Source organism: Clostridium liquoris (genome assembly GCF_002995785.1).
Classification (GTDB): domain Bacteria; phylum Bacillota; class Clostridia; order Clostridiales; family Clostridiaceae; genus Clostridium_AO; species Clostridium_AO liquoris.
In genome coordinates, this window is record NZ_PVXO01000044.1 from 1 (window position 1) to 115,343 (window position 115,343).

118 protein-coding genes and 1 pseudogene are annotated in these 115,343 nt (G+C 32.3%); 16 read left to right on the forward strand and 103 right to left on the reverse strand.

Translation table 11 applies throughout. From position 1 onward, the window contains the following. The first annotated feature begins 340 nt into the window (after window positions 1–340). A complete protein-coding gene (locus CLLI_RS07615) occupies window positions 341–1,384 on the forward strand; it encodes a hypothetical protein (protein WP_106063620.1) in 1,044 nt (347 codons plus the stop codon). 674 nt (window positions 1,385–2,058) lie between these two features. On the opposite strand, the gene CLLI_RS07620 is transcribed toward CLLI_RS07615, so the two are convergent. The 29 genes from CLLI_RS07620 to CLLI_RS07755 form a co-directional block, all read right to left on the reverse strand. After that, a complete protein-coding gene (locus CLLI_RS07620) occupies window positions 2,059–3,924 on the reverse strand; it encodes a hypothetical protein (RefSeq protein ID WP_106063621.1) in 1,866 nt (621 codons plus the stop codon). A 266-nt stretch (window positions 3,925–4,190) separates the two neighbouring features. Beyond that, window positions 4,191–5,075 (reverse strand): DUF4351 domain-containing protein, encoded by an 885-nt coding sequence (locus CLLI_RS07625; RefSeq protein ID WP_106063622.1) that lies wholly within the window; start codon window positions 5,073–5,075, stop codon window positions 4,191–4,193. A 63-nt stretch (window positions 5,076–5,138) separates the two neighbouring features. Continuing rightward, entirely contained in the window at window positions 5,139–5,885 is a 747-nt protein-coding gene (locus tag CLLI_RS07630) for a hypothetical protein (protein ID WP_106063623.1), read from the reverse strand. An 11-nt stretch (window positions 5,886–5,896) separates the two neighbouring features. Continuing rightward, window positions 5,897–6,754, reverse strand: a complete 858-nt coding sequence (locus CLLI_RS07635; RefSeq protein ID WP_106063624.1) for a tyrosine-type recombinase/integrase — start codon at window positions 6,752–6,754, stop codon at window positions 5,897–5,899. A 158-nt stretch (window positions 6,755–6,912) separates the two neighbouring features. Continuing rightward, a complete protein-coding gene (locus tag CLLI_RS07640) occupies window positions 6,913–7,590 on the reverse strand; it encodes an N-acetylmuramoyl-L-alanine amidase (protein WP_106063625.1) in 678 nt (225 codons plus the stop codon). Then, entirely contained in the window at window positions 7,591–7,992 is a 402-nt protein-coding gene (locus CLLI_RS07645; RefSeq protein ID WP_106063626.1) for a phage holin family protein, read from the reverse strand. A gap of 72 nt (window positions 7,993–8,064) precedes the next feature. Continuing rightward, window positions 8,065–8,277, reverse strand: a complete 213-nt coding sequence (locus CLLI_RS07650; RefSeq protein WP_106063627.1) for a hypothetical protein — start codon at window positions 8,275–8,277, stop codon at window positions 8,065–8,067. Then, window positions 8,277–9,338 carry a hypothetical protein gene (locus tag CLLI_RS07655; protein WP_106063628.1) on the reverse strand — a complete coding sequence of 354 codons (1,062 nt, stop codon included), beginning with the start codon at window positions 9,336–9,338 and terminating at the stop codon, window positions 8,277–8,279. Before CLLI_RS07655 ends, CLLI_RS07650 begins: the two co-directional genes overlap by 1 nt. A gap of 11 nt (window positions 9,339–9,349) precedes the next feature. Further along, entirely contained in the window at window positions 9,350–10,354 is a 1,005-nt protein-coding gene (locus CLLI_RS07660) for a hypothetical protein (protein ID WP_106063629.1), read from the reverse strand. Then, window positions 10,354–11,457: a siphovirus ReqiPepy6 Gp37-like family protein gene (locus CLLI_RS07665; protein ID WP_106063630.1), complete on the reverse strand. Its 1,104-nt coding sequence runs from the start codon at window positions 11,455–11,457 to the stop codon at window positions 10,354–10,356. Before CLLI_RS07665 ends, CLLI_RS07660 begins: the two co-directional genes overlap by 1 nt. A gap of 2 nt (window positions 11,458–11,459) precedes the next feature. Further along, complete coding sequence (locus CLLI_RS07670; protein ID WP_106063631.1) at window positions 11,460–12,350, reverse strand: phage tail family protein; 891 nt, start codon at window positions 12,348–12,350, stop codon at window positions 11,460–11,462. A 10-nt stretch (window positions 12,351–12,360) separates the two neighbouring features. After that, entirely contained in the window at window positions 12,361–15,594 is a 3,234-nt protein-coding gene (locus CLLI_RS07675) for a phage tail tape measure protein (protein WP_106063632.1), read from the reverse strand. Window positions 15,595–15,642: 48 nt separating this feature from the next. Continuing rightward, on the reverse strand, window positions 15,643–15,798 hold the full coding sequence (locus CLLI_RS14490) for a hypothetical protein (RefSeq protein ID WP_170063669.1): 156 nt from the start codon (window positions 15,796–15,798) through the stop codon (window positions 15,643–15,645). 11 nt (window positions 15,799–15,809) lie between these two features. Then, window positions 15,810–16,109, reverse strand: a complete 300-nt coding sequence (gene gpG, locus CLLI_RS07680) for a phage tail assembly chaperone G (protein ID WP_095177285.1) — start codon at window positions 16,107–16,109, stop codon at window positions 15,810–15,812. Between the two features lie 3 nt (window positions 16,110–16,112). Beyond that, window positions 16,113–16,679, reverse strand: coding sequence for a major tail protein (locus CLLI_RS07685; protein ID WP_106063633.1), 567 nt, complete (start codon window positions 16,677–16,679; stop codon window positions 16,113–16,115). Continuing rightward, window positions 16,680–17,006, reverse strand: coding sequence for a hypothetical protein (locus CLLI_RS07690; RefSeq protein ID WP_106063634.1), 327 nt, complete (start codon window positions 17,004–17,006; stop codon window positions 16,680–16,682). Continuing rightward, window positions 17,003–17,365, reverse strand: a complete 363-nt coding sequence (locus CLLI_RS07695; RefSeq protein ID WP_242975563.1) for an HK97-gp10 family putative phage morphogenesis protein — start codon at window positions 17,363–17,365, stop codon at window positions 17,003–17,005. The genes CLLI_RS07690 and CLLI_RS07695 overlap by 4 nt, the downstream gene beginning before the upstream one ends. Before the next feature lies 1 nt (window position 17,366). Beyond that, entirely contained in the window at window positions 17,367–17,693 is a 327-nt protein-coding gene (locus tag CLLI_RS07700; RefSeq protein ID WP_106063636.1) for a phage head closure protein, read from the reverse strand. After that, window positions 17,690–17,980: a head-tail connector protein gene (locus tag CLLI_RS07705; protein WP_106063637.1), complete on the reverse strand. Its 291-nt coding sequence runs from the start codon at window positions 17,978–17,980 to the stop codon at window positions 17,690–17,692. Before CLLI_RS07705 ends, CLLI_RS07700 begins: the two co-directional genes overlap by 4 nt. 37 nt (window positions 17,981–18,017) lie before the next feature. Further along, entirely contained in the window at window positions 18,018–19,199 is a 1,182-nt protein-coding gene (locus tag CLLI_RS07710) for a phage major capsid protein (RefSeq protein ID WP_106063638.1), read from the reverse strand. A gap of 34 nt (window positions 19,200–19,233) precedes the next feature. Continuing rightward, the gene (locus tag CLLI_RS07715; RefSeq protein ID WP_242975555.1) at window positions 19,234–19,932 is read right to left on the reverse strand and encodes a head maturation protease, ClpP-related; all 699 of its coding nucleotides are present in this window, start codon (window positions 19,930–19,932) and stop codon (window positions 19,234–19,236) included. Continuing rightward, window positions 19,916–21,196 (reverse strand): phage portal protein, encoded by a 1,281-nt coding sequence (locus CLLI_RS07720; RefSeq protein WP_242975556.1) that lies wholly within the window; start codon window positions 21,194–21,196, stop codon window positions 19,916–19,918. The genes CLLI_RS07715 and CLLI_RS07720 overlap by 17 nt, the downstream gene beginning before the upstream one ends. Window positions 21,197–21,210: 14 nt before the next feature. Continuing rightward, complete coding sequence (locus CLLI_RS07725; protein WP_106063640.1) at window positions 21,211–22,773, reverse strand: terminase large subunit; 1,563 nt, start codon at window positions 22,771–22,773, stop codon at window positions 21,211–21,213. Then, on the reverse strand, window positions 22,773–23,243 hold the full coding sequence (locus CLLI_RS07730; protein WP_106063641.1) for a phage terminase small subunit P27 family: 471 nt from the start codon (window positions 23,241–23,243) through the stop codon (window positions 22,773–22,775). Before CLLI_RS07730 ends, CLLI_RS07725 begins: the two co-directional genes overlap by 1 nt. A gap of 152 nt (window positions 23,244–23,395) precedes the next feature. After that, window positions 23,396–23,854 (reverse strand): gamma-glutamylcyclotransferase family protein, encoded by a 459-nt coding sequence (locus tag CLLI_RS07735; protein ID WP_207655087.1) that lies wholly within the window; start codon window positions 23,852–23,854, stop codon window positions 23,396–23,398. A 146-nt stretch (window positions 23,855–24,000) separates the two neighbouring features. Further along, window positions 24,001–24,918 (reverse strand): amidoligase family protein, encoded by a 918-nt coding sequence (locus tag CLLI_RS07740; RefSeq protein ID WP_106063643.1) that lies wholly within the window; start codon window positions 24,916–24,918, stop codon window positions 24,001–24,003. A 94-nt stretch (window positions 24,919–25,012) separates the two neighbouring features. After that, on the reverse strand, window positions 25,013–25,201 hold the full coding sequence (locus tag CLLI_RS07745) for a hypothetical protein (protein ID WP_106063644.1): 189 nt from the start codon (window positions 25,199–25,201) through the stop codon (window positions 25,013–25,015). Continuing rightward, window positions 25,194–25,892 carry a virulence-related protein gene (locus tag CLLI_RS07750; RefSeq protein ID WP_106063645.1) on the reverse strand — a complete coding sequence of 233 codons (699 nt, stop codon included), beginning with the start codon at window positions 25,890–25,892 and terminating at the stop codon, window positions 25,194–25,196. Before CLLI_RS07750 ends, CLLI_RS07745 begins: the two co-directional genes overlap by 8 nt. A 63-nt stretch (window positions 25,893–25,955) precedes the next feature. Continuing rightward, complete coding sequence (locus tag CLLI_RS07755) at window positions 25,956–27,197, reverse strand: site-specific DNA-methyltransferase (protein ID WP_106063646.1); 1,242 nt, start codon at window positions 27,195–27,197, stop codon at window positions 25,956–25,958. A gap of 126 nt (window positions 27,198–27,323) precedes the next feature. Between CLLI_RS07755 and CLLI_RS07760 the strand changes: the two genes are divergently transcribed. Together CLLI_RS07760 and CLLI_RS07765 are read left to right on the forward strand one after the other, a co-directional pair. After that, window positions 27,324–27,692 (forward strand): AbrB/MazE/SpoVT family DNA-binding domain-containing protein, encoded by a 369-nt coding sequence (locus CLLI_RS07760; RefSeq protein WP_095177268.1) that lies wholly within the window; start codon window positions 27,324–27,326, stop codon window positions 27,690–27,692. 2 nt (window positions 27,693–27,694) lie between these two features. Next, window positions 27,695–27,985: a type II toxin-antitoxin system RelE/ParE family toxin gene (locus tag CLLI_RS07765; protein ID WP_096636178.1), complete on the forward strand. Its 291-nt coding sequence runs from the start codon at window positions 27,695–27,697 to the stop codon at window positions 27,983–27,985. A 120-nt stretch (window positions 27,986–28,105) separates the two neighbouring features. Here CLLI_RS07765 and CLLI_RS07770 read toward each other — a convergent pair whose 3' ends face one another. The 21 genes from CLLI_RS07770 to CLLI_RS07860 all read right to left on the reverse strand — a co-directional run bounded on the left by CLLI_RS07770 (window position 28,106) and on the right by CLLI_RS07860 (window position 47,369). Further along, window positions 28,106–28,480, reverse strand: a complete 375-nt coding sequence (locus tag CLLI_RS07770; RefSeq protein WP_106063647.1) for an HNH endonuclease — start codon at window positions 28,478–28,480, stop codon at window positions 28,106–28,108. A 179-nt stretch (window positions 28,481–28,659) separates the two neighbouring features. After that, complete coding sequence (locus tag CLLI_RS07775; protein WP_106063648.1) at window positions 28,660–29,322, reverse strand: PIN domain-containing protein; 663 nt, start codon at window positions 29,320–29,322, stop codon at window positions 28,660–28,662. After that, on the reverse strand, window positions 29,322–30,128 hold the full coding sequence (locus CLLI_RS07780; protein WP_170063670.1) for an ImmA/IrrE family metallo-endopeptidase: 807 nt from the start codon (window positions 30,126–30,128) through the stop codon (window positions 29,322–29,324). The genes CLLI_RS07775 and CLLI_RS07780 overlap by 1 nt, the downstream gene beginning before the upstream one ends. Next, on the reverse strand, window positions 30,118–30,474 hold the full coding sequence (locus tag CLLI_RS07785; RefSeq protein WP_106063650.1) for a helix-turn-helix domain-containing protein: 357 nt from the start codon (window positions 30,472–30,474) through the stop codon (window positions 30,118–30,120). The genes CLLI_RS07780 and CLLI_RS07785 overlap by 11 nt, the downstream gene beginning before the upstream one ends. Window positions 30,475–30,776: 302 nt before the next feature. After that, window positions 30,777–31,208 (reverse strand): DUF1492 domain-containing protein, encoded by a 432-nt coding sequence (locus CLLI_RS07790; RefSeq protein ID WP_106063651.1) that lies wholly within the window; start codon window positions 31,206–31,208, stop codon window positions 30,777–30,779. Beyond that, window positions 31,198–32,577, reverse strand: coding sequence for an SNF2-related protein (locus tag CLLI_RS07795; protein ID WP_106063652.1), 1,380 nt, complete (start codon window positions 32,575–32,577; stop codon window positions 31,198–31,200). The genes CLLI_RS07790 and CLLI_RS07795 overlap by 11 nt, the downstream gene beginning before the upstream one ends. Next, a complete protein-coding gene (locus CLLI_RS07800) occupies window positions 32,574–32,852 on the reverse strand; it encodes a VRR-NUC domain-containing protein (protein ID WP_106063739.1) in 279 nt (92 codons plus the stop codon). The genes CLLI_RS07795 and CLLI_RS07800 overlap by 4 nt, the downstream gene beginning before the upstream one ends. Before the next feature lie 300 nt (window positions 32,853–33,152). Further along, complete coding sequence (locus CLLI_RS07805) at window positions 33,153–35,564, reverse strand: virulence-associated E family protein (protein ID WP_106063653.1); 2,412 nt, start codon at window positions 35,562–35,564, stop codon at window positions 33,153–33,155. Next, window positions 35,548–35,733 (reverse strand): hypothetical protein, encoded by a 186-nt coding sequence (locus CLLI_RS14350; RefSeq protein WP_146127082.1) that lies wholly within the window; start codon window positions 35,731–35,733, stop codon window positions 35,548–35,550. The genes CLLI_RS07805 and CLLI_RS14350 overlap by 17 nt, the downstream gene beginning before the upstream one ends. Continuing rightward, window positions 35,705–36,034 carry a DUF7768 domain-containing protein gene (locus tag CLLI_RS07810; RefSeq protein ID WP_242975557.1) on the reverse strand — a complete coding sequence of 110 codons (330 nt, stop codon included), beginning with the start codon at window positions 36,032–36,034 and terminating at the stop codon, window positions 35,705–35,707. The genes CLLI_RS14350 and CLLI_RS07810 overlap by 29 nt, the downstream gene beginning before the upstream one ends. Window positions 36,035–36,078: 44 nt before the next feature. Then, window positions 36,079–38,025 (reverse strand): DNA polymerase, encoded by a 1,947-nt coding sequence (locus CLLI_RS07815; protein ID WP_106063654.1) that lies wholly within the window; start codon window positions 38,023–38,025, stop codon window positions 36,079–36,081. 6 nt (window positions 38,026–38,031) lie between these two features. Then, window positions 38,032–38,568: a DUF2815 family protein gene (locus tag CLLI_RS07820; RefSeq protein ID WP_106063655.1), complete on the reverse strand. Its 537-nt coding sequence runs from the start codon at window positions 38,566–38,568 to the stop codon at window positions 38,032–38,034. A gap of 1 nt (window position 38,569) precedes the next feature. Then, complete coding sequence (locus CLLI_RS07825) at window positions 38,570–39,730, reverse strand: DUF2800 domain-containing protein (protein ID WP_106063656.1); 1,161 nt, start codon at window positions 39,728–39,730, stop codon at window positions 38,570–38,572. After that, window positions 39,730–40,011: an rRNA biogenesis protein rrp5 gene (locus CLLI_RS07830; protein WP_106063657.1), complete on the reverse strand. Its 282-nt coding sequence runs from the start codon at window positions 40,009–40,011 to the stop codon at window positions 39,730–39,732. Before CLLI_RS07830 ends, CLLI_RS07825 begins: the two co-directional genes overlap by 1 nt. Then, window positions 39,953–40,126: a hypothetical protein gene (locus CLLI_RS14495; RefSeq protein WP_169712333.1), complete on the reverse strand. Its 174-nt coding sequence runs from the start codon at window positions 40,124–40,126 to the stop codon at window positions 39,953–39,955. The genes CLLI_RS07830 and CLLI_RS14495 overlap by 59 nt, the downstream gene beginning before the upstream one ends. A gap of 136 nt (window positions 40,127–40,262) precedes the next feature. Further along, window positions 40,263–40,697, reverse strand: a complete 435-nt coding sequence (locus CLLI_RS07835; RefSeq protein ID WP_095177256.1) for a sigma-70 family RNA polymerase sigma factor — start codon at window positions 40,695–40,697, stop codon at window positions 40,263–40,265. A 249-nt stretch (window positions 40,698–40,946) separates the two neighbouring features. After that, on the reverse strand, window positions 40,947–41,174 hold the full coding sequence (locus tag CLLI_RS07840) for a hypothetical protein (protein WP_095177255.1): 228 nt from the start codon (window positions 41,172–41,174) through the stop codon (window positions 40,947–40,949). Window positions 41,175–41,327: 153 nt separating this feature from the next. Further along, complete coding sequence (locus tag CLLI_RS07845) at window positions 41,328–41,708, reverse strand: helix-turn-helix domain-containing protein (RefSeq protein ID WP_095177254.1); 381 nt, start codon at window positions 41,706–41,708, stop codon at window positions 41,328–41,330. Window positions 41,709–41,723: 15 nt separating this feature from the next. Next, entirely contained in the window at window positions 41,724–42,518 is a 795-nt protein-coding gene (locus tag CLLI_RS07850; RefSeq protein WP_106063658.1) for an ImmA/IrrE family metallo-endopeptidase, read from the reverse strand. A gap of 388 nt (window positions 42,519–42,906) precedes the next feature. Beyond that, window positions 42,907–45,879 carry a cell wall-binding repeat-containing protein gene (locus CLLI_RS07855; protein ID WP_106063659.1) on the reverse strand — a complete coding sequence of 991 codons (2,973 nt, stop codon included), beginning with the start codon at window positions 45,877–45,879 and terminating at the stop codon, window positions 42,907–42,909. A gap of 470 nt (window positions 45,880–46,349) precedes the next feature. Next, window positions 46,350–47,369: an acyltransferase gene (locus CLLI_RS07860; RefSeq protein WP_170063672.1), complete on the reverse strand. Its 1,020-nt coding sequence runs from the start codon at window positions 47,367–47,369 to the stop codon at window positions 46,350–46,352. Between the two features lie 219 nt (window positions 47,370–47,588). Here CLLI_RS07860 and CLLI_RS07865 point away from each other — a divergent pair, with 219 nt between their 5' ends. Further along, window positions 47,589–48,086, forward strand: a complete 498-nt coding sequence (locus CLLI_RS07865) for an SEC-C metal-binding domain-containing protein (protein WP_106063661.1) — start codon at window positions 47,589–47,591, stop codon at window positions 48,084–48,086. 96 nt (window positions 48,087–48,182) lie between these two features. Here the strand turns inward: CLLI_RS07865 and CLLI_RS07870 are convergent, their stop codons facing one another. The 3 genes from CLLI_RS07870 to manA form a co-directional block, all read right to left on the reverse strand. Then, entirely contained in the window at window positions 48,183–49,247 is a 1,065-nt protein-coding gene (locus tag CLLI_RS07870) for a hypothetical protein (RefSeq protein WP_106063662.1), read from the reverse strand. Between the two features lie 286 nt (window positions 49,248–49,533). Next, entirely contained in the window at window positions 49,534–50,103 is a 570-nt protein-coding gene (gene mnmM, locus CLLI_RS07875; RefSeq protein WP_106063663.1) for a tRNA 5-(aminomethyl)-2-thiouridylate-methyltransferase MnmM, read from the reverse strand. Between the two features lie 35 nt (window positions 50,104–50,138). After that, window positions 50,139–51,173 (reverse strand): mannose-6-phosphate isomerase, class I, encoded by a 1,035-nt coding sequence (gene manA / locus CLLI_RS07880; RefSeq protein ID WP_106063664.1) that lies wholly within the window; start codon window positions 51,171–51,173, stop codon window positions 50,139–50,141. A gap of 157 nt (window positions 51,174–51,330) precedes the next feature. Between manA and CLLI_RS07885 the strand changes: the two genes are divergently transcribed. The 4 genes from CLLI_RS07885 to CLLI_RS07900 all read left to right on the forward strand — a co-directional run bounded on the left by CLLI_RS07885 (window position 51,331) and on the right by CLLI_RS07900 (window position 55,032). Further along, the gene (locus tag CLLI_RS07885; RefSeq protein WP_106063665.1) at window positions 51,331–51,897 is read left to right on the forward strand and encodes a TetR/AcrR family transcriptional regulator; all 567 of its coding nucleotides are present in this window, start codon (window positions 51,331–51,333) and stop codon (window positions 51,895–51,897) included. Between the two features lie 164 nt (window positions 51,898–52,061). Beyond that, window positions 52,062–52,967: an acyl-CoA dehydratase activase-related protein gene (locus CLLI_RS07890; protein ID WP_106063666.1), complete on the forward strand. Its 906-nt coding sequence runs from the start codon at window positions 52,062–52,064 to the stop codon at window positions 52,965–52,967. A 21-nt stretch (window positions 52,968–52,988) separates the two neighbouring features. After that, on the forward strand, window positions 52,989–54,086 hold the full coding sequence (locus tag CLLI_RS07895) for an acyl-CoA dehydratase activase-related protein (RefSeq protein WP_106063667.1): 1,098 nt from the start codon (window positions 52,989–52,991) through the stop codon (window positions 54,084–54,086). Beyond that, entirely contained in the window at window positions 54,067–55,032 is a 966-nt protein-coding gene (locus CLLI_RS07900) for an acyl-CoA dehydratase activase (RefSeq protein WP_106063668.1), read from the forward strand. The genes CLLI_RS07895 and CLLI_RS07900 overlap by 20 nt, the downstream gene beginning before the upstream one ends. 152 nt (window positions 55,033–55,184) lie before the next feature. Here CLLI_RS07900 and CLLI_RS07905 read toward each other — a convergent pair whose 3' ends face one another. From CLLI_RS07905 to CLLI_RS08000, 21 genes are all read right to left on the reverse strand, one after another. Beyond that, window positions 55,185–56,489 (reverse strand): VanW family protein, encoded by a 1,305-nt coding sequence (locus CLLI_RS07905; RefSeq protein ID WP_106063669.1) that lies wholly within the window; start codon window positions 56,487–56,489, stop codon window positions 55,185–55,187. 144 nt (window positions 56,490–56,633) lie between these two features. Then, window positions 56,634–57,671, reverse strand: a complete 1,038-nt coding sequence (locus CLLI_RS07910; RefSeq protein ID WP_106063670.1) for a patatin-like phospholipase family protein — start codon at window positions 57,669–57,671, stop codon at window positions 56,634–56,636. A gap of 50 nt (window positions 57,672–57,721) precedes the next feature. Then, on the reverse strand, window positions 57,722–58,468 hold the full coding sequence (locus CLLI_RS07915; RefSeq protein ID WP_106063671.1) for a hypothetical protein: 747 nt from the start codon (window positions 58,466–58,468) through the stop codon (window positions 57,722–57,724). A 163-nt stretch (window positions 58,469–58,631) separates the two neighbouring features. Next, window positions 58,632–60,002, reverse strand: coding sequence for a hypothetical protein (locus tag CLLI_RS07920; protein ID WP_106063672.1), 1,371 nt, complete (start codon window positions 60,000–60,002; stop codon window positions 58,632–58,634). Between the two features lie 78 nt (window positions 60,003–60,080). After that, window positions 60,081–61,379 (reverse strand): acetyl-CoA hydrolase/transferase family protein, encoded by a 1,299-nt coding sequence (locus CLLI_RS07925; RefSeq protein WP_106063673.1) that lies wholly within the window; start codon window positions 61,377–61,379, stop codon window positions 60,081–60,083. A gap of 11 nt (window positions 61,380–61,390) precedes the next feature. After that, window positions 61,391–61,666, reverse strand: coding sequence for a NifU family protein (locus tag CLLI_RS07930; protein WP_106063674.1), 276 nt, complete (start codon window positions 61,664–61,666; stop codon window positions 61,391–61,393). A gap of 181 nt (window positions 61,667–61,847) precedes the next feature. After that, complete coding sequence (locus CLLI_RS07935) at window positions 61,848–63,302, reverse strand: 4-hydroxyphenylacetate 3-hydroxylase family protein (protein WP_106063675.1); 1,455 nt, start codon at window positions 63,300–63,302, stop codon at window positions 61,848–61,850. Between the two features lie 285 nt (window positions 63,303–63,587). Next, a complete protein-coding gene (locus CLLI_RS07940; RefSeq protein WP_106063676.1) occupies window positions 63,588–63,860 on the reverse strand; it encodes a hypothetical protein in 273 nt (90 codons plus the stop codon). Between the two features lie 22 nt (window positions 63,861–63,882). Then, on the reverse strand, window positions 63,883–65,355 hold the full coding sequence (locus CLLI_RS07945) for a sigma-54 interaction domain-containing protein (protein ID WP_106063741.1): 1,473 nt from the start codon (window positions 65,353–65,355) through the stop codon (window positions 63,883–63,885). 81 nt (window positions 65,356–65,436) lie between these two features. Beyond that, a complete protein-coding gene (locus tag CLLI_RS07950; RefSeq protein ID WP_106063677.1) occupies window positions 65,437–66,741 on the reverse strand; it encodes an acyl-CoA reductase in 1,305 nt (434 codons plus the stop codon). Further along, on the reverse strand, window positions 66,734–67,849 hold the full coding sequence (locus tag CLLI_RS07955) for a LuxE/PaaK family acyltransferase (protein WP_106063678.1): 1,116 nt from the start codon (window positions 67,847–67,849) through the stop codon (window positions 66,734–66,736). The genes CLLI_RS07950 and CLLI_RS07955 overlap by 8 nt, the downstream gene beginning before the upstream one ends. A 29-nt stretch (window positions 67,850–67,878) precedes the next feature. Further along, on the reverse strand, window positions 67,879–69,342 hold the full coding sequence (locus tag CLLI_RS07960) for an AMP-binding protein (protein ID WP_106063679.1): 1,464 nt from the start codon (window positions 69,340–69,342) through the stop codon (window positions 67,879–67,881). Then, window positions 69,339–69,581, reverse strand: a complete 243-nt coding sequence (locus tag CLLI_RS07965; RefSeq protein WP_106063680.1) for an acyl carrier protein — start codon at window positions 69,579–69,581, stop codon at window positions 69,339–69,341. The genes CLLI_RS07960 and CLLI_RS07965 overlap by 4 nt, the downstream gene beginning before the upstream one ends. A 440-nt stretch (window positions 69,582–70,021) precedes the next feature. Then, a complete protein-coding gene (locus CLLI_RS14850; RefSeq protein ID WP_242975558.1) occupies window positions 70,022–70,123 on the reverse strand; it encodes an iron-sulfur cluster biosynthesis family protein in 102 nt (33 codons plus the stop codon). 29 nt (window positions 70,124–70,152) lie between these two features. Continuing rightward, the gene (argH, locus tag CLLI_RS07970) at window positions 70,153–71,664 is read right to left on the reverse strand and encodes an argininosuccinate lyase (protein WP_106063681.1); all 1,512 of its coding nucleotides are present in this window, start codon (window positions 71,662–71,664) and stop codon (window positions 70,153–70,155) included. Window positions 71,665–71,675: 11 nt separating this feature from the next. Then, window positions 71,676–72,848, reverse strand: a complete 1,173-nt coding sequence (locus tag CLLI_RS07975; protein WP_170063675.1) for an ROK family transcriptional regulator — start codon at window positions 72,846–72,848, stop codon at window positions 71,676–71,678. 16 nt (window positions 72,849–72,864) lie between these two features. Next, on the reverse strand, window positions 72,865–73,800 hold the full coding sequence (locus CLLI_RS07980; RefSeq protein ID WP_106063683.1) for an amidohydrolase family protein: 936 nt from the start codon (window positions 73,798–73,800) through the stop codon (window positions 72,865–72,867). A 15-nt stretch (window positions 73,801–73,815) separates the two neighbouring features. Continuing rightward, window positions 73,816–74,631 carry a carbohydrate ABC transporter permease gene (locus CLLI_RS07985; RefSeq protein ID WP_106063684.1) on the reverse strand — a complete coding sequence of 272 codons (816 nt, stop codon included), beginning with the start codon at window positions 74,629–74,631 and terminating at the stop codon, window positions 73,816–73,818. A 14-nt stretch (window positions 74,632–74,645) separates the two neighbouring features. After that, entirely contained in the window at window positions 74,646–75,545 is a 900-nt protein-coding gene (locus CLLI_RS07990) for a carbohydrate ABC transporter permease (protein ID WP_106063685.1), read from the reverse strand. A gap of 54 nt (window positions 75,546–75,599) precedes the next feature. Then, window positions 75,600–76,907, reverse strand: a complete 1,308-nt coding sequence (locus tag CLLI_RS07995) for an extracellular solute-binding protein (RefSeq protein WP_106063686.1) — start codon at window positions 76,905–76,907, stop codon at window positions 75,600–75,602. A gap of 70 nt (window positions 76,908–76,977) precedes the next feature. Next, on the reverse strand, window positions 76,978–77,865 hold the full coding sequence (locus CLLI_RS08000; protein WP_106063687.1) for an ROK family protein: 888 nt from the start codon (window positions 77,863–77,865) through the stop codon (window positions 76,978–76,980). 178 nt (window positions 77,866–78,043) lie between these two features. Here CLLI_RS08000 and CLLI_RS08005 point away from each other — a divergent pair, with 178 nt between their 5' ends. Then, window positions 78,044–78,925: an SDR family oxidoreductase gene (locus tag CLLI_RS08005; RefSeq protein ID WP_106063688.1), complete on the forward strand. Its 882-nt coding sequence runs from the start codon at window positions 78,044–78,046 to the stop codon at window positions 78,923–78,925. Window positions 78,926–79,485: 560 nt separating this feature from the next. Here CLLI_RS08005 and CLLI_RS08015 read toward each other — a convergent pair. After that, window positions 79,486–79,956, reverse strand: a complete 471-nt coding sequence (locus CLLI_RS08015) for a metal-dependent transcriptional regulator (RefSeq protein ID WP_106063690.1) — start codon at window positions 79,954–79,956, stop codon at window positions 79,486–79,488. A 326-nt stretch (window positions 79,957–80,282) separates the two neighbouring features. Between CLLI_RS08015 and CLLI_RS08020 the strand changes: the two genes are divergently transcribed. Together CLLI_RS08020 and feoB are read left to right on the forward strand one after the other, a co-directional pair. Continuing rightward, window positions 80,283–80,525: a FeoA family protein gene (locus tag CLLI_RS08020; RefSeq protein WP_106063691.1), complete on the forward strand. Its 243-nt coding sequence runs from the start codon at window positions 80,283–80,285 to the stop codon at window positions 80,523–80,525. Window positions 80,526–80,545: 20 nt separating this feature from the next. Further along, window positions 80,546–82,696, forward strand: a complete 2,151-nt coding sequence (gene feoB / locus CLLI_RS08025; protein ID WP_106063692.1) for a ferrous iron transport protein B — start codon at window positions 80,546–80,548, stop codon at window positions 82,694–82,696. Between the two features lie 269 nt (window positions 82,697–82,965). Here the strand turns inward: feoB and CLLI_RS08030 are convergent, their stop codons facing one another. Genes CLLI_RS08030 through CLLI_RS08040 form a run of 3 tightly spaced genes read right to left on the reverse strand, consistent with a single transcriptional unit; the run spans window position 82,966 to window position 85,953 of the window. Continuing rightward, entirely contained in the window at window positions 82,966–83,811 is an 846-nt protein-coding gene (locus tag CLLI_RS08030; RefSeq protein ID WP_106063693.1) for a PrsW family glutamic-type intramembrane protease, read from the reverse strand. 54 nt (window positions 83,812–83,865) lie between these two features. Continuing rightward, window positions 83,866–85,281, reverse strand: coding sequence for a PIG-L deacetylase family protein (locus CLLI_RS08035; protein ID WP_106063694.1), 1,416 nt, complete (start codon window positions 85,279–85,281; stop codon window positions 83,866–83,868). A gap of 9 nt (window positions 85,282–85,290) precedes the next feature. Continuing rightward, window positions 85,291–85,953: a GNAT family N-acetyltransferase gene (locus CLLI_RS08040; RefSeq protein ID WP_106063695.1), complete on the reverse strand. Its 663-nt coding sequence runs from the start codon at window positions 85,951–85,953 to the stop codon at window positions 85,291–85,293. Between the two features lie 139 nt (window positions 85,954–86,092). Here CLLI_RS08040 and CLLI_RS08045 point away from each other — a divergent pair, with 139 nt between their 5' ends. The 4 genes from CLLI_RS08045 to CLLI_RS15115 all read left to right on the forward strand — a co-directional run bounded on the left by CLLI_RS08045 (window position 86,093) and on the right by CLLI_RS15115 (window position 88,883). Continuing rightward, on the forward strand, window positions 86,093–86,842 hold the full coding sequence (locus CLLI_RS08045) for an MBL fold metallo-hydrolase (protein WP_106063696.1): 750 nt from the start codon (window positions 86,093–86,095) through the stop codon (window positions 86,840–86,842). Between the two features lie 121 nt (window positions 86,843–86,963). After that, window positions 86,964–87,902: a glycoside hydrolase family 73 protein gene (locus CLLI_RS08050; RefSeq protein WP_106063697.1), complete on the forward strand. Its 939-nt coding sequence runs from the start codon at window positions 86,964–86,966 to the stop codon at window positions 87,900–87,902. A 92-nt stretch (window positions 87,903–87,994) separates the two neighbouring features. Continuing rightward, window positions 87,995–88,474 carry a hypothetical protein gene (locus CLLI_RS08055; protein ID WP_106063698.1) on the forward strand — a complete coding sequence of 160 codons (480 nt, stop codon included), beginning with the start codon at window positions 87,995–87,997 and terminating at the stop codon, window positions 88,472–88,474. Between the two features lies 1 nt (window position 88,475). Then, window positions 88,476–88,883 (forward strand): LiaF transmembrane domain-containing protein, encoded by a 408-nt coding sequence (locus CLLI_RS15115; protein WP_106063699.1) that lies wholly within the window; start codon window positions 88,476–88,478, stop codon window positions 88,881–88,883. Here the strand turns inward: CLLI_RS15115 and CLLI_RS08065 are convergent. Together CLLI_RS08065 and CLLI_RS08070 are read right to left on the reverse strand one after the other, a co-directional pair. Next, window positions 88,866–90,167, reverse strand: a complete 1,302-nt coding sequence (locus CLLI_RS08065; protein WP_106063700.1) for an NCS2 family permease — start codon at window positions 90,165–90,167, stop codon at window positions 88,866–88,868. The two genes, CLLI_RS15115 and CLLI_RS08065, sit on opposite strands and share 18 nt — an antisense overlap. Before the next feature lie 103 nt (window positions 90,168–90,270). Then, entirely contained in the window at window positions 90,271–91,323 is a 1,053-nt protein-coding gene (locus tag CLLI_RS08070; RefSeq protein WP_106063701.1) for a DNA polymerase IV, read from the reverse strand. A gap of 201 nt (window positions 91,324–91,524) precedes the next feature. On the opposite strand from CLLI_RS08070, the gene rbr reads away from it, so the two are divergent. Beyond that, window positions 91,525–92,115: a rubrerythrin gene (gene rbr, locus CLLI_RS08075; protein ID WP_106063702.1), complete on the forward strand. Its 591-nt coding sequence runs from the start codon at window positions 91,525–91,527 to the stop codon at window positions 92,113–92,115. 192 nt (window positions 92,116–92,307) lie between these two features. Here rbr and CLLI_RS08080 read toward each other — a convergent pair whose 3' ends face one another. The 23 genes and pseudogenes from CLLI_RS08080 to CLLI_RS08180 form a co-directional block, all read right to left on the reverse strand. Further along, the gene (locus CLLI_RS08080) at window positions 92,308–92,763 is read right to left on the reverse strand and encodes a hydrogenase maturation protease (protein ID WP_106063703.1); all 456 of its coding nucleotides are present in this window, start codon (window positions 92,761–92,763) and stop codon (window positions 92,308–92,310) included. A 1-nt stretch (window position 92,764) separates the two neighbouring features. Further along, a complete protein-coding gene (locus CLLI_RS08085; protein ID WP_106063704.1) occupies window positions 92,765–94,174 on the reverse strand; it encodes a nickel-dependent hydrogenase large subunit in 1,410 nt (469 codons plus the stop codon). A gap of 17 nt (window positions 94,175–94,191) precedes the next feature. Next, a complete protein-coding gene (locus CLLI_RS08090; protein WP_106063742.1) occupies window positions 94,192–95,040 on the reverse strand; it encodes a hydrogenase small subunit in 849 nt (282 codons plus the stop codon). Window positions 95,041–95,089: 49 nt separating this feature from the next. Then, on the reverse strand, window positions 95,090–95,536 hold the full coding sequence (locus CLLI_RS08095; RefSeq protein ID WP_170063676.1) for a cytochrome b5 domain-containing protein: 447 nt from the start codon (window positions 95,534–95,536) through the stop codon (window positions 95,090–95,092). A 145-nt stretch (window positions 95,537–95,681) separates the two neighbouring features. Next, window positions 95,682–96,092, reverse strand: coding sequence for a putative ABC transporter permease (locus CLLI_RS08100; RefSeq protein WP_242975559.1), 411 nt, complete (start codon window positions 96,090–96,092; stop codon window positions 95,682–95,684). Between the two features lie 67 nt (window positions 96,093–96,159). Next, complete coding sequence (locus CLLI_RS08105) at window positions 96,160–97,389, reverse strand: MFS transporter (protein WP_106063705.1); 1,230 nt, start codon at window positions 97,387–97,389, stop codon at window positions 96,160–96,162. Window positions 97,390–97,456: 67 nt separating this feature from the next. After that, window positions 97,457–97,684 (reverse strand): hypothetical protein, encoded by a 228-nt coding sequence (locus CLLI_RS14855; protein ID WP_242975560.1) that lies wholly within the window; start codon window positions 97,682–97,684, stop codon window positions 97,457–97,459. A gap of 246 nt (window positions 97,685–97,930) precedes the next feature. Beyond that, window positions 97,931–98,008 (reverse strand): annotated as a pseudogene (locus CLLI_RS15055) (mechanosensitive ion channel domain-containing protein); the annotation flags it as partial. After that, window positions 97,996–98,307, reverse strand: a complete 312-nt coding sequence (locus CLLI_RS14865; protein ID WP_242975561.1) for a hypothetical protein — start codon at window positions 98,305–98,307, stop codon at window positions 97,996–97,998. The gene CLLI_RS14865 and the pseudogene CLLI_RS15055, both read right to left, overlap by 13 nt. Before the next feature lie 296 nt (window positions 98,308–98,603). Further along, on the reverse strand, window positions 98,604–99,278 hold the full coding sequence (locus CLLI_RS08115; protein ID WP_106063706.1) for an SIMPL domain-containing protein: 675 nt from the start codon (window positions 99,276–99,278) through the stop codon (window positions 98,604–98,606). Window positions 99,279–99,560: 282 nt separating this feature from the next. Next, entirely contained in the window at window positions 99,561–100,475 is a 915-nt protein-coding gene (locus CLLI_RS08120; RefSeq protein WP_106063707.1) for a transposase, read from the reverse strand. Window positions 100,476–100,677: 202 nt separating this feature from the next. Then, entirely contained in the window at window positions 100,678–102,864 is a 2,187-nt protein-coding gene (locus CLLI_RS08125) for a DNA topoisomerase III (RefSeq protein WP_106063708.1), read from the reverse strand. A 147-nt stretch (window positions 102,865–103,011) separates the two neighbouring features. Then, window positions 103,012–104,325 carry an amidohydrolase gene (locus CLLI_RS08130; RefSeq protein ID WP_106063709.1) on the reverse strand — a complete coding sequence of 438 codons (1,314 nt, stop codon included), beginning with the start codon at window positions 104,323–104,325 and terminating at the stop codon, window positions 103,012–103,014. Between the two features lie 16 nt (window positions 104,326–104,341). Continuing rightward, the gene (locus tag CLLI_RS08135; protein ID WP_106063710.1) at window positions 104,342–106,048 is read right to left on the reverse strand and encodes an adenine deaminase; all 1,707 of its coding nucleotides are present in this window, start codon (window positions 106,046–106,048) and stop codon (window positions 104,342–104,344) included. Window positions 106,049–106,069: 21 nt separating this feature from the next. Beyond that, the gene (locus CLLI_RS08140; protein ID WP_106063711.1) at window positions 106,070–107,128 is read right to left on the reverse strand and encodes an ABC transporter substrate-binding protein; all 1,059 of its coding nucleotides are present in this window, start codon (window positions 107,126–107,128) and stop codon (window positions 106,070–106,072) included. Window positions 107,129–107,148: 20 nt separating this feature from the next. Beyond that, a complete protein-coding gene (locus tag CLLI_RS08145; RefSeq protein ID WP_106063712.1) occupies window positions 107,149–108,186 on the reverse strand; it encodes an ABC transporter ATP-binding protein in 1,038 nt (345 codons plus the stop codon). Between the two features lie 16 nt (window positions 108,187–108,202). Beyond that, the gene (locus CLLI_RS08150) at window positions 108,203–108,985 is read right to left on the reverse strand and encodes an ABC transporter permease (RefSeq protein WP_106063713.1); all 783 of its coding nucleotides are present in this window, start codon (window positions 108,983–108,985) and stop codon (window positions 108,203–108,205) included. Window position 108,986: 1 nt separating this feature from the next. After that, window positions 108,987–109,814 (reverse strand): ABC transporter permease, encoded by an 828-nt coding sequence (locus CLLI_RS08155; protein WP_106063714.1) that lies wholly within the window; start codon window positions 109,812–109,814, stop codon window positions 108,987–108,989. A 437-nt stretch (window positions 109,815–110,251) separates the two neighbouring features. Continuing rightward, entirely contained in the window at window positions 110,252–110,419 is a 168-nt protein-coding gene (locus CLLI_RS08160) for a zinc-ribbon domain-containing protein (RefSeq protein ID WP_106063715.1), read from the reverse strand. Window positions 110,420–110,630: 211 nt separating this feature from the next. After that, on the reverse strand, window positions 110,631–112,076 hold the full coding sequence (locus CLLI_RS08165) for a DEAD/DEAH box helicase (RefSeq protein ID WP_106063716.1): 1,446 nt from the start codon (window positions 112,074–112,076) through the stop codon (window positions 110,631–110,633). Window positions 112,077–112,108: 32 nt separating this feature from the next. Then, on the reverse strand, window positions 112,109–113,251 hold the full coding sequence (locus tag CLLI_RS08170) for a THUMP domain-containing class I SAM-dependent RNA methyltransferase (protein WP_106063717.1): 1,143 nt from the start codon (window positions 113,249–113,251) through the stop codon (window positions 112,109–112,111). Window positions 113,252–113,338: 87 nt separating this feature from the next. After that, a complete protein-coding gene (locus tag CLLI_RS08175; protein ID WP_170063677.1) occupies window positions 113,339–114,871 on the reverse strand; it encodes a GTP pyrophosphokinase in 1,533 nt (510 codons plus the stop codon). A gap of 105 nt (window positions 114,872–114,976) precedes the next feature. Then, entirely contained in the window at window positions 114,977–115,252 is a 276-nt protein-coding gene (locus CLLI_RS08180) for a hypothetical protein (protein WP_106063719.1), read from the reverse strand. Between the last annotated feature and the right edge of the window lie 91 nt (window positions 115,253–115,343).

Genomic DNA, 115,343 nt, shown 5'->3' on the forward strand with positions numbered 1-115,343 from the left:
GTATAGTAATATCAACTTACATTATAATGGATTTTTTATGTATGTGGGAGATACTTTTTGTATCTCCTTTTAATTTTTTAAGCAGTAATTATTACTACTTTTGCCTACTAAAATTATACTCTAAGTTCACTATATATTATGACAACATTACATAAATGATACTTAAATCCATATTTATTATTTCTTCTTTGTTATCCATAATTTAAGATTTTCTGTGCCCAGCAAGTACCCCAGGGGTGAAAATTTTTATTAAGAATTACTGATGACATACCCTCAGAAATTTAATCTTTGAAGGATTTTTGTTGTATAATGGAAGTAAAGGGTTGGAGGGGAACAAATCTTGAAGAACACTATAAAAACATTTTTTCTAAAAATTTGGTCAAAGCTAATGGTTACTATTTTGGGTATATTATTATATTTTATAGCTATTAGGCTAAATGAAGATATTAAAGGTTTACTTATCAACATAGCTGCTAGTTTAATTTCTATTCCAATTATTTTTATAGCATATGAATTATGGGATGAGAAAACTCACAGGGCTTTAAATAAAAGCGTATATAGTTATGTAGAAAATGAAATGAGTCAAGCTATGCTTGAAATAAGAAAAACAATGGAGATGCTTTTAAGGGGTTATACTGTATACTTCGATTATAATGATATTGTAATTGATGATAGCGATTATGAAAACCAAACATTAAAAATGAATGATTTAGCAAAAGTACATTTTGATGAAGATGGAAATCCTTATCAATTAAAATATCAATTAGAACATATAGATGAGTTGGAAGAAGATGTATTTGACTTATACGAATTAGAAAAAGATACAGTGGGTTTATTTATGTCAGAAGTAAGATACTTAGGATACCAGATATTTGATATAGATTTAGAGAATATTATTGAAGATTTAAATGAACTATTAAATAATTCCTTCATAATGGGAAGAATGAATGATAAAGAAAATTTGATAATAATACATTTATTAGAAGCTATTAAGATGCTAAATTCTTTTGTAAGTTATAACAAAGAAAAGTTATTTTTAAGATCAAGCATAAATATACAAGGATTTAAGTATAAAACAGAAATTATTAACAATTCTTCTGTGGGGAAAATGAAATTATACTCTTTATATTATAGTGAAGAAGAATATGTTACGGAAGAAAATTCAGCGGATGATAAGGAATACTATGAGCAGCTTCTTGAGAAAAAAGTTTTTATCGATGTTCCTGAAGATAAACTACTATCGGTATATGTAATTAACCCTGACTATTATATAATGTTTGGTGATTTAATAACAGAAGTATTATCATGTATAAAAAAATGGAGAACAACAAGTGCAGGATCCATAGTTACAGATTATAGTAATGGTTGGATAGGACCACTATAAACAAAGTTTAGGGATACAAAGAATAACTATAAATGCCAGGCACGAGCAAGCTTGGCACTAAGTTACTAACTTATTAATGAGTCGCAAAGGGCAGTTTTGACTACTTGCACATTTACTTTCATGCCTATATATGATTTCTTAAGTTTCCTTTCTATATTTTTCTGCTAATGCTTTTGCATCTACATCAGATACATTATCCTTTACTATTATAGTTTCTATAGCCATACCATTTTGCACATATACTTATCCATTTTGAACTCCATTTTTCTTTTTCAAATCCTCAGTATAGCTTGGATATTTTCCCCAAGTCACAATTATCCTTGCGAATTCAAAAAAGAATATAAGAGTATCCCTAAAGATACTCTTAGTTTAGATTTGATTATCTAGTTTTTCAGCCAGTGTGTGACCTGGATATTTTATGATATTTGATAGGATTTATTTTTTTGAAATGTTTTTGTCCGTTATCCGTTCATTTATTTAAATTTGAGAAGGAAGGTTGTACTTCCCTTCCTTCTTTTTTTGTTTTATTTATCTGTTCTTATTTCCTCAGCTTGTCATTGGAAAGTTTTGCACCCCCGGGGTCTTTGCGAGGCCTAAAGGTTGAGCTTACTAATAGTTTACTATTTCTTCCAAATCATAATTACCCTTGCGAAGAAGTGATTGAGCTTGCTAGATTATTTACTTACAGCTATACCATCAGCAAGAGGGAATAAATTAGCATCTTTAAGTGTTCCAGCTTTAACTTTAACTGTTACTGGTTTTGCATTATTCCAGTTAGATGCTACTCCGTCACCAACAGCTGTACCTGTACCATCAGCAGCAGGTGTTAGAGAAATTTTCACTTGCTTAGCATTTCCAGAAACAAGAGATGCGCTAGCAGCAGGGGAAGTTGCATCAGTAGCTAAACCAGTATCCACTTTGCCAAGATTTAATAATTGGCCATCTACTTTAATTTCAAACTGATCAGCTAATAATTCTGGTGTATTGATTGCAACAGCAGTTGTAGCATCAATTGCTTCATTGAAAGTTAAAATAATGTCATTCCCTAAAACTTGAACATTTTGTAATGTTGCGCTTGTGTTATCTGCAACTGACACTGTGAAGTTCTTAGCATCAGCTACATTCCCAGCTTTATCAGCAACATTAGCTACATTTAATATGGCAGATGTACCAGTGCCAACAGCACCAATGTTTTGAGAACTGTTTGGTAACTCGATAGTTACACTGTTTTTCGCAGCACTGTTAAAGTAGATGACAGTTCCTGCTGGAAGTGCTTTACCATCAAGTTTGTAGTTTGATAACTGAAGTGCAGAAGAAGTTACTTCTTCGCCAAAGTTAACTACGAATTTGTTTCTAGTACTTTCATCAGCATCAAGTATAGTAACAGGCTTTTCTGTATCCACAGCGTCACCTACTGTAAGGGTTGTAGTTGCGATTGCGTTATTGTTGTTCTTAGCATCCTTAACTGCACCAGATTGAAGTGCAACAGTGTACGTACCATTAGCAATTATTTGAGAATCAGCTGTAGCTGGAATAAAGTCTACTACTAATACCTTTTCGTTTCCTGTGCCTACTTTTACGTCTGTAGTAGCATCTTGTACAGCATATCTAACACCATTAGCATCTGTAACAATGATTTTAGATTCATCTACATTTGTAGTACCACTCTGGAATGCTTCATCGAATGTTAATTCAAATGTTTCTTTATCTGAAGCCACTGCTGATGATACAAATTTAGGAGCTGTTTTATCAGTATTGAATGTGAATGCTTGAGAGTATGCATCAATTCCGTTACCAGCAGCATCCTTAACATCATCTTTGTCTAAGATTAATGTTACAGTCTGAAAATCAACAGGTGTGGCACCATAGATTTCACTTTCGTTAAAAGTAACAATATATGTTTTATTGGTAGTATCTGTAGTATCTAAATCAGCAGCGGTGCTTTTGCAAACAGTTGAACCATTAAGGAATTTAAAATCATTTGCACCTAAATCAGAAGCAGCTGCTCCGAGGGCTTCACTAAATACTACTTTTAATTTATTTTGACCAACTTGAGTAATAGAAGTAATTGTTGGTTTTACAGTATCACTAACTTTGGTAACTGTTCCATTGTAAAGCGCTGCTTCGTTACCAACTGTATCCTTAACATTAGCAACATATACGCTTATAGATTGTCCGTTATTTACAGTTATACCACCGCTAGTTAAGGCAGCAACAGTAACAACTACCTTACTTCCTGATACAGTACCAGTAACTGGTTTACCATCTATACGTACAACAGGAATAACATCTGTTTTTAATGGCTCAGAAAAAGTAATTTCTAAATCGCCATTTGTTTTAAACTCTGACTTTGCTACAGTTGGGGCTATTGTATCATTAACAGTAACTACACCTGTAAATTCAGTAACTGTTGCTTTTTTGTCTTCAGTTTTAATGTTTTTAACATTTAAATCAAAAGATGTCTTGTTTAAAGAAGCAGGGAAAGTAAGAACTACTGACTTCTTATCTTCGCTAAGAACTGCAGTAGTTCCCTCTGCCACAGGAGCAGAATTAACATTATAATTACTTGTATCTTCTGCAGTTGTTTTATCTACAGTTTTATTAAACTTAACTTCAACTTGTGTTGCATTAATAGCACAAAATTACCTATCTCTATGTATAACAAAAAGCCCTGAACCCCACTTAAATCAAAGGTTCAGAGCCTTCTTATATTCCTAAATTAGTCTTCATTCATATAATGAGTATCATTATGCATACTGATAGGTTTTATAAGCTTATTATTTACTAAGGTTTTCTAATGATTTTGTTACTGGATATATTTTTTAATATCATCCAAACTCTTATATTCAAAAATTTCGTCAATCATAAGCTCTAAGGTTACTAAATCCAATTTAGATATAGCCTCTTTTACTTCCTCTGGCATAGTTCCAAATTTTTTGGTTAGTAATCTTATAGTTGTTTCTATTTTTTCTTCTCTTCTTCCTTTTAATTCGCCTTCTTTTATCCCTTTTTCATAGGGCTCTCTGTATAGTGATGACTGCATTAATATCTCCTCCTTTACATACTTTTCATACTTGCTTTCTTTGTAAAGTTTTTTTATGCACTCCACTGTTAGAAAATAATAATCTTTATCTTCTAATTTTTCTACTTCCTCTAAACATTCTTCTATATGCTTTTCCTCATCTATTTCATCATGCTTCATAAATACCCTAAGTGGATACAGTACAACTTTTCCTTCTTTTAGTATTTCACTTTTATCTATCTCATATGCTTTAACCACCTTATAATTATATTTCAAAATATCTAAATCTTGAACTGTGCTCTCAAAGCTTCCTTGAATATTCTTTATATTCTCTGGTTTCTTTAATACTACAAGCACTTGATATATTGGCAAGTCATTATGCCATTTTATATAAGTATAATATCTAAGCATTCTTTTCATCATTTCAGTGTTGCTTTTGTAAGCCGTTTCGAATTCTATATGAAGTATAAAACTTTCCGAGTTCATATTAACTCTTGTTAAAAAGTCCATCTCCCTCATGTCTGGAACAGATAATTGTGTATGTTCTAAAGAAACCTCTTCCGCATCCTTTACTGAAGGTAGTATAAACTCTGCTATCCCTCTATAATCTTTCTTTTCTAAAATTTTAATCGTTTCATCATAAGTTTGTGGCCTTGTTTCATAAGACATTTGTATACACCACCTCCACTTTAATACCATTATACCATAAACCCACCTTATTCAATAATCTTTTTATTCATTTTTAAGAAGTGTCTCAACCTCCCTCTTGAATCCATACTTCTGCAAATACTCAATCAGTGCTCCCTCCATGACTTCTCTTTGGGTTACATTCTTTTCTTTGCTAAATTCTGCAGTAAGCTTTGCTACCATATCACTCATATAAATGGCTTTGGTTCTAACAAGTCCTGGCACTACATATCTTGGTATCGTTCCATCTTCTTTAGTTCCTGATAACAACTGATAAATATCATCTCTTTTCTCATATAAAAATCGGATGAAAGGAATGTATTCATCTATATCTGTCGGTGGACTTTGGGTTGTTACTACTTCCTCTATTACTTCATCTGCTATTTTTTCCTCTACCTTTCCTATTGTCTTTACATAATTGTTTTTATAAGCATTCCACTCATAACTCTTGTTAGCCATATATTCAGCCATTTCTTTATGGTCTTTAAATCCCTCTTGTTTGGCTATTAGCATTGGGTCTGCGTTAGCTTCCTCAAAGGCAGTGATGATACTCACTACCTTTGTAGGTGCATAGCTTTTAGGGTCTCGGTTTAGTTTATCCACTCTATTTTCTTTTGGCACATACTGTCCACTTTCGCTATCATATCTGAAATTCTTCCTTCTCATATACATATCCAAACTCTTATAATTTTTATACCCTAATTCTTCTGCAGCTTCATCTCTTGTTTTAAATTTCAATAGCTCTATTATCTTTCTTGCCCTTGAATCATAAATTGGTTTATTGTCACTCATCCTTTTCCCTCCTATAAAAGATTTACTGTATCGCTTAATTTATTCATGTCTTGATGTAGATATCTTGTGGTTACTGCTAGGTTTGCATGGCCCAGTAGTTTTTGAATGCTTACCACTGAAGCTCCTTTTTCTAAAAGGTTTGTCCCAAAAGAATGCCTTAGCACATGAGCTGATACTTCTTTTTCAAGTCCAATCTCATCTGCTGCTTCTTTAATAAGCCTGTTGATATAGCTACTAGATACTTTTCCAGTACTTTCTAATGCAAAGAACCTATTAGAATCTGCCTCCCTAATATTTTCTAGATAATTTTGTAGTATGTTACAGAGTTTATCGTTGATTGGAATGTCCCTATCCTTTCCACCTTTTCCTTCAATAATATGCATTACTTTGTTTCCTAAATCCATGTCTTCTAATTTTAAATTAACTATTTCTGATACTCTCCCACCAGTATAGAACATGGTCTGCACCACCGTTTTAATAACTGGCTGCCTAATTGCTTCTATAAGGGCTTCAAATTCTTCTTCTGTTAAGAAGTCTCTTTCCTTTTGCTTTACTTTTACTGGTTCCACTAGATTAGCAATATTTTTCTTTACAATATCTTTTTTCACGCAGTATTTATAAAAGCTTCTTAAGATATAAACTGACCTACTTCTACTAGCTGTTGCTATGCCTCTCTCCTTTTGGTCCAGAAGATAATCCTCAATATCCTCCAATTCAATATCTTTTATATACATAGGGCAGTTATGTTTTACACTTAAGAAATTATCAAAATAAATCAGCTCTTTTTCATATCCTATGATGGTTTGCTCTGACCTGTCTATTAGCTTCATATATTTTGAAAACTCCCGTATCCCTTGACTTAACAGCATTCTATCTCCTCCTTATGTTTTGGTACTAGCATATTACAATTACGTTTCATTATTATCAAGTTAATTTTCCCTTATAATTAAGGCTTGATTTATATTAGAAATTTAAGATTTTTAAGGTTAAAAAAATAAGCCCTGAACGATTTGTCCAAGGCAAAATACTATTTATTGAATATCATAATGGTGGCATCAAAACCTGCCGACTTTAATTTTTTAACTTGTCTTTCTGCATTTTCTCTTTCTTTAAAAGAACCTGCCATCACTCGATATAGGGATTGACCACTTGGTGGAGAGCCAGTAGATGTTATATATTTAATTCCTAACTGAGATAAAATTGCTTTTGATATGGCTTTTACGATTTTCTCAAACTTATTATCGAATAATTGATTATCGTGGGCATTATCAATAAACCCTATTTCAATAAGTACTGCAGGTGCTTTAGTTTCTCTTAATACATGAAAGTTAGCAGCCTTTACTCCTCTATCTGTAAAGCCAACATCCACTAAAGAACTTTGTATCTTATTAGCTAACTCTTTAGCCTTTGCCCCTTGATTTAAATAGGTATAAGTTTCTACCCCTTTAGCTTTCTCTGGTTTAAAGGCATTCCGATGGAAGGATATAAAGTAATCATATCGGCCACTCTTTTCAAAGCTACTTCTTTCCTTTAAGCTTACAGTTATGTCTTTCGTTCTAGTTTCATCTACAATAACTCCACATCTTCTCAATTCTTTAGCCACTGCTCTACCAAGATTTAATGTATCATCTTTTTCGCATCGACCTTTATATATAGCTCCTGGATCTTCCCCACCATGCCCATAGTCAAAGCAAAGTCTCGCCATTTAATCATCCTCCTTCTTTAATTCTATAAATACTTTCTTTAAGCTTTCTGGCACAGGAAGTCCAATCTTTGCAGCATTTTCTACTATGCTTAATCCTTCATTGGATAAATAGAAGAAGATTACTGCAGTTCTAACTGCACTTCCATTTTGGAGAATATAAAAGTCTATGATATGACCTATCCCTACAAATATAAAGATGAGTACTTTTTTAAAAATACCTTTAAATCCAATGCTACTAGATAATTTCTTCTCTAAAATAGCCACCATCAAACCTGTTATATAATCAAGTACTACAAAGGCCACCAGTGCATAAAGCAAGCCATCAAATCCACCTAAAAACCAGCCAATATATGCACCAATAACTGCAAATATAACTTGGATGGTATGAACCACATCTTTCATATGTCATCCTCCTTTAGGCATAAAAAATACACCCTATACAGGTGTTTGATTTTAATTCCTAATATTTTATTATTATTCTTCTGCTATCCTCTGTTCAATAGCTGCTATCATTTCATCTTCATTAGCATCAAATGCTAGTTCTCCTTTTTTAAAACTAAACATCCTCTCATTACCTTCTACAAATGCCATAATCCTTCTACCATTATAATGTTCTTCTACTGCCCTTGTTGGCTGTCCTACATTTGGATTTTTAAATTGAATACTACTTGATTTAATAATTATCATTATTCTACCTCCTTGATTTCTTCTACTTCTATAATTTCATCTACAGAAAATGCATAAGTTTCACCTGTCCAGGATTCACCTATTTCCCTCTCCACACCTTTAATATCCCAATCTAAAATTGATTGATGATCATCATCTCTCGTACCAATTACTAATACATTATACTTACCTTCTAACTCACAATAAATTTCTAGCCTCTCTTCATTAATGTTTAACTCTCCATAGCCGTTTCCAAAGTGTCCCTGTGGTGTTACGAATATCTGTACATCTTTATTCAAATAGATAAAATAATCTGGCAGGCCTATTGTAATTTTATCCCCCGCCTTACTAGCTTCAGCCTCATATCTATATAAAGTGTCTCCTGCTGTTGGACTTTCTACAGAACTATGTCTAATTCTATGTGTTGCTTTTTTTACTGGTTTTGGATGTGGAATTTCGAAGTTTTTAGTTCCTTCTACAGTAAATTTTCCAGGCACTATCCAATTACTTACAAGCACACCTAATACACCCTCATTCATGTTTTCAGCCGTTGCATAATATCCTAAAGCTGTAGCCTGCTGTGCACTAGCAACTGCTTGTTTTCCAAGAGCTGTTGAGTATTGTCCTGAAGCCTTAGCACTATCCCCTATAGCTACTGCGTCACTACCAGTTGCTTCAGCTTCTTCACCTATTTCTACTTCAGAACTCCTCAGATCCACAGCTGCCTTATGGTAAAAATTCCAATCTCTCCAGTAGTCCTCAAAGAACGATTCAGACCTCTCCTCGTAATTTGTCTTAGCTGCATCTTGATAAGGAGTTAATCTCTGTATTGTCCATGTTCTGTCAGCTTGATTAACAGTGTATATAAAAGCGATTCTACTACCACTTACTCCTTCAGGTGCATTTGCAATATCTTGAACTGCTGGAATATGGTATATGCCCGTTTCCTTAGCCTCATTAAAATCTGTCCATTTGAACTCTTCCGCATGCAAACCTAAACCATTATTAACTTCATTAAAATTGTTATTTATAATATTATGCCAATCAGGAGTTCCCTTAATTAGCATCTCTAAATTTGCCATTTAATCACCTCTTAATTTAAAATTAGTGTCATACTTGTAATACTGTTTTCAAATACCAAATAATATAGTTTATCATTTGCTTTTACTATTTCCTCTAGTACCAGCTCCTTATAAAGAGTAGGTACCTGCACTTTGATAGCATTTGTATCGGAGTAGATTATTCTATGATTTATCCTAAGTCCTTCACCTCCACCAGCACCTGAAACTCCTGCTCCACCTATTCCTGCTGCATATTCATTACGAATAAGTAAAGAATCAGGATATTTATTGAGTCCATGTTCAATGCTGGCAATCTCAACTGAATCTAGTTCAGCTAAATTCTTCTTAATCTCTAAGACTTCATTGGATAAAAATGTTCCAGTATCTTCTGCTAAACTTCCCTTTATGCTATTAAACCATTCTATAAAGTCTTCTTCCCAATCAGATGTATTAGGGTAGAACCAGTTTTCCCACTCCTTCATATAAGTGCTTGTTCTATTTTTATACCAGCCTTGAAACTGATTAAATATTTCTGTTGTGTCCACCTGGTCTATTAATCCATGGACTATTCCACATAGGCTCTTATTTAATCTAAGGTCTATAATATCTTCTTGTGTTATAGATATAGCTCCCTGATTTACTTTTATATCTGCTAGTCCTAATTCATAAATATCTGCATCCCTTTGGATTAAAGGTGGTTCTGGATTTGCACTAAATTCTCCCTTTTTAATAATTGCTTTTATATTTCTCTTCTCCACATCAAACCTAAGAACTACTCTATCCACTCTGCTTAGAACCCCATCAGCTGGATCTATAATTAAAATTAAGTCATCTGTGTTCATATAAAAATAACCATTAATCCATGCCTTTCCTGGACTAAGGGTCATAGTCATATCATCATTTGCTCTTGCCTGCAAGCTTGTATTTGGATTGGAAAAGACTCCATTTCCAATAAAGCTTGAGAAGTATTCAGCAAATACTTCTGCTTTGTATCTTCTATCGCCATTGATGCTGTTAAAGAATGCACTTCTCTCCACTATCTCACCTCCTGCTTTATCCTATCTACTAAAGTGGGAATGGAATTACCAAATGTTACATTGATTGAAGTTTTATTTGCTTCATATACTTCCTCAATTTCTGTTATTCTAGTATCTTTAGTTACTTCCCATCCCTTATTACTAACTGTAACAATATCTCCTAAATCAAAATCAACTTTATATTTTAAATTTCCTTGTACATTTATTTTACTTTCAAATGTCTCTATTTTTTCATGTTCTAAGAGTTTAGAATTCCCTCTATTAATTAAAAGCTTTCTATACTCATCAGCTGGAATAGTAATTTCTTCTCCATCTTCATTTATAGTGCTTTGTAAATCCCTAGCATCTACAAACATCTCGTACCTATTAAGTCCATTAGCTTCTCCTACAGTTACAAGCTGTCTATTAAACCCTTCACCTTCTCCAGCTATTAATGCTGCATTTTTAAAGTTATTAGTACTTTCTATATATTCCTGCTCGAATACATTCTCAAATTCATTAGCAAATATAGCTGGTGGATTAATCTTTTGATTTGCTGTTAAGTCTCTTCCTTTATATACATCAAATATAAGCTCTTTTAATTGCACATCTGCTAATATTCTAAATCCTAATCCACTTGATGAAGAAATAGTCTCTAGTTCATCCAGTAGATTACTATAACTTACCTGTTTGTTTAATATCTGAGGGAAATTTTCTATTTCAGCTAGGTTTACTAAAGGGATCTTTCTATTTTCATCTGTTGGATTAATTGCGTTCTTATCAACTAAACTCATCATTGCAATCTCTGCACTTGTATTTAAATTTTCAGTTCCCCATATGATTCTTTTTCTAAGATAGCTTGTTATAAAGTTGCCTTTAATAATAAGAGTTTCTTTCCCTTTTTCATCCTGTTTTAATTGTCTATATGATATTACTCCCGCTTCTTGGTCATCTTTCTTACATATAATGTATCCCTCTCTAAGCATTTTTAGGGATTTATATGTTAGGCTTAGATGAAGTTCAAACTCACCTGATTTGTGGTATCTTCTAACCCATCTAAGACTATTGAAGTTATCGATTATTCCTATAAAATTTAATTCTTCATTAAATACATAAATATCCACATCTACACCCCCAGATACTCAGGATTGTAATAGATGTCTATTTCAAGATTGTCTAAACCTTCATCAGCATCATACCTTAGCAGATTATCCTTTGGCTCTAGTTGTAAGAATGTAGAATCCAGGTCAATCCAATTGAATGCATTTGCAGTTACTCCATCTTTATAGCTTTCTATTCTTTTATTGGAGAAATGTGTAGTTACTGTTAAAATCTCACCAGAGGCTAAACTCTTATTGATTTTAATATATTCTCTTGTGCTGACATTATATAGCATGGGATTTACTACTGTGGCTAATGCCTTAAATCTAACCTCCATGCCACAGGATATATCTCCTGGATTATATAAATTTACAATTAAACTTGGTTCTCTAAATCCCATTTGGATTCCTGTATCCATTGACATTTCAAGTGGAAACTCAAACTCCCCTCTCCAAATTGCAGCTTCCTCTTTTGTAGATTCCTTGTCCTTCCAAAATGGATGATGGCAGTATAGATTAATTAAATACTTTTGATAATATATCCCTTTATTGCCATTACCGTTTGGGAATATTGGTGTGTTTTCTGGTATACCTTTTATCTCTCTAATCACATCCTCTTTATGATAATAGCTAATACTCACTTCCCCAAGCTTAGGATTTAATACTCTCTCCATCTTTCTTCTACAATCTAGCACCTCATGAGGATTTTTTCTTGTTACAATCATGCCTTCAATTGAGATGGCTCTACCTTCTAGCGTGTTATCTATATAAGTAGAGCCATCTTGTTTAGGTGCCTTTTGATTTTCAATTGTAACTGGTATATTGCTAACTCCATCAATTATTTCTAGATAGTAAGGTGATTGATTGCCAAGGGTAATGCTTTCTCCATTAATATTTGTAATAACAACTTTCTCCATAACACACCTCCTACCATTCAAGAGCAAGTTGTCTTGATGCATTTTTAATTTGTCTTGCTGTTTCCGATGGTGTTAACGGGGTAGAACTGTTGATAACTATGTTTTGAGTTATACCTTTATCCCCAGAAAGCATCTTTTTAGTCACATTATCGTTATAAATCCTACTTCCTCTTGGAAGTTCTACAAGCTCTGGTCCAAGTTCTCCTACCATAGTAAACCCACCTTGGAAGAAGCTAGTTCCGCTAAAGTTAGAATCTGCTCCCCCACCTGAAAATACTCTTTTTACTTTTTCCACAATACTAAATACCTTTTCTTTTACCTTTGTGGCATTCCATTCTTTTATCTTTTCTATTCCTTCTGATATTTTACTTTTTACTTTACTAATACTACTAGATACAGAAGTTTTAACTGCTTCCCAATTTTCAGAAGTAGATATCTTTATATCTTCCCATCTTTTGGTGACATCTTCTTTAATTTCTCTAGCTTTAGTAATAGTATCCTCTTTCATAGAACTCCAGCTATTAGCTAAGTTCGTTTTTATATTTTGCCATTTTTGAGATGAATCTTTTTTAATTTCTTCCCATCTCTTTATTACATTTTCTTTTATTTCTCTAGCCTTAGTGGATACATCACTTTTCATAACCTGCCACTTTGTCTTAATCTCTCCTGTTTCCCAGTCTACTTGGTTGACATGTTCTTTGGCTTGAGTTTTAGCTTCATCTACTACTTTCTCATGCATATCTTCTGCTTTTTTAATGGATTCATCCTTTTGACGAGTAGCTTCCTTAATTAACTTATCTGCTTGGTCTTTAGTAATAGTTTTGGATTCATCTCTTTGTCTGATGATTTCCTTAACTACTTCTTTGTATTGTTCTTCTGCTGCTTTAATGGTTTTATCCTTTTGATCTAAATTATTTTTAACAACCTCTGCAGCTTGCTTTGCAGTAATCTCTCCAGCTTGGGCCTTCATCCTTTCCATAATGGCCTTTGCTTCTACTTCATTTTCAGATAGAACCTTAATTCCTATATCCACCATTTTCTTTTGAATAGAATTTATTTCTTCCTGCTCAGATTTAGTTAAGGCTCTTTTTTCACTGGAAGCCGTATCAAGTATCTCTTTTATCCTTGCTTCACCATCAGAAATTTCCTTCTTTCTATTTTCATAACCTTCCTGCATATTATTTAAAATCTGGTCTTGCTCTTCTTTTGAAAGAGAAGTACTGCTAGTTACAAAGTTTTGTATCTTTCCTAAAGACTCTTCATGGTGCTTATCTAGTCCAGCTTGAATGTCACTTGCCATTTGTGAGAAGTTTGCTGTTATCCCGTCTGCCATTTCTTTAGTTACTTCCTGACCACTCCATGAAAGTTGATTTAAAGCTAAAGTTGCTTCATCGTTTAATTCTAAAAACCCTCCTACAGCTTTCTTTGTAGACTCAGATACTTCATCTCCAAACAACTCTATAGTAGGAATACTTTCTTTTGAAAGATGTTTATATAGTGCAATACCTGCCACTGTAGCAGCTCCAATTCCTAAAGTCCATGGATTTAAAAGTAAGGCTCCAGCTTTAGCAGCTATTCCTGCTGCACTAAATCCAGTAGCCATTCCACTAGTAGCAACTGTGACTCCAGCAGTTCCTGTTTTTAATCCAGCTAAAGCTATTGATACTTTTGAAAAAGAAGTAATAACAGTACCTGCTCCACCTATAACCTTTCCACCAAGGATTAATAGTGGGCCTATAGCTGCTGCAAGTGCTGCTACTTTCACTATAGTTTCCTGAGTAGCAGGATTTAGATTAGCAAACCATTCTACTACAAGTTGCAGCTTTTCAACTAAGGTTTGTAGATGTGGAACTAAAATCTCAAATATCTGTATTCCTAAACCTTCAAGAGCAGATTTTAATTTAATAATTTCCCCTTGAAGATTATCCTCCATAGTTTCAGCCATCTCTTTTGCTACACCGTTGTATTCCTTTGTAGCTTGAGTAAGTTTTTCATAATCTTCAGGACTTGCATTTATGATTGCAAGCATTCCACTCATTGCTTCTTTTCCAAATATAGTAGCTGCATATTGGGCCTGTTGTTCTTCAGAAAGTCCTGCAAACTTTAATCTTAATTCATCCATCACATCTTTAAATGGAAGCATTTCTCCATTGGCATCTGTGATAGAGATGCCTAATTGGCCCATAGCAGCTGCCATTTTATCTGTTGGATTGGCTAGGTTTGCTATAGCTGTCTTTAGAGAAGTTCCAGCCTGAGAACCCTTAATTCCTGCATTGGCCATAAGTCCTAAAGCAAGGGCTGCGTCTTCTGCAGAATATCCCAATGCACCAAAAATAGGAGCCACATATTTAAATGACTCCCCAAGCATTGCCACATTTGTATTTGAATTACTGGATGCACTAGCTAGTAAATCTGCAAAGTTTGAAGCTTCTTTTGCTTCCATTCCAAAGGCAGTAAGGGCATCGGTGACAATGTCAGAAACCAAACCTAAATCTTCACCACTGGAAGCTGCAAGCATCATAACTCCATCTAAACCATCAAGCATCTGATTGGTATCCCAGCCAGCCATGGCCATATACTTTAAAGCTTCGGCAGATTCAGATGCACTAAACTTTGTGGTAGCACCCATTTCCTTAGCTTTTTCCTCTAGCAATTTTAAATCATTACCTGTAGCACCACTTATAGCCCCTACTTCACTCATACCAGCTTCAAAATCAGACCCTACTTTAACTGCAGCAGCACCAAGTCCAACTAGTGGAAGTGTAATCTTTTTAGTTAAGTCTTTACCTATTGATTCCATCTCTTTTCCTACATCTTGCATCTTCTGACCAACAGGCTCCAGTGCTTTACCTAGTTTATAAAAGCCTGAAGACTGAAGTTCTATCTCCTGGTTTACTTTCTTTAAGTCCTGCTCCATATAGGCTAATTGTGTCTTTGCCTTATTTAACTTTATCTCTAAATTCTGTGTAGCTTTGGCATCTTTTCCTTTTGTCTCTACTGACTTTTGATGGGCTTCTTCTAAAGCCTTTACCTTTTGCCTTTGAAGTTCCGTTTGTTTTGTTAAACTATCTGATTTTAGTTTAAGACTATCTAATCCTTTTCCATGCTTTCCCATTTCAGCACTGGCAAGCTTAAACTCAGATTGAACCTTTCTCATCTCTCGATTTAAACTACTTACCCCATTTTGAAATCCAGTAGAGTCAAGCCCTACCACTACATTTAATTTCCCTATTTCCTTTGCCACTTATCTCACCTGCCTTTGGGCATAAAAAATACACCTAGGATTTAGGTGTTATAGTATTTCATCAATATATACTTTTTCATCTCCTAACTTCTTAGTTAATAGCTTCAGATAGTACATAATATCCATGGAGTCAATTTCATTTAATGTCCAGCCTTTATCAAGAAGTGCTAGATAGAGGCTATCTATAAAATCCTGGGGACCCATGGCATTCCCCTCTACTGGTTTTTTCCATCACCTGCTGTTACTTCTGACATCTCACCTACTACTTCATTAATACATTTTGTGATGGTAGGAATTAAGTCTTTAGATTGAAGTCCATCGTAGACATCATCTCTAGTAAATTGATTACCAAATAGTTCTACTATATAGTCAATTAGTTTATCTAATTCCTCTGGAGAAATGTTATCAAAATCTACTCCTTGGGATACTTCAATGGTTCTTCTAACCATCCTTGCAGATATAAAACCAGTGGTGTATGTCTTATCTTTTTTATCCTTCTTTAATATAATCTCCATATATTAAACCTCCTGTGTTGTAGTATCTCCTGGAACCTTTTCAAACCAAGTATCAGCTCCTAGGAAATCTGCACCATCTTCATCTGCTGTTCTCTTCCAGTCTCCATCATGAAGTCTTGGCATAAAGGTAAGTTTAATCTTTGGTGTCTTATGCTCCACATTATCTTTCTTAGTGGAATAGTCTTCTGCCATAGGCTGGGCCACTCCTTTTAAAAGCCACACATAACGATATTTTCCATTGGATTTTAAGCTTTTAAATCCTAATGCGATATGTGGTGGAATATCTGCTTTATTTTCTACAAGCACTCCTTCTACAATCTTATTTCCTAATAACTTGACCCTTGTTGCTAAAGGTAAATCTGCTGTTTCTACCTCCACATCAATTTTTCCTAATGCAGATACAGATTCCCAAAGCTGATCATCGGCATAGACTTCTTGAGTATTTACCGTTGGGTTTATCGTAGCATTTATAGCTCCCGCCATTGGTTCAGGAACAGCATAAGTTAGTTCTTCTATGGTGTCTTTATTTAAAATAGCAAAATGTAAATCTTTTAATCCTACTTGTGCCATTTACATGACCTCCTTAAAAAATCTCATTACTTTGTGATATATCTTTAAATCCTCTTCATATAAATCATAAAAGTTTAATTTAGTAAAATTGGCTGTTAGCATACTTTGGTGTACTTCTTTTGCAATTTCAGTGTAATCTGATTTACTCCATAAATCAATTTGCACGTAGTAACCAGTAGCAATTTCTAAATCATCAGCGTGTTGTTCTGGTCTATCTAGATAAGTGAAAAAGGTAATATATGTTTCTTCATTACCTGTATAAGTTTGAAATCTTACTGGAACCTGAATATCTTTTAATGCTGATAAAACTTCTTTATTTATACTCATAGCCCTAATCCTTCTTTTAATTTTTTCTCAATCGTCTCCATGGCATTTTCTTTAGAAACTTCATATCCTCTAGCCATAAAGGGATTAGCTTTCATCTTCACAGTTCCAAATTCTACAAATCTACTATAAAACACATCTTTATCAGGCCCTACTTCCACCTGCTTTGCTCCATCCTTGTTTTTCACCCTAGATACAGTTATGCTTTCCTTTAACTTTCCACTTCTTATAGGCGTTTCCTTTTGAATGGCTTCTTTTACTACATCTCCAGCTTCCCTTAATGCCTTATTTTCAATTCTAGAACCAGTCTTACCTAGCTTTTCGATTTCATTAAGAAGATTCTCCATTCCTTCTAACTTCATATCAGCCACTCTTATCCACCTCCAATGCCTTTATTTCCATATACACATTTTTGTATTTTATATTATCAATGGAGGTGATATTATATTGTCTTCCTTGAAAGAGTATCCTCATAGAAGTGTCTATATTTTTAAGGTAGCGAATAGTAAACTTAACTGTGTTTTCTCTTTGCACTGTTGCAGCTTCAAAGTATTCTCTTCCATGAAGATTGGTAACAGCTGCCCATACAGTTTTAAAATCTTCCCATTCTTCAACTTCAAAGCCATTCTCATTGGTGGTGGTAGTTAATCTTTGAAAGGTAATTCTTTTATTTAGTTCTCCTGGATTCATTCCACCATCTCCTCTGGATAACAGTAATTAAGCTGGGCTAGCATACTATCAATTACAGGCCTTATCTTTTGGCCTACCTTTCCAGCAGTTAAACCTCGGTTCTCATACCAATCTACTACTAGGACTAGACAAAACAGCCTAGCTAAAGGGTTTGTACTATTAAAGGTCTTACCTGTGGCATTTTTAAGATACTCTTCGGAAGCATTTATTAGGGATTCTATTAAGCTATCATCTTCGTCTCCATCTACTCTTAAATATTCTTTAGTTTCTTTTAGTGTAATTAGCAAGGCTTATCACCTCCAAAAGGAGTGGAAAATCCCACCCCTATGCTCCAGTTGTTGAGATAGTAAGCTTTCCAAATACTGCTGCATCTGTATCCCATTTCACACAATCATCCCTTGTAATAGTTCTAAGTTCTGTTGTATCTCTTCTCCAAGCATCTCCACCAGTAGTTGTAGAAGCTAGTTCATAAACTCCTTGATTAAATAGAACCATTAGCTCTTTAAAGTTTCCAACTATAAATGGAGCTTTTACAGTGGTAGTTCCAGTGGAAGGCAATGTTCTATTGGCTACTACTGCAATTGGTCTACCCTTGAACAGTTTCTTTCCAGGTTGAGTAATATCATCTTGAAGTAGTGGTCTGCCATTACCATCTTCCTGTTCATCTAGCCATTGGAATCCATCTTGATTTGTGATGATTTTACTGGATAGACTTAATGCAGGATCTAAATCTACATTTAATACTTTCTTAATAGCCTTAATGTCTTTTAAATCTTTACTTGATAGAGATTTTAATATCTCTATAATTAAACTATTCTTTGTCACCACGTGCTTTTTGGCTATCCATCTTGTTACATAGGCTATAATATTTTGGTCACTATCCTTTAATAACTCATTGGTAATTGGTAAAAATCCTGCTCTTTTTACAAGCTTATATGTTACTGGTGTAAATTTAGGATTATCAATTTCTTTAATTTCTCCATATTCATCTACCACTTGAAAAGGAACCATATCCTCATCTTTTTCTAAAACTCTAGAACCAGATAACGCCTTTACCTTTTCAACTCTAATAATTTTAGATAAATCATTCATACTTCTCATAAGCTCATTGATTTTTGTTTGGATATCTTCTGGAACGATAATTCCCATATCTCCATCAGAGTCAGTGCTTACTCCACCTTCATGCATAGCAGCCTTATATTCATTAATAATGCTGTAATCATCTGCAGTAATTCTCTGTTTCCTTAATCCTTTTAAGAATACTCGTTTATATTCTGCTTCTAGGTCTTTATCAGTATCGCTGTTATCATTTAATAGTGTGCCATCTTCCATATCAAACTTTTCAGCTGCTTCTAATTCCTGCTGAAGGGCCACTTTCTTTTGTAAGGCTCTTACTTCTTCCATTAAGTTTTCAGCTTCTACTACCTTATCTTCAGCTATTAAGTTTCTTACCTTCGACTTCTTTTCTTCTAGGTTTTGAAGTAGTTCTCTTAATTCTTTACTCAAATTCATCCCATCCTTTCTGAAATAAAAAAAGAGCCTAAAGCTCTAGTTCGATTAATAATTTTTGTTTTAATAATGCTTGTTTTCTAACTTCCAAATCATTCTCTATTTCTATTAACTCTTTAGGTGTATTTTTGTATCTAGCCAATACATCCTTATCAATAGAAGCTGCTAGTGTTTTTTCTTCCTCTACCACATCACAAAATCCATACTCTTCGCATTCAGATGCTGTTAGCCAAGTTTCTGCATCCATAATCTCTATAATCTCATCTCTTGTTAGTGCCGAGTGATTTTCATAAGCTGCAATTAAACTTTCTCGGATTTTATCTAAGTCTTCAGCTAGTTTTCTAAACTCATCTGCATTACCCATGCCTATGGTCCAAGGGTTATGAATCATCATCATAGAGTTTTTTGGCATAAAAATAGTATTGCCTGCCATAGCTATGACACTAGCAATACTTGCAGCTAACCCATCAATATATACATTTTTATGTGCCTTATGCCTTTTTAATATAGAGTAAATAGTCTGACCTGCAAATACATCGCCTCCTGGAGAATTGATGTAGATATTTAGTGTATCTATTTCTCCTAAATTATCTAAATCAGATTTAAACTCTTTAGGAGTTACTTCATCACCCCACCAAGTTTCATTTGAAATCTCTCCATAAAGGGTCAACTCTCCCATTTTTTCATCTAAGGATTTAAAGTTCCAAAACCTTTTATTCTTCTTTCCCAATATCATCACCACCTCTTTTATACTGCTCTCCCGCCATTTCAATAGGCATCATATTTCCATTGATTAAAAGTCTATCTCCTCCTTCTTTTGCCTCCATTTCCTCTAATGCTCTTACTTCGTTAGCTGTTAGAAATCCAGATTGAATAGCAATTCTATATCCTTCATATCTAGTTTTAGGATCAGCTCGGAGTATTGCATTTACATTAAACTTAATATAGTAGCCTTCTTCTAATTCTTTATTGGTAAATAGCTTATATGTTAATTCCTGTTCATAGCCAGTTAGAATATCCATTAGTGTATCTACATAGAATTCCCTTTGCTGGTATTCTACATTGGTATGAGTTGCCCTATCTAAATCGTTAATCTGATGGTTCTTTATTCCAAAGGCTGCAGCTATTTGCTTTACTGTAAGCTGAGTGTTTTCTATAAACTGGGCATCTGCCATGGTTAAACTTAAAGGCTGAAATTGATATCCTATAGGAAGGAGGGATACCCTGTTGGCATTTTTAAGTCCACTGGCCATCTGTTCAAATCTTTCACGAAATACTCTTTGAGCCTCTGGGTTTAAATCTCCTATATAGTGAATAATTCCTTTGGTTTGAAGTCCTGTTTTAAAACTATTATTTAAATATTCACTTGCAGCACCTGCATTTTCTATGGTGTTTTTAAGCTGATTTAATGGAGTCATACCTATAATTCCATCACTAGTCAGTCCTTTAAAATGAAGCATCTCATCAGGGTTAATCCTATACTGAGTACCTTTGTTATCTGTATAGACATACCAAAGTCTACCTTTATGAGGAAGTAGTCCTATATCATCAATATATATTTCTACTTTAGAACTATCTAAGGGATATATTCCTGTAGCATGACCTGCACTTCTACCAGCTGTTTCAAACTCTATCCAAGCATAGGCATTCCCATAGATATTTCTCTGAACTTCTAAGGCTTTAAAAAAATCCCTGGCACTCATCCACGGATTAGGTCTAATCTTTAAAATTGGGGTTAGATAATGTTCTGTCGCACTTTGCCTTCCATTATTATTTTTATATACTTTAGTAGGAAGTTTACCTATGCTATCAGCCAATATTCTAATACAGGAAAACACAGTTGCTTCCTTTAGTGCATTTTTACCTTTGTAATTAAGCTCGCTATTTTCAACTCCCAATATTTCTAAAAGCCTTCTATCGTTTAATGATATTTCCTCTGGTAACGCTTCAGCTTTTTGACTAAATATATTCTTTAACTTATTAAATACATTCAAATACCATCACCCCCCTAACCCCAAAGTTTGTCTAGCATTTCCTCTGTTGAATACTCATTTAAGTCAAACTTACTTCCTTCATTTCTTATTGCTCTATCTAGGGCCATAATTAAAGCTACAGCACCGTCTATTTTTTCAGTGGATTTTTCCTTATCAGGCTTTATATTTCCAGCAGGGTCAGTTCTTACATGAATATTATCCATCATCCAAGATAGAACTGGGTGTCCACCATGGGCTATTTTTTCCTCTAGTGTTAATTTCATTAACTCTTTAGTAGGTGGAGACATATCTTTGTATCCTTGCCCAAAGGGAACTACTGTAAATCCTGCACCTTCTAGGTTTTGTGTCATTTGCACAGCTCCCCATCTATCAAAAGCTATTTCTTTTATGTTATAATCCTTCCATAAATTCCCTATGAATTTTTCTATAAAGCCATAGTGGATGACATTTCCTTCAGTGGTTTTAAGGTAGCCTTGCTGTTTCCAAATATCATAAGGAACATGGTCTCTTCTTACTCTTAAATCTAAATTCTCCTCTGGTATCCAAAAGTTTGGAAGTACATAGTATTTATCATCATCTGGTACTGGAGGAAAAACTAAAACAAAAGCGGTTATATCAATAGAACTTGAAAGGTCAAGTCCACCATAACACTCTCTTCCTTTTAGTTTTTCAGGATTTACTTCAAATGAGCACTTATCCCATAAATGCATTGGCATCCATCTTACAGATTGCTTTACCCATTGATTAAGCCTTAGTTGCCTAAATAAGTTCTCTTCTGCTGGATTTTCTTTAGCACTTATAAAAGCTGCTCTTACCTTTTCTATATCAATGGTATGGTCCAAGGATGGATTAGCTTTATACCAATTAGCTTCATCTGTCCAATCATCACTATCTTCAATTCCATAAATAACAGGGTAGAAGGTAGGATCATGCTTTTTCCCTCTTAATATATCATCTGCTTTTTGGTGAACTTCCCAGCAAATAGAATGCCTATCAGTTCCAGCTGTTGTAATTAAAAAGAAAAGTGGCTGCTTTCTAGCATCTCCACTTCCTTTGGTCATTACATCATAAAGTTGTCTATTAGGCTGGGCATGTAATTCATCAAAGATCACTCCATGAACATTAAGCCCATGCTTTGTAAATGCTTCTGCTGATAGAACTTGATAGAAACTGGCTGTAGGCATATACACCAATCTCTTTTGAGATAGAATTGGTTTTATTCTTTTCTTTAAAGCAGGACATTGATCTACCATATCTACTGCTACATCAAATACAATAGATGCCTGTTGTCTATCAGCTGCACATCCATAAACTTCAGCACCCCATTCTCCATCACCACAAGTTAGATATAGGGCTATAGCTGCAGCAAGTTCACTCTTCCCATTTTTCTTTGGAATTTCCACATAAGCTGTATTATATTTTCTATAACCATCTTCTTTTACAGTTCCAAATATATCTCTTATGATTTTATCTTGCCAAGGTAAAAGGTCAAAAGGTACGCCATGCCATACACCTTTTGTATGTTTAAGGTTATTTATAAATTTAACTGCTCGTTCTGCTTTCTTTTCATCAAACATTATTTAATCCTCAGTAATTTTTCCATTGGATCATCAGTATCTGTATCCTCTGTATTTACCTGAATCCTTGTACGAGCAGCAGGAGTAAGTCCAAATTCAGAACAGAAATCCTTCATAACCTTAAGATATGTCTGGGCAATGGATACCTGTGGCACCTGTTGAATATATCCTGATGGGGTTTTAAAAATAGTGCCATGCTTTGATAGAAATTCTTCAGCTTCTTTCCATCTAGCATAGGCTTGACAATATCCAGCAAAGGCTGCCATGTCTACTTCAGTAAGTATTCCAATGGCCTCCATCGTTTTAGCCATTCGCTCCCATTCTTTCTTAGCTTCAGGCTCCAGCCATGACGGACATCCGGGAGCTTTTCTTTTAGGTTTTGGCTCATTTTCATTTAAAGGCCTTTTTCCAGGATTCCCTTCCAAGACCTTTAGTGCAGTTGGCTTTGGCTTTCTTCCTCGTGTCGCCATGCTATCACCTCCAATTTATAGTGAAGAAAAAAGGCCCTTATTTTAGGCCTTCCTTCTGATTTTTCTATCTTCCAATTCCTTTGTAGTTTAAAACCCCTAGGGTAATTGCCCCATTACCTCTTTAAAAAGCCCTTACAGGGCAAGTGTGGGGCTTATTTTCCCCTCTTTGTGCTGATTTCAATGGCTTCATCAATGAAACTCAAATCAAATCCAGCACTTTTGTATCCTTCCTTTACAGTTCTTAAATAACTTTGACTTGGAGAATTTAAGTGAATCCTATCCTTAATCTTATTGGTCATAATGTAAACCATGGCAGTTACAATTTCACCAGTCTCAAGTTCCACTGGTATATCTTCTTTGTAGTAAAAGCTAGGATAGCCTTCATACCTATCAAGGGCTAGTTCATCTTTAGACTGAACTTCCCATATAAGTGCTGGCACTCTTTTACCTTTACAGGGTTCAATGGTTAAGTAGGCATTTCCAGGTACACCTTTAAAAAGCAGCCTATAGCCATAGAGCATTCCCTTGCCATAAACCTTGGCAGTAGGACATCGGTAGCTCATTTGCTCTAGGTTAAGATTTGAACCATAAGCAACATATAGTCTTTTCATTTTCAATCCATCCTTTCCAAAGGGCCCAATATTTCCCCACTACTTGGCCTGTGTGGCCTTTGTTTTAAGTGAGGGAGTCCTTCTACCAGCTTAAGAGGGGTTTCCCCCTCTGTGGCTCTTGGGCCTGCCGCTATTTTTAGGTTTCTCTATGCGGCTCTTCGAAATCTCCAAGCTGCACTTCCTTCTAGGTGTTTGGTTAAGTGCTCCCTGCAGTTTTTGAATTCTTCTCCGATAAGTCCTATTCGGTTTAGCCAAGTTCTCATTGCAAACTTTGGATTTTCTAATTGTGGCTTTTTGGTGCTGGCACTCTTTTGGGTTAAGGCTTGATTGTTTATGGCTAGGGCCAAAACAATGTAGCTTCTTATTTTTCCTGCATGAAGAGTTCCATTAAATCCCCTAAGTTCTACTGTTCCTACTCCGTTGAAAAAACTGTGAAGGTTTAGAAAATGATATCTGCTTTCATGGTAGTGTCTTTCCCTGCTGGAGCCGTAGCCTTTGTACCAAATGTCCTCAATTTCTTTGAAAGTTTTAGGTTTTTTCTTATTCATTCTTTCCACTAAATCTTTATCCATCTTCTTGCAGTAACGCATTCTTTCCCTTTCAATTTGTAGGCTATCGTAAAGCAAATCGTTTCTAGCGTAGATGATGTTTACAAAGTTTCTTAAGCTTCTTGGTGTATGGTCTGCTCCATCTAGGTGTATGTGTATTCCTGCTGTTGAGTTTGGAAAACCTCCTGCCTTTCTAATTTTTCTTACTATCTCCTGCAAAGTTTCAATGTCTTCTTTGTAGTTTAGGATTGGGCTAACAATTTCTACGCTGTATTCTCTTCCTGCTGCAACCTTTTGCCCATTTACTTTTCTTTGGCATCTCAAGCTTCCGTCATACATAATCTTCCAAGCCCTTCCATCTGGTGCAGTAACTTTGTAGCTATCGTAATAATCGTTTTGCCTTTCAATGCTTCCTCTCAAATGGTCTGCTAAAACTCTTGCTGCCTTTTCTCTTGTAATTCCTGTTAGTTCAATCTCAATTCCAAAGTTAGTCTTTAAAAAATCTCTGTCTGCCATGGTTTTATCTCCTTTCAGTGTGTTTTCGTTGTGTATATATATCACTCTAAAAGGGATAAATAGCAAGTACTATTTTCAAAAGAAACACAGTATTTTACACTATTTCAACATATTCAGAAATAACAGCTAAAGCTTCAATATAAGACCCAGATTCCATTATCCTTTTTACCATTTCGTCTGCTTTATCTTTCATACCAGCTTTTTTAAGGGTTCTAGATGCAATCCCCATAAGATTAAATATGTTTCCATCTTCACCGATTAATTTACACCTTGGTTTAGTCATTTGCTTCCTCCTTCTTTCCTTTTCTAAAAGCACTGTTGCCACTTAGGTTTTGAAGGAGTTCTCTTCTAATTTCTTTATACTCATCTCCAATCATTCCAAGTCTTGTTAGCCAAGTTCTAAAAGTGTATTTTTCATTGTCAGTAGGTTTCACTTTAGCTAAAGCTCTACTTTGGCCCTTAGCATTTTTATTGATTAGTGCAAAAAGCCAAGTAGCTGCTTCAGTTCCTGTATGCTTAAAGGTTATACTTTTTTCCTGAAAGTCAAATTCTATTCCAGGATGTCCTCCCTCTTCAATTTTATTTAATGCTCTTTCAAAACTATCTACGCTGTTAATATCTGCTTCGTTAATTTTAATAACAAAGTCCTCTTCTACTATATTTTCTTCAATTCCCAATGCCTTTTTAATTAAAGGCTGTCTACTGTATATCATGTTTACAATGTTTCTTAAGGTTCTACCACTGTGGCCATCCATGGGTATTTCTAATTCGTAGCCAATAGATTCTTCAGGCCCAGCTAGTAGTTCTTTAAATTCTACTTCTACTCCAAGAGATGTCATAATCTTTCCCTCCCTATCTATGATGTAAGTTTCTTTAGGTGTTTCTATTTGATATTGAAAGCTTGGTACTCCTAGATACTTAGGCTTCACTCCAAAATGCTCACCTAAGATTTTTACCATTTCCTTTCTATCCATTTCAATCCCTCCTGTATTTAGGTTACTTACATATATCACTCTAAACACAGGAAATAGCAAGGGTTATATGGTATCTTTATATAGAATTTTCTCTCCGTCTCTTATTAGAAAAACTTCTTCATAAGAATCAACATACTCAATATATCTTTTCACAATAACATCTGCATATTTTTCATCAAGTTCTATTGCATAACAAATTCTTCCTAACTGCTCGCAGGCAATTAAAGTAGAACCACTGCCAGCAAAAGGTTCTAATACAATACAGTTACTCATGCTACTATTTTGGATCGGATAAGCTACAAGAGGTACTGGTTTCATAGTTGGATGAAGTTCTGATTTTGTAGGCCTATCAAAATTCCAGATAGTTGTTTGTTTTCTATCTGCATACCATCTATGCTTTCCCGTAGGTTTCCACCCATAAAGAATAGGCTCGTGCTGCCATTGATAATCAGAACGACCTAATACCAATGATTGCTTGGCCCAAATGCAAACATTAGCAAGATGGAATCCTGCATCCTTGAAAGCCTTTCTAAAATTTAACCCTTCTGTATCTGCATGGAATATATAAGCTGCAGCACCATCATCAAGAGAATTAAATATATTTTTAAATGAAGCTAATAGGAATTCATAAAAGTTTTTATCTTCCATATTGTCATTTTTAATTTTTCTCTCATTTTCACTTCCAGCTGTATAATTCACATTGTAAGGAGGGTCTGTAACACAGAGATTTGCTTTCTTTCCTTCCATTAGTTTCTCATAAATTTCTGCCTTGGTACTATCTCCACAAATAAGTCTGTGCCTTCCAAGTAGCCAAATATCACCCTGTTTTGAAATAGGCTCTTCTGCTAAAGCTGCATCTACATCAAAATCATCATCCTGCACATCTTTATCGTGGATATTACTAAAAAGCTCATCTATTTCTGCAGCATCAAAGCCTGTAAGGTCCATATCAAAATCCAGTTCTTTTAAATTTTCTAATTCTAAAGCTAACATCTCATCATCCCAGCCTGCATCCATAGCTAATCTGTTATCCGCTAAAATGTATGCCTTCTTCTGGGCCTCTGTCAGATGTTCCACTAACACACAGGGAACTTCTTTTATTCCTTCTTCCCTTGCTGCCATTACTCTGCCATGGCCAGCTAAGATATTATAATCCTTATCTATAAGGATGGGATTTATAAAACCAAATTCTCTAAGGCTACTTCTCAATTTATTAATTTGGTCTTTACTATGGGTTCTAGCATTATTTGCATAAGGTATCAACTCATCTATATTAATTAGTTTTAATTCTTCTGTTGTTTTCAATATTTCACTCACCTCTTTATTTTTTATTGAATTTTCTTTGTTTCTTTGTTATAATGTTTATAAAGATACAAAGATATAGGTATTATATTTATGAATTTAGCATATACTATAAAGGAGGTTACAAATATGCCTACAATTGTTATGGAGCGTGATATTATGGATCGTAAAATAATCAGCGTTTCAAAGAAGCGTCAAATTACGATACCTTTACAATTCTATAAACATCTTGAACTTGGAAGCGAAGTTGAATGCTCACTTGAAGATGGTAAAATTGTTATTCAACCTCTTCATAGAGAACCTAGTGAGTTTTCCGTTGAAATACTAAAAGACCTAGTTTCTCAAGGATATTCAGGTGATGAACTAGTAAAGCAGTTTGAAACACAAAGCAAAAATATTAAAAAAGCTGTTACCAATATGCTTGAAGAAGCAGATACCATTGCAGCTGGTGAAAAGAAAGCAGCAAACTTTGATGACATCTTTGGTTCAGAGGACTGATTATGTACGAAATATTATTCAGTCCTCAAGCTGAACGTTTTTTTAAAAAATTAAAGGAAAAACCTTTAAAAAATGCATATAAAACAGCTTTACTAAAATTAAGTGAAAATCCTTATATCGGTCAACCAAAACGTGGTGATTTATCCGGTGTTTATGGTTTTGATGTAAAATATAAAGGTATCAATTATGAAATTGCCTATACCATAAGTGAGGTTGATGGTAAAAAAATTATTGTGCTTCTTGCTGGAACTCGTGAAAACTTTTATCAACAACTAAAGCGATATATTAAATAGCTCTCAAAAGAGGGCTATTTTGCTTCTATACCCCCCTATGGAATTTTGCGAATTCTTGCACGAGGGGGCCGCCCCGTTCCTGGGCTACAGGGTTTTATATTATCTTACCCGCCCTAGGGGTCAAAAGGTGTAAACCTTTCTCTTCCATCTGCCGTCTTCCTTGGCAGTCTTCCTATCATGGCAAGACTTGCACAGAGATTGTAAATTGTTAATGTCATAGAATAAGTCTTCGTTACCTTTATGAGGTTTTATGTGGTCTACCACTGTTGCTGGGGTAATTCTATTATTCTTTAAACACTCTACACAGAGAGGCTGTTTGTTTAATACATATCTTCTTAAATCTTGCCAGCGACTGCTGTTGTATAGTTTCTTATGTGGTCTATTACTACAATTGTATTCTCTATTAACTTCCTTTTGATGTGCCTTGCAATAGTTCCCTTCCGTTAGCTCTGGACAACCTGGGTACTTGCAGGGCTTCTTTGGTTTCCTTGGCATCTTTTTTCACCTCTTTATCTTTAAAGCAACTAGTGAACATGCAATACACCATATTAGGTGAAAGCCATGTTCCCCAGACACATTTCCTACATTTATTCATTTGTTTCATCTCCTAAAATTGGGCATAGAAAAAGCCCTAAAGCTAAATGCTCTAGAGCTTGTATCACAAATCTTATTATTTATAAGGTTTTTAAAAATCCCCTTAACTCCAACATCTTATTTTTATAATTAATATTTCTATTATTGCAGAATTCTTTAATCCAAATTATATCTCTTTTTGTACCATGTTTATCACTAAACCTTCTAACAGTAGTAATCATTCTACTTCTAAAATTCATAGGATGTACCTGCATACTACTTGAAGTAACTTCTTCAAATTCGTTATATAAATCTTCAGGAGTCTGATCTGTTTCTATATACTTTAGAAATAGCAGTTCATAAAATGCAAATGGAATAACATCTCTAATCAGCCCCCTCACCAAAGTATCATGAGGCCCAAAATCTTTTGTATCATCTGATAGAAAAGCTGCAATCCCTATAGTTTTTGCTAAAGCTACTGCATATAATTCTCCGGTGTCAAATAGCAAATTATTCTGCTCTAAATATGTTTCAAAAAGCACCTTTACTCCCCTATCAATTAAATCTGAGTTAGTTATTATATTTATATTTCCTTTTTGTACATCTATCATAAATTGTTCATGAACTGAATATGATTTCCTTTTGAGCTCGTTTTCTAAAAGGTATTCATGCATATAAAGTTCATCACAAAATGAAAATAACAAATCCCTTTTATTGCTTTTGTATAAATGTATTACAATATCAGTATCTAAAGATGCATCCATTATTCGTACTCCTCAAATATATCATCAATATTTAGCTCTTCATCTTTGTTATCTTCATCCTTTTTAAAGATGCTTGCATCAATATCTAAAAGAGCTAGTGCCTTTTTTAAACTTGAATAAGGAATATGGTTATTTTCATAATTTGTAATTGCATATTCTAAATACCTTGATGGGACCTTAATCACATTTGATGGCTCTAATAGCTTTTCATCAACATTAATCATCCTAAATAAAGCCCTTGATGTAATATCGTTCCTTTCATTAAATAGTTCACATTTTTTATTATAATTAATAAAGTCAATATCATAAAGCCTCTTAACTACTGCAGCATAACTTACTTGGAACTCAATTTGTAATCTAATAATATCAATCGCATTAAGATTTATAGCTTTTTTCTCAAGTTCATATTTTACAAATTCTAATAATTGTGTTTCTGGCATTAAAAAACAATTTGCAAAATAATACGCTCTAGCCTCAGAAATATCTTCATCTATGTCATCAATATTTATGTCTATTTTCACATCTTGATTCTCGTCTTCAAAATCATATATTATGTGACCTAGTTCATGGGCTATTGTAAATATCTCTCTGGACAATATTTCAGATGAATTTGATACTATGATTTCTTTTCCTTCAAAGGTTGTAGAAAATCCTAATACAGTATCCTTCCCAAATGGATATCTAATTAAATGAGTACCTCTTTGTTCCACTAAACTAAAAATATCCTTAACCCCATAAGTTTGTATATTGTTTTCCTGCCTTATATCTAATGCTTTTTTTTCAATATCTATTTTATTAATCCACAAAGTCATCATGCTCCTTCATTTGGTAGTATAGCTTCTCATGAGCGTGAAAAACTTTTAATATTTTTTCAATTTTAGAAACTGAATCTATTACATCTTCTCTACTACCTTTTTCTCTAAACAAAGTAACAAGTTCTTTCTTTTCTTCTTCAGCACTTGTTATTTCTGATGTTGGCACACCTAGATAATCTGCAATTTTTTTGATCATGACATAAGAAATATCCACTTGCCCATTTTCTAAACGAGAATATCTTTGCCTAGACATATCTAATACATTAGCCATCTGTTCTTGGCTAATTTTACGAATTTGGCGTAATTCTTTTATTCTCATACCTAATGCATAACTCATAATTAACCCTCCTTGTAATGATTATATAACATTTTCTTATTAAATTCAACATATATGTTATATTACTATCCCATTTTTTATATTTTATGCATTAGTTTTAAATTTTGTGAATTGTAAATGCTGGTAAATGCTTTAAAAATATTTTGGCATAGAAAAAAGCCCTCTTTGGGGCTTGTATTCAAGAATGCTGCGTTTCCTTGGAATCAAATTGATATAACCTCGGCCTATACAAACAGCATATGGTGTTCCTGATTTTTCTATACCTTTACATCTTATATATTACTACATTCATTAAGTGGCTTTCAATGGCTTTTAGTGGCTTCTTTTAAAATTTCATCAATTTCTTTTAAAGCTCTACCATGAAGTCTCATTATCCACCTTTTATCATATCCCATACATCTAGCTACATCATCCCAGCCCTTGTTGTTTATATATCTCATCTCTAATAGCAGCTGGTAACTTACATCTTCTACTTGACTTATGACATCCAGGATTTCTCTTTTCAAATCGATTAATCTATCAATGTCATCATTTATTTCATAGCTTAAATCTATAAGTTTAACAGTAGCATCTTCCATAGGACTTGTTGTAGCTTTACCCCCAGATACCTTCTCCTGAGTAAAGTCTACAGTAACCTTCTCCGCTATAGCTTTCAGTCTTTCCATTTGATCCAGCTTATTATTTATACTTTTATCAAGCCACATAGCTTGAGATAGATATTCTTTAGCGTTCATTCTCATTACCTCCCATCTTTCTAACCCTCGCCTTCACTGCATTTAGCAATGCTTCTTGTCCTACTTCTTTACCTTCAAGTGCTTTTATCACATCTTCATCCATGGTATCTTTGGCTACTAAGTGATGGATGATTACATTTTGCTTTTGGCCTTGTCTATAAAGTCTTGCATTGGCTTGACTATATAATTCAAGGCTCCAAGTAAGCCCAAACCAAATTATGATATTTCCACCAGCTTGAAGGTTTAATCCATGTCCAGCACTAGCTGGGTGGGCCAGCATAATTGGTATTTTACCTTCATTCCAATTCTTTATATCTTCAGATGTATCAAGAACTGTTAAATCATCTCTTTTTAGGTGCTTTTTAATTCTATCTAAATCATGCTTATAGGAATAAAAGATTAATACTGACTTTCCATTTGCAGCTTCTATAGTGTCCTCTAATGCTTTAAGCTTTGCATTGTGTATTTCTTTTACATCTCCATTTTCATCATAGACAGCACCATTGGACATTTGGAGTAGCTTATTAGCTAGAACACCAGCTGTATTTGCTACAATATCTGAATCCTTAAGTGGTAGTAGTAAGTCTCTTTCCAGTTGGTCATATTTATCCTTTGCCTTCTTTGGCAGATGAATTGGTATGATATTATTAATTCTCTCTGGTAGTTTTAAATAATCCTCTGCTTTCATACTGACACAAATATCTGATAGTTTTTCATAGATAGCTTCCTCGGCACCTTCCTTTAACTTATAGGTGAATACTATATGCTGATTTCTCTTATCTGGTAGGAAGTATCTCTCCCTGTATCCAGTTATGGTTTTTCCTAATCTTTCACCACCATCTAGTAGATAAATTTGGGACCATAAATCTATAAGTCCATTTGGTGCTGGAGTTCCAGTAAGTCCTACCACTCGTTTCATAAAGGGCCTTACCTTTTTTAAGGCTTTAAACCTTTGTGCTCTATGGGATTTAAAGCTGGATAGTTCATCTATTACCAACATGTCAAAGGGCCAATCCTTACCACATTTATCTACTAACCACTTCACATTTTCTCGGTTGATGATGTAAATATCAGCTTTAGTATATAAGGCATTAATTCTTTCTTTTTCCGTTCCTAAAACCTTAGATATTTTTAGATGTTTTAAATGATCCCATTTAGCTGCTTCTTCATCCCATGTGCTTTCCGCTACACGAAGAGGTGCTATAACTAAAACTTTTGATACTTCAAAGTAATTAAACATCAATTCATCTATGGCTGTTAGAGTAATAACACTCTTGCCCATTCCCATATCCAGCAGTAGTCCTGCTTTTTCTTTATCTAAAATCCACTGAGTGGCGTATTCTTGATAATCATAAGGTTTATATTTCAATCAACCACCTCCTGTAAAAATACATTTATTTTTTCATATGAATCTATTACATAAACTTTAAAGCCTAAGCTTTCCAGTTGCTCTTTTCTTTTTAATTGGAGAGGCCTTAAATTTTTCCCAGGTGCTTTTAGTTCTACAAAGTAGATTTTTCCTTTTGGTAGTAAAACTAATCTATCAGGCACACCTGCCATTCCTGGAGAGGTGAACTTAAGTGCAAGGCCACCTAAATCTTCTACCTCCCGTTTTAATCTAGCCTCTATTTTACTCTCTAAAATCTCAAACACTCCCCATTTCTTAAACAAGTACAAATCTTGTTAACAATCTTGTTAATCTCTACACCCCAGTATTTATAGGGCTTTCAGTAAATTTTAAAAGGTTTTCAATAAACAAGTAACAAGAATTTCCTATAGACTACTCTTAATTATAGAGATTAGGCATATACATATACCTATATATTCTTTATTTTATTTATCTATATATATAATCTTGTTTATCTTGTTAATAATATAAGTTAAAGCCTTAATATAACTAGGGTAGGGGTAGTAAACAAGAATGGTAACAAGCCTAAATCTTGTTTAATCTTGTTTATCGCATCTAACATAAATTCTTTGTATTCCATAGAGAGGAACTTTGGCATTTCCCTGCTTGTTTCCAGTGTACTTTTCCCATCCATCAATCTTTCTCATTATTGCATTTATCTCATAAGAGTCTATCTTTCTCATGGCAGTAGCTTCTTTACCAAATAGCTCACACCAAATTTCCATGGTGCAGACTTGCTCTCTTCTTACAGTTCCTATAACATTATCGCTAAACTCATCACCACGAATAAAGCTTCTTCTTGCATATAAGTCCATATCATCCCAGTTCGTTGGAAGGAGCATATCTAAATATTCTCTAACTACTCCTTCTCTATCATCACTTTCTAATGCATCAATTTGGGCTGCATTTGCAAACTCTTCAGCCTTATTACTTAATATTAAAGATTCACCCTGATGGTAATATTCCATTACTTCAGACCAAACTTGGTCTACATCATCTATATCCCAAGGTTTTAATTTTGTGTCTCCTGGGGTTTTAACTGGCCAAAACCTACGCCCACCAGTAATATCCCTTAAAAATCCTGCTTCTTGATTTGTGGTGCCTACAATAATACACTGTCTTGGATGATCTTCTACTGAGTATCCATAACTTGCTCTAAACTTATCGTCTTGCCTTGATAAAAAAGACTTTAATGTCTCTTCATCAATTTTTCTAATTCCAGCTAGTTCTCCAATTTCAAGTATCCAGTAACCTTGAAGTTTTTCCGCTGCAGTTTTATCTCTCATATCTGAGATGGAAAGAGAATCACTAAAAAACTTTCCTCCTAGCTTTGAAAACAAAGTACTCTTTCCTATTCCCTGTGGCCCATTTAAAACTAGAACTGTATCAAATTTAATTCCTGGATTCATGGTTCTTGCTACTGCTGCAACTAGTGTCTTTCTCGTTGCTTCTCTGGTGTAGATATTATCTTCTGCTCCTAGATATTTAACTAATAGGGTATCTACTCTTTTAACACCATCCCATTTTGGAAGATTTAATAGATACTCCTTTACTGGATGTCTAGACCTTTCAACGGCTACTTTTAATACAGCCTCCTTAAGCTTTCCTGGTGCATAAAGGTTATAGTTTAAATCAATATATCCAGCAAGAGATGCTTCATCAGTTTTATTCCACCCAGACTTTAACCTTTTCCAGGGAACATCTCCTTCTACATCAACACCTTCTCGAAGCTCGTTATAAAAAATACTGTTAAGTTGTGGATCATGTCTTAGTATAAGAATTATATTGGTAAGAGTATTTTTAAGCTCTCCCTTATTATTAATTTCAAGGTTTACTTGCCAATCTTCCTCATTAAAATCCTCACTAGCTGAAGTCATCCTTTCACTAGCTATAGTCTTTTTAACCTCTAAATCCTCTCTAGCTAACTTCTGCATAGAAAGATAAGATGGCAGCTTATTTACAGGTGTTCCTTCCTTTGCCTCTTCATCTAATTCACCGAACTTATGAAGTCTTACAAGGTCAAAAGCATTACATAGTTTGCCACTAATGGGGTCGGTGCCATGGTGTGAATATGCAAAGTCTCCATTTTCATATATAACTAATCCACCTGCAGATGATCCTGGAATATAGGTGTAACGATTAGGGTTTTCACAAGGTGAATATACATCTTGTAGAAACTTCTCAATTACATCAACTACAGAGTATGTCCTACAAAAGGCACCTACTACTCCTGGCTTTTCTTTAGGGTCTCCTTGTCTTTCTGCTAATCTCTTTCTATCCTCTTTAGTCCTTGAACTTTCAGGCCAATAGGATGAGTCTCTCCAATCTTCATACCTTGCAAGTATTTCATCTGGATCTATCCATTCTTCATCCAATACTTTAAAAATAAACTCTCCATCAGAAGAAGTTGATGGCCAATACATTAATCGGTGTGGCTCATAGGTGGTATCATCAAAGAAATCTATGCCTAAATCTGCTGCAATTCTTCTCGATACTGCTCCATATTCATCTGGAGTTACTGCCCTTTTTAGTGGAATAACAAGTCTTAATCTTGGAGCTTTAGGACTGTGGCTGTGAGTTGAATACATTACACATCCATATCCAAACATGGTCTCAACACCTGCCCATAAATCTCCCTTAACAAAGTCAGCATCAAGTGTTACAATTTGCCTCCAAACTACATTATCAGCTTTTCTTCTGCCTTCCTTTAAAGTTCCACCTACAAAACCACCTACATCTTTTACTTCATCTTTCTTAGATTTAGATAGCTTCTTGTATTCTTCATAGGTTTCATAAGTTCTTATGGTACTGCTTAATTTCTCTACTAACTCCGACCAGAGCATCTCTCGATTCTTCCAGTTCATTTCTTTTCTACTTCTACCTGTAGCAATGGTAAGAACTCCATCATGTTTTAATTTAGGTTCTTTAAGCTTATATGGCTCTTGCATATTTACTCACCTCTTTCTTAAGTCCTTTCTTTGCTCCTTCTATGTCTCCAGCTAATGCCTGACCTCGTAAGGTTTTAATGGTTTGTCTTGGAAAAATTCCCCTATAGTCTTTTAGAAGTTTTATAAACTTAATGGTTTCCCTATTCATCCAAAGGTTCACACCTTTCATTAAACCTTCTTACTATAATCCCTAGTGACTTAGCCCTTTCAATTTCATTAAGCATTCCCTCAGAGATTTTATCTCCAAAGGCCCATAGTTCATCACATATATTTAAAAGTTCAAATCCCATATCTATTCCTGCGTTTCTTTCCTCTTCATCCTCGTCATCTAAAAACTGAGTAAAGATGGTATGAGGTGCCAAGGGAATACCACCCTTGACATAGACATACCTTGAATAGCCAATAGCTTTATTTATATTCCTTTTAACATCTCCCCTTAAGGGAGAACATACATAGATAATTGGTTTCACTAATATCACCTTCCTCTTTAGGTAGGTCGTATTTCATGACCCACCTAGTCTTTTTTATAGTAATCACTCTCAAAGGCTTCAGCTCTTAATGGAAGTCCTGGAGCCCAAGGGATATCAAACCCCATAATTTCCTCCACTTCTTCTAATGAGCCATTATCCTTTGGAACATCTAGTATAACTTCATCATGAACATGAAATACAATCCTATATCCGTACTTTTCAAGCCTTAGCATAGATTCAGCTAAACAGTCCCTTGCTATGGCTTGTATAATATTCTCTGTTAATTTTCCTCCATAGGTGTCAATACGACCCCACTTCATTCCTTCTATACCTTCATAAGTTAATTTATCTTTATTAAATCTTTCATCTATTTCAATCCTGGGCCTTACATAAGCAAGGCTTCTGCCAGAGGGTAGTCTTATAAATAGCACTCCTGATTTAAAGTAGAACTTAAGACCGTATTGCATACTAACTACAGTTCTTTCCTTAACTGCTTTAATTGCAGCACTTTCTACATCCCACCAAAGTCTAACTATATTTGAATTGGACTTTCTCCAAGCAGATACAAGCTCAGGTAGTTCTTCTTCACTAAGTCCCATATCTATTGCACCCATAGCCTTTAAGGCACCTTTACTTCCTCCATATCCAAGGGCCAACTCTGCAATCTTACCTTTCTGTCTTAAGACGCTGCCCTTATGAATTTCTTCTACAGGAACTCCAAACATTTGAGATGCTGAAGCTTCATATATCTTTCCATGAGAATTAAACACATCCATTCTCCATTTCTCTCCTGCAAGCCAAGCTATAACTCTAGCTTCAATGGCACTAAAGTCTGCTACAATAAATCTTGAATTAGGAGAAGGAATAAAAGCTGTTCTAATAAGCTGAGATAGAACATCTGGTACTGAATCGAAGAGTAGTTCTAGTGTTTCATAATCTCCAGCTAGAAGAAGTTCCCTTGCTAAATCCAAATCACTCATATCATTTCTAGGAAGATTGTGAACTTGAACTAATCTTCCCGCCCATCTTCCAGTTCGATTTGCTCCATAAAACTGTAGTAATCCTCGTATTCTTTCATCCTTACACATGGCTCTTTCCATGGTTTCATATTTCTTAACTGAAGTCTTAGACATATCTTGCCTTAACTCTAAAACCCTTCTTGCTATAGGGTCATCAACTTCATCTAGTAACTCTGCTACTTTTGCTTTGGATAGACTTTTCACTTCAATACCATGTTTATCTTTAAGCCAAGTCTTTAGCTGGGCTGGGCTGTTAGGATTTTCAAGTTCTGTTAAATCTATAGCTTCGTCTACTAATTCCTTTTGGTAGATTTCATCGCAGTGTATTGCATTTTCTACTAATTCGTTATTCACTCTAACTCCATAATCATTAATTCTTTGGTCTAAAAACCATAGCTTTAATTCTTTATCTGTCATAGGGTAATTCTCTAATCTTTTACGAATAGACCTTTCCACTTCCACATCTTGCTTACAATATGCTTTGAATGTTTCCCACTTATTCTTATCATGATGAGGAAGATTTCTAGTTCTTCCCCCATTAGCTTTAGTAGGCTTACAGGGAATTGAGAAGTATCTAATTAGTGCTTTCCCTTCACTCATCTTTTGCTGTTCTAGATTTAAACACCTAGCCACACCTGCTAAACTGGTAGGAAGGCCTAAAGTTAATGCGTGGGCCATACTACATCTCCACTGTTCTGGTGGCATTTCATCTTTAAAATATTTTGATAAACAAGTTCTTTCAAACTGTGCATTAAAAGCTGTTTTAATTACTTTAGGATTAGTTATAGCTTCTACTACATCAGCTGGAACCTTTTCACCACTTGCTAAATCCACAACCTGTACTTCTTCATCATCATAGGCATAAGCCATTAAAAGTATTTCAAAATCCTCTGCTTCAGTATAGGCATAGACCCCAGATTTACCGAGGTCTACACTACTATAAGTTTCAATATCGATAGCTAGTATTTTCATAAGGCATTATCCTAAAATATCATCAAAGTCATTATCTATTGCTTCAAAATCATCTTCAGGTCTTGATATTCCACCTAAGGGCTCTCCATCCTCAAGTTTCTGAAGATTGTTTAATCCAAATGTAATTCCCTTTGCCCCATTAATGCTATATGGGAAACTGCTAATACTTGCTCTACCATAGCAGCCTGAATAAAATTCTGTTTGGTCTAATATGGGCTCTACATTTTTATCTACAATTCCTGGTTTTATCTTGCTGTTTACATTTATAAAGTAACTATTTTTATATGCTGGATCATCTGGTTTGTCTAAATCTCCATCTCTTAATGGCCTCCTGAAGTTTGAACCACTGGTAAACTTTGAACCAAATCTTGATACTCCTTCCTTTTCAGCAGCTTCAATTGCATTGTTCACCTTTTCTAATGTTTTCTTATCATTCTTTGGAATAATTAAGCTCACAGAATACTTAGGTTCACTTCCATTTACACTTTGTGGCTCCCACACATTTGCATAACTAAATCTAACTTTACCTGTAACTATTTTCATATTAAAATTCCTCCTTAAAATCTATTTCTGCACTGCTTCTTATAGCAGGTCTTTTATCTTCCTCTGGAACTAACTGAAGTTTCCCAGGAGGTTTGATTATTAAATCTCCTATGGTTTCTTCAAATACTTTCTTTCCTAATTTCTTTTCAAGTTTGGTAAGGCTTAATAGAGACTTTGAAAATATCCTATCCTCTGAATAACCTGCAGAAAGTAAAGCTTTGGCAACTTTATCTTCATCAGAATACTTTCTCGAACTTCTACCTTCCACCAGCTTAAATCCAGGCCACTCTTTGCCTTCATTTACTGCTTGGTTGAATGCGTATGCTTCTACATCCTTGGCCCATTTTGTTAACTCATCTATTTGATTTAGTACTTCTACTATTTCTTCATCTGTTAATAATGCTGGTAGCTTAAAATCCATGCAGGCTAGTTTCATGTTTTCATCTGCTCTAACTCGACATATGGCTTTCACCTTACAGAACCTGCAATGCTCTCCTACCTTAAATTCACCTTCTCCTCTCCAAGCTTCATCGGCCTTTGGCTTTACTATTTTCTCTCCCCAATGTATAAGTTCTTCTACTTCCATTTCATCGCTGGAGATATTATCAATTCTTGGTTGGATAATGGTCATTCTAACCTTCTGGGTATCATAAAGCATTCCAAAACCATTAATTGCACCTAAGGCATATAGACGCATTTGGGGATTTGCTATTGCTGATACCGCTACTCCCTTTCCACCTTTTAAATCAATAACTTCAATAATGCCATCTGCAATAATAAGGACATCTCCTGTTCCAAATCCTTCTTTAACCCAAGGGCTGTAATCTAATCTTTCTTCTATAAGAACCAGTGGGTCAGTACTAATTGCTCTTGCTTCATTAATCTTTTCAATTACTGCATCTACATAAATCTCTACTGCTTTTTCTATCTCGTCTGTATAAAAGTCATTTTGCTTCATTTCTTTTAGTCTTTTATTGAACTCTGCCTTTGTAATATCATCTAGAAAAAGTTTAAGATGTAACTCAGCTAATCCATGCATAAAGGTTCCTTCCTTTGCATAAATGCTTGTATTATCTTCCACCTCTTCTTCCAGCCTTACACTAGGGCTGCACTTAAGCCATCTGTGAGCCGATGAAGCAGAGAGTAGGGCATGTTCTCCCATTACATCACCTCGACTTTCTCAAGTAATTCTGGGTATTTTTCTCTTGGTATGTCAGATAGCTTCTTAACTCCAAAGCCTATAATTAGTTCTCTTACCTGTGCTTGCTTTCCAGCTTTAGATAGAGAAGCTAACTTTGCTCTGACTTCCTCTAAAGTTGGTAGATTGTCTTTCACCTTTTCTTTAGGTTCATTTCCTTCTACAGCTCCTGCTAAGGTTTCAATACTATCTGCAAGACTTCGTAGATCCTCCACCACATCTAGTGCCAGTTTGATTTTGCTCATTCTCTTCCTCTCCTTTCTCTAGTTCTAATAGACGTCTTGCCAGCCTTTTTGATACAATGCTCATGGCTGTAAGTACTCCTACCATTTCTTCATGAGTTTCTTTATTTGCTTGCATTTTTGCACCTCCTCTTTTTAAATAAAACCCTTCACTTATTAGCCAATGGGGAAGGTAGTTTGATAACTAGTTTTTAAAAACATTTTTTACCCCCTCACTTATTAGCCAACGAGCAAGGGGGTTTGATAACCAAAACTTATGAAAAATATTTTTTTATTTTATTAATAACTTTCTTATGCCTTTTAACAATGGCTGGCTGAGATACATTTTCTTCCTTTGCAATTTCACGAGTAGTCTTATTTTTATAATAAATGTCCTGTATAAGTTCTTGCTCTTTGCTATCTAACTCTTTTAAAGCTTCCTGCAAAATTAAAAGTATAGCCTTATCACATACAATATCTTCTACAGATTGCTTGTCTTGAAATGTAGCTCCATTCTCCATCAATCTTTCTATTGAATCTTCTTTGCTTGGAATGTATATAGGTCTACCTGTCTCTGGATCAATATCAATGCCACCAACTTTAACATCTTGTTCTAAATATCTGCGTCTTCTATCCATTTTGTAATATTCTTTATAAAGCTCTTCACTTACTTCTACTTGCTCTTTGCCAATTTTAATAAATTTTTTCATTATAATTCCTCCTTGGATTTTTAAAATTTGATGATAGGTAATAGCAATAGGTCTAATGTTTAGGTCAGGTTTAAAATTGCTGTTCAAGCTCTTTATTACTGGTGAAAAATGACTATTTACACAGGCAAGTCCTAAAAAAAGACAAAAAAATAGCCAGACTGAAATGCAATGTCCGAGAATTTAATCTCTACACATTTGCATTTCAATCCGGCTATCTAGCAGCTCACTAGGGATTGTTTCTTATTTAATTTATGAAGCTTCTTGCTTTTTCTTTAAATATATTGAATTGCAGGTTTTTCTTATTCTTTTTATTGTAATTGAATCTACATAAGGCCCAATGATTTCCTCAATATTAATTAAGGTTGGCCCTTTATTACCACGAGCTTTAGCTGATATGATAAGTGAATCCTCTTCAATCAAAACCTTAAACAACAACCTATTGGTTTTATCCTCATCTCTAACTTCTTCTAATAACATAGGTACCTCCATAATTTAATGATTTTTGTAGTTTCCTGTTTCGTCATATATGCTTATTTGCGAACACAAGGATAAAAAAATATAGACTATGCCCCTTTAATTCTCATACAAGCTTATATGTGAACAGTAGGATAATAAAGTAGCAAAGAATCGCTACTCTTCTTCCTCTAAAGCTTTTATAAATTCCTCCCAGGCTTTTTCTGTGATGTCTTTTTTACCCTTGGCCTCATTTAGCTGTTTGGCTTTTCTTAAAGCTGTCCTAGCTAATTCGCTTCCCTTTATATACTCTGGTAAGTCCATAGGTATTTCATCTCTGTCTTCAGAAGCCATATCTATCATGTTTTCTTTTTCTTCCTGAGACAGATTTAAAATCTCTGCTATTTCTTCTAGCTTATCTATATTTGGTGGGTTCCTTCGTCCCTTTTCAATATCACTCCAATAAGCTGGAGAGAACCCTACTAAATCTGCCATCTTCCTTAAACTAAGCCCTTTCTCTTTTCTTCTTTTAGTTATAAACTTTCCAAATTTATTCATAAGTCATCCCTTCTTTTATATTATAGAGCATTGTCTTTTCTCTTCAACACTCTTTATAAATCCTAGATTCTTAAGTCTTATTTTTGCAGCTGTTAACGATACATCAAATTGTCTTGCCATTCCCCTTGATAGTTCTTCGGCCCAGAAATCATTATATAAATCTATTCCTCTTCTATTGAAAAACTCTTCTACTCCTAACAATCTTACATAATCTTTTACAGCTTGTGTAAAAGCGTCAACTGGCATTAGAAGTGCTGATGCTAAGTAGTCTGCTTGCCACTCCATCCAGTCATCGTCTGTCACTAACTGTTTTCTACCTGTAGATTCTATATCAGTTGTTCTACATTTAATAGCTGTTGTTTTTTCTTCTTCTCCCATATAGTCAAATATACTTATTTGATTTTTATCTACAGCATATATATCTCGGTGTAAAAACCAATGAGATATTTCATGGCAATGAGTAAATCTTCCTCTTCTTATTTGGTCTTCTTCTAATAAGCTATTGTCAATTAATATAGTTCCTTCATCTACTGGCAACTTTTCAGCTTTATTTTTTATTGGATTATACACTGGAACACAACCATCATTAAATACAATCATACCTAATATGGACCTGTTATGGCTTAAGTCCTTATAGTCTACATCGAGTCCTGCATAACACTCTGAAAAAAGCTCTACATCTAAAGCTGTTGGTGTTTTAAGATTCTCAGGTTTGTAGTCTCTTATTATCATTTCAGCAATATACTCTATATTTTCCTTGGATAAAATAGGTACCCCATTTGCTTTAGATCTAAAATCAAAACTTATCATTATATCACTCCTATCATAAATGCGTGTTAGCTACTATGAGAACATTATACTATACCAATATATTCCTTGTCAAGTGTTGGATACAAATAAAATAAGCACCCCAGTAAACTAACAAAGTCTACTAAGATGCTTATAAAAAGAAATAAAGACCATTGGATAGAGCATTCCCATTAATACTTTATCCAATAGCCTTTAATATGATATGTCTTATTTAGTTTTCAGCCAGTGATGTGACCTGACTATTTTATGAATTTGGGTTTGAAATGTTTCCGTTCATCATATATCTTAAATATGAGAAGGATAGACTAATCTACCCTTCTCTATATTTTATTTTATTAATTTTTCATATCTTTGTTACAAATGAAAATAGATTCTAATAAATTATAAACTATTTTATTGTTATAGTATCAGCATTAACAGTATTTCCGTTAGTATCTGTTATATCTAAAGTATCTTTAGCAACTAATTTAATTGATTTTCCTGATGTAATATCTGCTGATAAATCTTTGTCGATTGTTACTACAATAGCTTTACTACCAGTAGTTTCTGTTTCAAATTTAACATGATCTCCTGTTAGTTCTTTACCATCTATAAAAATTGAGTAGTCATTTGCATCACCATCTGCATTTTTTACCGCTTCAGTAAATGTTATTGTTAATGTTGTGCTAGAAGTAGCTGAATCAAATTTATCTATAGAAACTTCCTTTACAGTTGGTCTAACATTTTCATTTAATAAAATATTTTTAGTTACTGAATCCATTTCTGTAACATTTTCTTTGTATCCTTTTACTCCTTTAACAGTTACATTATAATTTCCTGATAATTCAACTGTATTATCCTTTAAGTAAACTTCTACTTTTGCTCCTGTTGATTCATCATTTTCGACAAGTTTTACTTTTTCAACTTGTGCATCTTCTACAATATAATTAGCAACATTTGTAGCTGAATCTATATTTACTGCTTTAGCAAATTTAACTTCTATAACCCCTGGTTTGCCTGCTTTTTCTACAATTGGATTTCCTGATACAAGTTCAAGTTTATTTGAAACAGTACCTAATGTAAATACTATATTTTTCTTAACAAAGCTATTACCAAAATTATCTTTAACATATCCTCCTGGTATTTCTACTGTATATTCAACATTAGAAGGTAGTGCTGCAGCAGGAGTAGCATTATCAACAAGTTTAATTTCTATAGCTTTTTTAGTTGTTCCATCAACATTTACATTAGCGGCTGGAACTGTTTTTTCTTGAGTAACTCCCATTTTATCTACATATTTAAATGTTAAATCAGAAGGAGCTAATTTTATTTCCTCATCAAAATTTACTACTAAATAATTGTTATTATCTTTATTTATAACTTTTGTTGAAGTTACTTGTGGTGCTGTTTTATCAGCATTAAAGCTTAATATAGTTTTATAAACATCATTTTTATTTGGAGTTGAAGCAAAATCTTCTAAAGCGTCTGCTCCGATTTCTACTGGAACAGATCCAGATTGTGCATCACCTAAAGTAACAACAATTTTAGTATTATCTTTAGTATCTACTACTGCTTTCTCTTCACATGTACTTGTACCGTCAGCTAATGCTGTTCCATTTACTTTTATTTTGGTAACATCTACAGTCTTTATAGCCTTAGATGCTTTTATCTCAAATGAACTAACTGAAGTTGCTTTTACTGATTGTATCACAGGTTTAACTTCATCTACATCTTTTTTAACTTTTACACTAATTGGTGTAGATACATTATTCGCATAGTCTTTAATTCCTTTAAATGTAACAGTTGCCTCTTCTCCTGGTTTTGCTGCTGATATATCAAGATCAACATAATTTACAGCCATCGCATCAGTAGCTGCTGGTTTTGCTGTTATAGCTGCAGAAGTACCATCAGCATATGTTGCTGTTAAATCTCCTGCTGGATTTTGAACAGGCTCAGAGAAGTATACTCTTACTATATCTGGATTGATTTTTTCAAATTTATCTAAAGTAGCACGAGTTTTATCTACTATTTGAACAGTTCCTAAGTAAGCATCTGCCTTTTCACCTTTTAAATCTTTAACAAAGTTTGCAGAATCTTCTTTATTTATTTCTACTTTATGATTAGTACCTGATGTAACTATTCCATCTGGTTGCATAGTTAGTATTCTTCCATCTTCACTTAAGCTTGCTGCCCATGTAACAGCTGTACCATCTATATATATTGTATCTGCTTTTAATTTATCATCTAATTTATTTGTTGTTAACTTATCATCAATTACAGTATTTTTGTCTATTGGTTTATTAAATTTAACTTGGATTTCTTTAGCATTAATAGCACTTACTGATTCAACCTTTAAATCAGTTGCAACTGGATTAACTATATTCTTAACAGAATCTTCTATAGCTTTTTCTAAGGCAGCTTCTCCACCTACTAGGTAAACTTTGCTATCCTTTAAGTTGTTTTCTAAATATTCTTTAGCATTAGTTGTAGCTTCAGCTGCATCTTTCTTCCCACTTAATACTACTGGAGCACCAGTTTTAGCTGCTGCTGCTGATGCAACTAGAGCATCTGCAAAATCATCTTTATCATAGCCACCATAAGCCATGTACATATTATCAAAATTTAAAACATCTTTATATTTATTTAATACTTCTATGTTAGTTTCGAATCTATCTCCGCCACCAGCAACTCTTGTAGCTCCTACTGAAGTAACAACTGCATCTGGTAAAATTGTTTTTCCACCAACTGCTGAGATTGTTAATCCTTTAGCAGCTTCTTTAACTTCTGCTGGGACTTCGTTTTTGTTTGCAAATAATATTGGCATTCCCTTAGTTGCAGCAATTGATGCTACTGAAAGAGCGTCAGCATAGCCATCTTGTCCATTTACTAAGAAAGCTCCTTTTTCCCCTGTTAATTCTAATACTTTTTTAGCTACATTAGCATTTGTTTCATATCTATTATTTCCGCCAATTCTTTCTACTTTATAGCTTGAAGCTAATTTGTCTGCTAGAGCCTTTGGTACAACACCCTCTCCACCAACAATGACTATCTTTTTAGCTTTTAAATCTTTTAAGTTAGCTATTAGGTCAGCTGATGGTGTATTAATGTCGTCAGTTAAAAGTATTGGAGCATTTAATGCTTTTGCAAGTGGTGTAGCAGAAACTGAATCACCATATCCATCATATCCATTAACTAAAACTACTGTGTCTGTTCCATTAGGGAAAGCTGATTTAGCAACGCTAGTTGCAGTTGCCTCTCTATTTCCCCCACCTAGTCTTTCAACACTTGAAGCTGCTTGTACATTTGTAGCAGTTAATGTTGAAGTTAATATTAAGCTCATTACTGTAGCACTTGCTAGTGCCTTGTGGCTTCTTTTACTCATATTATGATAACCTCCTCATTTAAGTGAAATTTAATATTGTATATATAAAATTTTTTATATATTTATATATAATTAACCTTATGGTTAAAAATACTACCTGATGATTATTTATCATTTATGGCATTATTATTCATCAAATGGTAATTTCAAACTTAAGGGTTATTATAGCACAAAGATACCATGTTTTCTATACCTTATTAAAAAGATTTTCAAAATTTTATTTCTATTTCTATATTGGAATATAACTTTATGTAAACCATTATTTTCATACCCGTGAAAGTTAATCATATACTGGCATTTTTATCCTCACGTACTATTATACAACACATACTGCAACTTTTCTATAGTTTTTTCTTAGAAAATATATCCAAGGGTTACATAGATAGTTTTACTATTTTACTAAAGCTTACTGTTATAGCTATTATTATTCTATATTCACCTTATAATTCCTTCTAAATATTAAGACTTATTTATAAAATTAGAATTTTTTTAATTAATTTGTACACTTCCCCAAGGGCTATTGGTATAACTGTACACATTATTAAGGCAGATATTATAAAATAAATACTTCCTATATTTAAATGTAATGCTTTAAACCCCTTCATATAATAATTAAGTATAAATGGGTGGGATAAATATACTATATAAGAATTATTCGTAACCTTTTTCGAAACCTTAAGCAAAGTTTTCCTATTACAGCTAAGTGAGAAAATGAAAGCCATAAATGCTATAGAATATATTATTATTGAAGGTCTTATAAAAGTAGTACAATAATCCAAAGTCTTTCCTATTTTCAAGCCATAAAAGCTCTCCCAAATTATCATAATTATGCATAATAATAATATGCTTCTTACAATTTTTTTATGCTTTTTGATTTTGCTAATGTAGTAATTTATATTTCCACTTAAATATACCCCTAGGACAAAATAAAAAAGCCAAAATAATATATTTCTCTTAGAAAAAAAATCTAAGGCTAGATTAGGGGTATTAAAATAGTGTCCTGTAGTTGTGATTCCCATAGAAATTAAAAAAGCTAGGGTAAGTCCCCATTTTTTTTTCATTCCTATATATAATATGGGAAAAATCAGATAAAGTTTGATTATCATTGGCATAAAATATAAATGGTAAAAAATTTTATCTCCTTTTATAAATAGCTCGGGCCAAAGGGCATAATTATAATTTTTATTTACTATAATTAAATATATTAATCCCCAGAAAATATAAGCGGGTATTAACTTTCCTAATCTCTTCTTTAAAAATTTAAGATACCCCATATTTTTTTTATAAGATAAGCCTAGGCCTACCCCTGAAAGAAGTACAAATATGGGTACAGAAAATCTTGATAGCTGATTGAGTATTAATGCTACTTTATAGGTAGAATTAAAAGTTTTGATATTTTGCATGGCATAAGCTGATACATGAATTAATACCACTGCTACTGCTCCTAGCGCCTTTCCTACATCTATTTCTATAATATGTCTCTTTCCCAAATTTATCACCACATTCCACTATCTTCTTTTAATATTTATTATAACATATGGAATTTATTTTTATTTATTGATTTTTTTCAATATTGTGTTAAACTGATTCTATGATTTAATTTTTAATAATAAGGTTTTTCCTTTAATGTAAATAATTAAGTTGAAAATCCATGAGGCTTTATATTATAATATGTTGTGGAATTATACTTAGTAAAAGGAGAATATGATATGAGCTTATATACTGAATGGAAACAATTAGTTGTATATTTTGTAAAAACTTCTGGTGAGGATGAGTTTTGGAATGAATATGCTTCTGTAGAAGAAAAAATAATGCCTGAAATCATAAGAAGATACAAAACAAATATAAAGGGAAAGCTTAAAGACTTAGCAGAAGGTTTTAATGTATCTGTAATTTCCTTTGTAGGTTTTATTGATGGAATAAATTCTTCTCTGAAGAAGCCTTTGGATTTAGAGGCTATAACTGAGGATTCAGAAATAGAATTTGATATAGACTTTGAAAAGCTATACATAAATATGCTCCAGGCTGGAACAGAATATCTTTATAATTTACCTGAATGGAATCTTATATTCGGGAAAGACAAGCTAACAGAGCTAAAGCTTACCTATGGAGATACGAAAACTATAGTAGCCCCTAAAAAAATAGGTAGAAATGAAATTTGCCCTTGTGGTAGTGGAAAGAAATATAAAAATTGCTGCGGTAAATAATTTCTAATCAATTATATACCCAGTATTTTGTATTTCTTCTCCCTTGTTTATAAATGATAGCCAAGAAAAAAGACAGCATATAGTGCTGTCTTTTTTCTATATCTGCTTCATAACTGGTGCTGTATCAGAAGGTGGTTTATCCATATCTGTTACACCTATATGCCATCTTCCCTTTTTGTCCATAGCTGAATAGTATATTTTATATTTACTCCCTACCTTCACCAATGAAGATCTATATATCATACCATTATCCCAAGCGAACGTGTTTTTGGAAGGAGCTAATAAATCTGTTGTTTTTCCAAAGTTTACTCCATCCTTTGAAATTGCATAGGATAGTATAAGATTATTTTCAAATTGTTTATAGTAGTTAGCTACCAATAACTCATAGCCTTTATCTGTTCTTGTAACGTCAATATGCCAAGGGTAACAGCTCTCATCATATTTTACATATACTTCTCTAGGCTTTTCCCATTTAGTTGAATCCTTGCTTTCAGTATAATTTATTACAGTAACTTTATTTACATAGGTTACATACCACATTTTATATAAATTATTTTCATATATTATAGCTGGAGATAAACATAATCCTTTTTTCTGATAGAATATTAATTTAGGCTTACTCCACCTTATTCCATCCTTTGAAACAACCTTATATATAAAATCTTCGCTGCCTGCTCTTTTCTTAGATGTGCCTTTATTTACCCTATACCACAGCTCCATTGAATTATCCTTATAATTTAATACTAGATGAGGATCACTATTGTGTCCCCCCATGTTTACATCCTTTGGAGGTGGGATAACTGGATTTCTTAGTCCAAGTGGAAGCACCCAATTAACTCCGTCATTAGAAACCAATATAGATGGATTCTCATAGCGATCTACATAGTTAGGATAAGGAGTGTATGCCATCCAATATTTATAACCATTCCAACCCTTAGGCATATACAATACTTTAGGATGATTGCTTTGATCTTTACCATCATAGGTAGATATCCTTAAATATTTTTTAGCATTTATACAATATGTCCCTTTCTCATTTTTGAATTCCACCTTTTTCAAATCATTGTTAGCATTTATCTTTGTCCTATTAAAGGGTAAGCTATTAACAGTAAATATAATAAAAAAGAAGACTATTAATATTAAAAAGTATTTTTTTCTCATGATGACTCTCCTTTACCTACAACTGAATATGTTGTAAGGTAATTATATATAATATTTGTCCATAATTTGTTACAAAATAATTACATGAAAAAATATATATTTACCCTTAGTATTCCTGTCTTTATTAATAGTATTGCTAGTTAAAAATGCCATACTCTAAATATTAAAGTATGGCATATTATATTTACTGTAAGGTTCTAAATTCATAACCTTCAGCTCTTAAATATTCAATTATCTCAGATAGGTCTTGTACTGTACCTTGGTTTCCTTTGCTTTATCTTCTGTTTTACCTTTTTTCAATACATATAAGTTCAGGGGGATTATTTATTTGATTTGTAAAGCGCAAATTTACTACATTGTATTCCTTTTGATTTAAACATGAGGTAAACTCATAAAGCATTTTTCTTTCCGCTTTTCCTTCCTCATGTCCATAGTATATAACTAAAATTATTACTCCATTTTCTTTTAATAATTCTAATGCTTTTTTTATTGCAAGTATTGTAGTTTCTCCTTTAGTGGTTATACTGCGGCAGGCGTTTGGCAAATACCCTAGGTTAAACATCACTAGGGTTACCTTTTCATTTATATACTTATATAAATTTTCATGTCCATCTAAAATTAACTGAACGTGGCCCTCCATATTACTTTCCTTAAGCCTTTTTCTTGTGTTCTCTAGGGCAATTTTCTGGATATCAAAGGAATATACCTTCCCCTGTTCCCCTACCAGCTGTGCTAAAAAAATAGTGTCATTGCCATTGCCCATGGTAGCATCCACCACCACATCTCCTTTATTTATCTTTACCTTGCATATTTCCTTTGCCAGATTCATTGAATTAGTAAAAAAATTCTTCTCCATGTAATTTATCTCCTTTTCTATAGTGAATTGTCTTTTTAAAGTATAATCTCATCTAAAGAATAGCCCTTTTCACTTAAATGCCTTTTCTTTTCTTCTATCATATTCTCTTCTGATACATAGCATCTTAAGGCTTTAAAATCCCCATGAAGTGTGTATTTAGTAAGAGATGCAGGAATAAAAATAGATTCCCCTGCTTTAAACTTAAGATAATATTCTCCATATTTTATTTCTCCCTGTCCCTGTAGAAAAGTATATATATAAAATATATTTTCACTATTTATAAATTTCTTTTCTCCCCTTGATTCATAAAGTTCTAGGGAAAAATATTTATTTAAAGCAATATAGGTTAGTGTAAAATTTTCATATTCTAATTTTAATCCTTTATACTTTCCCTTTTTTCCTTTAAAGTTAAAATCTATAACCTGTAGTGCCTTTTCTATATGAAGAGATCTTTTATTCCCTTGTGCATCAGTTCTGTGGTAGTCATAAATCCTATAGGTTAAATCTGAGTTTTCCTGTATTTCCGCTAACAGTATTCCCTGCTGTATAGCATGTACTACCCCTGCTGGTATATATATTATATCTCCTTCTTTTACATCAATGTATTTAAGACAGGAATCTATTCTATTATCTTTTATAGCTTTTACAAAGGTTTCCTTGTCCATTTCCTCTCTAAAGCCATATATAATTTTAGCCCCAGGCTTTGCCTGTAAAATATACCACAGTTCATTTTTGCCCTTTTGCCTCTGTTCATAATTAAAGGCATATTCATCATTGGGATGTACCTGTACAGAAAGTTTATTATTAGCGTCTATAAATTTTATAATTATAGGAAATTCCTTTAAATCCTTTCTTCCCAAAGCTTCTTCTCTATATTTTTCTATAAACTGGTTAAAAGCCATGCCTTTAAAGTCTCCATTGGCTATTATGCTAATGCCTTCCTTATGGGTTGAAACTTCCCAGCTTTCTGCTACTATACCTTCAGGAAGCTTTTTGCCTAAATGCTCCAAATTTCTGCCTCCCCAAATATAGTCCTTGTAAATAGGTTCAAACTTTAAGGGATAAAGCATTTTTTTCTCCTTTTATATTAATATTATAATCCTTATCTATACTATATTTATATGTTGTGTAATATGTTCAATATTTCTTTGTAAACTTATCTATTATATATTGACAATGGCATAGTATTATTCTATTATGAATTATATTTCATAAGGGGGCCATATTTTGCCAAAGATAATAAGAGATTTAGAAAAAAAGATTTTCAATACTTCCATGGAATTGTTTTTAGAAAATGGTTATGAAGGAGTAGACATGAAGATGATTGCTAAAAAATGCAGCATAGCCGTAGGTACTCTTTATAACTATTATCCTAATAAAAAAGAACTTTATATAGCCATATTAAATGAGAGTTGGAATGATACATTTAAAAGATTTGATAAATTAAAAACCTTACAGCTAACCCCTAGGGAAAAAGTGGAGAAAGCTATATTAATGCTTTATGAGGATATAGAAAAAAGAAGGGGACTTGGAAAAGAGCTACTAAATAAAAATATAAAGGATCTCATTGAAGATGCGCGGGTTTCAGAATTTAAAAAAGCCCTTATAAAGAATATGGAAATGTCTATATCATGCCTAGAAAAAAAGGAAGCCTATAAAGATGATAATAGCATAAATATTAGACTAGCAGAGATTCTTCTGGTATCCATACCTATTCTAATTGAATCTCATAGGCATGAAAAAGAAGAAAATATTAGATTTTTAAATGAGATGTTGGATGGATTTATACTTTAAAAAAATATCTATATGCCATGTAAAAATCAAAGAAACTTGTAAAATATATTTTGCAGGTTTCTTTTTTTTTATAAAATTTTCGTTGATAAATGAATAATATTCCTCCAGGTGGCAAAAATGTGAAATGTATTATAAATTACAGCATATGTAGAAGGAGAATTTTTATGAAAGTTGGCGTACCTAGAGGATTATTATTTTATAAGTATCGACCCTTCATTACTACCTTTTTTGAAGAATTAGGCGAAGAAGTGGTACTATCTCCAGAAACGGATAAAGAAATTTTAAATTTGGGAAGTAAATACTCTGTGGATGAAGCTTGTTTACCTGTAAAGGTCTTTCATGGTCATGCAGCCTATCTAAGAGATAAATGTGATATTATATTTCTTCCAAGGATAATGCAGTTAAGGGAAAGAGAATATATATGTCCAAAATTTTGCGGGCTACCTGAAATGGTGATAAACAGCGTACCTGATATGCCCAAAGCTATTACTTTTCCTATTTATGCTTTTTCAGAAAAGAGCCTAAGAAAATGGGCTGTTAAAACAGGACTTATTTTTACTAAAAATTATTTAAAAATCCACAATTCTTATAGGGCTGCTTTAGCTGCTCAAAAAAAATTTTCTCCAGGAATTAACGATATAGACTATGATATAAAAATAGCCTTAGTAGGCCATCCCTACAATGTATATGACAGCTTTGTAAACATGGAATTAGTGTCCAAACTTCACAAAATGGGAATTGGAGTGATTACAGAGGAGTATATAGGTGATGAGCTTATAGATAAGGAAGTAAAAACTTTATTTAAAAGACCCTTTTGGACCTTTACAAGAAACTCCTATGGCTTTTCCTCCTATGTTGGAACCCATAAGGAAGTTCAGGGAATTATCTACCTTTCTTCCTTTGCCTGTGGAACAGACTCTATAACTATAGAATTCATTAAGGACAGATTAGATAACTTTCCTATATTGGTTTTAAAAATAGACGAGCAAACTGGAGAAGCAGGTTTTAACACAAGAATTGAAGCTTTTGTGGATATGCTTAAAAGAGCAGTGGTCAATTGTCAACTTTAAAAAAAGAGAGGTGTAAAAATTATGGTTATTACCTTTCCCCATCTTGGGAATTCAGCATTTGCTGCTAAGGCAATTTTTGATGACCTGGAAATAGACTACATACTTCCTCCTGTAAGCAGTAGGACTTCCTTAGAAATAGGTTCCTGCCATGCTCCTGAGGAAATATGTCTTCCCTTTAAAATAATGCTGGGCAGCTTTATTCAAAGTATAGAAAAAGGAGCAGATACTATACTTATTCCTGGCAGCTGCGGTCCCTGCAGATATGGGGAATACTGTGAACTACATATGAAAACATTAAAGAAATTAGGGTATAATGTGGAATTCATAGTGTTAGACCAGCCAGGTGATATAGGCTTTCAGGAATTATTAAATAGAATTAATAAAATATCTTTAAAAAGTTCCAAGAGCAATAAAGAAAAAATCAATGCCTTAATTAGTGGCTATAGAGTTATAAATTTAATAGATAAAATAGAGCAAAAGGCTAAAATTAAATCAGGTTATGAATTAAATAGTGGAGAATGTAAAAGACTTTTTAATGAATGTAAAAGAGAATGTGTTCTTACTAAAAAGTCTAATGAAATGATTCTATTATTAAAAAAATACAATAATTTATTGGATAATGTGGCATTAAACAAATCTAAAAAGCCATTAAGAATTGCTATAATAGGAGAAATATATACTTTGCTTGAGCCATTTTCCAACCTATATATAGAAGATAAACTTATGGATTTTGGGGTCAGCAGCAAAAGATTTTTATATCCCAGCTGGTGGGTTAAGGATGCTGCACTATCTCCTGTAAATTTAAATTCTTTAGATATAAAAAAAGCTTCTAAAAAATATCTTCCTTATTATATTGGCGGATTTGGAAGAGAATGTGTGGGAGAAGCAGTGCTGGCTAAAAAACAGGGCTTTCATGGGGCTATTCAAATTTTACCTATGGGCTGTATGCCAGAGATAGTTTCTAAATCCATATTACCTACTATATCTAAAGATGAGGACTTCCCTATTATGACTTTAGTAGTGGATGAAATGACAGGAGAAGGTGGCTATCAAACCAGAATAGAAGCCTTTTTAGACTTACTCGAAAGGAGAGAATTCAATGTATTACATGGGTGTTGATGTAGGTTCCGTTAGTACAGATATTATACTTTTAGATAGAGATTTTAATCTTGTGGAAAGCCTTTATCTAAGGACTAAAGGAAAGCCTATAAATGTTATTCAGGAAGCCTTTAAAATATTAAAGGGAAAATATGAGGATGGTATGATAGACGGGGTTGGAGTTACTGGCAGCGGCAGGCATATTGCCTCCTACATAATTGGAGGGGATGCAATAAAGAATGAGATAACTGCCCATGCTGTGGCATCACTGAATTTGAATAAAGAAGTAAAAACCATAATTGAAATAGGTGGTCAGGATTCTAAGATAATAATACTAAATAATGGAGTTGTTACAGACTTTGCTATGAACACAGTATGTGCAGCAGGCACTGGCTCCTTTCTTGATAGACAGGCAGAAAGATTGGATATCCCTATTGAGGAATTTGGAGACTATGCTTTAAAATCTAGAACTCCCATTAGAATTGCTGGCAGATGTGCGGTTTTTGCTGAATCAGATATGATACATAAGCAACAATTAGGCTATAGCGAAAATGACATTATAAATGGTCTCTGCGAAGCCTTAGTTAGAAACTATCTAAATAATGTAGCAAAGGGTAAAGATATTAAAGCCCCTATATTCTTTCAAGGCGGAGTGGCCTCCAACAAAGGAATAAAGGCTGCCTTTGAAAATACCTTAGGTGTAGAACTTATAGTTCCACCTCATCACACTGTTATGGGAGCTATTGGTGCTGCTATAATTGCCATGGAAACCTTAAAAAAGGAAAACAGAAAAACTAACTTTAAGGGATTTAATATAGCAGATGTAAACTTTTCTTCTAAGAGTTTTGAGTGTACTGGTTGTGCTAATAGATGTGAAGTGGTAAAAATACTTGGTAATGAAGAGGTAGTTGGCTGTTTTGGAGATAGATGCGGCAAATGGAACAATTCTAAAGAAAGCGTTGGGTAGAACCTGTTGAAATAATAAATAATAGGTAATAAATTATAAATAAGGAAACCCTACCCTTTCGGGTAAGGTAAAATTCAACTAAAAACTTTTCGTATTGTGAATGAAAAAATATTATCCTTATCTATTCTTTATTCTTTATTCTTTATTATTTATTATTTATCATAAGCATCACTGCTTACTAATTGTCTGTCAATTTCTTTTCCGTTTTCGTAGGTTACCTTATATACATTAACTCTATTTCCCTTTACTTCATTGACTAAATCGTAGGTTCTGCTGGTTAAGCTTTTATTAGAATAAACATTAAAGGTTAAGTTTTTATTTTGTATTACTGATTCTATATATATTGGATATTTCAATGTGTTTTTAAACTTATAATCAATATTTCCAAAGTCCACAGTGGCATCCATGCCCAATGGAACATAGGTGGAAGCTATGGTATGATGGGTTCTTTCTGTGGATGGTATGTTTGCCCTCATTATTGCATTGTAAAGGGTTGAAGATACTTGACATACTCCTCCTCCAAAGTCATCTATAAACTCATTTCCTACTATTACTTTTGCTGGTTTGTATCCTTTTTCCTCGGTTCTCATGCCTACCACATCATTAAAGCTAAAACTATCTCCTGGCAATACTACCTTTCCGTTAATAGCATCTGATGCCAAATTAATATTGGTTGCCCTATTATCATTTGATGCTGAAAAATTAGTAGTAAAACTAGATATCATTGAATTTACAGTTCCTAAATCCTTTTGTGTAATATGGGGTTTTACTTCCTTTATGGCAGAATTAACAACTACGTTCCCTTTTCCTTTTATATTCATATTCTTATCTATTGCGTTTTTTATACTATTTTTGTCCACTGCCTGTCCATAACTTTCTTCTTTTACAGCAAAACCACCAGAAGGACTATTAACTATTTTTGCATCTACAGCATCCCTATTATTTTCATTCTCTATGTTTTTTATCATTTCATCTATTTTTTTACTGCTGTATTTATATTTTAATTCTAATTCTTCATTTTTCGGCTTTTTTATAGCTTTATATTTCTTTAAAATATCTTCATCTTTATGAATATTAAAAGCAGAATTAATTACTTCATCATAATTATATTCTATATTAAGCTGTGAAAAATTTATGGTATACTTTTTATCTAATACTTTAATAATAATATTTCTTTCCTTATTACTTTCTTTATATTTTTGTGATAATAAGGATAAAGCATCTTTCTTTGTCTTTCCTCCTACGTTTACACCCTCTATAAATATTCCAGGATAAATTAAATTATCGTACTTTTTAACAGTTGAATATACCTTAATAGCGTGAAAACCTGATATAACTACTGTCATTATGAATAAAATAGTTAAGGTTATAATTGCAATCCTTTTTCTATGAATTTTTCTTTTATGGACCTTGCTTTGTCTTCTAGAGTAATCACTATTGTTTGTTTCTAATTGCATGTATTCACCTTCTTAAAATTAATTTTTGTCAGCATTATTTATTATAATACAATACTTACTTTCTTAAAAGGTTTCAAATTAGTTAAATTTATCATTTATGGGAAGGCTAATTACATGCGTGGGCATACATGAGCCTAAATCACTTTATAATGCAGTTTTATTGCCGCTGCAATCGGTACAGTAGTTTCTCCTGAAGACTAAATATGAATTGTAATTTTCCTCCCAGCTTTTTATAAACTTTCTTGCACATTTCTCCCCGGAATTATATAACTCCATCATTCTTTCTTTAGATATTTTAAAATCTGTAGTCTTTACCCCCAAGGTATCAATCTCAATGGTTCTTAAATTATTTATTCTTATTACATCCATATCAATTTCGCTCTTTAACATGGTTTCTATAAGAGCATGAGTAAGATTAAATATATTGGTTATTTTATTTCTCTTGCATTTTTCATCTATATCAATTAATTTAAATCCTATGGTAGGCCATTCTGGTTCTCCTTCTACATCGAAAAGCCATACGGGATAATTGCTTAGAAGTCCACCATCTACTATAAAGTATTTCTCTTTACTAAAGTTATGTTTTATTACCACGGGCTGAAAGAATATAGGAATGCTTATACTCATTCTTACCGCCAAGCTTACATCCAATTCATCAGGATCCATACCATAATCTGCTATGTCCTCCGGCAATATAAGCATCTTTTCCCTGGTAATATCCGCCGCAATTATATGAAGCTTATATTTTCTTTTGTACTTTGGATTATTGATTAATATATCCTTCTCACCCGGAATAATAAGGTCTTTAAATTTCACCCTTCTTTTTTCCTTTAATTTATATTTCATTTTTTCATAAAGCAGTTCCTCTATCCAATCGCTTATGTAATCCCCATTATATAATCCTTTTTTTACCATAAGATTTACCGCTGGTTTTATAATTGGAAGTTTTATTTTACTACTATCTATAAAGTCTTTATACTCTGCCTTTTCCATTAAGTTTTTAATTTCATTCGCTGTATATCCCACAGAAATAAGAGAGGCTACCATTGACCCCGCAGAGGTTCCAGCTACATTTCTCCAGATAAACCCCTTATCCTCTATAACCTTTAGTGCGCCTGCAAAAGCTATGGCTTTAATTCCTCCCCCTTCAAAAACTCCATCAGCAAATTTTTTAATTCCCATTATATCACCCCCTAGCAATATATGCGAAATAAAAAAAAGTGCAACCACTGTCAATTATCAATTGTCAATTGTCCACTATCCTCTAGAATAGGGTCTTCTTTTCTGCAAATGTCCATAGTGAATACGGACATATAAAACTCTATAATTGTGGTAATAAGAGTTACTATAGAATAGGTTAATAAGCCAGTACTAGGCTTAATTTTCATAATGAAAGTTATTACCCCGCTTATTAAGCTCACTAAAAGTATATACCAAAAATACTTTTTCCCCAGCACCCTGCCTTTACTTAATGCCTCTTCTGGTGATGTATCATGGTATATTAGATATGATTCGCAGGGAGCTATTGTTATGATTACATAAATTAACAAAATGAATACTCCTATTAATATAATTGGAAGGGCTATAGCAAATATACTAAGAAGCAATATGCCTATAATTATAGCAATAATAATAATAGTTAATCCTAAATACCTTAAATAAAATCTAAGGCTTTCTCTAAAGCTCTCCTTATAGCTAACTTCCTTTTCTTTTATTATACTTTTTATAACTAACTGTAAAAATCCATAAAATAATGGTGCTGCAAATAAAGTAATTAGAAGCATAACTATATTATTCAATATAGAAGTCCCTACATTCCCTGGATGTGCAGCCCCTTGTGTTATAACACTATATTTATCAGTTCCTATAGTGCTGTTAGTGGCTTCAAAGGTTGTAATTTCATAAGCTAGCTTTACTAAAATAAAGGGTACAAGTAGCTTGAAATTTTGTAAATATTTTTTCAGAACATCTTTATACATTAACGTATCCTCCATTAATCGTTATGCTTTTATTTTACCATAATATTTACATTTACTCCAACTGATTATCATATAATATTGGTTACCAATAAAAATAAGGCTATGGATGATATGATAACCATTCATAGCCTTATTTTGTTATTTAATTATATTAATTATTAAGCTAATCCTGAATAGAGGTTTCGTTATCTACTACTGTCTTTTTATTTCTTCCTAAATCGCTTAAACAAAGATGAAGGATAATACCTACTGCTAATCCCCAAGCTGCTCCTCTTGTAGCTAAAACTGCTCCCATAACTCCTGCAATACCTTTATCTAAATCTGTGAAGCATATGTCCATTGCAAGTCTTGTGCATACATATCCCTGAACTAATAATGTCAAAGATAATGCCACTGGTAATACAGGCTGTACAAGGGAAACTATTGGAATCAAAGCTACTGATATAAAAGTAACCCATCTAAAAGTTCCAACACCGCTAAATATTGAATCCATAGCTTCTCGACCTTCTTTGTATCTTTGAGAAACCGCTGCTGTTACAGCTGCCCATAGTGGGCCGCAAAGTGGTACATATGGTGCTATTAAACTCATTACTATATTTCTAAAACCACTTATTAAATTTGATCTATTGGAGTTAAAATCAATTTTTTCATCTTTTCTAACTTCTTTGGCTTCATTAATTAAAGCTTCACTGGTGACAAAATCTCCAAATGCTATTATATATGCCATAATAGCCATTGGTATAGCTGATATAAATAGTGAGATATCTGGAAATCCTATTCCAAATGGACTTACTGTTTTTATTATCTCTGGAAAGTTAGGCAAGTGAACTACAGAGCCTATTTCAATTTTTGGCACTGGTAATTCTCCTGCAATAGGTCCAACTATAATACTTAAAATAATTGCTGGCAGCATTCCATACTTGGCTATAGCATTTAATACTTTATTTTTCTTTCTTAAACTTCTAAAGCTTTCCGAAAACAACAAATAGAATGCAACCACAACTCCTATTGTAACAGATATTGGGTATTTACCATATCTTCCTCCAACACTAAATTCGCCCATTATTGCTGCAAAACCAGCTCCAAGCAGAATACCTGCCTTTATTGAATTAGGCACTATATCCATAAGCTTACCTGCTGCACCTGTTATACCCATTACAATAAATATTATTCCTACTATAATCTGCAATGCTATTAGTGCTTTTATTCTTTCAGGTCCTACTGCAAAGCTACTTAAATAAGCAATAGTAAGTGGTATAGATGGCGTTATCCATCCTGGTACTACAGGGTCTCCTAATAGAGCATGGGTACAATATAGAAATCCATTGATGATAACCATTCCCCAAGCAATATCAAATGGTATACCTAAGGTTTCAGTTAAGATAGGTATTGCTCCAAGACAAGTAGCACACATTAGCATAGCTTGAAAAGCTTCAGACCATTCCCACCTGTAGTGAATAAAAGGAAGTCTAATTTTGAAAAGACCCGCCGGTGTATAAGGTTGTTCTTTCCCATATTCTCTTTTCATTGCCATAAAGGTTTCCTCCTATTTATTAAATTTAATACCCTATTTTAATAATTTATACACTAATATATACTCGCCTGTTGTCTTTTAAAACTGCTGATGAAATCTATTCTCGCACTCCTTAATTAGCCCTTCTCTAAAATTTGGATGAGCAATATTTATTAAAGCCCTAGCCCTCTCTCTCAAATTTTTACCTTTAAGATGAGCAATTCCAAACTCAGTAACTACATAATCTACATCATTTCTAGAAGTTGTAACAGCAGCTCCTTCATCTAGTAATGGAACTATTTTTGACACAGTTCCCTTTGCTGCAGTTGCTGGCATTGCAATAATAGATTTTCCATCTTTACACATATTAGATCCTCTTACAAAATCCAATTGCCCCCCAACACCGCTTATCTGCTTTAGTCCTACACTTTCAGACGCAACCTGTCCCATCAAGTCTACCTGAACACATGAGTTTATTGATACCATTTTACTGTTCTTCATTATTACTGTTGGATCGTTTACATAATCAACAGGGTACATTTCCAACATAGCATTATTGTTAGCAAAATCATATAGTTTCTTGGTTCCCATTAAGAATGTAACAACTATCTTGCCTGGATGAATAGTTTTAGCTTTATTTGTAATAACTCCCGCTTCTACTAATTCCACTACCCCATCAGATATCATTTCTGAGTGGATTCCTAAATCTTTTTTATCCCTTAAAAAGAGTAATACCGCATCTGGAATTGCACCTATCCCAAGCTGAAGAGTAGCTCCATCCTCTATTAACGATGCACAATTTTCTCCTATAGCTCTTTCAACTTCCCCAATTCTAGCTGGCTTAAGTTCTATTACTGGATGAGAACTTTCTACTACATAGTCAATTTCTGAAATATGAATAAAACAGTCTCCCATAGTTCTTGGCATTTGGTCATTTACTTCTGCAATCACTAGCTTTGCACATTCTGCTGCTGGTTTGGTATAATCATTTGAAACACCAAAACTACAGTATCCATGTTCATCTGGAGGTGTAACTTGTATTAATGCTACATCTACAGGTAAGCTTGTTCTAAATAGCTTTGGTACTTCTGAAAAGAAACATGGAGTAAAATCTCCCCTGCCTGATGCTACGGCATCTCTTGTAGTTCCCCCTACAAATATAGCATTATGTCTAAAATGTTCCTCCATTCCTGGCTGCGCATATCCTGCCTTTCCCATAGCAACCATATGAACTATTTCTACATCTTTATAGTTTTCCTTATGTGCAACCATTTCATCAATAACTGCTGCTGGTTCTCCTACTGCATGACCTAATACAACTCTGTCACCTGACTTTACCTTCCCAGCTGCTTCTTCTACTGAAATAACTTTGCTTTCATACAATTGCTGCCAACTCATTTAACTCACCCCTATTTTTTCATTAATATTTCTTTAGCCATATTAAGTAGTTCTTCACTAACCTGATTTATAAGAACTACTTCTTTTATTTCAGGAAATTTCTCTTTTAATTTACTCTCTATTACATCTTCCACTGTATATTTAGCAGATGGGCAGCCACTGCATTGCCCCACTAATTTTATTTCAACAACCCCATCATTTATGCCCAATAATTGTATATCACCATAATGCTCTCTAAGATGAGGTCTAATTTCACTATCTATTACTTTTTCTATTTCTTCAATCACTGTTGTAATCACCACCTTTTTCAGAGTACAGAGTACAGAGTAATTTTTAGTTGACAGTGGACAATTGACAGTTAAGGATGTTTTTCTAAGCAAAGCTTAGAAAAACTAAAATTAATTAACTTGCTAGAATTTTTTACTCCGTAAAAAATTCTTTCCTTAACTGTCCACTGTCAATTGTCAATTATTCTTTTATTCTTGCAATAGCTTTTGCTAGTGCTTTCTTATGGCCTAAATTTCCCTGTCTTGCAATCATAATTCTTTGAGCCTGTGGTGATCCTGCACCATGCATTGATTCTGTTCTGTATCCTACTGCTGCAGTTCCTAAAGTAATATTTTCAATAAGTCTTAATATTCTCATACGATTTTCTGTTGGCACAGATGCAATACCTTTCAAATATTTTTCAATATATGGACCTGTTTTTTCATTTCTATAATCCTTTTCTGATGGCATAGTAACCATTATTCCTCCAGCAATGTCTTCTGCAAGCCTTGCTATTTCATATGGGAATCTAGTAACATTTTGCTTACATACATTTGCAAGCAGTAAGTCTATAATATAGTTGCCTGATTCAGTTTTATATCCTTCAGCTGAACAAGCTATTCCACAAGCATATAATGTTTCATTTAAGTGGGTCATTTCTATTAATTTATCTTTAACATGTGATGCCTTGTTAGCTCCATTATAGTCAGCAGCAAGTGCAGCAGCTCCTATAAGAACGTCACCAACACCAACTTTACATCCACCATAGCTTTGTCTATGGTATCCTGCAAATCTCTCTACTAGCATACCTGCAAATTCGGTTTCTCCGTCTAAGAATATTCTTTCATTTGGAACAAATACATCATCAAATATAGTTAAAGCCTCTACCCCTCCAAAGACTTTATTCCCTACATCTATATCTGCACCAGCTTCAAGTTTTCTGCTATCACAAGACTGTCTTCCTACAATCATAAATATTCCCTCTGTATCTGTAGGTACAGCAAAGGAAATTGCATAGTCCTTATCTTCTGGTCTCATAGCTACAGTTGGCATAACCAAAACTTCATGGGAGTTACAAATACCGGTCTGGTGAGCTTTTGCTCCTCTTACTACAACTCCATCTGGTCTTCTTTCTACAACTCTTAAATATAAATCCGGGTCTGACTGTTTACTTGGCGATAACCCCCTATCCCCTTTAGGGTCTGTCATAGCACCATCTACAGTTAAATCATTTTCCTGAACATATTTCAAATATTTTTTAAATTTTTCATGGTAATCTGTCCCATAGGCCTTATCTATCTCGTATGTAGTGCTATACTCAGCATTGAAAGCATCCATACCAACACATCTTTGGAAACATGCTGCAGTTTTTTGACCACATAATCTCTGCATTTTTACCTTTTTAATAAGATCTTCAGTACTACTATGAATGTGCCCGAAACGATTAATTTTATTACCAGTTAATGTAGAAGTAGTTGTCATTAAGTCTTCATATTCAGGCATTTGAGCTAAATCATAAGTCATTTTTACAGAATTCATTGATGGACGAATTACTGGATTGTCAACTGGATTTTCTATTTTTTCTCCAAACATGTAAACATTTAAATTAAGCTTACGAAGACTTTCTACATATTGTTCCCCTGTCATCAATGCCATAAAAACCATCCCTTTCAAATTTAATTATTTACTTTTTATACATATATTACATAGCAATAGCCATGCCAATTGGAAATGCTATGGAATGGATTGTTAAAAATCAGGTTTCTCCCTCAATATACAATAGCCTACGCCTCATGTTACTTATATGTAGATTTAATGAAAAATTAAGGTCCGTTGCACTTTTACAACGAACCTTAATTTTTTAATTTACTATATAATTCTATTCCTTAATATACAGCATCTATATGAAATACTATATTTTTTGCATATTTGCAACACATTTCATTTTTGCAACATAATATTATTTATTGCATTAGAAATTATAGAATAGTCCTTATCGCTTAATATAAATACCTTACCATACTTGCCATGTAAATTTTGGTGATTGGCACAACAGCTAGTACATCCGCACAAAACCACAATTAAATCGTAGGTTTTACCTTCCTTTGCTAATTCCACAGTTAAATCTTTAAATTCACTTATTAGCTTTGTAACAATATTCCCTCTATCATATTTTGGGTTACATCCCCCACAATATTTAATACCTATTATCATAACATCACCTATTTATTAACACTTAATATTTTTTCACCATGTGTTTTTCAGAATACCTTTTCCTTTTTCTCACAAAAGTAGAAGCATCCATGCCTAAATACGCAGCAGCATCTCTAACATTTCCATACTTTTCAAAGGCCTTGTTTATAAACTGTAACTCTAACTTTTCTACTATTTCCTTTAAATTCACCTTTTCGTCGCTGCTGTCTATTTCTATGTCTAAAGAATTTAAATTACTTTTTATAGGCAAATCACTTCTTAATATATTGTCACTGCTGCTCATTATTACTGCCCTCTCTACAATGTTCTTTAACTCTCTTACATTACCAGGCCAATTATACTGTATTAAAGCATCTACTGCAGAAGATGAAAAATTTCTATTTAAACCATATTTCTTATTTAGTTCTGCTAAAAAATGTTCAAATAATGGTACTATATCGTTTTTTCTTTCTCTTAAGGGTGGAATTGTAAGCGGTACTACATTTAAACGATAGTATAAGTCCTCTCTAAATAATTTTTTTTCAACCATTTCTTCTAAATTTCTATTAGTAGCAGCTAGTATTCTAACATCTATTTTTATAGAAGCTACTCCTCCTATTCTCTTGATTTCCCTTTCCTGCAGTACCCTTAAAAGTTTAACCTGCATGTCCAAAGGTAATTCTCCAACTTCATCTAGAAAAATAGTTCCTTTATCAGCTACTTCAAAAAGACCTATCTTTCCTTCTTTATTGGCTCCAGTGAAAGCTCCCTTTTCATATCCAAACAATTCACTTTCAATTAAATTCTCTGGTATAGCTCCACAATTTATTTTTATAAAATGCTTATTACATCTTTTACTATTTTTATGTATATACTTGGCTACTTCTTCTTTTCCTACTCCCGTTTCTCCTAATAATAATACTGTGGTGTCAACATTAGCTACTCTTTTGGCCATTCTTAAAGTGTCTAACATTCTTTTATCCTGAGCAATAATATCAGAGGAATTTAATAATTGATTTCTCATAGCTTCAGCTTCTGAATAATATTTCTTTTTTAATTTCTCATTTTTGGCTAATTGTTCTTTCAGTTCATAAAGTTGAGTAACATCTCTTACATTGGTAACTACCATGGTTATATTACCTTTATTATCAAATATAGGGCTGCTAGATACCAATACTTTTTTCCCTGTTTTAAAAGTTTGCTCAATAGTAGTAGGTCTTTTATATTTTAATACTAATAATGTTCCTGAACTTGATATGACCCCTTCTTCAACTAACTTTTTCATGTTTTTGCCAATCATAAATTCCCTTGTAAGTCCTGTAATCTTTTCATAAGACTTATTAACCTTTAAAGTATTTGCTTCTCCATCTGTAATATATATACCGTCATAGGAACATTCTATTACTGCGTCTAATTCACTACATAATAATCTTGTTTTTTCTAATTCCTTAATAATTTTATCAAAATTATTATCACCAAATTTTTCGCACTTATTTTCTGGTATTTTAAAATCCATAAAAGTATCCTGTTTTGCTATTGAAAGCACCCCCAAATCAATGTTTTCCTCCCCATATAAAAAAAGTGCATAGCACTTTTTTTATATCATTCCATTAATATTTAATGAGCACCATCTAACCATATCACTAATTACAAGACTTCCATCCCAAGGAGAATCATAGAGACTCATATATCCAACCTTTACTACCCTGTCTACCCCTGCTTTTGTAATTTCATTTGCCAGGTTTATAGCTCTTTCTTGATTTTTAAGGGCTATGCCTACAGTTTGGACTCTTGGCGTAATAAGTTGTTTTACTTCAAATATATCATCTATTTCTTTTAAAAATACAGTTCTTCCACCTATAGGTTCTTCTAATTTAAATTCACTACCTATGAGAATAGTGTATTCAAATCCTTTACTGCAATGAAGCATTTTATCCACACTTAAAGCATATTCGCCTCTTATGTTTATTATGTCAGCACAAGTTGTTTCTCCTAGAAATTTTACTGGATATCTTTTATAAAGCTTTTTAAAGACCTTTATAAATCTTTGAGTTACTTCTTCTAAAGATATAGAACTTTTTTCTAAGAATACTACATGTGGAGAAGAACAGGCCTTTTGATTAAAACTTACTATATCTGTAACCAGATTTTCAAGATACTTTTCTAACTGAATACTTTCTATGGCCTCTTTATCAAATATTGCAAAAGAATATTTAGGTCCAAATATTATATCTTTACAGGTGGTCTTTTGAGGTAAACTTCTTATAGAATTTAGGGCTTCTTCTCCACCCCAAAATACTCTGCAGTCTGCTAGTTTGGACATATGACCATTAAGCTGTAAATTTGAACTAGGGAAATTTACTATACATATATTTTTTAGTATGTCTTTCCCCGAATAAGACTCCTCCTTATAATCTATTTTTATATCCTTGAAAGGTTTCAAAAGTCTTATTATTAAATCTATGCAATTCTCTGGTATTCTAACCAGATTAGAATTTCTGCATATTATGGATTGTAATATGGAGTAAATACCTAGAGTTCCTACATTTCCTGCTATCCAATGGCATGTTAATCCTCTTTTTTGTGCCTTAATAAATTTTTTATCTCCAACTTCTATAAATCCATCTAAATAACTTTTATTTTTTAAATTCAACTCTATTATTTTTTCTAAGTTAGCTTTTTTTAGATAAAAGCATAAAAAGGGTACTCCTTCTTCTTTTAAAATATCTCTATCCTTAGATATAATTTTGCTGTATTCATTTATCAAAAGAAGAATTGACTCCACTGGGAAATGCTGAAGTATTTCTTCATTATTCTTTAATACCTCACATATATGGTTAAAATCATGAAAACATAGCCCCTGTTCATAAAATTCACCATTTAGTGTATAACATTTAACCATTTCTCTTCTCCCCTTCAGCAAAAGTGTCTCCGCAGCCTCTTATTTCAGCCTTTTCTACCCTGGATTCAAATTTAAAATACTTCCCTTTTCTTCCACACTTGCAATCATCTATTCCAACTAATGTTCCAATATCCTCTGTTAAAATTGCCTGGGCTGGATAGCTAGAAGATAATGTACTCATTACCTGTATTAATCCTGATTCTCCTATGTTTACTTCTTCTAAAGTAGTTAAATCCCTTATAATAATTTCTGCAAAGTCGGGAACGTGTTTATATCCACATTGGCAATCAATAAATACAACTCCTAGCTGCTCTACCATGCCATAGAAATCCAATACATTACTGGGTTTTGTCTTAAATATATTGCCTAAAGTTGTTGAAAATTCTTTCTTGGTAACCCTTTGGGAGTTTAACTTTTTCCAGCCCCCACTGTGTACTATTTTTATCTTAGGAATATTTAGTTTTATATTATTCTCCTGTATTGTTTTTATAAATTTTGACCATATAATATAGGTAAATCCATACACTAATACTTCTTCTTCACCATACTGGCTTTCAAAATCTTTAAGTCTTTCAATATTTAATTTTAGTTCTTCTCCATCTTTGTCCATAGCGTAAACTATTTTATTAGAAAAATTGCTTATGCCTCTTATAGCCGCTCCTCTAGCTGTTAATACAGAGCCGTTTTTATTTGCATCTTCACTGTCTATAACAAGCAATGGTCTTCTCTTGTTCCCTAAGAAATTTCTTAAGGTAGCAATAAGTGCCTGTGATTGTCTTATAGAGGTCTTTTTATCTATATATATTTTACTTGGAATTCCTATAGTAGTAGCACTGGAATTTAGAACTCTTACTATTTCTTCTTTATTACAAGTATATAGATCAAACTTTTTAAACATATTTACAGGTATATAAGGTATATCTTCCAAACTATTGAAATACTTAATATCAAACCCAAGCTTATCATACATACTTCTTATATTGATATTTTTCTTATTATTCTGTAGTTGCTCTTTAAATATTTTTACAAGAATTTTTTCTTTATCACTTTGCCTTAGTGTAAAAGGTTTATTAAAAATTAATTCTTCTAATAAATTATAATTCTCCATGCTCTTCACCTACTTTATTGGCTGCATTTTCACTTCATTTCTTTAAGTTCCTTTAACATTACCTTTCCTGATGAATTTTTAGGAAGGGTTTTTAAAACTTCAACATATTTTGGTACCTTATAATTAGGCAATCTACTCTTGCAATATTCTATAATAGAATTAACATTTAAATTATCATCTTTTAATACTACGAAGGCTTTTACTGATTCCCCTAAGATATCATCTTCAACTCCCACCACAGCACATTCAACTATTTCATCCATTTGTAATATTATGTCTTCTACTTCCTTTGGGCTTATTCTATTGCCACCACTTTTTATAATATTTTTTTCTCTTGAAAGAATATATATATATCCATCTTCATCTACAGTACCTATGTCCCCTGTATATAGATATCCATTTTTTAAAACCTTTTTTGTTTCTTCTTCATCATTAAAATATCCCTTCATTATGTTTCCGCCTTGGGCCACTATCTCTCCAACTTCTTTTGGTTTTACAGGTATTCCCTCTTTATTCAATACTTTAAGTTGTGTACCAGGAATGCCTTTCCCTATAGATCCCATTTTCTCTTTTAATAAATATGGAGGAAGATAAGATAGTCTAGCAGTGGCTTCTGTTTGTCCATACATTATATAAATGTCTACTCCTTTTAGTGTTTCAAATAGCTCCTCTATGAAAATGTTAGCCATCCTTCCCCCTGCTTGAGTAATATACCTTAGAGAAGGGAATTTTCTATTTTTTATATCACTTATTTTCAAAAGTATTTGAAATGTACTTGGCACTCCTGCAAAGCCTGTACATTTGTAATTATTTATATGCTGTAACACAGTTTCAGGAAACATAAACCTATTATTTATAACTAAACTTCCTCCTACCCTAAAGTGGGTATGTAGAAGTGATGTGCCATAACAATAGTAAAATGGTAATACTACTTCTATTCTGTCTCCTTCACTTAGTTTTAAATATTGTATAATTGAATTAGTATTATAAATTAAATTTCCATGGGTTAGCATTACTCCCTTAGGTTTAGCAGTAGACCCGGATGTAAATAATATTACTGCCACATCCTGTTGGTCTGTTTTTTCATTAATATGGTCTTCTGTGATGGTCTCTAATTTTTCTATATCCTCTTCCGTATATATATCTAAATCCCATACTTTAGGTAAGTATTTCAATAACTTTTTTTGGATAAATATATTTTTAATGTTTAAAGATTTTATTATATATTCCATATGCTCTATGGAGGAATTTGGATTTATAGGTACACATACTGTACCGTTTTTTATTATGGCAAAATAACACTGTATGAAGAATTGGGAATTTTCTGAAATTAAAAGGGCTGCGTCCTTATTATTCAGCCCCTTGTTTCTTAACATTTTCTCTATGGTAATTATGTTGGAATATGTTTTTTTATAGGAAAGCTCTTCCTTACTTATTACTGCAGTTTTATTTAGATTCTTTGAAAATTGAAACACATAATCTGTAAAGTTCATAGTGCAACACCATACTTTTTAAGTACATTTTTTATATCTCCAATGTTATACATTCTGGATACATCTATTACATCTATATCTATGCCAAAATTCTCTTCTAGGCTTGTTACTAAATCTACATGAGCTAGTGAATCCCATCCTTTTATTTCATCTGGGCCTAATTCGTCTTTTGTGTATGAATCATCCTTTATATTAAATACATCACAAAGTATCTTGTTAAGTTTATCTATGTTATCCATAACAATACCCCCAAACAATATATTTTTCTTAATATATAAAGCAAAAATCATACCAAGCTAAAAAGGCTGTAAAAATAAGGTTTTGTTGTGAAATTGCAACAAAATCTAAAGCTTAAATTTATTAAAATAAAAAGGTTATTGTAATAAGCTAAAGATACTACTAAATAAAATAAAGTTGCTAAAATGCAACAAGATGCATTTTAGCAACAAATTTAATCAACCCAAATTGTATCCAAGCCATTTAGTGCTAGCTTTTCTATAAAAAATATTTTTTCTGTATCTATAACTATATTTTGATTTTTATCTAGTTTAATTTTAGAAGGGAAAAACACCCTTATTCCATTAACTTCATATTGGTCGTATCCCTTTTTTTCTATATTATTATTGAAATCTATTTTTATAGATGGTTTATAGTACCGCCTGGTACTTCCACAGCTTCCTCATCCACCACCAGTATCATTTGCAATCATATGTATTACTAAATCTTTAGCATCTTTCTTTTCTAAATACTTAATAGCTTTTTCCGTAATTTCAATTTTCATACTATTCTCACCTCCTTTATCTAAATATATCACTTATTTAGTATACTTGCCACAGCCTGATTTAATAATTTTTCACTTTCTTCAAGGCTTATTAAACATCTCCTTTGATATTCTATATCTTTTATAAAGCTATTATTCCTATTTTGTAACATTCTTTCTACTTCTTCTGGAGCTGGTCCTCCTGTAACCTTTCTTATATTGACAAAGTTTATTGGGTCCAAAGCCTTAGCTATATCTTCTGCTGAAATATGAATTTCTTCTCCACCTAATTCCAATGATATTTTATCAATAATTTCTGGGGTTATATTCTCTATAGTTAAATTATTATTAGATAAATATCTGACAATGGCTCCAGTTATTTTATGACTTTTTCTAAAGGAAAGCCCCTTTTCTCTTACAAGGGTATCTGCCAATTCTGTTACTGTAATAAAACCTTCCTTTGCCCTATCTAATAATACTTTTTTATTCACATTCATGGTAGCAAAAACTGAAGTAAATATTTTTAAAATCCTTAAAGTGTAATCTATAGACTCATAAAGATGAGGTTGAAGTTGTTCTTCTGTATCCACAATATCTCCAAAGGGGGTATTGTGCAGCATATCAAAAACGCATTTAGCCTCCCCTATAGCTTCACTTGCCATAGGCCTTGTATGCTCTAGAGAGGAAGGATTTCTTTTTTGAGGCATAATGCTGCTCCTTTGAACATAAGGATCTGTTAAATAAAAAACATTAAATTCTTTAGTGCAAAAATCTAAAGTATCCTTTATAAATTTAGACATATTGGTATTTAAAATCATAAGTGTAGAAGCAAGCTCCATAAGATAATCTGATCCTGCTATAGCATCATAAGAATTCTCCACTAAATCATTAAAACCCAAAAGCTTACTCATTCTTTCCCTGTTTATTGGAAAGCCAGTGGTAGTAATAGCTGCAGCTCCAATAGGAGAAAGATTTATATTTTCATATGCTCTTTTTATTCTTTCAAAATCTCTGCTTAAAGAATCATAAAAAGCAAGTATATAGTGTGATAAAGTAGTTGGCTGAGCTGGCTGAGTATGTGTATAAGCCGGCATAACTGTTTCTTTATGTTCCTCAGCTAGACTTAATAGTACTTTTCTAAAATTATTTAAGTTTTTCATTAACTCTACAGTTTTCAGCCTAAGAACCATTCTAAATTCGCAAATGTCCAAATCATTTCTGCTTCTAGCTATATGAAGCCTTCCTGCTAAATCCTTTCCTACTAAGTTTTCTAACTGATTTTCTACAGTAAAAAACATATCTTCATATTTAGCATTATATTCTACAGAAGTAAAATCCATTTCCTCTATTTTATTTAACCCTTCCAGTAGCTTTTTGCTTTCCTGAATTTTTATAATGTTCTGCTCATAAAGCATTACCACATGAGCTTTGCTTATTTTTATAAAGGGCTTATAGTAGTATTCACGCTGCACATTAAATATTGGCTTTAATACAGATTCTGCAAAAGTTTTTCCTGGGAAATCTCTGCCATCTAGGTTTTCTATATATTCCTTTAAATCCATATTATCAACTCCTATAAATTAATAGAACATTCATTAGTTAACACTGTAGCAGCACATCCTATAACTCCAGCCTCATCTCCCAAAAGGGATAATTCTATATTTGACTTGAAGGGAGATAATCTATATATCTTTTCTTTTAGAGGTAACAATAATTGATTTCCTGCCTTTGATACTCCTCCGCCTATAATAACAGCTTCTGGATTTAGAATGCTTATTATATTACTTATACCCATGCTAAGGTTATCTATCATTTCACATAATACGCTCTGCGCTCTTGGATCTCCATTATTTGCTTTTTCAAAAATTTCTTTGCTGCTGCTATGCATTCTTTTTTCAATGGCACTGCCAGAAGCTACACTTTCCAAATATCCGTATTCATCTAAGGTAAATCTTTTCATATTTAATGCTTCATTGGTCAGCACTAAGTAACCAAATTCTCCTGCAGTATAGTTGCTTCCTCTATAGATTTTATTGTTTATCATTATTCCTCCGCCAATACCATATCCTATATTTATAAATACAAAATTTTTATATCTAGTGGCATTGCCTAACCACTTTTCTCCAAGCAATGCCATATTAACATCATTGTCCAAGTAAACTCTTGTGCCAAATTCTTTTTCAAATATATTTTTTATCTGGATATTTTTCCAAGACAATTCTGGTACTGATATAGCTACGCCATTTTCAATATCCGTAATGCCTGGTATTCCCATTCCTATTCCAATAATCTTATGCTTTAATCCTGAACCTTCTATTAGCTCTTTTACAGCTTTCATTATTTTATTTAAGGTATCCTCAGATTGTTTCACTATAATGGAATTTTTAAAAAGTATATTTCCGCAAAGATCACAAATAGCCATTAAGCATTTGTAAGCACCTATATCTATTGAAACTATATATCCTGCAGAAGGATTGAATACTAAATTAATTGGCTTTCTTCCCCCTTGTTTTGTAGAAACTCCTTCTCCCTGTTCTAATATAATATTTTCCTTTAAAAGTTCTTCCACAATAGAAGATACTGTTGCTTTACTTAGATGAGTTATATTTGAAATTTCTGCCCTAGATATAATCTTTTGTTTACCTATTAAAGATAGTATTGTCTTTTTGTTCATTTCTTTTAATAATTCCGGTGTAGCTCTAACCATGTCTTTCCCCTGCCTTCTATGCTTTTTTATTAACTGCATATAAAAATCTTTATAGTTATTCATCTAATTTTAGAATTCTAAGTATATTGTCCCTAAATATACATTTTATATCTTGTTCTTTCATTCCTATTTCAACACAATCTCTCATTTGATCATCAAAGTATCTTTTTACAAAACCTCTTGGAAACCATTGCGAATCCGTTCCAAATAATATACGTTCCGGTCCTATAGTCTCATAGAATTTTTTAAATAAATCTCTAACTGTTAAATTATAAGGCATCCATCTTACCCATTGATTGCTGCCGGAGGTATCCACATACACATTAGGGCAAACCCAAGCCAGCTGTAATAAGGATTCGGTTTGTCCACACCCAAAATGGGGTATAATAAAGGGTATGTCTGGATGGGCTTTTATTACATCATGCATTATAATAGGATTTATATTATGATCATAAGCAATACCACCAGCTCCCCCTAATATTCCGAAATGTATTAGTATTGGTATTCTATGTTTTTCTGCCACCTGCCAAAGGGGATCTAATGCCTCATCATCAAGTTTCCCATGAAGACCAGGGGCCAATATTTTATAGCCTTTTAATCCTTGTTCCACAATAGCTTTTTCTAATATATCTGGAGCATGCTTTAAAAAAGGGTCATGGTGGGCATATCCTATAAATTTATCTGGATAAAGTCTAACAATATTACTTAAGGTTTCATTCCCTCCCCCTGTTACAAAAATAAGTTTTTCTATATTGTTTTTTTCCATTTCCTCTATCCAAAGTTTTGCAGTATCCTCTGCACTGTCTAAGGTTGGTAATGGCTCTGGAAATCCCCAAGCTTTTCTCCACCTTTTATTTTGATAGCTGTTCATCTCTTGTATTTTGTTATATTTTTCTTCACCATACTTTTCTATATAGTCATTTTTTATGGTGACTATTTCATAACCCTTTACGTCAAAATGTACGTGAGAGTCCACTATTTTATAATCCATAATGCATCTCCTTTCTTATCCTTTTAACCCTGTTAAATGTATTCCTTCAATAATCTTCTTTTGGAATATAAAGAACACTATTAATACAGGAATTGTGGCAATAGTTGCCCCTGCCATTACTAGATTCCATTGATTATATGCTTCCCCAGAAAAAAGAGCAAGTCCTACAGGAAGTGTGTATATTTCTGGACTATCTACTGCAATTACTGGCCATAAAAAAGCATTCCAGTTGCCTAAAAATGTAAATATAGCTAGAGCAGATATGGCTGGCTTTACTAAAGGTACTGCAGCTCTCCAGAATATACCGAATTCTGATAATCCATCTATTCTTGCAGCCTCTAAAAGATCATTTGGTATACCTTCAAAGAATTGCTTCATTAAGAATATGCCAAAGGCTGAGGTAAGCCCTGGAAATAGTAATGACCAATAGGTATTAATCCAATTAAATTTATTTACCATCATGTACCATGGTATTATTAACATTTCTGTTGGCACCATTAATGTTGATAATATTAAAAAGAATAAAAATTTTTTACCCTTAAATTCAAGTTTGGCAAAGGTATATCCAACTAATGTATCAAAAAATAATACTGAAATAGTAGTTATACCAGCTATGAGAAGACTATTTTTAAACCAGGATAAAAATTTAGTATTTTCTAATACATATTTATAGGCATCAAAAGTAGCTTTTTTAGGTATAAGAGATATATTATATATGTCTACTCCACTTTTTAAAGAGGTACTGAACATCCAAAGAAATGGAAATACCATCATTACTCCGCCAATGGTTAGTAATATAATGCTGCCAATAGGGATCTTTTTCTTTTCCATAGTTTTACCTCCTTTTAATATTCAACTTTTTTAGTTAAAAACTTCAATTGAATAATAGTTATAATGATTATTATGCTGAATAGTATTATAGTAGCGGCACTTGCAAGTCCCATTTTATTATTCATAAATCCTGCTTGATATATATATAGAACTAAACTTAGAGTAGAATTTACAGGACCTCCTGGGTTTCCTTGTCCTCCACCAGTTATGTTAAATACTTGAGTAAATACCTGTAGAGTTTGTATTGTTGCCATTACTACCAAATACACCACTGTTGAATTTAGCAATGGTATAGTAATCTTCCAAAACTGTATCCAAGGACTTGCCCCATCAATACTTGAGGCTTCATAATAAGTTCTAGGTATCTGTTTTAGTCCTGCAATAAATATGATGGTGTTAAAGCCTATACTCTGCCAAATTATATTTGCAATTACCACATAAATTGCCTGACCAGTGCTGTCTAAGAAGGGTTGAGCTGTTCCTCCAAAGGCAGTTATAATCTGGTTAATTACCCCTCCCTGTTTCATAAACATCCATCTCCATACCCATGCAACAGCAACAGTTGATGTTACATAAGGCAGAAAGTATATTGTTCTAAATATGCCGGCTCCTTTAGTTAATCTATTTATTAGAAGAGCAATACATAAGCTTATTATTAATTGTAAAGGAACTCCTATGAATACATATTTAACGGTATTCCCCATGGCTTTTTTGAAGATATTATCTTTAAATAAAGTTTTGAAATTATCAAAGAATACAAAGGGTTTATCCTGAGATAAAATGTCCCATTCATGTAGACTTATATTAAAAGCAAATAAAGTTGGTGCTATTCTTATTAATATAAAGAATAGTATGGGAACAGCTATAAATATATAAGCCCACATAGCCTGCCTACCCTTTATAGTTAATTTCATACATTATCCCCCCTTTGAATATAAACCCCATGTATTCACATGGGGTTTCTTACATTATTCCTTCCAGTATTCATCAAGTATTTTTTGTACAGTATTTACAGCTTCGTCTAATGCTTTCCTTGGGTCTTCATTATTTAGAAGCACATGATCTATAGCATCAATAAGGGCCTTTCTATCTGCGCCTTCATCTACATAGAAGTAAGATTCAGCTACTGGCAGCTGCTTAATAAATACTGCTAGCTTAGGATCTTTAGACATTTCTGGATCATTAACTAAAGACATTCTTGCAGCTATTTCTCCAGTTTCTTTTGTCCATTCCTTCATAACCTCAGGAGAAGTTAAGAAATTAAGGAATTTAACAGATGCATCAAGTTTTTCTCCTTTAGCAGTTTTTGTAATCCCATTTGTCCAGAAAGAGCCAAAGGATACTTGTTTACCATTATGTGCTGGAAGTGGTGCTACACCATAATTTAAATTTGGTGCCTGTTTATCTATACCACTTAAACGATAAGAACCATCTATGTGTAAAGCTGCTTTTCCGTTAATAAAAGCTGTAGAGTCATCTGTAAAGAAGTTATTTTCCCCAACTTTTTCTTTTCTAACTAAATCTACTAGGAATTCAAAAGCTTTATATCCATTCTCAGAAGCATTCCATAGTACCTTTTTATTGTCATCACTTAAAGGTTGTTGTCCAAATTGAGTAAGCAGTATAGGCCTAAACCAGCTATGAAGCTGTCCTGTAGGCTGGAAAGTCAATCCTTCAATTTCTAATTTTCCATCTTTTCTTAAAGTACACTTTTTAGCCATTTGAACTAGTTCATCTAAATTAGTTGGTGGTTTTTCAGGATCTAATCCATTGGCTTTAAAAATATCCTTGTTCCAGAAAAGAGCCATAGTTCTAACTGCTGTTGGAACTGTATAGTACTTTCCATCTATTTTATTAACCTTTATCATAGGAGCAAATTCTTTTTCCATAGTATCCACTGGGAAGTCTTTCTCCGGTAATGGCTGTAGAGCCTTTGCTTTTACAAACTTAGGTACCCACCCATAATATAGATTAACTATGTCAGGCCCTGTTCCTGAAGATATAGCTGCTGAAACCTTTTGCTGATAAGAGTCATATGGAAAATGTTTTTGTACTACTTTAATGTTTGGATTTTGTTTTTGGAAATCCTCTATTAATTTGTCCATAAGTTTAATTTTTGGTTCATAAAAGTACTGCCAATATTCAATGGTAACTACTTTATCCTCTGTTTTAGATTTAGAACCACTGGTATCCTTACTGCTTGAACCACAGCCAGTAAGTGCCATAGATGCCGTCATTACCCCCGTTAAAAGAATAGATAAAAACCTTTTATTCATCTTCTTACCCCCTGTTAAATATATAATAATAGTGATTATTATTATCTAGTTAGTTTGTTTATACTACTTACTAACATTTTATAAAATTCATTTTGGCACTGCCAATGGCCCCGCCAAATTCCCCTGTTTTACTTAGCTCAATCACTGTGTTCAAAGGTATAAGTTTTTTTATATTTTCCTTTACTTCATTTTTTAATTTTTCGCCTTGATTTGCCATACCTCCGCCAATTACTATTTTCTGAGGATTTATAATACACCTTATAGCACTAATGCCTATGCCTAAATATTTATAAACCTCTTCTACTACATCTATAGCTACTTCGTCGCCTTCTTCTGCTCTAATAAATATTTCTTTGCACTCTAATTCTTCACCAGATTTTTCTTTATATTTTTTCCCTACAGAATTAGCAGAAGCATTGCTTTCAAAATATCCAAAGTCATGGTTAGAGCATTGATATTTATATGCATCTAATCCAATAGGCATATACCCAATTTCTCCTGCTTCAAAGTTGGCTCCTCTATATATATTGTCATTTATATAAATTCCACAGCCTATACCAGTGCCAATAGTAATCATAATAAAATCTGTACATGTCTTGCCACATCCAAAATATTTTTCTCCAATTGTCCATGCATTTACATCATTCTCAACCTTAACTTTTAATTTGAATATTTCTTCAATATATTTCTTCAAATTAAAATTTACCAAAGATAGTGCTGGGCATGATACTATATTACCTTTTTTATAATCTACAATACCTGGTACCCCTATTCCTATCCCTTCTACCTGACCATTACAACTATTTAATAGTTCATCTATTATTTCCACTATGTTTTTAGTGTAATCATTTACATAATAATTACTTTTTCTTATATAAGTTCTTAGTATCTCTCCTTTGTCATCTATAACTGCCCCCTTAATATTAGTGCCGCCAATATCAAGTCCTATGCTTTTCAAGTTTTTACCCCCTAATTAGTTAGTTTAGATTATTAACTATCTATATAAAATATATTCTCCATTTTTTTAAAAATTCCTTCTAAATAATAATAAACTTTGAAATATTTTCTGTATTTTTCTAAAACAAATTACTAATAATAATTTCTGAAAGTAAACTATAGAAAGGACGTTGTGTATAATGGATAAGGAATTAGAATTTATCAATAGTTTTCCAAAATCCCTGCCTGGTCAGCATCAAACTAAGCACCCTGGAATAGAATCTACTATGAACCCAACACCAATTTTTGATAATCCAAATTGTAAAGGCTCAGGTAAATTAAACGATAAGGTGGCTTTAATCACTGGCGGGGATAGTGGCATAGGAAGAGCTGTGGCAGTAGCCTATGCTAAAGAAGGAGCGGATTTAGCTATTGTATATTATGATGAGCATGAGGATGCTGAAGAAACTAAAAAAATAATAGAATCTTTAGGAAGAAAGTGCTTACTACTTCCTGGAGATATAACGGATGCTAAATTCTGCACTAATGCTATACAAAAAACTATAAATGAATATAAAAGTCTTCATATTCTAGTAAATAATGCAGCGGTACAATATGCTCAGAATAGCATTCTAGATATTACAGATGAGCAGCTGGAAAAAACCTTTAAAACTAATATATTCGCTATGTTTTATTTGGTAAGGGCTGCTGTTCCATATTTAAAGGAAGGAAGTTCTATAATAAATACTACTTCTATAACTGCTTATAAAGGCGATGAAAGATTAATTGACTACTCTTCTACTAAGGGAGCGATTGTTACCTTTACACGTTCAATGGCTCTTTCCCTTGCAAAATTGGGAGTAAGGGTTAACGCAGTAGCTCCAGGCCCTATATGGACTCCATTAATACCTTCTTCTTTTAACGAAAATGAAGTAGCTGCCTTTGGAACAGATACAGCTATGGGAAGACCAGGTCAACCAGTAGAACTTGCCGGAACCTATGTATTTTTAGCTTCCACTGAAGCTTCATTTATTACTGGAGAAGTTGTACATGTGAATGGCGGGAAGATTGTTAATGGCTAATTCTATTAGTTGACAATTGACAGTTTAAGTAAGAACTAATAGATAAAAAGTAAGGGTTTATGAAAAAGTTTAGCAAAGCCGAATTTTCACCACAACCCTTACTTCTTAGTTCTTACCTCTTACTTATCTACAAATTTAAATTTTCTTTCTTAATTATATTTTTCTTTTTAATTTGTCAATAACTATTCACAAAATTAATTGGTTTTCATATAATGAATATTAAACATTTATTATAGAGGTAAATATGGCTATAGTAGACTTATCATATCCTAGAAGGTTTATCCAAGCCACTGTTAGAGAAGGTGATTTCTATTCTTTATTTCCCAAAATTTTAACTTCTAATATTATTATAACTAATCTCCGTATATCTAACCATTGTGATAATAATATTATCAATATGAATTTTTTCTATTACAATTTTCTTGCTGCATTTGATATTATGAGATCTGTAAATTACTATAAGCTTAATACCATAAAAAATCATCTAACTTGGAAAAAGTAAGAGCAGGGTGATAAAAACTCTGCTTTCATTTTACTGCCCTAAATAAACTAGTAAGGTATTATTTATTTTTCATATATTTTGAAAAGCTTTCTTTAATATCTGCATTATCCTTAAAAAAATTATTCAGCCTTTGGATTTTATCCAAAGCATCTTTAGTTATATTGTGTTCCATAAGTTCAATGTTAACTAATAAATCCTCTTCTACTCCAATTATTTTAAAAAAGCTTTCTATTATTCTATGTCTATTTAAAAGAAAGGCCCCCATGTTTTCACCCTTTTCTGTTAATTGGATTATTCCATATTTCTTATACTTTATAAACCCTAATTTTGTTAACTTTTGTACCATTTTTGTGGCAGAAGGCGGTTGAACATTAAGAGATTCAGCAAGAATATTAATTCGAGTATATCCTCCTTCTAAGCTTTTTCTATAAATCATCTCTAAATAATCTTCCATGCTATGGGTTAAAGGCTTATTTTCCTTTTCTAAAATTTCATATCCACGAACGGTATAAAAATCATCGCTATTCAATTAGAACACCCCCTTTTTTGAGTGTACAGTTGACAATTGACAGTGGACAGTTCCTATTTAATTCAATGCTTTTATTTTAAACTTTCTATTCTTAACCTCTAATCTTAAATTTTTCGTAGTGTTAATGGGGAAAAATTCTCCATATTTATTATCTATTCTTTATTATTTATACTTTAAGCTTTCCTATAATCTGTACTCTGTAATCTATATAAATATATGTGGAACCAAATTAATAAATTAGTAATATATTATCAATAGGTAATATAAAAACTTTCACGCATCTAACTTTTAATAGATTATGAAACATCATTATGGAGGTATATATTATGGAAAATATTTTAATGCCTTTAAATCTTATCCCTATAGGAAGCATTGCTAAGGTCAAAGAATTAACCTCTCAAGGAATTTCTAGAAGAAGGATGTTAGACCTTGGTCTTGTTGTAGGTACAGAAGTTGAATCTTTGAGAAAAAGCCCTTCTGGAGATCCTATAGCCTATGAAATTCGTGGTGCAGTAATTGCTCTTCGCTCTGAAGAAGCATGTAAAATATTAGTAGAATTAATGCAGTAATTTATTTAGGGGGAAAATAAATGGGTTTAACTAGCCAATCTACTGGAATAGGTGCATTAAAGGAAATGCTTAACATTCAGCTTACTTCACCAGATGATATTATCGTAGCTTTATCGGGTAATCCAAACACAGGTAAGAGTACGGTATTTAATAATTTAACTGGATTAAATCAACATACGGGGAACTGGACTGGAAAAACTGTTACTACTGCTCAAGGAAATTATAAATTTAAAGATCAGAATTTTGTTTTAGTAGATCTTCCTGGAACCTATTCACTATTATCTAATTCTACTGAAGAAGAAGTGGCAAGGGATTTTATTTGTTTTGGCAATCCTCATGCTACTGTTGTGGTTACTGACGCTACTTGTCTTGAGAGGAATTTAAATCTTGTGCTGCAAATACTAGAAATGACAGATAAAGTTGTGGTTTGTGTAAATCTAATGGATGAAGCTAAAAGAAAAAAGATATCCATTGATTTAAAAAAATTATCAAAACTTTTAGGAGTTCCAGTAATAGGAACCAGCGCCAGAAGTGGAGAGGGATTAGATGAGCTAATGAATACAGTTTATAAGGTAGCCTTAGGGGAGATAATTACAAAACCCATAAAGATAAAATATAGTGATGCTATTGAAGAAAAAATAAAAATTATAGAACCTAAGATACAGGATTTAGCAGAAGACAAAATTAATAGCAGATGGCTTTCAATAAAGTTATTGGACGGGGAGAAGACTATATTAAATTCTATAGATAAATATCTGGGTTTTGATCCACTAGAAAAACTAACTTTTAAAGAGGAGTTAGCCGTGGCTAAAAAAGGTTCTATGGAGAAAAATATTCATAGAGAAAAGCTAAGAGACCAAATGGTAGAGAGCATTGTAAACTTGGCAGAAGATATAAGCAGTAAAGTAGTGCATTTCGAAAATGCCAACCATAATGAACTTGATAGGAAAATAGATAATATTCTTACTTCTAAAACTTTCGGTATCCCAATTATGATAGCTTTATTGGCAGTAATATTTTGGATTACCATTGAAGGTGCAAATTATCCTTCAGATGTGATTGCTAAATTTCTTTTCTGGATAGAGGATAAGCTTACAGAACTTTTTATAAGCAAGGGTTGGCCGGAATGGCTGCATGGTGCTTTAGTCCTTGGAGTCTATAGGACCTTAGCCTGGGTAGTTTCTGTTATGCTGCCTCCTATGGCAATATTCTTCCCATTGTTTACCCTATTGGAGGATCTTGGTTATTTACCTAGGGTTGCTTTTAATCTTGATAATTTCTTTAAGAAGTCCTGCGCCCATGGTAAACAAGCTCTAACTATGTGTATGGGTTTTGGCTGTAATGCTGCTGGGGTGGTAGGCTGCAGGATAATTGATTCTCCTAGAGAAAGGCTTATTGCAATCATAACAAACTTTTTTGTACCATGTAATGGGCGCTTTCCCACATTAATTGCTATTACCACAATTTTTATTGCAGGAGCTTTCAATGGTGCTGTTCAAGGTGTTATTGCTACATTAACTATAACTGGGGTAATAGTATTAGGAGTAGTTACTACTCTATTGGTATCAAAACTTTTATCAAAAACTATCCTTAAAGGAGTACCTTCTTCCTTTACTTTAGAACTACCACCTTATAGAAAACCTCAAGTAGGTAAAATTATAGTTAGATCCATATTTGATAGAACAATATTTGTTTTAGGTCGTGCCGTAATGATAGCTGCTCCTGCAGGTCTTGTAATATGGATCATGGCAAATATTAATGTAGGTACTATGAGCCTTTTAGACCATGGAGCTAAATTTCTCCAACCCTTTGCCCACCTAATTGGTATGGATGGCTATATACTTATGGCTTTTATACTTGGGTTGCCAGCTAACGAAATTGTAATGCCAATTATTATAATGAGTTATATGGCTTCTGGAGCTATGATGGATATGGAAAATTTAAATGCCTTAAGAGAGCTTTTAGTATCTCATGGCTGGACCTGGCTTACAGCAATAAATGTTATGCTATTTTGTTTAATGCACTACCCCTGTGCTACTACTCTTTTAACCATAAAAAAGGAAACAGGTAGCTTAAAATGGACAGCGGTATCCTTTTTAGTCCCTACTGTTATTGGATTATTAGTGTGCTTTGTAGTAACAACCTTTTTCAGGCTATTGGGATTTGCATGATAAAAAAGTGCAGGGCACTTTTTTAGTTGACAGTTGACAGAGGACAATTGACAGTTAAGGAAACTTTTCTGACCTTAGCACTACAGAAAAGCTTTAAATAAATTTTTTTAAAGAATAGAGAATAAATAATAAAAAATGTAAGAACTAAGAGCTAAAAGGTAAGAGTTAAGAAAAACTTCATTAACTCTTAATTCTTAGTTCTTACTTCAAATATAAATTCCAATTTTCCGTAATGTTAATGGAGAAAAATTATCCTTAACTGTCCACTGTCAATTGTCAACTATTAGCTGTTCCCTCGCTTGCTTTTTAGCTTGAAACCACAATGCCATAAGAATAAAAATGCCTGTAAATCCTACTATAAGTTCACCTATAAGTATAGCTGCTCCTGTGGGCATAATAATTTCCATTATATAAGGTATGCCATCCCAAAGTCCATGGAGCAAAACCACTGTAATATAAGCCCTTATAATCTTTTTATTTATGATAAAATGCCCTTTCCTATTTTCCCCTACAATAATTCCTGCTAAAATGGCAGTCCAAGTTCCATGACCTAATGGGGATAAAATTCCTCTTAACATAGTAATATAAACAGTTACGGATAAACTTTCCTTGCTCTTTAGAAAATATGTAAAAGCATAACCTATGCTCTCTAAAGCTGCAAATCCCATACCTGCTGCTGCACCTAAAATGATTCCATCTATTTGCAGTCTATGTCTTTTACGTCTGAATATTAACAATACCATTAAAATCTTTGAAAATTCCTCAATTATTCCAACCATTATAGCAGTTTCAAAATTTAAGGTATGTATAAAAATAGGTTCCAATATAGAGGCTGCAAAGGTTCCTAAAAATCCACCGAAAAAAAAGCTGGCTACAGTATCCGTCATGGTGACATTACTTAAACGTCGTTTTTCATAAAAAAAGGCAACATAGGTTACGGGTATAAGAAAATTCCCCAGCATAACTACTGATGGAAACAAAATAGAATTTCCAGTCCATATTAAAACTGCTAAACCCAATATATAAGTTGCCAAACCTATAAGAAATAACTTATACCATTTATGCCCTTTTCTTTCTTTATAGCTGCTTCCCTTTAATAAACTACCCTCTTCCACAATTAGCCCTCATTTCCTCAGTAAAATTTCTTATCTATTCCTTAGCAAAGCTTGTTATCTATCTACCATTCTCCATGCGGTTTTATCCATCATTCTATCTTCAAAAGAAGTATCTGCATTTATAAACATATGATTAAATCCTCCTATTGTACTACTTGGTATAGTAACATGAAGTATATTTCCTTTAACTTCAGCTTTAATTCCATTAACATTCATTATAGATTCTTTTGATACATGTGTTAAAATAACCACTCCATTTTTAATCTGAAGATTTAACCTTTTAATATTATTATCCATAAATAAAATCATATTTATGCTGTATTTTGTTAAATTTTCAATTTCATCATTGGCTTCAATTAAAATATTTAAATCCTTATTTCTCCCTTCTTCTGCATATATGCCAGATATATCTGCCCCTTTAGTTAAATTTAAATTCAGACTATCCTGCAGAGGATCAGTAATTACCTTATTTTTATTGCTAGGTTGAATTTTCCCACTTATATTATCTGATATAAAAAGTTTTACATTACTATATTCCCCTAGCAGCTCATTTTTTCTTTCAAAGGCTGTAAGTAAAGGGCCCAATGTTTTAATTTGACTTTTATACGAATTAATTGCCTCTTTCTTTTCATTTATATCCTGTTCACTCATATTAAGAGCGTGCCAATTAGTCCCTATACCTATTAATTTTGCCGGCGGCACAAGGTACATTCCAGGTTCATTTTTCATAGGCGTTGGCCAGTATCCTCTGTGCACTAAATAAAGCAGTTCTTTCTCAGGTTTATAATTCATACTGGCTAATACATATTTTACGAAACCATTAGTTGCCCAATGATCTGGATGCCTATCATTGGGGTGGGGATATACTATATAAGTTGGCTTATATTCATTTATAATTTTAGATATATCTCTAGCTACACTTTCTCCTGTATATGGTGCTTCCTTTGTATAGCTATTTGAATAGGGAGATTTATTACTCTGTGTATGTCTGCTGATATAAGTATTATTCATATCCCAATAGGTATTCCATAGATAGGAAACTCCCCCATCTGGATACCCTAAAAATATAACATTCTTTTTTGGAACCCCCAATAAGTTTAATGCCTCTATGGACTCTTTCTGTCTTATATATCCAAAATCTATATAATCCTTTGGCTTTGGATTTAAATTATAGTAATCAAATTGAATGGCTTCCTTAAATCCATCTCCATTGGTAATTAAAGCTACCTTTACCTCTCCCCCATTTTTAATTGTTTCTTTTATTAATTCTGCTGCTCCTAAAGTTTCATCATCATTATGTGGTGCAAATACAAGCACTCTAGCTCCTTTGCCAGGTGCCTCAATAGTATCTAAATTTAATCTCACCGCATAATTTGAAATAAATTCTCTTAGAAAAAATGATATTACTCCTAGTAATATTACAACTAAAATAGCAACTGTAATTCTTTTTTTGTTTTTTATGCTCTTCATAAATACCACCTAAATATTAAATTTTTTCCCCAAAATCAAACTTTTATATTCTTTTACATCTTTCCATACTTCACAGTAATTTTCATAAATAATATTATATCCTTTGCCATAATAAAAGGGTAGGGCTTTAATGTTTTTGCTGGAAGTTCTTAAATGAATCCCATCAATATTATTTTCTCTTACATGAGTCTCAAATTTATTAATTAGCATTGTTCCTACACCTTTATGTTGATATTCAGACAATATATTAATATGTAGATGTGATGGATATTCTTTATAAAGGTTCTTAGGTTCATTCTTTAAATCCAAACTTTTAATAAAAGATATAACTTGTTTTAATGATTCAGGATGTTTCCAACTGGTATGTAATAATAATCTTAAAGCAATTTTATAAAGCATCTTTTTTTTAAATAATCTTTCCTGTGTTTTAGAATCAAGAGTTCCTATAATATATCCTACTATTTTATTATTATTGCTAATATCCACTGCTACAAAACAGTTTTCATTTTCATATCGAATATAGTATAAGCAAAATAAATATCCAAATAATTTCACATCATTAAATATGCCCATGTTGGTCAAATCCTCCCCCATGTATCCAGTTTTATAGCATACTTCCAATATTCCATCTTCATCGTTGCTATTACATGGCCTTATTATAATTTTTGACATATTATTTTCCACCTAGTTTATCCCTCTTCCTTGCAAAATGTTAATATTATTTTCACTAGTTAATATTCCCTGTGATTATCTTTACATTCGTCCAAATGATATAATAATGTATAAATCAATGTTTTTACGAGGTGTTAATATGAAAAAAATTAAAGCTAAAATTCATTATTTATATCATGATGGTTTTGCAGTAGAAACTGAAAATTATTTTTTGGTATTTGACTATTATAATAATACTCCCATTGGGGAAGAGATGAACTTAGAAAATGGAGTAATTGGGCCTAATGACATTAAGAACAAAAAAAATGTTTTAGTATTCTCCTCTCATGGTCATCATGATCATTTTAATCCTGTTATATTGGAATGGGAAAAATATAATACCAATATAAAATATATTTTAAGCAGCGATATAACCCTACCTGAATATAAAAATAATTACATTATGATGTGGGAAAATAAGACTCTGGAATTAGAAGATGTATATATAAAAACTTTTCATTCCACAGATATTGGGGTAGCTTTTTTGGTTCAAGTAGATGGTATTACTTTATTTCATTCTGGTGATCTTAATTGGTGGAACTGGACAGATGAGCCTATAGAACATAGAGTTAAAATGGAATTGGATTTTAAAAAAGAAATGAATAAAGTTTGTGAACATAATATAGACATTGCATTTTTCCCCGTAGATCCAAGACTAAATGAATTCAGTCATATTGGAGGAGAATATTTTATAAATAAAGTTCAGCCTAAGATGTTTATTCCTATGCATTTTTGGGCTAAAAACTCCATCACTAGGGATTTTAAAAATAAAATACTACAGAATAATACTGAAATTCATACCAACATAGTGGAGATAAAGAGTAGAGGACAAATTATTAATTTTATATAGTGTAGCAAATGCTCTCAACAAAGAATTATTAAGAATTTATTAATAAATCATTTAACTTTATTTTCACAACTTTTTGTTATAATAAATAGGTATTCAAAATTGAAATAAGGTAAGTGATATTATGAAAATGACAAAAAAGCTATTATTTATACCACTATTTTTTATAATATTAATAGCTATATACGGGGTCATTAATATTTTAAATTCCACAAAGGAGGTTTTGCCTTCATCTGCCATGAAAATTTATATAAAAGCTTCAGATGAAGTAAGTAAAGATAAACTTCAAGTTAACTGGAAATATGTAGCTGCACTAGATTCCGTTAGATTAAAAAAGGATTTTTCAAAAGCCAATATAAATGACGCAAGAAATATAGCACAGAACTTTATAGCTATAAATAATTCTCATAATAAATTTAAAGATTCCAAATACCAATTACTATCCCTGGAGCAGGTTGCAAATAAACTTTCCTATAGTAAAAAAGAGAAAAGACAAGCGTTTAAATTTGTAGGTCTCTTGAAGGATAAATATTTAGTAACTGTAGATGACTATAAAAAAAGTTTTATAAAAGAGCTTGCACCTGAAGCCATAAAAATATATAAGGATTATGATATCCTTCCCTCTATAACAATAGGACAAGCTTCACTGGAATCTAACTGGGGAAGGTCTGACCTTTCCTCTAAATATAATAATTTATTTGGAATAAAAGCCACAAAATCCTGGAAAGGGAAAACTGTAAAAATGAAAACCTCTGAAAATTATAAGAATACTGTAATGGCCACATTTAGAGTATATCCTTCTAAAAAGGATTCCTTAGATGATTATGCTGAATTTCTTAAAAACAATAAAAGATATAAAGAAAATGGAGTTTTTAAAGCTGTTGATTATATAAATCAGGCTAAGACAATTGGCAAGGCAGGATATAGCACAAAACAGGATAAGGCAGGGGAAAATGTATATGCAGACCTTCTTATACAAATTATACAGGAATATAATTTACAGCTTATAGATAATCAAGTTCAACAAGACTTTTTCAACATTGATAGCTCAATTATAAATTAAGAAAATATTAATAATATCTTTAACTTTTAATTAAGGATTTTTCGGTATGATATATACAAATGAAAAAATTAATTTATAAGGGGATGCTTGTTATGCAAAATAAAAAATTTTGGGCTTATTTCTTTGCTTTGATTCCTGGTGCAGGTCATATGTATCTTGGATTACAGAAGAAAGGGATACAACTCATGGTTTCATTTTTTCTCTTAATAACCTTATGTAGTTGGGTTGACATTCCATTATTCGCAATATTTATTCCTGTAATATGGTTTTATAGTATTTTTGATGTAAGAAGAATTTTACAATTAGGGATTACACAAGATGATACTATAAACTTTAATATTCCTTTAAATATAAATGGAAATAAAACCTTTGCCTATATTCTTATATTCATAGGTTGTATAGCATTACTAAAGAATGTAATCCTTCCTATTGCAAATGTATATATAAGCTGGGAGGTAATCCACTACTTCAAAACAATTATAGTTTCATTAATGTTTATAGGGATTGGCATTAAACTTCTTATGGGAAACAAAAGACTACTACTGCCTAGTAAAAAGGAGGCTTTAAAATAAAATGCGTCAATGGAAGGTAGGTTCTTTAACCTTAGGCTTAACTTTAATTTTTATAGGAATAATATTTATAATTGGCAATACGTCGGATATGGCTTTACTAGGTAAGCTTATAAAATTTTGGCCTATCATACTTATATTGCTTGGTATCGAAATTTTGGTATATAGTTATTCAACTGAAAAGAATGCTGAAAGGTTTAAAATAGATGGGACTAGTATATTTATGTTTTTTATAATATTCATTTTATGTGTATGCTTTTTCATAGGCAATATAGTTATAGACTTTACCAAAGATGGAGTGAAATTTCGCGGTTTTTATAGCTTAAAATATACACATGAAATAGTAACATCATATAATGATAATGGGAAAAAGTGCCTCGCACTTTTTCCCCAATCATGGAGTCGCATGTAATATAAAATTAATCAAAAATATAACTGAAATTATATACATAGGAATAGAAACATCTTTGGTTTTTTTACTAGCTATTTTAACAATTGGGTATGTAATAAATCCAAATGCCATACCATCCACAATACTAAATGTAAGTGGTACCATAATTATTGTCAAAAATGCTGGAAAACCTTCTGAAAAATCATTGAAATCTATATTCAATACGTTTTTCATCATTAATCCACCTATGATAATCAATATAGGAGAAATAGCACTGTTTGGTATTATCTTTATTAGTGGGAGAAAAAATAAAGATAATAAAAATAAAAATCCCGTAACAATAGAGGTTAATCCTGTTCTTCCTCCTGCTGCTATTCCTGCTGCAGTTTCTATAGTTGCCACAGTAGGGCTTGTACCTAACACTCCACAGGTAATAGCTGATAATGCACAGGCTTTAAAGCTTTTCTTATACTTATCTGGTTCTTTTAGCATTACATTAATTTGTCCATGGAGCAGTCCTAAATTTTCAAAAACAAGTACTAAAGTCAATGAAAATACCGCTATCCAAAAAGATAAAGATGCAATATTGCTAAAATCCATAGCTAAGAATACCTGCTTGTAGCTACTTAAAGAAAATCCAGAAAAAGCAAGCTGTGAAATATCTACAAGGCCAAAGAAATATGCAATGACGGTTCCCCCTATCATGCTTATAAGAAAGTTACCTGGTACTTCCATAATAAATAACACTAAGGTAATAACTAAATTTATAAAGGTTACATAGACTTGCGGCTCATTTAAATGACCCAAGGCAACAAAAGTCTTTGGACTATTAATTATAATACCACTTTTTTGTAACCCAATAAAAGTGATAAAAAGTCCAATTCCAACAGTTATAGCTTCCTTTAAAGAAGTTGGAATAGATTCCGTTAAAATAGTGGCTAGTTTTGTAAAAGCTACTATAGAAAATACAATTCCTGAAATAAAAACTGCCGCCAAAGCTTGCTGCCAGGATAATCCCATTGATCCTGCAATAGTATAAGAAAATAGTGCGTTTACACCCATACCTGGTACCATAATAATTGGTGCATTGCCTATAAAGGCTACAATTAAACATCCTACAAAAGAAGACAATACTGTTGCAACAATGGCACCCTCTAAAGGTAATCCTGCATCTGAAAGTATAGATGAATTAACCGCAATAATATAGACTATGGCAAAAAAAGATGTGAATCCGGCTATTATCTCTCCTTTCACTGTAGCATTGTACTCTTTTAAATTAAATAAGCTATTAATTTTTTTATTCAATTCTCTCTTCCTTTGATAATTGTTCCCTCTCCCACCCTCATCACATTGGATGCACTAATTATTATATGCAAAAATCAAAAGATAATCAAATGTAATTTCTATTTCACAAAAAATCATCTAATGTCAATTGTTCAATTTTATTTTCCTTTAAATTAGATAAAGTAAGCCCTATTAATCTTATATCATCTTGAAGCTCCATACCATCTATTATTTCACAGGCCGCATTATAAATATCCTGTTCACTTTTGATGTATCCATTTAAGGTTTTACTTTTAGTATGACTAACAAAACTAGAAGTTTTTATTTTTACCGTGACAGTTTTGCCTGCTATGTTCTTTTTACTTAGGCTAATGCCTATATTATGCGCAAACTCTTTTAAATATTTTTTCATTTCTTCTTTATCTTTTATATCTTTTTTTAGAGTTGTTTCATTTCCAATAGATTTTCTTTCCCTAGCAATCTGAACTTCTCTATTGTCTATTCCCCTTATTCTTTCATATATTTCTGTACCGAATTTTCCGAAATACTCAATGCAAAATTCTTTTGATAATTTATACATATCTTCAATAGTAAATATGCCTATGTTATGTAACTTTTGAACAGATTTTTTACCCATTCCATAGACTTTACTTATTGGCAAAGAATTTAATATATTAGGAATCATATCTTCAGTTATTATCTTTATTCCATCAGGTTTGTTCCAATCTGAGGCAAGCTTAGCTAAGAATTTATTATAAGAAATACCTACAGAAATAGTTAAACCCACATTATCTTTTATCTTTTTCTTTATATATAAAGCTACATCCATTGGTTTCATAGGGACATCTGTTATATCTAAGTAAGCTTCATCTATAGATAAAGGTTCTACTATTGGAGTTATAGAATAAAATATTTTAAATATCTCTCCAGAAACCTGTCTATATCTCTCATGTCTTGTAGGAAGATATACTCCGAAAGGGCACTTTTTTCTAGCTATATACATTGGCATAGCAGAATGCACGCCATATTTCCTAGCCTCATAAGAAGCAGTAGCTACTACCCCTCTCTCTCCTATACCCCCTACAATTACTGGCTTTTCTTTAAGACTTGGGTTATCCCTTTGTTCTACCGATGCAAAAAAAGCATCCATATCTACATGCATAATAACTCTATCCATAACTTCTAACTCCCTATAATATACTCTCTTTCTTTATTGTATTATTTTATCCACAATACTTCAATTTCTTATTCACTATAATAACATTAAAAAGTGCAATGCACTTTTAAAATTGACAGTTGATTAAATTAATAATTACTGTATATTTTGGCTAAACTAAGTTTATAAGTTCAATTAAAGAATATGAAAGGGGAACATATTATGAAAAGTTTACAAGGAACACAGACTGCTGATAATTTAGCAAAGGCATTTGCTGGAGAATCTCAGGCACGGAATAGATATACTTATTATGCTAAAGCTGCTGATAAGGAGGGACATAAACATATAGCTTCAATATTTATGGAAACAGCTGATAATGAAAAAGCACATGCTAAAACATTTTTCAATTTTTTAGTAGAAGGTCTTGGGAAAGCCCATATAAAAGTTGATACAGAATATCCTGTTGGATATGGAAATACAAAAGAAAATCTTCAATATGCAGCTGAAGGTGAAAAAGAAGAATGGGGTACTGCTTATCCCGCTTTTGCCGATACTGCAAAGGCAGAAGGCTTTCCTGAAATCGAAATGGCTTTTAGAAAAATTATTGAAATTGAAACATTCCATGAAAAAAGATACCTTGATTTATTAGATAGACTAAAAAATAATAAACTTTACAAACAAGATTCCTCTAGAAAGTGGAAATGTAGGAACTGCGGATATATTTATGAAGGCTTAGAAGCTCCTAATATCTGTCCAGCTTGTCATCATCCCCAAGGCTACTTTGAAATTATGTATGATCCAATTTTAGCTTAAGGCACAGCATTTAAGAATTAAGGGTGAGTAATGGAAGCTTTTCTGACCTTGATATTACAGAAAAGCTTCCAATAAAATTTTCTTAAATAATAAATAAGAAATAAAAAAGAATAAATATAGATGATTTTTCTCCATTAACATTGTATAACAAATTACTATTTTTCGTAATGACAATGGAGAAAAATTATTCTCCTACAAATTATTACATTTTGAAACTTCTTTTATTATTTCTATGATTTCTTTGGTTATGTTATTCAATTTACTTTGCAATAGCGAACTAAGCTCTAAACTAAATTTAATTTCTTCTACTTCAATGGCTATAATATATCCTTTTACTTCTTTTTTATATAAATTAATTAGTGTAATTAAGCTGCAACCATGCTGTGAATATAAATTTCCTTTATAGATGTAATTTTCTATTGGAATTACTGTAATGTCTCCTGGTTCCCTCCCTGTTATAGCAGCATCCAATATGAATAAGAAATCCCCCGGCTGTATTTTAGAGGCACAATATTGGAAATCAGTTTCTCCTGTTATGAATTCTATATTTCTGTCTTCTAAATAATCCTTTATTCTCTCTCCCACTCTAATACCTACCCCGTCATCACCCATCAATATATTCCCTATAGAAATAACTTTTACAGCCATATTATAAAACCCTAATCTCTATAGGTTCCCGCCCTTCTACTATTACATGGGTAGCACAGGATACACATGGATCAAAAGCTCTAGCTATTCTTCCTAATTCTATAGGATCTTCTGTATTTTTTACTTCTGTTCCAACAAGAGCTTTTTCTGTTGTCCCATATAATCCTTTTTCATCCTTAGGAGAAAGGTTCCACATAGTGGGAGTAATAATATCGTAATTTTTAATTACCTTGTTTTCTATAGATACCCAATGTCCTAAAGCTCCTCTGGTAGTATCTATTAGTCCTACTCCATATGCCTTGTCAGGCATGGAGTAAATTTCTTGATTATTATTTTTAATCTCTACTTTTTGACATAATATCTCCATAATCTCTGCAATTCTTTTAGTTTCTATTGCCCGGGCAATTATTCTATCCATAGTGCCATTACCACCTTTATATTCTCCATTTATGATAAGCCTAGCTAAAGGTCCTACTTGCATAGGCAAGCCTTCATATCTGGGCGCCTTAATAAAGGTGTAAGCTTTCTTTTTTGAAATATCCACTTGGTATTCTATGTCCTCCCCAGGCCTTTTTACATTTTTATCACTTATATACCATGCATAATGTATATTTTCTGTAATTTTATTGGAATCCAATTCATAAGTCTTTCCATCAATACTAACTCCAGGATTTGCATAAATTAATTCCTTTTCATGATAATTGTTAAATACCCCATAACTCATAAAATATGGATAGGTTATTCCCTTCTTAAAATAATCGGGATAATATTTCGCAATAATATAGGCATCCTCTAGCATTACATTGCTAAATTCTTTTATCTTTGAAATAATTGATTTTACCTTTTCTAATTTATAGGCATCTATATTTACTGTAACTCCGCCTACAAAAATGCCATGATTATGAGGGGCTTTCCCTCCTAAAACCGCTAATCCTTCATGAGCTAATCTACTGTATTCTATTGCTTTTATATAATTTTTACTTATTCTTTCATTTAAGTGATTAGGCAATCTAAAGTCTTTAGAATCTTGAGGTGAAATAGGATGAATATCTGGAAGTTTAACATAACTAGGTATAACATATAAATAAAAATGCCTAATATGATTTTGCAAAAATTCAAATCCATGTAATATATCCCTGATGTATTTATCATTTTCATTAGGGAATACCTTTAAAGCATCTTCTAATGCTAAAGTAGACGCCATGCCATGTGCTGTTGAACAAATTCCACATATTCTTTCAGTAAAATATATAGCATCCAAAGGTGACCTTCCCCTAAGCATTTTCTCAAATCCTCTAAATAATAATCCGCTAGTAGAAGCATCTATAACTAAGTTTCCTTCTACTTTCGCAGTTATCTCTAAAAAACCGCTCATTCTAGTTATTGGATCAATAGTTATGACTTTACTCATAAAATACCTCCATTGTATCAATATCGAACAAAGGGTTCCATTCCATCTGGAAAATATGCCTGTGCGCAGCCAATACATGGTGTATTAGCTTCAACAGGCCAATTTACATATCCATTCCATTTTCTTCTTGGGCAATCTGTTCTTGTAACTGGTCCCCTGCATCCAAGCTTAAACATGCATTCCTTTTCCCCTAGTTTTTTAGCAAATATCCCCTTATCAAAATATCCTCTTCTTGTACAAGAATCGTGAATAGTAGCCCCATAGAATATAATAGGTCTTCCTAGAGAGTCTAATTCTGGTTTACCGTGAGCCACCAAATGAGCTAATGTTCCTGTTACCCAATCTGGATGGCAGGGGCAGCCAGGTAATCTTATAACTTCTCTGTTCAGCACGTCCTTTACGCTTTTGCTGCCTGAGGGATTAGGTCTTGCTGCAGAAATTCCTCCATGTGAAGCGCAAGTCCCTACAGCCAATACATATTTTGCTTTTTCTCCTGCCATTTTTACTGCTTCTAAAGCTGTAATATTCTTACCCTTATATTTTGCAACAATATTATATAATCCATTGTCCTTAGTAGAAACTGCTCCATCCACTAATAAAATAAATTCAGTATCTAAAGTATCTAAAAATATTTGAAACGCTTTTTCCCCTTCCTCCCCCATAAGACTATTATTATAGGTTAAATTGATTAATTGAGTTAATACATAATCTAGCCCTGGATTTTCTCCATTTAAAAATGAAATGATGTTTCCAGAGCACCCCGTCACTTCTAACCACATAGCATTAATTTTTTTCGCCTTTCCTTCCCTTATAAGTGCTATAGCTTCTTCTGAAAGTAACTTAGCAGTAGATTCTTTACAGGGCATTAGTGGACATTCTATTTCTTGTTTCACTTTAACTCCTCCATAATAATCGCTAAGGTTTAAGTATTCCTACTTTAGGCAAATTAGATAATATGCCTAAGTTTCCATGGCATCCATTAAACTGAGATGTTAAATCTTTACCTGCAATAAGCCCAAAATGGCTAGCTCCTCCCCAAGTAGCCTCATTGCTTACATCATATACCCTTCCATTTACTGCTACATAAGCAGGCTTTCCCATAGTTCCATCATAATTAGAAAGTTCTTCTAAAGTAAATTCTTTCGTCTGCCTAGAGTTTATTTTTATGTTTTCCTTATCTATATGTCTATAAATTTCTGTAATAGATTTTAATGCATTCATCATATCTGTATATAATAAATTCTCGTAGTAAGCTATTTGTATGGGACAAGACGTATATCGCATGGATTTTCTATAATAACAGTTTCTATTAACTTTTTCTTTTATCTCTTTTAATTTTTCACTATTACTATAAGTCTCCATTTTAAGTTTTCCCTCCGCATTTACTTCTTCCTATTAAATATATGTTTAAAATTTATTTTATTGAATAGAAAAGGCCATGAAAGTAAAAGATTTTAACTTATACTTTCATGGTCATAATAAATAATATAGCTTTCCTCTATTTTTTCTATGAATATTTTCTTAATGAATCATACCCTATTAATACATCATGAAGCTTTTCAAACAATAATCCTGCAATAAACCAAAAAGGAGCATAATCTAATTTTGCTATTCCGCTGATTACAAAGGGACTATTTTCGTAATTCCAGGGACATATACCTAATATAAATTTTAATATTGAACCAGTAGTATATTCACCTATGAGTATCAATACTGCATACACACCCCCTCTTAAAATCATTGACCAATTTCTTATTCTATTATGAATAGGTTCAAGAAGAATGAGTAACCCATATATAGGAAACATCCATATATATGTAAATCCTCTTAATGTTATATCTCCTCTCATTAAAGAATAAGCTCCCGTAAAAAAGATTTCTGTACACCAGCCCATTAATCCATAAATAATAAATCTCATTTTCTTTTCCATATATTTATTATTTATATTATTTTCTAAAATATGCATTGTTATAAAATAAGTGAAATTATTCAGCTGAAGTTCTTTTAAAAGACATAGCAAAAAGCATCCATACAAGAATAATTGTAATTATTCCGCTTACTATAAAAGTAGAAGATACATTATATTTACTACTTACATATCCGGTAAATAAGCTGCCTATAGGCGTCACTCCTGTAAATACTAATGAATAGACACTCATTACCCTTCCTCTATATTCATCACAAGAATTTAATTGTATTCTTGAGTTAGCATTAGCAGAAAATAAAATATTAAATATACCTATCATAAATAACAGTATTGCACTTACCATAAATGATTTAGTAAATCCCATTCCAATTAAAAATATAGAAATTGCAGTACCGCTAAGGTATAGCAACGACTCTTTTGGATTGGATTTATTTTTAGCTGCCACAAGTACTGCTGAAATAAAGGAACCTGCCCCCATGCTTGACATTAAATACCCATATTCCTTTGATCCCTGATTTAAAACCATTTTTGCTTGAAGAGGAATAAGAACACTGTAATTCATGGCAAAGGTTCCCACTATAGCTATGAGTAAAACTGTTCTATATATAATTGGATTTTTAGATATATAAACAATACCCTCTTTAATATCCTTAATTATATCTTTCTTTTTGTTTAAAAATCTATTATCTTCTTTTGCCTTTATTCTATATATACCATATATCAAAGGTATAAAGCTTAAAGCATTTAAGAAAAAACATAAGGTAAATCCAAAATAATGAATCATAATGCCTGAAATTCCAGGTCCTATGAGTCTGGCTGCATTAAAAACAGAAGAATTTAAGGCTATAGCATTCAATAAGTCCTCTTTACCTACTAATTCTATCATAAAGGATTGTCTTGTAGGCATATCTATGGTATTTATGCAACCTAGTAAAAATGCTAAAACCAATACATGCCAATACTGTACCTTCTTTGTGAATACTAAAAAAGAAAGTGCAAATGCTAGAATCATAAAACTAGTTTGAGTAAAAAGCAAAATTTTTCTTTTGGGAATAGTATCTATTACAGCTCCTGCAAAAAGTGAAAAGATTAGCACAGGAGTAAATTGCAAGGCACTTACAAATCCTAATTTAAATGAAGAATTAGTAAGTGTAAGTACAAGCCATGCCTGACCAGTATTTTGGATCCATGTACCAATTAATGAAACCATGGAACCTATCCAAAAATACTTAAATTCTTTATGCATTAATGCTGGGAAATAACTTTTTATTATACTTTTTGTATTCATAACCTTCACTTTCTATATTTTTATATATAATTTTAAAATTAACTCTATAATATTTATCATTTATTACCTATATAAGCTTTATGTCACTATATTTTTTGAACTCTATAAGTGTTCCTTCAACTATATTATGCTCTAAATTTCTAAAATTTCTAGAACCACATATAAATCTTAAAGTAAGTATTATCTTTCCCAAATCAATTGAGGTATACACTGTATGAGAAAGATTTTGATAATATATGGGATGGGTTTTGGAGGCTATATCTAAAGATTCCTTTACTTCTTCTATATTTCCCATTTCCCCATCTGCTACATTAATTATTATTTCCTTGGCTTTTTGCCAGTTGCTGTCTAAGGCAAGATTAAACTGTATCTCATTCCAAGTGTATGGAAAAGTGCTCGTTTCACTTATTATCTCTGCTGAAAGTACTTTTATATTAGGAATATGAGTTAGTCTTCCAGTACTTTGTCCATAAGTATTATTATTTTGAGTAACTTCTATTATAGTAGTATAAAACCAATCTATCTGTAATACATCTCCTATGCTATCACCAATTTTAATTCTATCTCCTACTACAAATGGCTTATGGGAATTTATTATTACCCATCCTAAAAGCTTGATACTAAATCCTTAAAAGCAAAGGCCATACCTGCTGAGAAAAGTCCAAGGAAGGTTAAGATATCTTCAGATTCATATACCCAAACAGGAGTTATTAATACTAAAAATAGAATCTTCACAAAAACAGAAAATACTTTTTTAAATTTTATTGTCTTATGTGAACTCCAATTTGCACCATCAATAGAGTTAATTAAAATTTTATTTATCCAATAAATACTTATTAATAAAATTATGGTTAATAAAAATTTGGATAATGTACCCACAGTTGCAAACCTTAAACTAATAGATTTAAATTCATCCATTTAAAGCCACCCTTCATATATTTATATTTTTATTATATAGGTAGTAGGGACAGTTCTCAATAGTTTTAACTTACAATAACAAGGTAGTAGGTATTAGGGTATAGGGGTAGCAGGGACAGTTCTCAATAGTTTTATATAATAATACATAAAAAATCTAAGGATTAGGTAAAATTAAAAGTTTCTTCTAATCCCTAGACTTATCTTATTATTCTTCAATTACCTTAATTACCTTTTTTGTTAAACCGTTTTTTCTGAAGCAATTTTTATAACTTATTTTACATTACTTTCCCATAAATTTAATACTTATAGGAGTTATAGTTAAAAGTTCCTTCTATTTTAGCAGTAATCTTAATTTCTTCAGGCATTATGGGGGTAGTAGCTGCATACATTTTCATCATAATAGGTTGTGGCATAGCCTCATTACAATTTTCCTCTACAATACTAGATGGAACCTTATTCACATTAACCTTTAAAGTATTCCAAATTTCCACAGCCTTTCTCATAGCATCTTTTACTGCTAAATTTAAAGCTTTATTATAATAAATAGACATATTATCTACGGTAAACTTTATGTCATTTACAACATTCACTCCATTTCTCACTAAGCTATCAATTATCTCTCCTACCTTATCAACATCTCTTATGGTTACATTCAAAATATTAGTTACCTTATAGTTCCTAAATATTTGTTTTCCCTCTACATAATCATATTGTAGTTCAATAACATAACTTCCAGTACTTATATCACTATTAGGTATTTCCATTGTTTTCAATCCATTTATAACAGCTATGGACTTTTTTGCATTTTCTGTCTGGGCAATTTCCAGATTCTTATTTTCTGTTATAACTCCTAAACTTACAATAGCTATATTGGGCTGTGCCTTTACTATGCCTAGTCCCCTTATCTTCATAACTCTTTTTTTCATATGACAATATGCCATACCAGGATTATAAAAATCGCAATTCATCATAGAATTTACTTTCTCCTTTTATTTTATAAAATATCTCTTTATCTATTTTATGAGGGATGGTTCTAAATAGTTTTAAATTAGAATAAAATAGTCCATTTTATAAAAGCATTTATTTCTCTTTTCAGTTTATGCTTAAAACAAAAACAAGCTAATCTAATTAGTTTTAAATTGATTAGCTTGTCCACTTTAATATTAATATTTTATTTTTTATCTATTTTATATTCTTAAAAATATACTTGTATTATTTTTTCAATTTTTGATTATATGATTATATATTGTTTTTTATGCAACACTGCTCTTTAAAAAATCTTCTATTATGTTACAATACTTTTCATCATTGTAAATAATTTCCACACCAATTGCACATAACTTTGAAACTCTTGATAAAGTTAAATTACCTATAACTTTGCATATATCCTTATAAGTAAAATTGCAAAAATAGCGCATTAAAAGTACACATAACGCCTTGCTCTCCGTTGCCATTCTATTGTTTTTAAAATGTACTTTTCTCTTTTCAATTCCTGTGTATTTTATTACAAAATCTATTATCTTATCAGGGTCATGATCTCTTATAAGTATGCTTCTTTCACTTCTATATTCACTTTTCTCATTTGTAAACTCCGTATCCGCTTTAATAGCTTTATCATCACATTTATAAACTAATTTAATATACCTTTCTCTCGCATTTTCTACATTCTCATTAAGCAATTGCATTACAAAGTCATCATCTACTATTTCTAAATTGTCGTTTCTGATACCTAAGTATATACCTAAAGTTGAATATTTATAATTTTCAACACATTGTTTATATTCTTCTATATCCAATGGATTATTATGTATATATGCTGATAAGGTAATTAAATATTTATTATTATATACAACTTTACTTTTAAATCTGTCCTGAAAAACATGACCACATCTTTCATATTTTTTGTTGAAATATTGAGCATAACATTGATTTATTCCATGCATTATTTTGGAGATATCTGATCCATTTACATCTATGATTAAATGTCCATGATTTGTCATCAAACAATATCCGTATACTTTAAACCCAAACACTCCTTGATATTTTTTTATTAATTTTAAATATTTATCTTTATCTTCATCCTCTTTATACAAGGAAATTTCACTTATACTTCTTATCATTATATGAAAAATAGAATCACTATTCTTAATTCGTGCGGCCCTTGGCATACTACCACTCCTTTAAAGCTTTTATTTGGTAGTATTGCCATACTGTTACTTAATATTCAAGTGAAACCGCTAATTTAAAATTACTCCTCTATTTTCTATTAATTGAGAACTGTCCCCTATCCTTATCCTCAAAGTTGAGAACTGTCCCTAGTTACTAGTTAAATAATAGTTAAATAATAGTTGAGAACTGTCCCTGGTTAAACTAAAATTTAAGCTTAGCAAGAGCATCCGCCAATTCGGAATTGATGGGCTGATCATTTACTTTTTTCTGTTCCTTTAAATATTTTGATACATCTCTTTTTGTGACTTTGCCGTTGTCATTTTTCTTTCTTTTATTAAATGAGGAAAGCTTTTCTTTGTAACCGCAGCTACATACAAAAATTTTTCCTTCTCCTTCACCACGAAGTTCTAGTTTTTTGTGACAGTTAGGACATCTAGCGTTAGTAACCTTAGCAATTGCCTTCCTATAGCCACATTCTCTATCCTGACAAACAAGCATTTTGCCTTGTTTACCGTTAACTTCTAGCATATATTTTCCACATTGTGGGCATTTACTTCTTGTAAGATTATCATGTTTGAATTTTTCATGGCTATTCTTTATATCGTTGACAACTACTTTTGCATAGCTTCTCATATCATTAATAAAATCATTTTTATTAAGAGAACCCTTAGCAATAGAGCTTAAATTCTGCTCCCACTGTGCAGTTAATGTTGGGGATTTTAAATCCTCAGGTACTAGCTCTAAAAGCTGTTTACCCTTAGAAGTTATAAAAATGTCCTTGCCCTTCTTTTCAATTAAGAAGGTATTAAATAATTTTTCTATAATGTCAGCTCTTGTGGCTACAGTCCCAAGTCCTCCAGTTTCTCCAATAGTTTTTTTCAAGGATTCACTTTCGTTACTCATATATTTAACTGGGTTTTCCATAGCAGAAAGAAGAGTTCCCTCGTTAAACGGAGCTGGCGGCTTAGTCTCTCCTTTAGTTTGAGAAATAGCAGATATATTTAAAATATCTCCTTTATTTATGCTAGGCAATCTTTGTTCTGAAATATCATTTTTTGAATCCTCATCATCAAAATGATTTTCATAGACCTCTTTCCAGCCTTGGGATATAACAACCTTTCCCTTGGCAATGAACATTTCCTCTCCAACTTTAGCTTTTATTGTAGTTTGCTCATATTCAAAAGGAGGGTATAAAACAGCTAAAAATCTTTTAATCACTAAATCATATATTTTTCTTTCCTTATCACTTAATGAACTTAAAGAAACTGACTGTTCTGTTGGTATAATAGCATGATGATCTGATACTTTGCTATTATCTACAAAAGATTTGTTCCCCTTTATTGGATTCTTTAAAACTTTAAAAGCTGACTTTGAGTAAGGACCTACTCCACAAGCCTTAACCCTATCCTTTAGGGTATCCACTATATCTGTGGAGATATACCTAGAATCTGTTCTTGGATAGGTTAACACTTTATGACTTTCATAAAGCCTTTGCATAAGAGAAAGTGTTTCCTTTGCTGAATATCCAAAGATTTTATTAGCATCCCTTTGAAGTTCCGTTAAATCATATAAACCTGGAGAAAAACTTTTTTTATAGGTCTTATCTACTTCTATAACTTCAGCATTTTTATTTTTCAATGGCTGAAATATCTTATCACATTTTGCCTTATCAAATATTTTTGTATTCCTAGTTTTGCTATCCTGCCAAGTTAGCTTTAAACCATTAGCTACAGCAGTAATACCATAAAAGGTTTTAGGTTTGAAATTTTTAATTTCCTCTTCCCTTTTAGCAATTATAGCAAGTGTTGGAGTTTGAACTCTTCCACAGGAAAGCTGAGCATTATATTTACAAGTTAAAGCACGAGTGGCATTAATGCCTACAATCCAATCCGCCTCAGAACGAGCTACAGCAGAAGCATAAAGATTTTCATATTCCCTGCCATCTCTTAGTTTATTGAATCCATCTCTAATAGCCTTATCTGTAACAGAAGAAATCCAAAGACGTTTCAGTTTTTTATTTATATGAGCCTTTTCTATTATCCATCTAGCTACCAGCTCACCTTCACGCCCAGCATCTGTGGCTATAACAATTTCATTTACATCTTTTCTATTCATCTGCTCTTTAACTATATTAAATTGCCTGCCAGTTTGTTTAATAACAACAAGCTTCATCTTAGAAGGTAGCATTGGCAGGTCTTCAATTCTCCATGATTTATATTTCTCATCATAAGCCTCAGGATCCGCTAATGTGACTAAATGTCCAAGGGCCCAAGTAACTATGTATTTTTCTCCCTCAAGATAACCATTACCTTTTTTATTACAATTTAAAACCCTAGCTATATCTCTTCCAACAGAAGGTTTTTCAGCTAATACTAATATCTTATTCATGTGACCAATCCTTTCAAAATAACTATAACTAATATTAACACAAATCAAATTAAAAAGCCTAATTATTATGCCTAAAATTGTGTGTTCACATACCTAAATCTATAATAGACAAAGTGATGTATTGGTAACCATAACCAATACATCACTTTATATTTCTTTAGTCGCAGAAAGTATCTTATCCTTCATATCTAATAAACTTCTTCTAATATCATTAAAATCTACATGTAGTATTTTCTTGCTCTTGACTACAATCCGTCCATTTACAATTACAGTGTCCACATTAGATGGATTAGCTGAATAAACTATTGTTGAATAATAATCATATATAGGCTGCATATTGACAGATTCAGTTTCTAAGATAACTAGGTCTGCTCTTTTACCTATTTCTATGGTTCCAATTAGATGTTCCATGTTTAAAGCTCTTGCTCCCCCTATTGTAGCCATTTCTACAATATCTTTAGCTGGCAGTAATGTTCTATCGCTATTAAAAAGCTTATGAATTTTTCCAACTAAAGGCATTTGCGTCATTATATCAAGGGTGTTTCCACTCATAGGTCCATCCGTTCCAAGACCTATTTTCATTCCCCTTTTATACATCTTTACAGCAGGGGCTACTCCTTTGGCTCCTTTTGAATTTGCACCTATGTTGTGTGAAATTCCTACTTCCCTTTCTTCTAATATATCCAAATCTTTATCATCCACTAAAACTAAATGTGCTCCAATGAAATTTTTATCTAGTATGCCTAAACTGTCTAGATATTGAACAGGTGTCATATTATACTCTTCTTTATATTTTTTATACTCATAGTCCATTTCTGCTACATGCATTGTAAGCGGCACCTTATACTTTTGGGAAAGATTATATGCTTTGATTAGATGTTCACTATCGTTAGTATAGGGAGCATGAGGTGCTACTGCTGGAGTTATTAAGTCATTCTTATGCCAGTTCTGTATGAACTCCTTACAATATGCTAATCCTTCATATGGTTCCTTTGAATCTGGAGATGGAAAATTCACTATTGTTTCTCCTAGAATAGCTCTTATACCTAATCTGCTTGCTGCCCTAGCTACTTCATCTTCATAATAGTACATATCGCAAAAAGTAGTAACTCCGGAAAGCAGCATCTCGCATATTCCGTATCTTGCCCCATTGTAAACCAAATCCTTATCTACTAACTTTTTCTCAAGAGGCAAAATATATTTTTTTAGCCTGTCTGCTTCATCATCTGCTAAACTTCTAAATGCTACCATAGATACATGGCTGTGGCAGTTTACCATGCCAGGCATTAAAATACCTCCATTACCATCTATAATAAAGAAACCTTTATATTTACTTTCTAAAGAACTGTCCCCTATATCTATTATTTTTTTGCCTGATATTACAACTACTCCATTTTCAATAATTTCTTTAGCTTTATTCATGGTAAGAATTGTAACATTTTTAATTAAAATTTTATCCATAGTTATCTCCTATTTATTATACTAAAAATAAAGAGATTATTTCCTGAGTTTTTACTCTTATTAACCCCTTATCTGTAATTTTAATGCTTGGACTAACAGGTAAAGACAGAGTACTAAATGACATTATTTCATTGTTATGTGTATATCCCAATTTTTTTAATGCATTCCTTACTTTTTTAAGTTTCTCTCCAAATATGTCAATTCTTTCTTCTGATACAATTCCTCCCACAGGTAATTCTATAGAAGCTAAAATCTTTCCGCCATTTACTGCGCAGTATCCCCCTTGTGTTTGAATAATATGATTTGCTGCTAGCATCATATCTTTTATATTTCTTCCCATAACCATTAAGTTGTGATGATCATGAGCCCAAGTCGTAGCAATAGCCCCTTCCTTTATTGCATCTCCTCCAACTAATCCAAAGGCTTTCCCTCCACCTTTTCCATATCTTTCAAAAACTCCAATCAAGCAATAAGGTGATTCCTCCCAGATTAATTCTCCATTTGATGCTCTTAATATATCTTCTTTTTCTTCTGTAAAGGTAGTGTTTTTATTAACATTAATTATTCTGCATTTTACTTTTCCTTCTTTTATTGGAGTTACTACTTTAAAGTCTTGAAAGTCTAAGTTATCTAGCCTTACACTGTTATAAAAATTCTTAGGAAAGCTATTTTTCTTCTCTTCATATACTGTATATCCATCATAAATAATATGCCCTTTTTTATACACCTTTGATATTTTAAAATTATTCAAGTCATTAAGCATAATAAAATCTGCAATTTTTCCGGGTGCAATGGCTCCTCTATCTTTAAATCCCATTCTTCTAGCAGGAATGTATGTGGATGCATATATAGCCAACTCCGGTTTCATTCCCATTTCTATGGCCTTTTTAACTAACTTATTTAAATGTCCATCTAATAATTTATCACCCATAACATCATCAGTGACAAAACAAAAGTGTTCATATAAATCATTATCAATTAAGTAATTTAAATTTTCCTGTGTCATAGACTTTTCTTGAATTTCAACGAACATTCCATTCTTTATTTTTTCCTCTAAAGACTTTGGGGTTTGCTGGGTATGATCCCCATCAATCCCTCTATAAATATATTGTGCAAGCTCTATACCTTCTATTTTAGGGCAGTGTCCTTCTAAGGGAAGATATGGTTTTTTCTCTTTTATAATTTTTATAATATTATTTATTACCGAATGCTCATCTTCAATTAGATCTTTAAAATTCATTACTTCCCCTAAGCATTTAATTTTATTATAATTTAAAAGCTCACTTACTTCTTTCTCTTTTATAATTCCCCCTGTAGTTTCAAGGTGAGGTGATGTAGAAGGTACTGAGCTTGGAATTCCATAAAAAATATCTAATTTAACGTTTTTATCATTATCTATAAAAGCCTTTATTCCTTCAATTCCAAATACGTTAGCAATTTCATGGGGATCAGCCACTACAGTGGTGACCCCATGTGGAATTACTGCCTGAGAGAACTGAAATGGAGTAGTCATAGAGCTTTCTATATGCATGTGAATATCTATTAATCCAGGAATCAAATAACTTCCTTTTCCATCTATTATTTCTTTAGGTTCTAGTTTATTTTCATTATCTTTGCCTATATAAAAAAACTTTTCATTTAGCACAGTTACATCTTCACTTATAAATTTTCTCATATAAACATTAAACACTTTTACATTTTTAATTAATAAATCTACCTGCATTTTTCTCTCCTTATAGGGTAACTAATTTAATATTCTATTCCATTTATCTATCCAATCTTTCATTAATGGGTTAACAAATTTATAGTCTATGGTGTTTGATTTTTCTATTACATCTCCATAGGTTAAATTTTTGCTTTCTTCTGGTGAAAGTTTTACATCTGTATTAACTGGAGATTCTCCAAGTCCCTTTGCTGTTCTTTTTTGTACTTCTGCGCTTAAAGCATAGTTTATAAATTCTAAGGCTAAATCTTTATTCTTTGAGTTTTTAGCTATATTTATTGTATTAAAGTTTATGAATGTTCCTTCTACTGGATCTACATATTTTACATCTGGAGCTGCTTTGCTGATGTTCCCATATACGAAATCTGCTGTTACTGCTGCTGCAATTTCTCCACTGGCAAACATATTAGTTAAATCTGAGGATTTACTGTAAGTCTTAACTACATTTGGCTTTAATGCTTCTAATTGTTTAAAAGCTGCTTCCCCTTTATCTTTTGTAACATCAACTCCAGCCTTTATTCCTGCTATGTAAACCATAGCTGGTCCAAAGGTTGTTGTTATATCTGGTATAGCAATTTTCCCCTTTAATTCTGGTCTCCATAAATCCTTCCATGATTTTATTTCAAATCCTACTTTCTTTGGATCATAAGCTATTGCTATTCTGTTTAATGTATAAGCTGGGCCAAATCCCTCTTTTATTGCAGCTTTTGCTTTTGAATTTAATTTTTCTGAATTAGATATCTTGCTATAATCTACTTTATCAAATAGCCCCTGTGCTGCTCCATCCTCAGAAAAGGATTCTGCAAGATACATTAAATCAACATCTGAATTAGGGTTATTTTTTAACTTTGTCAATCTTTCTGAATTATTACCTGTTTCTAATACTATTTTTACATTATTCTTTTCTTCAAAAGGTTTAAAAACATCCTCTCTGAGCTTGTCCTCATTTAATCCCCAAGTAGATATAACTAATTTCTTTTGTTCGCCTTTCCCTTCGTTTTTACTATTTGATGAACCACATCCAGCAAAAGTTAATATAGTGGTTAGAGCTAATGACAATGCTATAAGTCTTCTTTTCATATTTACCCTCCTCGTAAATTTTATACTAAAATTATTTTATTTGATGGTAGATAAAGCTTTACCTTATCACCTTGTTTATAAATCACATCATTTGTTTCCTTTAATACTAAAGTTCCAAGTTCTGTCTTTATATTATATTGATAAGATTTTCCCAGATAAGTTCTTATTTCCACAATACCTTCTATTGTATTTTCATCTTTATTTTCTCTTAGAATTTGTATGTCTTCTGGTCTTATAGTGCCTTTTATATTTTCACCTTTTTTTCTTTCGCATTGAACTTTAAATTTATTTTCACCCATTCCTTCATAAACTTTATCTCCTATATGATTTAAATTTATAAAGTTCTCAAAGCCTACAAATCTAGCAACAAATTCTGTAGCTGGATTAGAATATATGTTTTCAGGAGTATCAAATTGTTCAATTAATCCTTTATTCATAACTGCTACCTTGTCTGATATGGAAAAACATTCTTCCTGATCATGTGTAACAAATAAAGTTGTTATTCCAAAATCCTGCTGTAACTTTCTTATTTCGACTCTCATTTTTAATCTTAATTTTGCATCAAGATTGCTTAAAGGCTCATCTAAAAGCAATAAATTAGGCTTAATAACTAAGGCTCTAGCTATAGCTACCCTTTGCCTTTGTCCTCCCGAAAGTTCTTTTGGATATCGTTTGGCAAAGTTCTTCATATCTACTGCTTCTAAAATTCTATTTACATTATCTTCGATGGATTTTTTATTCATTTTTCTCATTTTTAATCCAAAAGCCACATTATCAAAAACGGTTAAATGCGGAAACAGAGCATAACTTTGAAAAACTAATCCAAAATTTCTTTTGTGTACAGGTATTTTTGTATAGTCTTTATTATTAAAAATAAATTGACCTGAATTCGCTTCTAAAAAGCCAGCTATAACTCTAAGTGTGGTAGTTTTCCCACATCCACTTGGTCCAAGTAATGAAACCAATTGGCCTTTTTCTACTTTTAAATTTAAGTTTTCTAAAATATTATTTTTTCCATCATAGGAGACGGTTATATCTTTTAAATTAATTAACTCCATAGTGTACCTCCAATTATTATTTTAAAAAATAGCTTAACCCCAAAGTTTTTTCTACTATAAACATTACAATTATAGTCATGATCATTAATAAAACGGAAAGGGCCGATACTGTAGGATCATAGTTATATTCCACATAACTCATCATACTTATAGGCAAAGTGCTAATGCCTGGTCCCGTTAAAAATATTGATACAGGCACATTATTAAAAGAGTTTATAAAAGCTAACATAAAGGCGGCTATAACTCCAGAGGTAATGTTTGGGAACACAACTTTAAAGAAAGTTTCAACTTTCCCAGCGCCCAAACTCATAGCAGCTTCTTCTATTGCATAATCAAATCCCTCAAGGCTTGAACCAATAACTCTAATAATATATGGAATAATGATTATGGTATGTCCTATTAGCAAGCTTGTATATATAGGTAATTTTAATTTTATTATCATGAATTGAAACAGTGAAAATCCTACTACAATTCCAGGTACAATAACTGGAGAAAAAAAGAAGTTTTTTAAAATAGTTTTCCCTTTAAAGTTAAATCTACTCAATGCATAAGCAGCTGGTACCCCAAGAATTAATGCTGCAATTGTGGCAATAAGAGATATCTCCATGCTGGTTTTTAGTGTATTCATAAAAGTTTCTGAACTAAATATATTAGCAAACCATTTTACACTAAAGCTTTTTGGTGGAAATGCTATATAACTTTCCCCTCCAAAGGCTGTTATGCCGATTATGATTAATGGTGCAAACAAAAATATGTAAACTAATATTGAAAATATTAATAAGAATTTGTTTTTCCTCATATTACACACCCCTTTCATTTAATCTTGATGCTAATTTGTTTATAATACCTATTACTAAAAGAGTGGTTAATATCATTACTGTAGATACTACTGCTGCTCCATTCCAATCTCCAAGGCTCATAGTCTTTTGATAAATCAAAGTAGATAAAACCATGTTTGAGTTTCCTCCAAGAAGTTGCGGTGTAGTGTATGCAGTTAAAGTTCCTGTAAACACAAGTATGGTTCCTACTATAAGTCCAGGAATACTTAAAGGAAATACGACTTTAAAGAAAGCTTTTAGCCTGTTAGCTCCAAGACTTTCAGCAGCTTCTAGTAAATCGTTGTCTATATTTTCCATAACCCCAACCATGGATACAATCATTAATGGTAAAAATAAATATACAGATCCTATTACGATTGCTGATTCTGTATACAGAAGTTTATACGGTTTATCTATAATATTAAATTCCATTAATATTTTGTTAATCAAACCATTTTTGCCTAGAATGTTCATCCAGGCAAAAGCCCTAACAACAGAATTTGTTAACATAGGAAACACGGTGCAAGCCATTAATAATCCCCTTAATTTTTTTGAACTTCTTGAAATGAAATAAGAAACAGGCACACCTAATATCATACATATAAAAGATGAGATTAAAGCTATCTTAAAGGTTCTATGAAAAATTTGCATAAAATACTTATCTTTAAAGAACCTACTATACTGTTCTAGACTTAAGCTTCCTTTTACCATAAAGGTTGGAAAAATTGTATTAATAAGAGGCATAATTAGAAAAAATAATATAATAACTAATCCTGGGACAAGCAAAATATAATACCACTTTTTTTTCATTTATATTCTCCTTCATATTAATGTTTTATATAATCATAATTTTAATTCGTTACAATGCGAACATTTATATATAAATTTCTTTTATTATTCACTATGATTCTAGCATCAATATTCCATTTTGTCAATAAAATAAATGGCATAAAATAGGGGATAGTTCTTTATATTTTTAAATTCTAGTCAATTAATTTGCTTTACTAAAATACTTATTTTCTTTTATTTAATATAAATAATAAAAAAATGGCTAACCAATTTAGTCTAATTAGATTTAAATTAGTTAGCCTGTGAATTTTAATATTAATTTTCTTTTGCCATTTCTACATTTCCATCGAATTTCCGATTAATAGTTGAGAACTGTCCCCACTTTCACACTTTCACTTTCAAAAAAACAAAAGCCTTATAAGAATTTCTTCTTATAAGGCATATAGTACAAAATTATACTATCTTCTGAATCCTCTATTGTTGTTCTGCTGTTTTCTTGCTCTTCTACAATCAGCACATCTCTGTGGTTCATTTTCGAATCCTTTTTCTTTGTAGAACGCCTGTTCTCCCTCAGTGAATACGAATTCTTTTCCGCAATCTTTACATACTAATGTCTTATCTGCCATTTCAACATTCCTCCTTTTATAATTAAGATTTAAACTCTGATTCACATTACGTTCCTAAATAAAGAAGGGAATGTTGTTCATCATATTAAATCTTTTCTCAGTAATTGCTTAATTGCAACTACTTATTAATAATATCACCTTCATTAACAATAATCAATAGCAAAATCATAAATATAATAAGTTTTTTTGATATTTATGTATAAATTAGTATCTACTTTTCCGCTTTCTGAATTCTAACTTTTTTCCCTTTTATGGTAGCATTCTGAAGTGCTTGGAGTACAAATTTTCCCCTTCCATTTAATATATCCACATAAGAAAAGTTTTCCTGAATATCAATAATTCCAATATCTTCGCCAGTGATTCCTTCAATATTTATAATTGCTCCAAGTATATCTCCCGGTCTCATTTTTTTCTTCTTTCCTGCACCAATATATAATTTTGTAATTTCCTTGTTCAACTGAAAATTCTTCTTACTTTTTAGTTTAGGTTTAACATTAATATTTTTCTCAAAAGCTTTTTTCCCAATCTCCACTTCTTCCTCTGATGGGGCTTCTTTTTCAGGTATATTATAACCCACATACTCCTGAATTTCACTTAAAAGCCTTGATTCATAAGGAGATACAAATGTAATTGCTATACCCTCATTACCAGCACGTCCTGTTCTTCCTATTCTATGGATATAGCTTTCTTTTTCCATAGGTATATCATAATTAATAACATGGGTTATTCCCTCTATATCAATTCCCCTAGCTGCTACATCAGTAGCTATTAAAAACTGGAATTCTCCTCTTTTAAATCTTTCCATGGTATCTAATCTATCCTTCTGTTCCATTCCACCATGTAATGAATTACAGGAATAACCTTTATCCTTCATTCTTTTTGCTACATTGCCAACCTGTTCTTTAGTATTACAAAATATAATACAGCTATCCGGCGCCTGGGTATAAATTATTTTATTTAGAAGGCTGAACTTTTTATTCTCTTCAATTTTGTAATACATTTGATGAATTTTTTCTGTAGCAGGATTTTTAGAGATTATTTCTATCTTCATTTGATTAATCATGTATTTATTACATAATTCTTCAATTTCTTCAGGCATTGTTGCAGAAAACAGCATAGTTACTCTATTATGGGGTAATGTTTTTATAATACTTTCAACTTGCTGAATAAAACCCATATCTAACATTTTATCAGCCTCGTCTATAATAAAATATTTTATCCCCTCTAAATTTATATTTCCTCTTTCTATATGATCTAAAGTTCTTCCAGGTGTACCAACAATAACATGAACCCTCTGCTTTAATTCTCTTACCTGAGTAGTCATAGGCTGTTTACCAAATACAGCAGCACATCTTACTTTTTTAAACCTTCCAATGTTAGAAATGTCCTCTTTTATTTGTACAGCTAGCTCTCTAGTTGGTGTAAGTACTAAAGCTTGAGGATCTTTTTTTTCAATTTCTATTTTTTCACAAATAGGAATAGCAAAGGCTGCTGTCTTTCCACTACCAGTTTGTGATTTTACTATAATATCTTTATCCTTAAAGACAAAAGGAATAACTCTTTCTTGTACCTCAGATGGCTTTTCATATCCCAACTTTTCTAAAGCTTTTAATATTTCTTCACTTAAATGCAAAGATTGAAAATCAAAATCTTCCATAATTTTTTACCTCTTATATTTTCATTATATCTTTAGTAATATGTATTCTTTTTCTCTGGATCTTTTCCAAAATACTGATAATAATAGCACTTTAGTCTTCCATTATAAAGCTTTCTATTTTTGTCAGACTTTTTACCAAAACATTTTTCAAACCCTTCATAGGAAGTTATTACAAAATATGACCAATCATATAAATTTTGGAATACCTCTCCCATAACCTTATATAAAGCCTCAACCTCCTTTAGTTCTCCAATTCTTTCACCATAAGGGGGATTTGTTATAATAAATCCATATCTTTTCTTAGATGAAAAATCTTTTACATCAAGTTTTTGAAAGGAAATATACTCCTCTACCCCCGCTTTTTTAGCATTTACTCTTGCGGTTTGCAGCACTCTGCCATCAATATCTGAAGCCATTATTCTAAACTCTTTATCATTAATAGAATTTCTAGCATATTTTCTTATATCTTCCCACAAATCCTGTGATATTATGTCCCACTGTTCACACACAAAGCTTCTATTAAGTCCTGGAGCTATATTTTTTGCTATCATGGCTGCTTCAATAGCAATGGTACCTGAACCACAAAATGGATCTGCTAATAATCTTGATGGCTCCCATTTACTTAAAAGTACAAGAGCTGCTGCCAAAGTTTCCTTCATTGGAGCTACTCCAGCCATTTCCCTATATCCTCTTTTATGCAATCCTGGCCCTGTAGTATCAAGTGTTAAGGTTACTATATCCTTAAGTATGCCTACTTCTATTTTATACTCAGCTCCATCTTCTGAGAATAAATCTCTTCTATACTTTCTCTTCATAGCTTCAACTACAGCTTTTTTTACTATAGATTGGCAATCCGGAACACTAAAAAGTTTTGACTTTACAGACTTGCCCACTATATGCATAAAACCGGTTATAGGTATAATATCTCCCCAGTTTACTGCCAAAGTTCCCTGAAACAACTCTTCAAATGTTTCAGCTTTAAATTCCGCCATTTGTATAAGTACTCTATCTGCTGTTCTAAGCCACATATTACAAGTGACTATGTCCATTTCATCTCCTTCAAAAGTTACCTTACCATTTTCTATTTTTAAATCATCATATCCTAATTCCTTTAGTTCGTTAGCTACTACTTTTTCAAGGCCAAAGGTCGATGTGGCAATTAATGTGTAATTCATTCTATTCTCCCCTATGCAAATTAAATTGAGAACTGTCCCTAAGATTAAATTGAGAACTGTCCCCAAAATTAATTAAAATTACTAAGATTAAATTTTAAATATTTTTACTACTTCCTTAGCTTCAATTTCCTTTGATGTTTCCAGCTTATCTAAAAGCTCAAGAATACTTGTTTTTACTTCTATTTTAGTGTTTGGATATTTTTTAATATCTTTTATATAACCTTTTACTTTATTTACTTTAACCTTGCAATGGAAAACTGCTAATACTTTTAATTTAAGTAATTCTAAGTAGATATCTTTAAATTCTTCCCATTCATCAAAGGAATTAATATTTGTACATATTGATTTTACTACATCTTCTATAGCATCTTTTATTTTCTTTATGTTGCAGTCATATATAAAATCTATAGAATCTATATCCTTAAAGCTATAAGCTATTTCCTTCATTAAAGAGCTTATTATAATTTCTGCCTCATCTGATTTAAATAATTTATACAATTGTAAAAAGCAGTCATTATAATATAGTCTATTCCTAAGAAAACTTAGATAAGTCTCAAAGTCCTCCGCATTATTCCCAAGCTCTATTTCAAATAATATTCTAAAAAATATATTCCATTGAAAATCTTTATTTATAGATTTTAATATACTATTGCCTATAATATTAGAGAATTCATCCTGAAAATGTATTTCCCTTTCAAATTTTATCTCACAATTAAAATCCACCTTATTTTTGGCAATATCATTTAACCTAGATAATATTTTTATTAACGCCTTATTATAATCCTGTGAATTCTCGGTGTTGTTTTCTCTAAAAATATATTTAACTATTTCATTACATGATTCCTTAAAATCTATAATAAAACCTATACTTTTTTTCATTTTCACAGAAAAAATATCATAGACTATTTTCGCAACCAAAACCTCTAATTGATTCTTTCTAACACTGGGGTCAATGGTGTTTTGCTTGTTAAACTGATTATATATAATTAAAAGCTGATTATCTATCATAGAAAGATTTTTTTTAACTGATCCCATTATATCCTTAAGAAATTCATCTGCAATAATGTAGTTATTATTTTTATAAATTATTTTGTGCTCAATTTCTCCCCAAAATACATTAACCAAAGATTTAATTTGAAGTTCAAAATTAAATACTTCATCATTATATTGATAAGTACCATCTATTCTGTATATTTCAAATCCATTCTTTTGTTCCTGTGGCTGCTTTCCACTTAGCTTTAATTTTATATTTTCTTTCTCTTGATTATAGTAATATCCATTAGAATCTTTTTTATTAAAGTGCTTTTTTAGCATTTTGTATATCTTGTTTTCATCTTCAACAAATCTACATTCAATTCTAATTCCAATTAGATCTGAAAGATTTGAAAAAAGTTCCTCCAAAGATTTATATCTTTTATAATAGTTATTTCTAAGTATTTTTTCCTTTAAACTTGAAGCTGATTTTATTCTAGAATTTACACTTAAATATCCATCATTATTTAATAATAATATCTCCTGAAAATATAATTCTATATCCTTGCAGGCAGCTTCCAACCTTTCTTTTGAGTTTTCTAGATATTCCCCTGATTTTTCTATAAAATTAAACATCTTCAGTTCCATAAAATTCCTCCTGATGACCATATGATCATAAGTTATCTATTTTAATTTACATAATAATAATATCACTCCATAATTATAAATAAAATAGAAATAAGTATAACAAATCTAATTTTCCTTATCCAAATCTAATTCTTCTATTATAAACCTATCAAAATCTAATTCTTCTACAAAATTATCTTCATTAAAAGTAGTTTTAGTTCTTTTATTGAATTCCTCTATATTTGTTGGCAGCCAGTATGGCTTTGGAATGTCGAACTTATTACATAACTCTATAATACATGCCTTTAAGTTTTCCTGGTAGTTTCCTTCAATATCAGATGCAGCCACTTCATCTTTTATAATTTTATTGTCCTTAATTAATTTCCCCCATATTTTAATCATGTTTCCCTTGTTTCCTCCTGATTTCAAGAATAAAATTTCCTTTATTGTTATTCATAAGTTTATCATATATATTGATAATAATTCAATTCCA

Excerpts from the sequence above, each read along its gene's own strand:
- CLLI_RS07625 (WP_106063622.1), bottom strand. The coding sequence starts at position 5,075 with ATGTCTTATGAAACAAGGCCACAAACTTATGATGAAACGATTAAAATT.
- CLLI_RS07630 (WP_106063623.1), bottom strand. The coding sequence starts at position 5,885 with ATGAGTGACAATAAACCAATTTATGATTCAAGGGCAAGAAAGATAATA.
- CLLI_RS07635 (WP_106063624.1), bottom strand. The coding sequence starts at position 6,754 with ATGCTGTTAAGTCAAGGGATACGGGAGTTTTCAAAATATATGAAGCTA.
- CLLI_RS07640 (WP_106063625.1), bottom strand. The coding sequence starts at position 7,590 with ATGGCGAGACTTTGCTTTGACTATGGGCATGGTGGGGAAGATCCAGGA.
- CLLI_RS07645 (WP_106063626.1), bottom strand. The coding sequence starts at position 7,992 with ATGAAAGATGTGGTTCATACCATCCAAGTTATATTTGCAGTTATTGGT.
- CLLI_RS07650 (WP_106063627.1), bottom strand. The coding sequence starts at position 8,277 with ATGATAATTATTAAATCAAGTAGTATTCAATTTAAAAATCCAAATGTA.
- CLLI_RS07655 (WP_106063628.1), bottom strand. The coding sequence starts at position 9,338 with ATGGCAAATTTAGAGATGCTAATTAAGGGAACTCCTGATTGGCATAAT.
- CLLI_RS07670 (WP_106063631.1), bottom strand. The coding sequence starts at position 12,350 with ATGGAGAAAGTTGTTATTACAAATATTAATGGAGAAAGCATTACCCTT.
- CLLI_RS14490 (WP_170063669.1), bottom strand. The coding sequence starts at position 15,798 with ATGGGTCCCCAGGATTTTATAGATAGCCTCTATCTAGCACTTCTTGAT.
- gpG (WP_095177285.1), bottom strand. The coding sequence starts at position 16,109 with ATGGAGATTATATTAAAGAAGGATAAAAAAGATAAGACATACACCACT.
- CLLI_RS07685 (WP_106063633.1), bottom strand. The coding sequence starts at position 16,679 with ATGGCACAAGTAGGATTAAAAGATTTACATTTTGCTATTTTAAATAAA.
- CLLI_RS07690 (WP_106063634.1), bottom strand. The coding sequence starts at position 17,006 with ATGAGTATAAATAAAGAAGTTTTATCAGCATTAAAAGATATTCAGGTT.
- CLLI_RS07695 (WP_242975563.1), bottom strand. The coding sequence starts at position 17,365 with ATGAAGTTAGAAGGAATGGAGAATCTTCTTAATGAAATCGAAAAGCTA.
- CLLI_RS07700 (WP_106063636.1), bottom strand. The coding sequence starts at position 17,693 with ATGAATCCAGGAGAACTAAATAAAAGAATTACCTTTCAAAGATTAACT.
- CLLI_RS07725 (WP_106063640.1), bottom strand. The coding sequence starts at position 22,773 with ATGTTTGATGAAAAGAAAGCAGAACGAGCAGTTAAATTTATAAATAAC.
- CLLI_RS07730 (WP_106063641.1), bottom strand. The coding sequence starts at position 23,243 with ATGGCGACACGAGGAAGAAAGCCAAAGCCAACTGCACTAAAGGTCTTG.
- CLLI_RS07735 (WP_207655087.1), bottom strand. The coding sequence starts at position 23,854 with ATGAAAAGACTATATGTTGCTTATGGTTCAAATCTTAACCTAGAGCAA.
- CLLI_RS07740 (WP_106063643.1), bottom strand. The coding sequence starts at position 24,918 with ATGGCAGACAGAGATTTTTTAAAGACTAACTTTGGAATTGAGATTGAA.
- CLLI_RS07745 (WP_106063644.1), bottom strand. The coding sequence starts at position 25,201 with ATGACTAAACCAAGGTGTAAATTAATCGGTGAAGATGGAAACATATTT.
- CLLI_RS07750 (WP_106063645.1), bottom strand. The coding sequence starts at position 25,892 with ATGGATAGAAAGGAAATGGTAAAAATCTTAGGTGAGCATTTTGGAGTG.
- CLLI_RS07760 (WP_095177268.1), top strand. The coding sequence starts at position 27,324 with ATGCCTACAATTGTTATGGAGCGTGATATTATGGATCGTAAAATAATC.
- CLLI_RS07765 (WP_096636178.1), top strand. The coding sequence starts at position 27,695 with ATGTACGAAATATTATTCAGTCCTCAAGCTGAACGTTTTTTTAAAAAA.
- CLLI_RS07770 (WP_106063647.1), bottom strand. The coding sequence starts at position 28,480 with ATGCCAAGGAAACCAAAGAAGCCCTGCAAGTACCCAGGTTGTCCAGAG.
- CLLI_RS07775 (WP_106063648.1), bottom strand. The coding sequence starts at position 29,322 with ATGGATGCATCTTTAGATACTGATATTGTAATACATTTATACAAAAGC.
- CLLI_RS07785 (WP_106063650.1), bottom strand. The coding sequence starts at position 30,474 with ATGAGTTATGCATTAGGTATGAGAATAAAAGAATTACGCCAAATTCGT.
- CLLI_RS07790 (WP_106063651.1), bottom strand. The coding sequence starts at position 31,208 with ATGAACGCTAAAGAATATCTATCTCAAGCTATGTGGCTTGATAAAAGT.
- CLLI_RS07805 (WP_106063653.1), bottom strand. The coding sequence starts at position 35,564 with ATGCAAGAGCCATATAAGCTTAAAGAACCTAAATTAAAACATGATGGA.
- CLLI_RS14350 (WP_146127082.1), bottom strand. The coding sequence starts at position 35,733 with ATGAAAGGTGTGAACCTTTGGATGAATAGGGAAACCATTAAGTTTATA.
- CLLI_RS07815 (WP_106063654.1), bottom strand. The coding sequence starts at position 38,025 with ATGAAAATACTAGCTATCGATATTGAAACTTATAGTAGTGTAGACCTC.
- CLLI_RS07820 (WP_106063655.1), bottom strand. The coding sequence starts at position 38,568 with ATGAAAATAGTTACAGGTAAAGTTAGATTTAGTTATGCAAATGTGTGG.
- CLLI_RS07825 (WP_106063656.1), bottom strand. The coding sequence starts at position 39,730 with ATGGGAGAACATGCCCTACTCTCTGCTTCATCGGCTCACAGATGGCTT.
- CLLI_RS07830 (WP_106063657.1), bottom strand. The coding sequence starts at position 40,011 with ATGAGCAAAATCAAACTGGCACTAGATGTGGTGGAGGATCTACGAAGT.
- CLLI_RS14495 (WP_169712333.1), bottom strand. The coding sequence starts at position 40,126 with ATGCAAGCAAATAAAGAAACTCATGAAGAAATGGTAGGAGTACTTACA.
- CLLI_RS07835 (WP_095177256.1), bottom strand. The coding sequence starts at position 40,697 with ATGAAAAAATTTATTAAAATTGGCAAAGAGCAAGTAGAAGTAAGTGAA.
- CLLI_RS07840 (WP_095177255.1), bottom strand. The coding sequence starts at position 41,174 with ATGTTATTAGAAGAAGTTAGAGATGAGGATAAAACCAATAGGTTGTTG.
- CLLI_RS07845 (WP_095177254.1), bottom strand. The coding sequence starts at position 41,708 with ATGAATAAATTTGGAAAGTTTATAACTAAAAGAAGAAAAGAGAAAGGG.
- CLLI_RS07850 (WP_106063658.1), bottom strand. The coding sequence starts at position 42,518 with ATGATAAGTTTTGATTTTAGATCTAAAGCAAATGGGGTACCTATTTTA.
- CLLI_RS07855 (WP_106063659.1), bottom strand. The coding sequence starts at position 45,879 with ATGAGTAAAAGAAGCCACAAGGCACTAGCAAGTGCTACAGTAATGAGC.
- CLLI_RS07865 (WP_106063661.1), top strand. The coding sequence starts at position 47,589 with ATGAGCTTATATACTGAATGGAAACAATTAGTTGTATATTTTGTAAAA.
- CLLI_RS07870 (WP_106063662.1), bottom strand. The coding sequence starts at position 49,247 with ATGAGAAAAAAATACTTTTTAATATTAATAGTCTTCTTTTTTATTATA.
- mnmM (WP_106063663.1), bottom strand. The coding sequence starts at position 50,103 with ATGGAGAAGAATTTTTTTACTAATTCAATGAATCTGGCAAAGGAAATA.
- manA (WP_106063664.1), bottom strand. The coding sequence starts at position 51,173 with ATGCTTTATCCCTTAAAGTTTGAACCTATTTACAAGGACTATATTTGG.
- CLLI_RS07890 (WP_106063666.1), top strand. The coding sequence starts at position 52,062 with ATGAAAGTTGGCGTACCTAGAGGATTATTATTTTATAAGTATCGACCC.
- CLLI_RS07895 (WP_106063667.1), top strand. The coding sequence starts at position 52,989 with ATGGTTATTACCTTTCCCCATCTTGGGAATTCAGCATTTGCTGCTAAG.
- CLLI_RS07900 (WP_106063668.1), top strand. The coding sequence starts at position 54,067 with ATGTATTACATGGGTGTTGATGTAGGTTCCGTTAGTACAGATATTATA.
- CLLI_RS07905 (WP_106063669.1), bottom strand. The coding sequence starts at position 56,489 with ATGCAATTAGAAACAAACAATAGTGATTACTCTAGAAGACAAAGCAAG.
- CLLI_RS07910 (WP_106063670.1), bottom strand. The coding sequence starts at position 57,671 with ATGGGAATTAAAAAATTTGCTGATGGAGTTTTTGAAGGGGGAGGAATT.
- CLLI_RS07915 (WP_106063671.1), bottom strand. The coding sequence starts at position 58,468 with ATGTATAAAGATGTTCTGAAAAAATATTTACAAAATTTCAAGCTACTT.
- CLLI_RS07920 (WP_106063672.1), bottom strand. The coding sequence starts at position 60,002 with ATGGCAATGAAAAGAGAATATGGGAAAGAACAACCTTATACACCGGCG.
- CLLI_RS07925 (WP_106063673.1), bottom strand. The coding sequence starts at position 61,379 with ATGAGTTGGCAGCAATTGTATGAAAGCAAAGTTATTTCAGTAGAAGAA.
- CLLI_RS07935 (WP_106063675.1), bottom strand. The coding sequence starts at position 63,302 with ATGGCATTGATGACAGGGGAACAATATGTAGAAAGTCTTCGTAAGCTT.
- CLLI_RS07940 (WP_106063676.1), bottom strand. The coding sequence starts at position 63,860 with ATGATAATAGGTATTAAATATTGTGGGGGATGTAACCCAAAATATGAT.
- CLLI_RS07945 (WP_106063741.1), bottom strand. The coding sequence starts at position 65,355 with ATGGATTTTAAAATACCAGAAAATAAGTGCGAAAAATTTGGTGATAAT.
- CLLI_RS07950 (WP_106063677.1), bottom strand. The coding sequence starts at position 66,741 with ATGGTTAAATGTTATACACTAAATGGTGAATTTTATGAACAGGGGCTA.
- CLLI_RS07955 (WP_106063678.1), bottom strand. The coding sequence starts at position 67,849 with ATGGAGAATTATAATTTATTAGAAGAATTAATTTTTAATAAACCTTTT.
- CLLI_RS07960 (WP_106063679.1), bottom strand. The coding sequence starts at position 69,342 with ATGAACTTTACAGATTATGTGTTTCAATTTTCAAAGAATCTAAATAAA.
- CLLI_RS07965 (WP_106063680.1), bottom strand. The coding sequence starts at position 69,581 with ATGGATAACATAGATAAACTTAACAAGATACTTTGTGATGTATTTAAT.
- CLLI_RS14850 (WP_242975558.1), bottom strand. The coding sequence starts at position 70,123 with ATGAAAATTGAAATTACGGAAAAAGCTATTAAGTATTTAGAAAAGAAA.
- argH (WP_106063681.1), bottom strand. The coding sequence starts at position 71,664 with ATGGATTTAAAGGAATATATAGAAAACCTAGATGGCAGAGATTTCCCA.
- CLLI_RS07975 (WP_170063675.1), bottom strand. The coding sequence starts at position 72,848 with ATGCAGTTAATAAAAAAGCATAGAAGGCAGGGGAAAGACATGGTTAGA.
- CLLI_RS07980 (WP_106063683.1), bottom strand. The coding sequence starts at position 73,800 with ATGGATTATAAAATAGTGGACTCTCACGTACATTTTGACGTAAAGGGT.
- CLLI_RS07985 (WP_106063684.1), bottom strand. The coding sequence starts at position 74,631 with ATGGAAAAGAAAAAGATCCCTATTGGCAGCATTATATTACTAACCATT.
- CLLI_RS07990 (WP_106063685.1), bottom strand. The coding sequence starts at position 75,545 with ATGAAATTAACTATAAAGGGTAGGCAGGCTATGTGGGCTTATATATTT.
- CLLI_RS07995 (WP_106063686.1), bottom strand. The coding sequence starts at position 76,907 with ATGAATAAAAGGTTTTTATCTATTCTTTTAACGGGGGTAATGACGGCA.
- CLLI_RS08005 (WP_106063688.1), top strand. The coding sequence starts at position 78,044 with ATGGATAAGGAATTAGAATTTATCAATAGTTTTCCAAAATCCCTGCCT.
- CLLI_RS08020 (WP_106063691.1), top strand. The coding sequence starts at position 80,283 with ATGGAAAATATTTTAATGCCTTTAAATCTTATCCCTATAGGAAGCATT.
- feoB (WP_106063692.1), top strand. The coding sequence starts at position 80,546 with ATGGGTTTAACTAGCCAATCTACTGGAATAGGTGCATTAAAGGAAATG.
- CLLI_RS08035 (WP_106063694.1), bottom strand. The coding sequence starts at position 85,281 with ATGAAGAGCATAAAAAACAAAAAAAGAATTACAGTTGCTATTTTAGTT.
- CLLI_RS08040 (WP_106063695.1), bottom strand. The coding sequence starts at position 85,953 with ATGTCAAAAATTATAATAAGGCCATGTAATAGCAACGATGAAGATGGA.
- CLLI_RS08045 (WP_106063696.1), top strand. The coding sequence starts at position 86,093 with ATGAAAAAAATTAAAGCTAAAATTCATTATTTATATCATGATGGTTTT.
- CLLI_RS08050 (WP_106063697.1), top strand. The coding sequence starts at position 86,964 with ATGAAAATGACAAAAAAGCTATTATTTATACCACTATTTTTTATAATA.
- CLLI_RS08055 (WP_106063698.1), top strand. The coding sequence starts at position 87,995 with ATGCAAAATAAAAAATTTTGGGCTTATTTCTTTGCTTTGATTCCTGGT.
- CLLI_RS15115 (WP_106063699.1), top strand. The coding sequence starts at position 88,476 with ATGCGTCAATGGAAGGTAGGTTCTTTAACCTTAGGCTTAACTTTAATT.
- CLLI_RS08070 (WP_106063701.1), bottom strand. The coding sequence starts at position 91,323 with ATGGATAGAGTTATTATGCATGTAGATATGGATGCTTTTTTTGCATCG.
- rbr (WP_106063702.1), top strand. The coding sequence starts at position 91,525 with ATGAAAAGTTTACAAGGAACACAGACTGCTGATAATTTAGCAAAGGCA.
- CLLI_RS08080 (WP_106063703.1), bottom strand. The coding sequence starts at position 92,763 with ATGGCTGTAAAAGTTATTTCTATAGGGAATATATTGATGGGTGATGAC.
- CLLI_RS08085 (WP_106063704.1), bottom strand. The coding sequence starts at position 94,174 with ATGAGTAAAGTCATAACTATTGATCCAATAACTAGAATGAGCGGTTTT.
- CLLI_RS08090 (WP_106063742.1), bottom strand. The coding sequence starts at position 95,040 with ATGCCCTGTAAAGAATCTACTGCTAAGTTACTTTCAGAAGAAGCTATA.
- CLLI_RS08095 (WP_170063676.1), bottom strand. The coding sequence starts at position 95,536 with ATGGAGACTTATAGTAATAGTGAAAAATTAAAAGAGATAAAAGAAAAA.
- CLLI_RS08100 (WP_242975559.1), bottom strand. The coding sequence starts at position 96,092 with ATGAGATTTATTATTTATGGATTAATGGGCTGGTGTACAGAAATCTTT.
- CLLI_RS08105 (WP_106063705.1), bottom strand. The coding sequence starts at position 97,389 with ATGAATACAAAAAGTATAATAAAAAGTTATTTCCCAGCATTAATGCAT.
- CLLI_RS14855 (WP_242975560.1), bottom strand. The coding sequence starts at position 97,684 with ATGGGAAATATAGAAGAAGTAAAGGAATCTTTAGATATAGCCTCCAAA.
- CLLI_RS14865 (WP_242975561.1), bottom strand. The coding sequence starts at position 98,307 with ATGGATGAATTTAAATCTATTAGTTTAAGGTTTGCAACTGTGGGTACA.
- CLLI_RS08115 (WP_106063706.1), bottom strand. The coding sequence starts at position 99,278 with ATGATGAATTGCGATTTTTATAATCCTGGTATGGCATATTGTCATATG.
- CLLI_RS08120 (WP_106063707.1), bottom strand. The coding sequence starts at position 100,475 with ATGCCAAGGGCCGCACGAATTAAGAATAGTGATTCTATTTTTCATATA.
- CLLI_RS08125 (WP_106063708.1), bottom strand. The coding sequence starts at position 102,864 with ATGAATAAGATATTAGTATTAGCTGAAAAACCTTCTGTTGGAAGAGAT.
- CLLI_RS08130 (WP_106063709.1), bottom strand. The coding sequence starts at position 104,325 with ATGGATAAAATTTTAATTAAAAATGTTACAATTCTTACCATGAATAAA.
- CLLI_RS08135 (WP_106063710.1), bottom strand. The coding sequence starts at position 106,048 with ATGCAGGTAGATTTATTAATTAAAAATGTAAAAGTGTTTAATGTTTAT.
- CLLI_RS08140 (WP_106063711.1), bottom strand. The coding sequence starts at position 107,128 with ATGAAAAGAAGACTTATAGCATTGTCATTAGCTCTAACCACTATATTA.
- CLLI_RS08145 (WP_106063712.1), bottom strand. The coding sequence starts at position 108,186 with ATGGAGTTAATTAATTTAAAAGATATAACCGTCTCCTATGATGGAAAA.
- CLLI_RS08150 (WP_106063713.1), bottom strand. The coding sequence starts at position 108,985 with ATGAGGAAAAACAAATTCTTATTAATATTTTCAATATTAGTTTACATA.
- CLLI_RS08155 (WP_106063714.1), bottom strand. The coding sequence starts at position 109,814 with ATGAAAAAAAAGTGGTATTATATTTTGCTTGTCCCAGGATTAGTTATT.
- CLLI_RS08160 (WP_106063715.1), bottom strand. The coding sequence starts at position 110,419 with ATGGCAGATAAGACATTAGTATGTAAAGATTGCGGAAAAGAATTCGTA.
- CLLI_RS08165 (WP_106063716.1), bottom strand. The coding sequence starts at position 112,076 with ATGGAAGATTTTGATTTTCAATCTTTGCATTTAAGTGAAGAAATATTA.
- CLLI_RS08170 (WP_106063717.1), bottom strand. The coding sequence starts at position 113,251 with ATGAATTACACATTAATTGCCACATCGACCTTTGGCCTTGAAAAAGTA.
- CLLI_RS08175 (WP_170063677.1), bottom strand. The coding sequence starts at position 114,871 with ATGGAACTGAAGATGTTTAATTTTATAGAAAAATCAGGGGAATATCTA.
- CLLI_RS08180 (WP_106063719.1), bottom strand. The coding sequence starts at position 115,252 with ATGATTAAAATATGGGGGAAATTAATTAAGGACAATAAAATTATAAAA.